Here is a 115,343-nt window from a genome sequence, read left to right as displayed (position 1 = left end):
AGAAGCTTTCTGGCCCGCCAACGGATTGATTGAGCACCGGAGCAAGATTGTAATTGAGGCGATCTTTGCGAATGAAGAAGCCCTGTTCGGTTGCGCCCGGATCGACCGGATTTTCACGCGTTTGCTGCAAAGGTTGTTCATGGCCCAACGGGTAACCGCTCAACTCATTGTGCAGGCTGGCCACATCCGTCCGGGTGGTGACCTGCGGCATATTGAAGCGCGACTCGGTGACATCAATGGTATCAATACCGGCAGGCAGATTGTTCATGATGATACGGTTCGCGCGATCGACGCCTTCACGCGTATCACGATATTTCGTCTGCTCACCGGAGACGTACAGCGTGCTGCCTTTGGTCTGAATGCGTGGGCCGTTCAGCCCGGCGTTGTACTTCAGATCGGTCAGCTGGTTGGCCACCACCGTGGGCTGCAGCAGGTCACCCTGAGGTTGTGGGTGATACTCAGGCTTGGCGCTATCAATGTGCGACTGATGCAGATCGTTGAAGTTGGTGCGTACCGTCACCCCGAACATAAAGGTGTTGCCACGCTCATAGCTGGCGTTGATATCTGCCCAGTCAGTCAGGCGATAGATCGCGCCGACGTTGACCTTGCTGCGCTGTTCAAGCCGTCCGGCAAAGTCATCCTGATAATCGTTGCCTTCATATTCCAGCTTCAGGCGTAGCGGCTGCCATGGGGTTTGATACTCGACGCCGCCGAACAACGCTGCCGGGCCGTGGAACATTTGAGAGCCATTGATCGCCCCCGCCGTGCCTCCGCCGGTGCGGGTACAGAAGCTGTCACTGTAAGAACAGAACGGGTTTTTGATGCTGCCACTGTTGCCCAGGTAGCCCCAGCCGATGCCCATGGTGAAATCAAACGGTCCCCAGGCTTTGGTCGCCACCAGATATTCGCTATCGAACAGCCCGGTGCCACCTAAATCGCGCGAGCCCACCGCGACTTCTGGCAACCAATAACTCTCCTGCCACAGGCGCAGCTTCACATCGAACGCTTTGTCTTTATAACTCTGGTTACCACTGAACCCCTCGACCGCGCTGTAGCGGCGGGTACGCACATCGGTGTAACGCACGGTGGTTTCCAGCCAAGGGAAGAGCTGGAGTGAAGCAGAATAGTAACGATATTGATCGTTATCGCGGAAGTTGAGGCTGAATTCGCCCTCTTTCGCCATACGTGCCGTCGGCGTTTGCATCAAACCGACGCCGCCGAAATCAGATTGTGATGGTCCAATAGGCTCGGGCCAGGTTTCCGCATGCACCTGGCAGGCCGCGGAGACAGAAACAGCCAACAGGCTGAGAAGTATTTGTTTTTTCATCAGTCTGGAATCCGCTGTGTCAGAAGAGAAAGCATGCGCGCATTCAAATCAGCCTGGCCCCACGGCAGGCTCCATGAGGTAAAGCCCAGCCAGATGATGCTGCCAGGCTGTACTTCAATGTGGCGTTGATTCCAGTAGGCAATGGGCACCTGCTGGATCTGACCTGAAGGAGTAATCACCGAGGCGACACTGCGTTCGCCACCCGACAGGCGATCGTGCCCCTCAAGGTAGTCGCGCACGGTGCGGCCCGGCTGCCAGCTCTCTTTACCCGGATTCTCAAGTGCGCCGAGCACCAGCACCTGCGTTGGCTGTGGCACTGTGTAAAGGTCATAGCTGCCCAGTAGCGTACGGTTAGCCTCAGGACGCAGACGCACCCAGTCAGGATCCAGCGAAGTGAACTGACGCCCGGCAACCTGTAGCGCACTCAGCTGGTGGATCACTGCGCCGATGGTGCCCGCTAAGGCTTCGCTGCTGTTGGCTTGCCAACGGCGTAAGTCTTCCAGCAGTTGCTTCTGTTGTTGCTGCACCACTGCGGTTGCGCCGCGCTCAGCGATCACCGTACCAGGCCACCAACTTTGCAGGGCCGGGTTGGTTAACAGCTGCGCCAGATTCTGCGCATGGTCAATCTGTAGGTTGTTCTGGCCATGCACCGTAACCTGGCTATCCGCCAGCGCATTGCCTGCCGTAAGGAGTGCCACAGCGGCCAGCAAGGAAGGAGTTATTTTCATGATTTCGCCGGCTTCAGAATGGTGGTTTCAACAGGGAAGGCGTCTGCCGCCAGCGTTTGATGTGCCTGCAATACTGCGCCATCACGGTTATCGATCCAGAAGGTGTTCTGCCATTCCGCGCCCAGGCTCTCCATGCGGACGGTCTCGATCCATACGCGGCACGGCACGCGTTCACCGGCAACATTCAGTACCGTATCGTCACCACGCTGGAAGCGGGAGACTGCCGTGGCAGCGCGCACGTTTTCTTTCTCACGCCATTGCACCACGCGTGTCCAGCTGGCGTTATTTTGCAGATGCAGCGGGTCGGCCAGCGGGTCCTGCGCCAGATTACTCACCGCATCGAGGTTATCCACCAGTCCTAAGGTCTTCACTAGCCGGCCATGCTGCATCACCAGCATCGCTTTATCTTGGGTGATCCATTTCTGCTGGCCCTGTTCGTCATAGCCAAGCACCACGAAAATTCGCGGTCCTTCATTAATTCGGGCATACAAGCTGGCGTAGGGGAGGCTGGCGACCTGTTCATCGGTCACGGTGACGTCATCCGGGCCGTTAACGGCCAGCATGACGGTCTGTTCCAGGCCTTTTTGCGTTTGTGTACAGGCCTGCAGCAGCAGGCAAAGCAGCAGCAGAGGAGGTCGGCGCACTGTGTATATCCCTGTTAAAAATAAAACCAGGCAAAAAATAACCACACAGCTGTGTGGTTATGTTTAAAGGTGCTAGATCAACGAGTGGTGCTCGTTGTCGTGGTCGTTGTTGTACCGGTATTTGCCCCGTCACCGCCGCCAGCAGCAGCGATGCCGAGCCCTACCAACGCACCCAGTGCGCCGATACCCACAGCGGTGCTTGCACCGGTCGAGATTGCTCCCGCCTGCGCGCCCGCAGCGGCACCGGCTTCCTCTGGTGCAGCGATCGCAGCAGAAGAAACGGCAACGTAAAGTAAGGCTGCACCGGCAACCATCAGTTTTTTCATAACAACATTTCCTGCATCTAAAAATGAATGAAGGATGTACCCCAATTTCGGGCGCGTTCAGTATAGGGCAACAAATTACCAGAGTTCAGCGACAGAAAAAGAGGGCGGAAAACATGGGCATTTCTGGTGATAAATAAGGCGAATTGGCGATAGCTGCTTTTTTTAAATGAGGTTTTTTCTGCTGACGGAATAATCTCGGGGTTGCCAGAGTCGTGGCAGGATTTTTCACTTTTTCATTAAAAATTGGTACGGAATAAGAATAATCAGATTTTCCTGAGAGGGGTTAAATATAAATCACCTATCAATCAGTAAGATAGTTATTTATCTTGCTGAATTAGATCCATTTTAAATCGAGTATCGTTTAGGGGCGTTTGGCAAACTTCCGATTTTCCTTAGGTCATTTTAAGAATTATCTAACCATAACGCGTGCGGAAATTAACAGAAATGGGCGTGCGATGGCATATTTGACAGAAATAAGGCGGCTATAGCGCCGCCTTATTCAGATTGGCAGGAAAATTAACGCCAGGATTTATAGCGATTAATTAAGCCATTGGTGGAGCTGTCATGACTGCTAATGGTCGCGTCATTTTCGAGCTCTGGCAGAATGCGATTTGCCAGCTGTTTGCCCAACTCAACGCCCCACTGGTCAAACGTGAAGATATTGAGAATAGCGCCTTGGGTGAAGATTTTGTGCTCATACAGCGCAATCAGTGAACCCAGGCTGAACGGCGTGATTTCACGCAACAGGATGGAGTTTGTTGGGCGGTTGCCCTCGAAGACTTTGAACGGCACGATGTGTGCCACTGATTCGGCAGATTTACCGGCATCGGTAAACTCTTTCTCCACCACATCGCGGGATTTACCGAACGCCAGTGCCTCGGTCTGCGCGAAGAAGTTCGACAGCAGCTTAGGATGGTGATCGGTTAACACATTGTGGCTCTGCGCCGGTGCGATAAAGTCGCAAGGGATCAGTTTGGTGCCCTGATGAATCAGCTGGTAGAACGCATGCTGACCATTGGTGCCCGGCTCACCCCAGATGATTGGGCCGGTCTGATAGTCCACCGCATTGCCTTCACGATCGACATACTTACCGTTGGACTCCATATTGCCCTGCTGGAAGTACGCCGCGAAGCGGTGCATGTACTGATCGTAAGGCAGGATGGCTTCGGTTTCCGCACCAAAGAAGTTGTTGTACCAGATACCAATCAGCGCCAGCAGCACCGGCAGGTTCTGTTCGGCTGGGGTGTTGGCGAAGTGGTTATCCATCGCATGCGCACCGCTCAGCAGCTGCTCGAAGTTTTCAAAGCCGATTGACAGGATGATCGACAAACCAATCGCTGACCACAGTGAATAGCGGCCGCCAACCCAGTCCCAGAACTCGAACATGTTGTTGGTATCAATGCCGAATTCGCCGACGGCTTTACCGTTGGTGGACAGCGCTGCAAAGTGCTTTGCCACGTGCTGTTGGTCGCCTGCCGTTTTCAGGAACCAGTCACGCGCGCTGTGGGCGTTGGTCATGGTTTCCTGGGTGGTGAAGGTTTTTGAAGCCACCAGGAACAGCGTGGTTTCCGGGCTGAGATCTTTCAGTGTTTCCGCGATGTGGGTGCCATCAACGTTGGAAACAAAGTGCATGTTAAGGTGGTTTTTGTAAGGACGCAGCGCTTCCGTCACCATAAATGGACCGAGATCGGAACCACCGATACCGATGTTCACCACGTCGGTAATGGCTTTGCCGGTATAGCCTTTCCACTCGCCGCTGATGATGCGCTCAGAGAAGCCTTTCATCTTCGCCAGCACGGCATTCACTTCTGGCATCACATCTTTGCCATCAACCAGGATTGGTGTGTTGCTGCGGTTACGCAGGGCAACGTGCAGAACGGCACGATCTTCGGTGCGGTTAATTTTCTCACCAGAGAACATGGATTTGATCGCGCCCGCCAGATCGGTCTCTTTGGCCAGCGCTTGTAAAGTGTCGAGGGTTTCCTGGGTGATGCGGTTTTTTGAGAAATCCACCAGCATCTGATCATCGAAGGTGGCAGAGAATTTCGCAAAACGATCGGCATCCTGTGCAAACAGGTCGGCGATCTGCACCGATTTCATCTGATCAAAATGCTGCTGCAGCGCTTTCCAGGCTGCGGTTTGTTTCGGATTGATATTTTTCATGGCAACACTCTTGTTGAAATAAGAACCGTCATTCCATCCGGGCGCGTCCTGCTGGCCCGGCATGCTGAGCATTTCTTGTGGCTTATCCCCCTCATACTTCAAGCTACAGGTGCGTTGGCTACGTGCATTCACCTCAGTCACTTACTTCAGTAAGCTCCTAAGGATTCATGCACTTGCCGCCTTCCTGAAACTCGAATTATTTTGGGTATATACGCTACCGCGAACGGGTTTCAGTATGACCACAGTTGCAATCGAAGGGAAAAAATTTGTGACTGTGGCCGCACTGTTTCAGTTTAATCCGGCGCAGATTGTCGCTTTTGCGACATAAACATTCCCTGTGCCGCATCAGGATCTGGCCGCATTTTTCGCACCATTAACTACTTTAGGCGGGCAGCGCGATCGGTGTTTGTTCAGTGATGCGCTGGCGAAAATCTAAAAAAGAATCATCCCGTTGCTACAAGGCTGGACAGCGGAAGAATTAATCAGTATTTTGTGCGCGCGACTTGCACCTCCGGGTGCAAGCCAGAAGAGGCGCGTCGCCCAGGCAGTGTGTTCAAGGAACCGTATCCGTTTGAGAACACATCAGGGGGTGTGACGCCGAGATGGCACAACACGCGGTGTGTTGAGCTGTCGGCTGCAGGGGCTGAATCCTCTGGGTTGTCACCAGAAGCGTCCGCAGTCGGACGTTTCGCAAGGTGAAGTGCTTTTGGTGACTCATCTCCTGATCTTGTCTGTCCAATTCTGCTCTTCTCTTGTGCCAAGGCTGAAATCACCTCTTCCGTTGCTGATAACGGGAGAAAGCTAATCTGACACGAGGTTCGTTACATGTCTCAAACTCTGATCGTGGCGAAATTTGGCGGCACCAGCGTTGCCGATTTTGATGCTATGAACCGCAGTGCCGATGTGGTGCTGTCTGATGCCAATACCCGTTTAGTGGTGCTCTCTGCATCTGCTGGCGTGACCAACCTGCTGGTTGCTTTGGCCGAAGGCCGGGAACTGGAGCAGCGTGCTCACCTGCTGGATGAAATTCGTAACATCCAATACGCCATCATTGATCGTCTGCAGTCGCCTGATGTGATCCGTCAGGAGATTGATCGCATGCTGGAAAACATCCTGATGCTGGCGGAAGCCACCGCTCTGGCGACCTCACACGCACTGACCGACGAACTGGTGAGCCACGGTGAGCTAATGTCGACGCTGCTGTTTGTCGAAGTGCTGCGTGAGCGTCAGGTAAATGCTGAGTGGTTTGACGTGCGTAAAGTGATGCGCACCAGCGATCGTTTCGGTCGTGCCGAACCTGAAATCGCCACCCTAAAAGAGTTGACCACCGCACAACTGGCTCCACGCGTTGCCGAAGCGCTGGTGATCACCCAAGGCTTTATTGGCAGCGAAAGCAAAGGCCGCACCACCACGCTGGGACGTGGCGGCAGCGACTATACAGCGGCACTGCTGGGTGAAGCGTTGCAAGCGGCGCGTGTGGATATCTGGACCGATGTGGCCGGTATCTACACCACCGACCCACGCGTGGTGCCTACCGCGAAGCGTATTGAAGAGATCACCTTTGAAGAAGCGGCTGAAATGGCCATCTTCGGCGCGAAGGTGCTGCACCCAGCGACGTTGCTGCCTGCGGTGCGCAGTGATATCCCGGTATTTGTTGGCTCGAGTAAAGATCCGGCGGCTGGCGGCACACGCGTGTGCAACGAAACCAAAAACCCACCGCTGTTCCGTGCACTGGCATTGCGCCGTAAGCAAACGCTGATGACGCTGCACAGCCTGAACATGCTGCATGCGCACGGCTTCCTGGCTGAAGTGTTTGCGATTCTGGCGCGCCACAATATCTCAGTTGATTTGGTTACCACCTCCGAAGTGAGTGTGGCCCTGACGCTGGACACCACCGGCTCTTCCACCACCGGTGAGAGCCTGCTGACACAGGCGCTGTTGACCGAGCTCTCTTCACTGTGCCGTGTAGAAGTGGAAGAGAATCTGGCGCTGGTGGCGATCATTGGTAACAACCTGTCGAAAGCCTGCGGTGTAGGTAAAGAGGTGTTTGGCGCACTTGAGCCCTTCAACCTGCGCATGATTTGCTACGGCGCAAGCAGCTATAACCTGTGCTTCCTGGTGCCAACGCCAGATGCGGAAGAAGTGGTGCGCGCACTGCATAAGAATCTTTTTGGTTCTTAAGGCAAATTTTTAGCGCAATAAATCAAGCCGGACATGGTCCGGCTTTTTTATTTATTAATATCGTTAAACAATTATTTAAGCCAAACGGCAGTCTGTTTTCCGCACCAACTATTGCTTAATAACCTTTTAATTATCAGCGTTATCCCTCTGTTTATGCACTGGAATTGTCTGTATATCGCACTACGATTCTATTCAGCGGTTGCGCCTTAATCGCTCTGAATGATAGTCCCATCGAGAAAACATTAAATTTTTGAGGGAGTGGCTATGCAAAGATTAGTGGCTGAAGGGGTAGGCACATTTGTTCTGGTTTTAGGTGGCTGTGGTAGTGCGGTACTGGCGGCTACCTTTCCGCAAACAGGAATTGGTTTTGCTGGCGTAGCGCTAGCATTTGGTTTGACGGTGTTGGTGATGGCGTTTGCCGTCGGCCATATCTCGGGCGGCCACTTTAATCCCGCCGTGACCATTGGTTTAACTTTTGGCGGCCGTTTCCCGGCAGCGCAGGTTATCCCCTACATCATTGCTCAGCTGATTGGTGCCGTGGCCGCCGCTGGCGTGCTCTATGTAATTGCCAGTGGAAAGCCCGGTTTCGACGCTGCAGCCAGCGGTTTTGCCTCCAACGGCTATGGCGAGCACTCACCGGGTGGCTTTAGCCTGCATGCCGGGATGATTTGTGAGACGGTGATGACAGCCATTTTCTTGGTGGTCATCATGGGGGCAACCGATAAGCGCGCGCCAGCAGGTTTCGCGCCGATAGCGATTGGTCTGGCGCTGACCTTGATTCATCTGGTGAGTATTCCGGTGACCAATACCTCGGTGAATCCGGCGCGTAGTACCGGTGTCGCAATTTTCCAGGGCGGTTGGGCACTACAACAACTGTGGATGTTCTGGCTGATGCCCATCATCGGTGCCGCAATCGGTGGTGTGATCTACCGTGTTTTACTGGAAAAAGCAGAGTAATTTCTCCACAAATCGCGGATCGACCGCAGACGATCCGCATTTTATCCTGCCAGCGACTTCCCGCCTTACGTCACGATAATGAAATGTTATGATCCTGCGTCCGTCGCTGTGGTCGTTCCCCGCACGGCATTCATCTGTGGCATATGAAATAAATTAAAAAATATCTAAGGAAGTCTCCTCATGCTCGGCATGTTAACTCGTCTGTTCCCGCTCTGGGCCGTGCTGCTTTCGGTCGCTGCGTATTACTCTCCTGGCACCTTCACCGGTATTGGTCCATGGGTCACTTATCTGCTGATGCTGATCATGTTCGGCATGGGCGTCACCCTCAATATTGACGATTTCAAACGCGTGCTGGTACGTCCGGCACCGGTTATCGCCGGGACATTTTTGCACTATCTGGTGATGCCGCTGGCGGCCTGGGGTCTGGCAAAACTGTTCCAGATGCCACCGGATCTGGCTGCCGGTATGATTCTGGTCGGTAGCGTCGCCAGTGGCACCGCATCCAACGTGATGATCTATCTGGCGAAAGGGGATGTGGCACTGTCGGTGACCATCTCGTCTGTTTCAGCGCTGGTGGGCGTGTTCGCCACGCCGCTGCTGACGCGTTTCTACGTTGATACGCACATTCAGGTGGATGTGGTGGGCATGTTGCTTAGTATCGTGAAAATCGTGGTCATCCCAATTGGTCTGGGCCTGATTATCCACCACTCCATGAACAGCGTGGTGCGCCGCGTTGAGCCGTATCTGCCGGCGTTTTCAATGATCTGTATTTTGCTGATTATCAGCGCTGTGGTGGCAGGCTCTCAAGGCTTTATCGGTTCCGTGGGTCTGGTAGTGATTGCCGCGGTGATCCTGCATAACGCCATTGGTCTGCTGGGCGGCTATTGGGGCGGCAAGCTGTTCGGCTTTGACGAATCTACCTGCCGTACGCTGGCGCTGGAAGTCGGCATGCAGAACTCCGGTCTGGCGGCCACGCTGGGCAAACTCTACTTCTCACCGCTGGCGGCCTTGCCAGGCGCACTGTTCTCGGTGTGGCACAACCTGTCAGGTTCACTGCTGGCCGGTTACTGGTCGGGTAAACCGATTGAGAAGAAGAAAAAGTAAACGGTAGCGTAATGCTTGTCGGTTAGGCACTTTTCGGTCGCCATCAATGGCGACTCTACAATGAAAAGTGTACGGTTTTCGTAGGGTGCGCATTGATGCGCACCGGGTTAACCATGCAATTTCTGCTTAAGTTATGGGCATTAAACTACCAGGTCGCCCGCTGTCTATTTACGTGTTGCCGAGGCTGGAAATGCCAGAAAAGGGAACAGTAAATAGGGGGCGATCAGCAATAAAATAAAAACACCTCGCGAATACCCCGCATCGTTGATGCGTCTGCTGCCGCACGCCAACATCGGCAAGATAAACAGCAGTAGCGGCACAAAACCAATCTCACTAGTTTGCATAGCAAACCATTTCAGATAGAGGCAAAACCATCCCACCTGAAACACGACGAACACGATGTAGCCTGCACGCTTTTCCAGCCCACTGAAATTAAACGTCTTGAGAAAGCCAGCCAAAATAAAGTGAAAAAGTCGGGTTAACGCCATTTTTCCTCCTTGCCCTTACAGCTTGAGATACGCGCGTATCCCATCCAGAAACATCTGCGTCGCCAGCATAATCAGAATCAGCCCCATCAGGCGTTCCAGCGCATTGACACCTTTGTCACCGAGCAGGCGTAAAAACACGCCGGACAGCAGCAAAATTACCACTGTCACACCCCAGGCGATCATCAGCGCCCCCACCAGATGCGTCATCTGATTAGGATATTGATGCGACAACAGCATCAGGGTGGCCAGTAGCGACGGCCCAGCCACTAACGGAATCGCCAGCGGCACCAGAAACGGTTCTTCACCGGCGGGTAATCCGCTGGTGCTGGTTTCACCGGAGGGGAAAATCATGCGGATGGCGATCAGGAACAGAATGATGCCGCCGGAGATCGACACCGTCTCGGTGCGCAAATTGAGGAACGCCAGAATGCGTTCACCGGCGAATAAAAACAGCAGCATCAGAATCAGCGCGATCAGCATTTCGCGCATCAGTACCACGCGGCGGCGCTTGGGCTCCAGATGCTTAAGCACCGACATAAAGATCGGCAGGTTACCTAACGGGTCCATAATCAACAGCAACAAGATGGTTGCGGATATCATCTCAGTCATTTTTAAAAACCACTCTTATTCGGAATTATTAGTTGTACTGCTGAAAAAGTTGATGCAATCGAATTAATTCACTTGCCAGAAAGCCTGCATTTTGTAGAGTTGGAGGTCGCAGGTAAACCTGATTATTACGCAGATCAACTGGATAATCCGGCTGGTCTTTCCTCGCACCACGAAGGGCACAGTGAAAACGCCCCGGACGGACAGAAAATGAAGAATGTAGGCTTTATTGGTTGGCGTGGCATGGTCGGCTCTGTGCTGATGTCACGCATGAGTGAAGAACGTGATTTTGATGTGATCAATCCGGTCTTCTTCTCCACCTCACAGCTGGGTCAGGCGGCGCCAACCTTTGGCGGTAAGTCGACCGGTGCGCTGCAGGATGCTTTTGATATCGAGGCGCTGAAGGCGCTGGATATTATTATCACCTGCCAGGGCGGTGACTACACCAGTGAAGTCTATCCTAAGCTGCGCGAAAGCGGCTGGAAGGGCTACTGGATTGATGCAGCATCGACGCTGCGCATGAAAGATGATGCCATCATCATTCTCGATCCGGTTAACCACAATGTCATTCGTCAGGGTCTCGACAACGGCATCAAAACTTTCGTTGGCGGCAACTGCACTGTCAGCCTGATGCTGATGTCACTGGGCGGCCTGTTCGCTAACGATTTGGTGGAGTGGGCGTCTGTGGCCACTTACCAGGCGGCATCCGGCGGCGGAGCGCGTCACATGCGTGAACTGCTGACGCAAATGGGCATGCTGCACGACCACGTAGCGAAATCCCTGCAGGATCCGGCATCCGCGATTTTGGATATCGAACGTAGCGTCACCGATTTCACCCGTTCTGGAACCTTGCCGACTGACAACTTCGGCGTACCGCTGGCGGGCAGCCTGATTCCATGGATCGACAAACAGCTGGATAACGGTCAGAGCCGTGAAGAGTGGAAAGGCCAGGCAGAAACCAACAAGATCCTGCGTACCAGCAGTGTGATTCCGGTCGATGGTCTGTGTGTCCGCGTGGGCGCACTGCGCTGCCACAGCCAGGCGTTCACCCTGAAGCTGAAAAAAGATGTGCCGCTGAACGAAATCGAACAGTTGCTGGCTTCCCACAATGAGTGGGTGAAAGTGGTGCCAAATGACCGTGAGATCACCATGCGTGAGCTGACGCCAGCGGCCGTCACCGGCACGCTGACCACGCCAGTAGGGCGTCTGCGCAAACTGAACATGGGGCCGGAATACCTTTCCGCGTTCACCGTGGGTGACCAGTTGCTGTGGGGCGCGGCTGAACCGCTGCGTCGCATGCTGCGTTTGCTGATCGATTAAGCGCAGCGACAAACCAGACAGGCCGGGGGTTCCCGGCCTTTTTTTGTAATCCAGGTTGCAAAACTTAACGCAAATTGCGCCTGACAAGTGATCCGCTTCCCCTTTTTGCTCGTCCGAGAAGATTTTTTTGCTTTCCCCCCTGGCAACTGCCAGCCCCAAGCTATGATTTAACAGTGATGTGCCGGTTGTTAACTGTTTTTGCTTTCGAACTGAATGGTTGTTGTACACGGCAAAGATCTTCCCCCATGGACGGTGTCCTCTCTCTTGCTGGTGTATGTATGGCTCAATGAAAAGCAGCGCACCAGAGGCGGCATTGTTGTCCACTCCGGTCGCCTGCGCAAAATCATAGGAAGAAAGTCATGTCAGAGCTTCCCGATCGCCAGGCGATCAATGCCCTTTTTGCCGGGAATTATGCCGATCCCTTCTCTTTTCTGGGGATGCACCAAACTGTCGAAGGCCTCGAAGTGCGCGCATTGCTGCCTGATGCCTCGGAAGTGTGGGTAATTGAAACCAACACCGGTCGCAAATGCGCACAGCTTAAATGTCTGGATTCACGCGGTTTCTTCTGTGGTGTGATCCCACGCCGTAAAAACCTGTTTCGCTATCAGCTGGCGGTCACGTGGCACGGCCAGCAAAACCTGATCGACGATGCGTACCGCTTTGGCCCGCTCCTGGCGGAGATGGATGCCTGGCTGCTCGGCGAGGGCACGCATTTGCGCCCGTATGAAACCCTGGGCGCGCACGGTGCCACCATTGATGGCGTCAGCGGTACGCGTTTTTCCGTCTGGGCTCCCAACGCACGCCGTGTTTCCGTGGTGGGTGAATTCAATTTCTGGGATGGCCGCCGTCATCCGATGCGCTTCCGCCGTGAACTCGGTATCTGGGAATTGTTTGTGCCGGGCGCGGTGAATGGCCAGCTGTATAAATATGAAATCATTGATACTCATGGGCAGCTGCGCATTAAAGCGGACCCGTTTGCTTTTGAAGCGCAAATGCGTCCGCAAACGGCGTCAATGATCTGTGGTCTGCCGCCGAAAGTAGAGATGCTGCCACAGCGTAAAGCCGCGAATGCTTTTGATCAGCCGATCTCGATTTATGAAGTGCACCTCGGTTCCTGGCGTCGTCATACCGACAATAACTTTTGGCTGAGCTACAAAGAGCTGGCTGAACAGCTGGTGCCGTACGTCAAAGAGATGGGCTTTACGCACATTGAGTTGCTGCCAATCAACGAGCACCCGTTTGACGGCAGCTGGGGCTATCAGCCGCTGGGGATGTACGCGCCGACGCGCCGTTTTGGTACACGTGACGAATTTCGCCACTTTATTGCCGCGGCACACGATGCGGGGATTAACGTGCTGCTCGACTGGGTGCCAGGCCATTTCCCCAGTGATGACTTCGGGCTGGCGAAATTCGACGGTACCGAACTGTACGAACACAGCGATCCGCGCGAAGGCTACCATCAAGACTGGAACACTCTGATTTATAATTTCGGTCGGCGTGAAGTCAGTAACTATCTTTCCGGTAACGCGCTCTACTGGATGGAGCGTTTTGGCATTGACGGCTTACGTGTTGATGCCGTGGCTTCGATGATCTATCGCGATTACAGCCGCAAAGAGGGCGAATGGGTCCCCAACCACTTCGGCGGTCGTGAGAATCTTGAAGCGATTTCCTTCCTGCGTCACACCAACCGTACGCTGGGCCGTGCCGCGCCAGGCAGTATCAGCGTGGCGGAAGAGTCTACCGATTATCCCGGCGTGACGCGCCCCTCCGAAGATGGCGGCCTCGGCTTCTGGTTCAAATGGAATCTCGGCTGGATGCACGACACGCTCGACTACATGAAACTCGATCCGGTGCATCGTCGCTATCATCACAACCTGATGACCTTCGGCATGCTCTATAACTACACCGAAAACTTCGTGTTACCGCTGTCTCACGATGAAGTGGTACATGGCAAACGTTCGATACTCGACCGGATGCCGGGTGACGCATGGCAAAAGTTTGCCAACCTGCGCGCCTATTACGGTTGGATGTGGGGCTTCCCCGGTAAGAAACTGCAGTTTATGGGCAACGAGTTTGCTCAGGGGCGTGAGTGGAATCACGATACCAGCCTTGACTGGCACTTACTGGAAGGTGAGGACAACTGGCACAACGGCGTGCAGCGTTTGGTGCGCGATCTCAACCACAGCTACAAACACTTTGCGCCGCTCCATCAGCTGGATTTTGATGCACAGGGCTTTGAGTGGCTGGTGGTCGATGATCATGAGAATTCGGTGTTTGTGTTTGTACGCCGCGATCGTGAGGGCAATGAAATCATTGTCGTCAGTAACTTCACGCCGGTGGCGCGCCACGATTATCGTTTCGGCGTCAATCAGCAAGGTGGCTGGCGTGAGGTGTTGAATACCGACCAGCATGATTATCACGGCAGCGACGTGCGTAATCACGGCATCGTTCACACGGATGCGATTGAGAGTCATGGTCGGCCACAATCCCTCAGCCTGACTTTGCCGCCGCTGGCCACGATTTGGCTGGTGCGGGAGGGCGACTGATGCTGGAGACCGGGCAGCCGACGCCGTTGGGCGCCCACTATGACGGGCGCGGCGTGAACTTCACGCTGTTTTCCCGCCATGCCGAGCAGGTTGAACTGTGCTTATTTGACGCGCACGGCGTAGAGCGGCGCTTTCCCCTTCCGGCGCGTAGCGGCGATATCTGGCACGGCTATTTTCCCGCGCTTAAGCCAGGTCAACGTTATGGTTATCGCGTGCATGGCCCGTGGGCACCCCAGCAAGGTCATCGTTTTAATCCGGCCAAATTGTTGGTCGATCCCTGCGCCAAAGCGGTGGTCGGCGACATTCCCGATGATCCACGCTTTAGCGGCGGCGAGCAGCAGCCTGATGGCCAGGATAATGCCGCCATCGCACCGAAATCGCTGGTGATTGCCGAAGATTTCGACTGGGAAACGGATAAGCCCTTGAGGACGCCGTGGGGTAAAACGGTGATTTATGAGGCGCATGTGCGCGGCCTGACCCAGCAACATCCGGAAATTCCGGAAAGGCTGCGCGGGACTTATGCGGCGCTGGGCCATCCTGCTATGGTGAAGTACTTTCATCACCTTGGTATTACCGCGCTGGAGTTGCTGCCGATCGCCCATTTCGCCAGCGAGCCACGTTTGCTACGGCTTGGGCTCAGCAACTACTGGGGCTATAACCCGTTTGCGCTGTGGGCGGTGGACCCCCGCTACGCATCTGGCGAGCACGGTTTGACACCGTTGCAGGAGTTCCAGCAGGCCGTTAAAGCGCTGCATGCGGCGGGTATTGAGGTGATTCTTGATGTGGTGTTCAACCACACCGCCGAACTGGAAGAGATCGGCCCTAACATTTCGCTGCGCGGCGTAGATAACGCCAGCTATTACTGGCTCGACGCGCAGGGTGAATATCAAAACTGGACTGGCTGCGGTAACACGCTCAATCTCAGCGATCCGCAGGTGATGGATTGGGCCTTAGAAGCGCTGCGCTACTGGGTGCGGGACTGCCATATCGATGGTTTCCGCTTTGACCTGGCGAGCGTGTTAGGACGCACGCCGGAATACCGTCAGGATGCACCGCTGTTTGCTGCCATTAAGGCCTGCCCGCTGCTGTCGAAGGTCAAGCTGATTGCTGAACCCTGGGATATCGGCCCCGGCGGTTATCAGGTGGGGAATTTTCCCGCTGATTTCGCCGAGTGGAACGATCATTTCCGCGATGCCGCGCGCCGTTACTGGCTGCATGGTCAACTCAACAACGGTGACTTTGCCCGGCGCTTTGCGGCCTCCAGTGACGTATTCCAGCGTGACGGACGTCTGCCGCACGCCAGTATCAATCTGATTACTGCCCACGACGGCTTTACGCTGCGTGATGTGGTGAGCTTCAACAATAAACATAATCAGGCCAACGGTGAAGACAATCGTGACGGCAGTAGCAGCAACTTCAGCCATAACCATGGCAAAGAGGGGCTGCAGGTCAATTTCGATATTGTCGAACGGCGGCGGCGCAGTGTGCATGCGTTACTGACCACGCTCCTGCTGGCGCAGGGCACCCCGATGCTGCTGGCGGGGGATGAACGCGGTCACAGCCAGCACGGCAACAATAATGCGTACTGTCAGGACAACCCGCTGACCTGGCTGGCCTGGCAACAGGATGATTTTGGACTGGTCGACTTCACTGCCGCGTTAATCCGGCTGCGTCAGCGCATCCCTGCGCTGACCGCTGATCGCTGGTGGCAGGAGGGCGATGGCAACGTGCGGTGGTTCAATGCCAGCGGCAAACCACTGGAGAATGAGGAGTGGGAACAGGGGGCGCACAGAATGCAGATCCTGCTCTCCGGCCGCTGGTTAATAACAATCAACGCCACGGAATCGGTGAGTGACCTTGCCTTACCAGACGGAGAGTGGCGTGCCATTCCTCCTTTCGCCGGGGAAGATAACCCCATCCTGACAACTGTCTGGCACGGGCCCGCACACGGCGTGTGTGTGTTCCTAAAGCAATCATAAGGAGTCAGACATGGTTAAATTAGATAGAACAGATCATCTGATGCTGGCGCGCCAGCTCCCTACACAAACGGTTGCCCTGATCCTTGCTGGCGGGCGCGGTACGCGCCTGAAAGATCTCACCGCAAAACGCGCCAAACCTGCCGTGCACTTCGGTGGCAAGTTCCGCATCATCGACTTTGCGCTGTCGAACTGCATTAACTCGGGCATTCGGCGCATTGGCGTGATCACGCAATATCAGTCGCATACGTTGACGCAGCATATCCAGCGTGGCTGGTCACTGTTCAACGAAGAGATGAATGAGTTTGTTGATCTGCTGCCCGCACAGCAGCGTGCGTCAACCGAGCACTGGTATCGCGGTACCGCAGATGCGGTGTCGCAAAACCTCGACATCATTCGTCGCTACAACGCCCAATACATCGTCATTCTGGCGGGCGATCACATCTACAAAATGGATTACTCGCGCATGCTGCTTGACCATGCTGACCGTGGCGCGAAGTGCACCATCGCCTGTTTGCCGGTGCCGCTGGCGGAAGCCACGGCGTTTGGCGTGATGGCCGTAGACGCGGAAAACAACGTGGTGGATTTTGTCGAGAAACCGCCTAAACCGCCGTCAATGCCCGGTGATGACAGCAAAGCCTTAGCCAGTATGGGCATCTATGTGTTCAATGCTGACTACCTCTATCAGTTGCTGGAGGAGGATTTGCTGATCCCTGAATCCAGCCACGATTTCGGTAAAGACCTATTGCCGAAAATCGTCGCCAGCGGTGAGGCTTACGCGCACTCCTTCACCTTATCCTGCGTGCAGAACGACGAAAATGCTGAGCCGTACTGGCGAGACGTCGGGACGTTAGAGGCCTACTGGCGAGCCAATCTCGATCTGGCCTCGGTCACGCCGGAACTGGATATGTACGACCATGAATGGCCGATACGTACCCACATGGAGCCTCTGCCGCCGGCGAAGTTTGTGCAGGATCGCTCGGGCAGCCATGGCATGACGATGAACTCACTGGTGTCGGGCGGTTGCATCATCTCCGGTTCGGTGGTGGTGAATTCAGTGCTGTTCCCGCGTGTGCGCATCAACTCATTTTGCAATATCGACTCCTCGGTGCTGCTGCCTGATGTGGTCATTAACCGTTCCTGCCGTCTACGCCGCTGCGTGATCGATCGCGCCTGCGTGATCCCTGAAGGCATGGTGATTGGTGAAAACCCCGATGAAGACAGCCGCCGTTTTTACCGATCAGAAGAGGGCATCGTGCTGGTCACGCGCGCCATGCTGGCCAAACTGGCTGGCTGACCGCGAAAGCAACGAGCAAGACACACAGGCAATCGTCGCGGGGAACGCGAGCGATAACATAATAGGGGTCCAGGATGCAGGTTTTACATGTCTGTTCAGAACTTTTCCCGCTGCTGAAAACCGGCGGGTTGGCTGATGTTGTCGGCGCTTTGCCTCAGGCCCAAATTGCAGGTGGAACGGACGCGCGGGTGCTGATTCCCGCGTATCCGGATCTGCGTAAAGGGATCCCTGACACGGAGATTGTGGCGGAATTAAACACTTTTGCCGGGCCGGTCCGTTTATTATTTGGACAATTCAACGGAGTTGGCATTTATTTAATTGATGCACCGGGATTGTATGAGCGCCCTGGCAGCCCGTATCACGATACATCGCAGTTTGCTTATGTGGATAACTATCTGCGTTTTGCGCTACTTGGCTGGATGGGTGCCGAACTGGCAAGTGGGCTGGATACCTTCTGGCAACCCGATGTGGTGCATGCGCATGACTGGCACGCTGGCTTAACCTGCGCCTATATCGCCGCGCGTGGGCGTCCGGCGAAAACGGTGTTTACCGTGCATAACCTGGCGTATCAAGGATTGTTCAATGCGCGCCATCTGGATGAGATTCAGATCCCGCGCGCATTCTTTAACATGCATGGGCTGGAGTTCTACGGACAGATTTCCTATCTCAAAGCGGGTTTATTTTATGCCGATCATATTACGGCAGTCAGCCCGACTTATGCTCTGGAAATCACCCGACCCGAATTCGGTTACGGCATGGAATCGCTGCTTGAACAACGTCTGAAAGAGGGACGGCTGAGTGGCATCCTCAATGGCGTTGACCCCGGAATCTGGGACCCGGCACATGACTTGCTGCTGACGGCGCGTTACGACCGCGACACGCTGGAGAGCAAAGCCGAGAACAAGCGCCAACTGCAGATTGCCATGGGGCTAAAAATTGATGAGAAAGCGCCGGTGTTCTGTGTCATCAGCCGTCTGACGAAACAAAAGGGGCTGGATCTGGTGCTGGAAGCGTTGCCAGGATTACTGGCGCAGGGCGGCCAACTGGTGCTGCTGGGCCAGGGCGACGCGGAGTTACAACAAGGTTTTCTGGCCGCCGCGGCTGAGCATCCTGGCAGCGTAGGCGTGCAGATTGGCTATCATGAGGCGTTTTCGCACCGCATTGTTGGTGGTGCCGATGTGATCATGGTGCCGAGCCGTTTTGAGCCGTGTGGCCTCACACAGCTCTACGGTCTGAAATATGGCACGTTGCCGTTAGTACGCCGCACCGGTGGGCTGGCGGATACCGTGCAGGACAGTTCGCTGGAGAACCTCGCTGACGGGGTCGCAAGCGGTTTCAGTTTTGAAGACAGTAACGCCTGGTCGCTGCTGCGGGCGATTCGACGTGCTTTTGTTCTGTGGTCCCGTCCTTCGCTCTGGCGTTATGTTCAGCGCCAGGCCATGGGGATGGATTTTAGTTGGCAGGTGGCCGCACAAGCCTACCGCGATCTTTATCAACGTTTGCTGTAATCAGAGATTGGGATACTGGATATGAATGCACCTTTCACCTATGCCTCACCCACGCTAACGGTTGACGCACTGAAGCACTCAATCGCCTATAAACTGATGTTTACTATTGGTAAAGACCCCTCGATCGCCAATCAGCATGAGTGGCTCAACGCCGCACTGTTGGCGGTTCGCGACCGCATGGTGGAACGCTGGTTGCGCTCCAGCCGTGCACAGCTGTCACAGGATGTGCGCCAGGTCTATTACCTGTCGATGGAATTTCTCATGGGGCGCACGTTGGGCAATGCGTTGCTGGCGATGGGCATCTATGACGATCTCAATCAGGCGCTGGATGAGATGGGGCTCGACCTCAGTGAACTGATGGATGAGGAGAACGATCCCGGGCTGGGTAACGGCGGTCTGGGCCGTTTGGCCGCTTGCTTCCTGGATTCACTGGCGACGCTTGGCCTGCCAGGGCGCGGCTACGGCATCCGATATGACTACGGCATGTTTAAACAAAACATCGTTGACGGTCAGCAGCGTGAATCACCGGATTACTGGCTGGAATACGGTAACCCTTGGGAGTTCCAGCGCTTTAACACGCGCTATAAAGTGCGTTTTGGTGGCCGTTTGCAGCATGAAGGCGCGCGCGTGCGCTGGCTGGAAACCGAAGAGATTATTGCGGCTGCTTACGATCAGATCATCCCCGGATACGACACCGACGCCACCAATACTTTGCGCTTGTGGAGCGCCCAGGCCAGCAACGAGATCAACCTGGGTAAATTCAACCAAGGTGATTACTTTGCGGCGGTGGAGGACAAAAACCACTCAGAGAACGTGTCGCGCGTGCTCTATCCCGATGACTCTACCGATTCAGGCCGCGAACTCCGCCTGCGTCAGGAGTATTTCCTTGTGTCAGCCACGGTGCAGGACATCCTGAACCGCCACTGGCAGATGCATGAAACCTGGGACAATCTGGCAGATAAAATCGCCATCCACCTGAATGATACGCATCCGGTGCTGGCGATCCCCGAGTTGATGCGCTTGTTGATCGATGATCACAAGTTCACGTGGGACGATGCCTTTGAAGTGACCTGCCAGGTGTTCTCCTACACCAACCACACGCTGATGAGTGAAGCGCTGGAAACCTGGCCGGTGGATATGTTTGGCAAGATTCTGCCGCGTCACCTTAGCATCGTGTTTGAAATCAACGATTACTTCCTTAAAACCATCCAGGAGTATTACCCGGATGACTGGGATCTGATGGCGCGTATCTCGATTATTGATGAGAACAACGGCCGTAAGATCCGCATGGCCTGGCTGGCGGTGGTGGTGAGCCACAAAGTGAATGGGGTATCAGAGCTGCACTCCAACCTGATGGTGCAGTCACTGTTCGCCGATTTTGCGCGCCTGTTCCCCGGCCGTTTCTGCAATAAAACCAACGGCGTGACGCCGCGTCGTTGGCTGGCCTTGGCTAACCCGGCGCTGTCGGAGGTGCTGGATGACACCATCGGCCGCAACTGGCGTACCGATCTTAGCCAACTCAGCGAACTGACCCCGCACGTTGATTACCCGGCATTTATTGAGCAGATTAGTGATGCCAAGTTCGCCAACAAAAAGCGGTTAGCGGATTGGGTAGCGAAGAACATGGATATCGTGCTGGATCCGCACGCTTTGTTTGACGTGCAGATCAAACGTATTCACGAATACAAACGTCAACTGCTTAACGTGTTGCACGTTATCACTCGTTACAACCGTATCAAGGCCGATCCCACCGCAGACTGGGTGCCACGCGTGAATATCTTTGCCGGCAAAGCGGCTTCAGCCTATTACGTGGCGAAGCACATCATTCATCTGATCAACGATGTCGCCAATGTGATCAACAACGATCCGCAGGTGAAGAACAAGCTGAAAGTGGTGTTTATTCCCAATTACAGCGTGAGCCTGGCGCAGATCATTATTCCGGCGGCGGATCTCTCTGAACAAATCTCCACTGCAGGTACAGAAGCTTCCGGCACCAGTAATATGAAGTTCGCGCTCAATGGCGCATTAACCATTGGTACGCTGGATGGTGCTAACGTCGAGATGCGCGAGCACGTGGGTGCGGAGAATATCTTTATCTTTGGCAACACCACGCCGCAGGTTGAGAAACTGCGTCAGGATGGCTATAACCCGCGTAAGTACTACGAGGAAGATGCCGAACTGCATCAGGCACTGACACAAATCGCCAGCGGCGTGTTCAGTCCTGGGGATGTAGGGCGCTATCGCAATCTGTTTGATGCGCTGGTGAACTTCGGTGACCACTATCAATTGTTGGCCGATTACCGCAGCTATGTGGATACTCAGGATAAGGTGGACAAGCTTTATCGTCAGCCAGATGAGTGGCAGCGGTGTGCGGCGTTGAACATCGCTAATATGGGTTACTTCTCAGCGGACAGAACGATTCAGGAATACGCGGATGAGATTTGGCATATTTCGCCGGTGAGGTTGTAAACCCTAAATTAGCTACCTAAAGCGTCACATTTAGAATCCCCAAAATCATTTGAACGGCGGGAAGGCGGCAAGCGAACGAATCCCCGGGAGCTTACTTAAGTAAGTGACCGGGGTGAGAGAACGCAGCCAATGCACCCGCCGTTCAAAGGATGAAGGGGATTACTTCAACGTAATACTTTTAACGATCGCATCAGCATCGCTCTGCGCCTGCTGCTGATTGTCTGCTGGCAGAGTGATCTGCAGGGTCAGCAGTTTGCCATCTACCTTCGCCAGAATCACGGAAGACCAAGAGGTCTGATTGTTGGCAGAAATCACCGTATCCAGCTGCTGAGCTGGCTGGTCTTTCAGCGTAATGGCTTTGTTAGACACCACTTGCAGCTGCGGGTCGCGATTGCGTTGCTGCTGCTCCAGGCGCTGAGAGAGTGCATCCAGCGCTTCGTTGGTGGGATCGCCGGCAATCACGATAATCGCGCGCTGGCCGGTTTCATCGGCGTAGACGTGCATATTCGTAGATTCAGAGCCGAGTTTGCCGCTCTTATCAGACATGCCCGCAGGCAGATTGAAGCTCAACTTGCCGTCCATCAGATTGACGGTCTGAGCGGACTGACTGGCGCTGGCACCGTTGCTGCCTGCTGCCGCATCATCTTTCTTCTGGTCACAGGCCGCAAGACCCAACACCAACAGACCAATACCCGCATATTTCACTAAATTACGCATTCTTTTCCCTTTATTGATTCCAGTCTGGTGCTTTCCACCCGCTATAAAAACGGAATCGGCGGTTAAAAGCAACCGCCGTACTGTCAGGAAATCTTAGCGCGCTGCGGCGTTTCGTCTATGTGCAATTAGCCGAAATTCATCTGGCGCGGTGCAGAACGTTCAGCCAGGCGTTTCAACATGCTGTTAAGCAGTACACCGTATGCGGGCAGGAAGAAAATCATGCAGATCAGCACTTTGAAGCTGTAATCCACCATGGCAATCTCCACCCAGTGGGCTGCCATAAACGGGTCTGGGCTCTTATAAAAAGCGATGAAGAAGAAAGCCAGCGTATCGCTGATATTACCGAGGAACATGGCGGCTGCCGGGGCTATCCACCACTGCGGTAAACGACGCAAACGGTTAAAAACGTGGACATCCAGAATCTGACCCAGCGCATAAGCCATAAAGCTGGCGCTGGCAATACGGGCGACAAACAGGTTCACCTGCTCCAGTGAGGCCCAGCCCTGCCATTCACCTTGGTAAAACACGCAGGAGACCACATAGGAGATAAACAGTGCCGGGATCATCACCGCCAAAATAATGCGACGGGCTAAAGGCGCGCCAAAAATGCGCACGGTGAGATCGGTAGCGAGGAAAATAAACGGAAAGCTAAACGCGCCCCACGTGGTGTGGAAGCCGAAAATTGAGACCGGCAGCTGTACCAGGTAGTTACTGGAGGTGATCACCAGCAGATGGAATAGCGATAGCCAAAACAGCGCATGCATGCGCTGACGTGCAGAAAAATCAATCATGTAAGACCTTTTTAGTAATGGGGTGAGGGAACCCAACTATCCTCTTCATACTTCGCGTTGTAGCTGCGTTAGCTGCATTCGCGTACCCCAGTCACTTACTTGAGTAAGCTCCTGGGGATACACGCCCTTGCCGCCTTGCTAAAACGCGAATTATTTAGGGGATAGCGTAGTATCTGTTGAAAAAACGGCGGCGATTTTAGCGCGTTGCGCAATTTAAGCAATGGTTAATTTTAACGCAATCGTTATCGCCTTGCGCTGGAGATTAAGCGCGCTAGAATGAGCGCCCACCACGAACAAAGACAGAGAATCATGAGCGATCCTTTTTCTGCGCCGGACCACACGCTTGATGCTTTGGGGTTACGTTGCCCTGAGCCGGTGATGATGGTGCGCAAAACCGTACGCACCATGCAGACAGGTGAAACCCTGCTGATCATTGCTGACGATCCCGCCACCACGCGCGACATACCGGGATTTTGCCGCTTTATGGAACATCAGTTGCTGGCACAGCAAACGGAAACGCTGCCGTACCAGTATCTGATTCAGAAAGGCCAGGCTTAACGCTGACGCAGGAGCCGCAGTGCGTTAGCCGTGACTAACGCCGTGGCGCCGGAGTCTGCCAGCACCGCTAACCACAAACCGGTAAAGCCGAGCAGCGTGGTGATCAGGAAAATCCCCTTCAAGCCGAGCGCAATCGCAATGTTCTGACGAATAATGGCGCGCGTGCGGCGCGCCAGTAATACCGTGCGCGGTAGCAGCGTCAGGCGGTTTTGCGTTAAGGCTGCATCGGCGGCTTCCAGTGCCACATCGGTGCCGCTGCCCATCGCGATACCCAGCGTTGCCGCTTTCATTGCGGGCGCATCGTTAATGCCATCGCCGACCATCGCCAAAGACTGCGCTTCACCCAACTTGCGTACCGCCTCGACTTTATCGGCGGGCAGCAGCCCAGCGCGATAATCAATACTGAGTTCAGCCGCAATCGCCGCCGCGGCTCGCGGGTTATCGCCGGTCAGCATCAGGCTGTTGATACCTAACGCTTTCAACTGCGACACTGCCGTCTTCGCCTCTTCTCGCAGTTGATCCTGCAGGGCCAACGCGCCGAGGACTGTCTGCGCTTGCAACAGCAGCACCACCGTCTGGCCTTGCGCTTCTCGTTGCGCAATTAGCTGTTGCTGATCGTCAGTGAGAACATTGACATCGCGCGGGGCCAGTAGCTGATAACTCACTCCCTCAACCTGGGCGCGGATACCGCTTCCGGCCAATGCTTGTTGATGTTGTGCTTGCGGTAACGCCAGTTGGCGACGTTCGGCTTCACGCACAATCGCCAGCGCCAAAGGATGGCTGGAGCCTTGTTCAACGGCAGCCGCCAGTCCAAGCAGCGCGTTCTCTTGCTGTGTGCCGAAGACATCTATCTGTGTGACCTGTGGTTTGCCTGCGGTTAAAGTGCCGGTTTTATCGAAGGCCATGGTCTGGATGCGGCTCAGTCGCTCCAGTGCCGCACCGCCTTTGATCAGCGCACCCTGGCGTGCCGCGGCGGCTAAACCAGAGGTGATCGCCGCCGGTGTTGAAATCACCAGGGCACAGGGGCAACCGATCAGCAGCAACGTCAAACCTTTATAAATCCACGGCAGCCATGCAGCACCCGCCACCAATGGCGGTAAAAGCATCACCATTAGTGCCAGCAGCATAATGGCGGGGGTATAAATGCGGCTGAAGCGATCGATAAAGCGTTCAACCGGGGCGCGATGGGTTTCGGCCTCTTCAATCAGTTGCAGAATGCGGTCAATGGCACTTTGGCCCGGCTGGGAGATGACTTTCAGGGTCACCAGACGATCCACGCTGGTGGCACCTGCCATCACCGTTTCACCTGGCTGGCGCACAACCGGCACAGATTCACCGGTCAACGCGCTTTCATCAAAGCTGGCGCTGAGGTTCAGCAGTTCAGCATCGGCCGGTAAACGCCCACCGGCAGCGACTTCAATCCTGTCGCCGGGATGTAACTCTTCCAGCGCTACCTGCTCACGCTGCGCGCCATTCACACGGGTGGCGGTAGCAGGGCGCAGGGCCATCAAGGCGGTTACGCCCCGACGCGCACGGGTGGCGGCATAAGATTCCAGACGTTCACCCAGTTGGAACAGCATCAGCACCATGGCCGCTTCAGCGTGGGCGCCGATCAATAGCGCACCGGCGGCAGCGAGGGTCATCAGGGTTTCGATGCTAAAGGGCGAGCCGCCGCGCAGCAGTTTCCAGGCGCTGCGGGCAATCGGTGCCAGGCCAATCAGCGTGGTCACCACGAACAGGCGATCGCCCCACAGCGGTGAAACCTGGCTGAGCAGCCAACTGGCCAGCATCAGCAGTGCCAATAGCATCAGGCCAGCATTCTCGCGCCAGCGGTTGGGTGCGGCGGTCTGCGCTTGCGGATCGTTTGAGGTGAGCATGAAGCCGACATTTTTCACGGCTTGTTCTATGGCTGCGCGAATATCCTGGTCCGCATCCACCACCAGTTTTTCACTGGCAAAGATAACGCGTGCTGTGCTGACCTGCGGGATCTGCTTTACCGCGCTTTCAATTTTGCGCGCACAGCTAGGGCAATCCATCCCGGCGATTTGCCAGCGGAACTGATGGGAAGAGGAGCCGGGCCTGTCGCTTTCGGCGTCGCTTTCACCGCCTGGGCTGGCGCTGTCGTTGTCGCAGCAGCCGCAACCACTTTCCGGTGTGGCGGGCAGGGCGGCAGAGATTTTCAGCGTGGTGGGCGATGCGCTGCGAATGGCGCACAGCGGTTGAGGCTTGCTATGGGATTTCCCACAGCGGCAAGAATGAGTATGTGCGTGCATGTGACCTCCGGTATCAGGTGCGGGCCACTGCCCGCAACCTGAATGCTACACTCTGGAGTCCACTCCAGAGTCAAGCGTTAAAGGTCAGTATTTATTCAGTAGAGCCACAGCGAGCGCACAATCATAAAGTGACCGGCAAAGTAGCAGGCCGCAACAATGGCGCTATCAGCACTGAAACGGCGGCGATAATGACTGATAAACCAGACAATATTGGCTAACAGCAGCAGTCCTGCACCGACCAGCAGCGAGAAGCTGAAGTCAGTCGGGCGGAAGAAGTAGTTTTCCGCTGCCATCCAGTTCATCACCAGCGTCATGCCAATCAGCGTGCAGATCGGCCAACGCAAATCTTCGAGTTTTGACCAGATGATGCCAATCACCACGGCACCTATCACCAGCAGAGTCACCGGGATCGGCCAGAAGAAGCTCATAGTCATGTGCGCGGCAAAGCTGATGGTATACAGCAGGTGTGACAGGAAGAATGCGCCCAGCGCATAGAGCATCTGCTGGCGTGGCAATAATGTCAGCGCATCGCCAACCAATGTGGCGACCAGCCCAGCGAGGATCAAATAGTCGGTGGTGTTGAGCGTCGGCGCCTGCCAGGCCCAGGCCACCAGCAGCAGTAAGGTCACGGGTTTGAACAGCCAGCGCTGCCATTGCGGGCCACGGTATGAAGCATCAACGTAGAGCCAACCGGAAAAAAGTACGGCAAGAAAAGACCAAAGCATGTTTTCTCCCTTTTCTGAACACGCAGTCCAGAGTATTGAATTTTCCCAAAATCGCGATCCCAGTGTAAGTTACCGGCGGCGAATGTGACAATCGGTCAACTCTGGTTGTATGCTTTGTCGTCTTTAATTGTTCTATTATCAACGCAAAGCACGAGAGAAAACATGAGCAAACCACCGCTACTCTTTTTTATTGTTCTGGCGATTATTGCCGTTTTGGCGACCCGTCAGTTTATCAAGCAACGCCGTGAAACTGCGGTCAATGACGCTTCCCCGGTTCGTTCTCTGAGCGTGGAAGTCAAAACCAAACGTGAGTATCCGTCGCCCAATCGCCGTTCACGCCAGCGTGAAGAGATTGTGGCTGAAGACATGAAGTATGAAGCCCTGTTTCATCCGCTGAATGGTGCAAGTGACATCAAAGTGGTGGTCAGCGCCAATGATTATCATCAAATCGATAAGGGTGCGAAGGGGGAGTTGAAGATGAAGGGCAGTCGCTTTGTCAGCTTTACCCCAGCGCAATAAAATCGGCCGCGATGGCGGCCGATTTCTCTACATCTTAGGATAATGCTTCTTCTGCCACGCCAGCAGTTCAAACACGCCGAAAAAGAAAATCTTCGCCTGAGTTGCGCCACTGAGCTTCGGTGCTTCTTTGGGCTGCGTGGCGCGCAGTAAGACCAGCTGCAAGCCATGCATAATCACCATGAAGAACAAGGCAACGTGGACGAAGTAACGCAGCGGCGTCGGGAAAGGATGAACCAGATTCAGCAGTAGAAAAGCCCAGACGCAAATCATCAGTAAACGTCCCAGATTAAGCCACATCGTGCGTCTCCTGTTGGCGTTGATAAAGGCGATAGGCGACCTGTCCGGCAATCTTCTCGCGGTATAAATCCCAGTTGGCGGGTGCAACCGGCGTGCCATGCTCGACTTCACTCTCCACGTAAATTAGCGCGTTCTCTGCCAGCCAGCCGTTTTTTTCAAGCAGCGTCAATGTTTCCAGCAATAGTCCTTTACGGAACGGCGGGTCCACAAACACCACATCAAACGGCTCGCCCGGCTGATTCAGCCACTGCAAAGTGTTGGTCTGCACCACGGTCCCTTGGGTTGCACGCAGTGTTTGCAGGTTCTGCGACAGCTGTTGCGCCACCGCTCGTTCCATTTCAAGCAGCGTGGCTGAAGCGGCATAGCGTGACAGCGCTTCCAACCCGAGCGCGCCGCTACCGGCGAAGCAGTCGAGGCAGCGTGCTTCCTGAATATCGGGGGCCAGCCAGTTGAACAGGGTTTCGCGTACGCGATCGGTGGTCGGGCGTAAGCCAGCGCTGTCAGGCACCGGTAATTTGCGACCGCGCCACTGCCCGCCGATGATGCGGATTTGGCCAGCAGCGCCACTGCTGCGGGGTGATTTACTCATTTCGCTCACAACTCGTCATAATTTGTTGCGTAGTTTAACGGGCGCAGCAAGGAGAAGAAACGTAAAAAAGGGTGCTGTGGTGCGCTGGCTGGAAAGTGTTAGACTACTGAGTTGATATGGCGCGCGTAATTGCCTGATTTTTACGCGGCTCGTGCGTCAATAATTGAATTTTTTATCCCCTGGGAACAGCGTGCAACCGGGAATAAGCCATCGAGGAGTGTGGTTACACAATGGCAAAAGAGAAAAAACGCGGCTTTTTTTCCTGGCTAGGCTTTGGCAAAGAAGAAGAGACGCAACAGCCTGCGGAAGAGCAGCAAGCGCATGAGCCCATCGCTGAAGAGAGCGCATTAGCAAGCGCCGAAGCGCAGGCCGAAGAGACGGTTGCCGTCACTGAGCAGGTTGCCGAAGCGCAACAGGCACCAGTGGAAGAGCCTGTTGCCGAGCCGATTGTCGCTGCTGAAGAAGCGGTGCTGCCGGAAGTGGAAGTGCAACCCGACGTTGTGCCTGTCGAAGAAGAGCCGCAGGCCGAAACGCTAATTGTTGAAGCACCCATCGAGCCGGTGATCGAGCCGCAACAGCCTGTTATCGAAGCGCCGGTTGAGCCAGTGATTGAGCCGCAACAGCCTGTTATTGAAGCACCGGTTGAGCCAGAAGACGACGCGTTAAGCGACGAGGAGCTGGAAGCGCTGGCATTAGCGGAAACCTATGCCGAAGATGCAGAAGCGGAAGCGCAGGACACCGTCAGCGATCTGCCGCTGGCCGCGGCACCGATCGTCACGCAGGAGCAAGAGCGTCCAACCAAAGAAGGCTTCTTTGCCCGCCTGAAACGCAGCCTGGTGAAAACCCGTGAAAACCTGGGTTCTGGGTTTATCGGTCTGTTCCGTGGCAAAAAAATCGATGACGACCTGTTTGAAGAGCTGGAAGAACAGCTGCTGATCGCCGATGTCGGTGTGGAAACCACGCGCCGCATCATCGCCAATTTGACGCAGCAGGCGAATCGTAAGCAGCTGCGCGATGCAGAGGCCTTGTACGGCCTGCTGAAAGCTGAAATGGCCGGCATTCTGGAAAAAGTGGACGAGCCGCTGGATGTTAGCGGCAAAACGCCGTTTGTGATCCTGATGGTTGGCGTTAACGGCGTAGGCAAAACCACCACCATTGGTAAGCTGGCGCGTCAGTACCAGGCGCAAGGCAAATCAGTGATGCTGGCGGCAGGCGACACCTTCCGTGCAGCTGCTGTTGAGCAGTTGCAGGTGTGGGGCCAACGCAACAACATTCCGGTAGTGGCACAGCACACGGGCGCGGACTCCGCATCGGTGATTTTTGATGCCATTCAGGCCGCTAAATCACGTCAGGTGGATGTGCTGATCGCCGATACCGCAGGTCGCTTGCAGAACAAAGCGCACCTGATGGAAGAACTGAAGAAAATCACCCGTGTGATGAAGAAGTTGGATGAGGATGCGCCACACGAAGTGATGCTGACCCTCGACGCCAGCACCGGGCAAAATGCGGTAAGCCAGGCCAAACTGTTCCATGAAGCGGTGGGCTTAACCGGCATTACCTTGACCAAGCTTGACGGCACCGCGAAAGGTGGCGTGATCTTCTCGGTTGCCGATCAGTTCGGCATTCCGATTCGCTATATCGGTGTCGGGGAAGGCATCGAGGATTTACGGCCGTTCAAGGCCGAGGACTTTATTGAGGCACTGTTTGCCCGAGAGGAATGATTGGGATGATTCGCTTTGAAGAGGTCAGTAAGGCTTACCTGGGAGGACGTCAGGCGCTACAGGGGGTGGATTTTCATCTGCGTCCCGGTGAAATGGCGTTCCTGACCGGCCATTCCGGCGCGGGGAAAAGTACCTTACTGAAACTGATTTGTGGCATTGAGCGCCCGAGCGCCGGGCAGATCTGGTTTAGCGGCCACGATATTTCGCGTCTGCGTCACAGTGAAGTCCCTTTCCTGCGACGTCAGATCGGCATGATTTTCCAGGATCACCACTTGCTGATGGATCGTTCGGTCTACGACAACGTGGCTATCCCGCTGATTATCTCCGGTGCCAGCGGTGAGGACATTCGTCGTCGTGTGTCGGCGGCGCTGGATAAAGTTGGTCTGCTCGACAAAGCGAAAAGTTATCCTATCCAGCTCTCAGGCGGTGAACAGCAGCGTGTCGGCATTGCGCGTGCGGTGGTGAATAAGCCGGCGGTTTTGCTGGCAGATGAACCGACCGGTAACCTCGACAATGCGCTGTCAGAAGACATTCTGCGACTGTTTGAAGAGTTTAACCGCGTGGGTGTCACGGTGCTGATGGCAACGCATGACACCGGGCTGATTGCACGGCGGAATTACCGCCTGATGACGCTGAATCAGGGACGTCTGCACGGAGGCCACGATGGTCAATAAACGCAATAAACGCCCAGCAGCGCCGAAAGCGACGAAGCAACCTTCGAAAAGCAAGGCGTTAAAAGGTGGCTGGCAGGAGCAGTGGCGTTATGCGTGGCGCGGTACGTTATCGGATATGTATCGCCAGCCGCTGGCCACGCTGCTGACGGTGATGGTGATCGCCATCTCGCTGACGCTGCCGAGCGTTTGCTACATGGTGTGGAAAAACGTCAGCCAGGCGGCCACACAATGGTATCCCGCGCCGCAGCTTACCGTGTATCTCGACAAAGCGCTGGACGATAGCGCCGCCGAGAACGTCACCGCTGAACTGAAAAAGTTAGATGGCGTGGATAATGTCAACTATCTGACGCGTGAAGAAGCGCTGAATGAGTTCCGTAACTGGTCCGGCTTTGGCGGCTCAATGGACATGCTGGAGCAGAATCCGCTGCCTGCTGTGGCCATTATCACGCCGAAGCTCAATTTCCAGAATTCAGACACCATGGCCAATCTGCGCGATCGGGTCGCGAAAGTGCAGGGCGTTGATGAAGTGCGTATGGATGACAGCTGGTTTGCTCGCTTAGCCGCCTTAACCGGGCTGGTGGGGCAAATCGCCTCGATGATTGGCTTGCTGATGGTGGTCGCCGTGTTCCTGGTGATCGGCAACAGTGTGCGACTCAGCATTTTCGCCCGCCGCGATACCATTAACGTGCAAAAACTGATCGGTGCCACCGACGGCTTCATTCTGCGTCCATTCCTGTATGGCGGTGCGCTGCTCGGTTTCAGCGGCGCGGTGTTGTCTCTGATCCTCTCCGAGGTATTGGTATTGCGCTTGCAGTCCGTGGTGGCGCAGGTCGCCTCGGTGTTTGGCACCACCTTTGTTTTGGAAGGTTTTTCCTGGGACGAAGGACTGCTGCTGCTGCTGATCGCCGCCATTATCGGCTGGATTGCCGCGTGGTTAGCGACTGTACAACATTTACGCCGATTTACGCCGCAGTAACCAACAGCAACGTTTTTTGATATACTCTTCCTCTGCTGCCGACGATCTGGGAGCAGAGGACTCTTCCTGTTTATCCCGCCGTCATCTGTGTGTAAAATATTCACTGCTAATATTGAACTTGTGGATAACTTTGTCGTCCAAGTAGCACAGATTGCTTTTGGTTTTTTCGCGACGTTGACATAATGTAACGTCTGCGCAAGGAACTGTGCAGCAAGTCCATTGAATTTGTGAGGGTTTGAATGACCAAAGAAATGCAAACTTTAGCGATTGCGCCTCTGGGTAACCTGGAATCATACGTCCGGGCTGCCAATAACTGGCCGGTATTAACGGCAGAAGAGGAGAAAGCATTAGCGGAGAAACTGCATTACCAGGGCGATCTGGATGCAGCTAAGACGCTGATCCTGTCTCACCTGCGCTTTGTTGTTCATATTGCTCGTAACTACTCCGGTTACGGCCTGCCACAGGCTGACCTGATTCAGGAAGGTAACATTGGCCTGATGAAGGCGGTGCGTCGCTTCAACCCTGAAGTGGGCGTGCGCCTGGTGTCGTTTGCCGTGCACTGGATCAAAGCAGAAATTCACGAATACGTACTGCGTAACTGGCGTATCGTGAAAGTTGCGACCACGAAAGCACAGCGTAAGCTGTTCTTTAACTTGCGTAAAAGCAAGCAGCGTCTGGGCTGGTTTAACCAGGACGAAGTGGAAATGGTCGCGCGCGAGCTTGGCGTGAGCAGCAAAGATGTGCTCGAGATGGAATCTCGTATGGCCGCGCAGGATATGACCTTCGATATGTCTTCAGATGATGAAGCAGGCGAAGGCAAGCCGATGGCTCCGGTGCTGTATCTGCAGGATAAAACCTCTGACTTTGCTGATGGCATTGAAGAGGACAACTGGGATGCACACGCCGCAGATAAACTGAGCGATGCAATGCTGAGCCTCGATGAGCGTAGCCAGCACATCATCCGTGCCCGTTGGCTGGATGAAGAGAACAAAACCACGCTGCAGGAACTGGCCGATCAATACGGCGTCTCTGCTGAGCGCGTGCGTCAGTTAGAAAAGAACGCCATGAAGAAACTGCGTATGGCGATTGAAGCCTGATAAGTGTCAGGTGCAAAACGGGGCGACCAGCGGGTCGCCCTTTTTTTTGCTCGACACATCCGTAGCGGCGCTTGATTTGACAGTCGCCATAAATGGCGACCCTTCGGGAGATGGGTGTAGGGTGCGCATTAATGCACACCGGGTAAAAAACCGCTCATCACACGTTATTAACGCACCCAACCGTCCGCTTGCGCACGAAAACCACAGGCCCGCATAAACGCAGCGCGAATCTCCTGATCGCTCTCGCCGTCATCGGCCACCCACCAATTCGCGACCTCGCGGTTCTGCGCGATAGTGTCTTCCAGCAGATATTGCCCTACGCCACGACGGCGCGTGACCTCACGCACATTCAGTTGCGAAATCTTCCCCTGTGTCCCACTCATCTCCAGCTGTAACGCCGCTAGCAGGCGATCGTTAAAGCGGGCGGCGTACACACGCTGCGCCTCGCTTAATGCGGCTTCCAGTTGCGCAATATCGATCTGCGGCCAGACTTTAGCTAAATCCAACCGATCCTGTGGCGTCAGTGCGGTGATCCGCTGAATAGTGAGCTTCATTACCCTTACCTGTACTGGCAGAAAGGCCATAGTGTAGCGAATTTAGACAGTCAGCGTGCTGTCACTTTTTTGCGATGAAAATAGGTCAAATGCCAGCCTGTTTGCCAGGATTGTGGAGTAAGTCATCAATGATCGTTGAAAAAGCCAGCATAACACGCTGGGTAGCTGGCTAAATTACGGCCATAACAACCAGATGATTCTGCTGTTCAACGCGACTAATTCTAAATATGTCAGTTGATTTACAGAAGAAAGTTCCTGTTTAATAACCTGAAAAATAAAGCCTTATTACCAATAAATGCCAAAAAAGAGCGCTAACTCATTATTCTAAAATCAGTTTTCCTCTTTGACTGGCAGAAAATAAACCAATCACAACAGACACACGACACAACAGATGGGGAAGTACGCATGAAAATGAGTAAAGGACGCGCATTACTGGCGGGTTGCGTTGCGTTGGCACTGAGCCACGCGGCACTGGCTAAAGACATCAAAATTGCCATCGTTGGCGCAGCAACTGGCCCGGTTGCCCAGTACGGTGACATGCAGTTCACCGGTGCAGCGCAGGCGATCAAGGACATTAACGCCAAAGGCGGTGTTAATGGTGACAAACTGGTTGGCGTGGAATATGACGATGCCTGTGACCCGAAACAAGCGGTTGCAGTGGCCAACAAAGTGGTTAACGACGGCATCAAATACGTTATCGGCCACCTTTGCTCTTCTTCGACTCAGCCTGCTTCCGACATCTACAATGATGAAGGCATTCTGATGATCACCCCGGCTGCCACCGCTCCCGAGCTGACAGCGCGTGGCTATGCTGACGTACTGCGCACCACCGGTCTGGATTCGGATCAGGGTCCAACCGCAGCGACTTACATCCTGAATGAGATCAAACCAAAACGTATCGCTGTGGTGCACGACAAGCAGCAGTACGGTCAGGGTCTGGCAGAATCCGTGCAGAAAACCCTGAAAGCCAAAGGCGGCAACGTGGTGCTGTTTGAAGGTATCACCGCCGGTGACAAAGATTTCTCTACGCTGATTGCGCGTCTGAAGAAAGAGAACGTCGATTTCGTTTACTACGGCGGCTACTACCCAGAGCTGGGCCAGATTCTGCGCCAGGCGAAATCAGCAGGTCTGAACGCGGGCTTCATGGGCCCAGAAGGTGTAGGCAACGCATCACTGTCTAACATCGCGGGTGATGCCTCTGAAGGCCTGTATGTCACCTTGCCGAAGCGTTATGACCAGCTGCCAGAGAACAAGGCGATTGTTGAGGCGATCAAAGCCAACACTGCATCTAACCGCAAAGATCCAACCGGTCCGTTCGTCTGGACCACCTATGCCGCCATTCAGTCACTGGTGGCCGGTATCGAGCGCAGCAAGAGCGACGAGCCAGATGCGATTGCTAAGAACCTGAAAGAGGGCGCTGCGGTTCCAACCGTGATGGGTAACCTGAACTGGGATCAGAAAGGTGACCTGAAGGGCTTTGAATTTGGTGTCTTCAAATGGCACAAAGACGGTTCATCTACCGCCGTTAAGTAATTCCCAACCTTAAACAGATTGGCCCTCTCTTTTACCGGAGAGGGCTGGGAGAGGGACAGCGCGCACGGTTTTGATGACTCCCGCGTTTTTCCCTCACCCTAACCCTCTCCCAAAAGGAGCGGGGATTTTTAGTCCACATGCAGGTCCTCACTATGTCCGAGCAGTTTCTCTATTTCATTCAGCAGATGTTCAACGGGGTGACCCTCGGGAGCACCTACGCGCTGATCGCCATTGGTTACACCATGGTTTACGGCATCATCGGCATGATCAACTTCGCCCACGGCGAGGTGTATATGATCGGCAGCTATGTCTCCTTTATTGTGATTGCCGCCCTGATGATGATGGGCATCGATACCACGTGGCTGATGATTGCCGCGGGATTCGTGATGGCGGTCATTATCTCCAGCGCCTACGGCTGGAGCATCGAGCGCGTGGCCTACAAACCGGTGCGATCCTCGAAGCGCTTGATCGCACTGATCTCGGCTATCGGGATGTCGATCTTCCTGCAGAACTACGTCAGCCTGACGCAGGGCTCACGCGATCTGGCGCTGCCAAGCCTGATCACTGGCCAGTGGACGCTGGGCGAAAGCAACGGCTTTGCTGCGACACTTTCCACCATGCAACTGGTGATTTGGGTGGTGACGTTCCTGTCGATGCTGGCACTGACGTTGTTCATCCGCTATTCGCGCATGGGCCGCGCCTGTCGTGCCTGCGCAGAAGATTTGAAAATGGCCAGCCTGCTGGGTATCAACACCGACCGTGTTATCTCCCTGACCTTTATCATTGGTGCCGCGATGGCAGCGGTAGCCGGTGTGCTGCTGGGCCAGTTCTATGGATCCATCAACCCATTTATCGGCTTTATGGCCGGGATGAAAGCCTTCACCGCGGCGGTACTGGGCGGTATCGGCAGTATCCCTGGCGCGATGATTGGCGGTCTGGTACTGGGTATTGCTGAAGCACTGACGTCGGCTTATCTGTCAACGGAATACAAAGACGTGGTGTCGTTCGCCCTGTTGATTGTGGTGCTGTTGGTGATGCCAACCGGAATTCTGGGCCGTCCGGAGGTGGAGAAAGTATGAAGCGCCTCGGTCTGGTTAACGCCGTTATCTCCACGGTGATGTTGTTAGTGCTCGCCACCTTCTTTATGGGGGTTCGCCTCGATCTGGATGGCACCAAACTGGTGGTGGCCAACGCTGGCGCCGCGCGCTGGAACTGGATTTTCATCGGCTGTGCGGTGGTGTTTATCTTTCAGTTATTGCGTCCTCTGTTGCAGGGTAAGTTTAAACGCAGCGGCAAAGGTTTTGTTTTACCCAGTTTTGATGGCTCCAACGCCAAACAAAAAGGGCTGATGGCGCTGATTATCGCCGCAGCGGTGATTTGGCCGTTCCTCGTCTCGCGCGGCAGTGTGGATATCGCCACGCTGACGCTGATCTACGTGATGCTCGGTTTGGGCCTCAACGTGGTGGTCGGGCTTTCCGGTTTGCTGGTGCTGGGTTACGGCGGCTTTTACGCCATCGGTGCCTACACCTTTGCCTTGCTGAATCACTATTACGGTTTCGGTTTTTGGGAAAGCCTGCCGCTGGCAGGAATAGTAGCGGGTGCCTTTGGCCTGATGCTGGGCTTCCCGGTGCTGCGCCTGCGCGGGGACTATCTGGCGATTGTGACGCTCGGTTTCGGCGAGATCGTCCGTATTCTGCTGCTGAACAGCACCTCGCTCACTGGCGGGCCAAACGGTATCGCGCAGATTCCCAAGCCGAGCCTGTTTGGCATTGAATTTGGTCGTCGCGTCAGTGAAGGCGGTTGGACCACCTTCCATGAGCTGACGGGGCTGCAATACGATCCCAACCATCGTGTGATTTTCCTCTATCTGGTGGCGCTGCTGCTGGTGGTGGTGACGCTGTTTGTGATTAACCGCTTGCTGCGTATGCCGCTGGGTCGTGCCTGGGAAGCACTGCGTGAAGATGAAATTGCCTGTCGCTCGCTGGGCCTCAGCCCAACACGTATCAAGCTGACGGCATTCACCATCAGTGCCGTGTTCGCTGGTTTTGCCGGTACGCTGTTTGCCGCGCGTCAGGGTTTTGTCAGTCCGGAATCTTTCACCTTTGTTGAATCGGCCTTTGTACTGGCGATTGTGGTATTGGGCGGCATGGGCTCTCAGTTTGCGGTAATCCTTGCGGCGGTGCTGCTGGTGGTATCACGCGAGCTGATGCGTGATTTGAACGAGTACAGCATGCTGGTGCTCGGTGGTTTGATGGTGCTGATGATGATCTGGCGTCCGCAAGGCTTGTTGCCGATGAAGCGTCCACACCTGAAGTTAAAAAGCAGTAAACAAGGAGAGCAGGCATGAGTCAGCCTTTGTTAGCCGTTGAAGGCTTGATGATGCGCTTTGGCGGCCTGTTGGCCGTTAACAATGTGGCGCTGGAACTGCACCCTCAGGAAATCGTGTCACTGATTGGCCCAAACGGTGCCGGTAAAACCACGGTGTTTAACTGCCTGACTGGTTTTTACAAGCCGACCGGCGGCACCATCAAACTGCGCGACCAGCCATTACAGGGCTTACCGGGCCAGAAGATTGCGCGCATGGGCATCGTGCGTACTTTTCAGCACGTGCGTCTGTTCCGTGAAATGACGGTGATCGAAAACCTGTTGGTGGCGCAGCATCAGCATCTGAAAAGCGGCGTATTCTCCGGGCTGTTCAAGACGCCAGCGTTTCGCCGTGGCGAAAGTGAAGCCTTGGATCGTGCTGCCACTTGGCTGGAGCGCATTGGCTTACTGGATCTGGCTAACCGTCAGGCGGGTAACCTCGCTTACGGTCAACAGCGCCGCCTGGAGATTGCGCGCTGCATGGTGACACGTCCAGAAATCCTGATGCTGGATGAACCGGCCGCAGGACTTAACCCGCGTGAAACCCATGAGCTGGATGAACTGATTGCCGAACTGCGTGGCGAGCACAAGGTCTCGGTGTTGTTGATCGAACATGATATGAAGCTGGTGATGGGAATTTCTGACCGCATTTATGTGGTCAATCAGGGCACACCGCTGGCTAACGGCACGCCGGAAGAAGTGCGTAACAATCCGGATGTGATCCGTGCTTATTTAGGTGAGGCGTAATATGGCAAACCCAATTTTAACCTTGCAGGGTGTCAGTGCCCATTACGGCCCGATTCAGGCGCTGCATAACATCAATCTGCACATTAATCAGGGGGAAATCGTCACCCTGATTGGTGCCAACGGTGCGGGTAAAACCACGCTGCTCGGCACACTGTGTGGTGAGCCGCGCGCCACCAGCGGTACCGTGGTGTTTGATGGTAAAGAGATCACCGATTGGCAAACGGCCAAAATCATGCGTGAAGCGATTGCGATTGTGCCAGAAGGCCGCCGCGTGTTTTCGCGTATGACGGTGGAAGAGAACCTGGCGATGGGCGGTTTCTTTGCCACGCGTCAGCAGTATCAGGAGCGCATTGAACGTGTTTACCAGCTGTTCCCTCGGTTGGCCGAGCGTAAAGTGCAGCGTGCGGGCACCATGTCCGGTGGTGAGCAACAGATGCTGGCCATTGGCCGTGCGTTGATGAGCCAGCCGCGTTTACTGCTGCTCGACGAACCTTCTTTGGGCTTAGCGCCAATTATCATTCAGCAGATTTTCGACACTATCGAGCAACTGCGCAAAGAGGGCATGACCATCTTCCTGGTGGAGCAAAACGCCAACCAGGCACTGAAGTTGGCCGATCGCGGCTACGTGCTGGAGAACGGTCATGTGGTGCTGGAAGATAGCGGAGACGCGCTGCTGTCTAACGAAGCGGTACGTAGCGCTTATCTGGGTGCCTGACCTGGCTTACTTGCCAGCTTGCGGTTGGGCAGTGCTCGCCATCCTCACGTACTAAGAGTACGCTCCGGTGGCTGCGCGCTGTCTCGGTGCCTGACCTGGCTTACTTGCCAGCTTGCGGTTGGGCAGTGCTCGCCATCCTCACGTACTACGTGTACGCTCCGGTGGCTGCGCGCTGTCCGCCCGCAATCTGACTGCGCCGCCGACGGTCTGATAAAGGGTGCGTTTTTTATAAATCCGCACCACTTTAAACTTTCTAATACACGCAATACCTCGTCACATTCCCGTCATAATCCTGTTATTTTTCCGTCATTTCCCCGTGTCATGTTACTTCGCGAACAAAAAAATGCGTGATATCGCGCGTACCTAACAAGCACAGGAAAAAACTTATGTCCGCTTTTACGCTTCGTCCCCGCCTGATGAGTGTGTTGCTCGGTCTGGCGCTCAGCGGTAATGCGCTGGCTGCTACAGACATTCCTTTCTGGCACTCAATGGAAGGCGAGTTAGGCAAAGAAGTCGATTCTCTGGCACAACGTTTTAACCAGGCTCACCCAGAATACAAAATCGTACCGACTTACAAAGGTAACTATGAGCAGAGCCTGGCAGCGGGTATCGCTGCTGTGCGTACCGGTAAAGCCCCGGCTATTCTGCAGGTTTACGAAGTGGGTACGGCAACCATGATGGCGTCGAAAGCCATCGTTCCGGTGCATGACGTCTTCAAAGACGCGGGCGTGCAGATGGATCCAAAACAGTTCGTGCCAGCGGTTGCGGGTTACTACAGCGACAGCAAAGGCCAACTGATCTCTCAGCCGTTTAACAGCTCTACTCCGGTGCTGTACTACAACAAAGACGCCTTCAAGAAGGCGGGCCTGAACCCAGACCAGCCACCGAAAACCTGGCAGGAGCTGGCGAAAGATGCCGATGCCCTGCGTAAAGCCGGCATGACCTGTGGCTACGCCAGTGGCTGGCAGGGCTGGATTCAGATCGAAAACTTCAGCGCCTGGCATGCACTGCCGGTTGCCACCAAGAACAACGGCTTCGACGGGACCGATGCGGTGCTGGAGTTCAACAAGTCGGTGCAGGTGCGTCACATCCAAATGCTCGAAGACATGAACAAGAAGGGTGATTTCACCTACTTCGGCCGTAAAGATGAGTCCACTGCCAAGTTCTATAACGGCGATTGCGGCATCACCACCGCGTCTTCAGGTTCACTGGCGGATATCAAACACTACGCGAAGTTCAACTTCGGCGTAGGCATGATGCCATACGACTCATCCGTGCCAGACGCACCGCAGAACGCCATTATCGGCGGCGCGAGCCTGTGGGTGATGAAAGGCAAAGATGCCAACACTTACAAAGGCGTAGCGGAGTTTATGAAGTTCCTGGCACAGCCAGAGATCGCCGCAGAGTGGCACCAGAAGACCGGTTATCTGCCGATCACCACTGCAGCGTATGAGCTGACCAAACAGCAGGGTTTCTACGATAAGAACCCAGGTGCGGACATTGCCACGCGTCAGATGCTGAACAAAGATCCACTGCCGTTCACCAAAGGCATGCGTCTGGGCAACATGCCACAGATTCGTACCATCGTGGACGAGGAGCTGGAAGGCGTGTGGACTGGTAAACAGGCACCACAAGCTGCACTGGATAACGCAGTGAAGCGCGGAAATGAACTGCTGCGTCGTTTTGAACAGCAAGTGAAGTAATTCCGTTGTCTCGGGGCTGGCGCGTGGCGTCAGCCCCGATTTCTCTTTGGCGAGTCTGTTATGTCCTCATCACGCCCCGTTTTTCGCTCCCGTTTTCTGCCTTATTTACTGGTCGCACCGCAGCTGGTGATCACCGCTATTTTCTTCCTGTGGCCGGCCGGTGAAGCGCTGTGGTATTCGTTGCAAAGCATCGATCCCTTTGGCATTTCCAGCACCTTTGTCGGTCTGGATAATTTCAAGCGCTTGTTCAGCGACAGCTATTATCTCGACTCTTTCTGGACCACCATTGAGTTCAGCGCACTGGTCACGGTGTGCGGTATGACTTTCTCGCTGCTGCTGGCGGCGCTGGTTGATTACGTGGTGCGTCTGAAAAAGCTGTATCAAACCTTATTGCTGCTGCCCTACGCCGTTGCGCCCGTGGTGGCCGCCGTGCTGTGGATGTTCCTGTTCAACCCCGGCCTCGGCCTGTTCAGCCACCTGCTGAACCAGATTGGCTACAACTGGAACTACGCGCAAAACAGCGGTCAGGCGATGTTCCTGATCGTACTGGCCTCTATCTGGCAGCAGATGAGCTACAACTTCCTGTTCTTCTTCGCCGCGCTGCAGTCGATTCCAAAATCGCTGGTGGAAGCGGCGGCGATTGACGGTGCCGGACCGGTGCGCCGTTTCTTCAACCTGTCACTGCCGCTGATTACGCCAGTGAGTTTCTTCCTGCTGGTGGTCAACCTGGTGTATGCCTTCTTCGATACTTTCCCGGTGATCGATGCCGCCACGGGCGGTGGTCCGGTGCAGGCCACCACCACGCTGATTTACAAAATCTACCGTGAAGGCTTTACCGGGTTGGATCTCTCATCCTCTGCCGCCCAGTCGGTGGTGCTGATGCTGCTGGTGATTGGCCTAACCATCCTGCAATTCCGCTTTGTCGAGCGTAAGGTGCAATACCAATGATTGAAAATCGACGCGGGCTGGATATCTTCAGCCATACCTTGCTGGTGCTCGGCGTGCTGACCATTCTCTTCCCGCTTTACGTGGCGATTGTGGCGGCAACGCTGGATAACGAAGCGGTGTATCAGGTGCCGATGACGCTGGTGCCGGGTACGCACCTGTGGGACAACATCTCACGCATCTGGACCCAAGGGGTTAACGGCAGCGGTCCGGCATTTGGCATGATGATGATGAACAGCCTGATCATGGCGCTTGGCATCACCGTGGGCAAAATTGCGGTGTCGATGCTCTCCGCGTTCGCGCTGGTGTGGTTCCGCTTTCCGCTGCGCACGCTGTTCTTCTGGTTGATTTTCATCACGCTGATGCTGCCGGTTGAAGTGCGTATCTTCCCCACGGTAGAAGTGATTTCAAACCTGCACATGCTCGACAGCTACAGTGGCTTAACGCTGCCGTTGATGGCCTCCGCTACCGCCACCTTCCTGTTCCGCCAGTTCTTTATGTCACTGCCGGACGAACTGATTGAGGCGGCACGTATTGATGGCGCCAGCCCGATGCGTTTCTTCTGGGACATCGTGTTACCGCTATCCAAAACCAATCTCGCCGCCCTGTTCGTGATCACCTTTATCTACGGCTGGAACCAGTATCTGTGGCCGCTGTTGATCATCAACGATCCTTCACTCAGCACCGCAGTAGCCGGGGTGAAAAGTATGATCAACACCAGCGGCGGCCCTACGCAGTGGAATGAAGTGATGGCGGCAATGTTATTAACCCTGATCCCACCGGTGGTGGTGGTACTCGTGATGCAACGTGCCTTTGTACGTGGCCTGGTGGAGAGTGATAAATAAATGGCAGGCGTAACCCTTCAGACCGTCACCAAATCGTATGACGGCAAAAATCAGATCATCCAGCCACTCAACATCACCATCAATGATGGCGAATTTATGGTGATGGTCGGCCCTTCCGGCTGCGGTAAATCAACGCTGCTGCGCATGGTGGCAGGCCTGGAACGTGTGACCTCTGGCGATATCTATATCGACGACAAACGCGTGACCAACATGGAACCGAAAGATCGTGGCATCGCCATGGTGTTCCAGAACTACGCGCTCTATCCGCACATGACGGTGGGCGAAAACATGGCGTATGGCCTGAAAATTCGCGGCATGGGCAAAGAGCAGATTGATCAACGTGTGATGGAAGCGGCACGCAGTCTGGAGCTGGATCACCTGCTGGCGCGTCGTCCACGTGAGCTTTCCGGTGGTCAGCGTCAGCGTGTGGCGATGGGCCGCGCCATCGTGCGTGAACCGGCGGTATTCCTGTTTGATGAACCGCTGTCGAACCTTGACGCACGCCTGCGTGTGCAGATGCGTCTTGAGCTGCAACAGCTGCATCGTCGTCTGAAAACCACCAGCCTGTACGTGACACACGATCAGGTAGAAGCGATGACGCTGGCGCAGCGCGTCATGGTGATGAACAAAGGCGTCGTGGAGCAAGTCGGCACGCCAGTAGAAGTGTATGAACGCCCCGCCAGCCAGTTTGTCGCTTCCTTCATTGGTGCGCCAGCGATGAACCTGCTGCCAGGCCAGATCAACAGCGATGGCACCCGCTTTACCCTGGATGCGCTCAACAGCCTGCCGCTGGGCGAAAGCAAAGCCAAATGGGCAAACCGCCCACTGACGCTGGGCATCCGTCCTGAGCATCTGGTGCTTAGCACGCAAGCCGCTGGGGGAATCCCGCTGGTGGTGGATACACTGGAGATGCTGGGGGCGGATAACCTCGCACACGGTCGCATTGGCAATACGCGACTGGTGGTGCGTTTGCCGCACAGCGAGCGTCCGACATCGGGCAGCACCCTGTGGCTACATCTGCCGCCAGATGCGTTACACTTCTTCGATTCTACCCATGGAAAGCGTCTGGAATGAGTGCAGAAAATTGGCCCTACCCACAGATCGTCGCGCATCGCGGCGGCGGTAAACTGGCCCCGGAAAATACCCTCGCGGCGATTGATGTCGGCGCGCAGTACGGTCATACCATGATCGAGTTTGATGCCAAGCTGTCCGAGGATAAGCAGGTGTTCCTGCTGCATGACGACACGCTGGACCGCACCAGCAACGGCTGGGGAGTAGCAGGCGATCTGTCATGGAGTAAGTTGTCGCAGCTCGATGCGGGGAGCTGGTACAGCCGCGAGTATGAGGGCGAACCCCTGGCACTGCTGCGTGATGTGGCGGAACGCTGTCGTCAGCATCAGATGATGGCGAACATCGAGATCAAACCCACCACGGGCAAAGAGCAGGAAACCGGACGTGATGTGGCATTAGCGGCGCGCGAACTATGGCAGGGGCAAACGGCTCCGCTGTTGTCTTCCTTCTCTTATGACGCACTGGAAGCGGCGATGCAGGCGGTGCCTGAACTGCCTCGCGGATTGCTGCTGGATGAATGGCACGATGACTGGTTGACGCTGACGTCGGCGCTGGACTGTGTTTCCATCCATCTGAATCACAAACTGTTGGATGCCGAGCGCACCGCGCAGTTGAAAGCCGGCGGATTGCACATCCTGGTGTACACCGTGAATCAGCCCGCGCGAGCGCGCGAGCTGTTAAGCTGGGGTGTCGACGCCATCTGCACCGATCGCATCGACATTATCGGTCCGGACTTCCGTTAATTCCCGCTCTGCTGGCCCGGCTGCTGCTGAATCACGCGCTGCTGGGCACTGTCCCGCCGTTCCTGCATTTTGCGCTGCAATTCCTGATTTTGCTGCTGCTGATCCTGACGCAGTTTTTGCTGCTGTTGTTGCTGCTGGACCTGCATTTGCGTCTGCATCCGTTGCTGGCTCGGGTTGTAGCCGGGTTTGTAAGGCTCGCTGTTGTTATTCAGCATATTCGCCATGCCGCTCAGTGGCAGCAACGCGGCAATCACAATTAGCCATTTTTTCATGGTATTCCTCCATTAATGCAGCCTGCTGTGTGAGGGATTGGCTGCATCCATAAGTTTATGCGATGTCACAAAGTCCATCACCAGGAGTGCACCGAATTTGGCTTACTGCTACAGTTTTCTATCGTGTTTGCAAACACTTGCATCAGTTCATAACAAATGTAAACAACTGAAAAGGATGATAGCAGGATGAGAAAACAGGGCAGCATGCGCCAGATTGGCTGGGCGTTACTCATGAGTTTTATCGTGGTGCAGGGCGCACAGGCCGCGCCTGCCAGCGCTCCGCCGGTCTCCTATGGCGTAGATAGCGATACGTTCCACCCGGTGAAGGCGAAGCACGGCATGGTGGCGTCCGTGGATGCGATAGCAACGGAAGTGGGCGTCGATATTCTTAAGCAGGGCGGTAACGCCGTGGATGCGGCGGTAGCGGTTGGATTTGCGCTGGCCGTGACGCATCCGCAGGCCGGCAACCTGGGCGGCGGCGGATTTATGATGCTGCGTACCGCATCTGGCCGCACGACCGCTATCGACTTCCGTGAAATGGCTCCGGCCCGTGCCTCGCGCGATATGTTCCTCGATAAACAGGGCAACGCCGATCCGAAGTTATCGCTGACTTCGCACTTAGCCTCTGGCACGCCGGGCACCGTGGCGGGATTTGCGCTCGCCGCACAGAAATATGGCACCTTGCCATTGAGCAAACTGTTGGCTCCGGCAATTAAACTGGCGCGTGACGGCATTATCGTCAACGATGCGCTGGCTGATGACCTGGCGACCTACGGCAAAGAGACCCTCATCAACCACGACAACAGCCGTGCGATCTTCTACAAAGCGGATGGTCAGCCTTATCAGAAAGGCGATCGTCTGGTGCAGAAGAACCTCGCGCACAGCCTGCAACTGATCGCTCAGCAGGGGCCAGATGCCTTCTATAAAGGCAAAATCGCCGATGAGATCGCGGGCGAAATGGCGCAGCACGGTGGTTTAATCGGTAAGCCGGATCTGGCCGCCTATCGCGCTGTGGAGCGCAAACCCGTGAGTGGTACCTATCGTGGCTATGAGGTGTTCTCCATGCCACCGCCATCTTCAGGCGGCATTCACATCGTGCAGATCCTCAATATCCTGGAAAACTTCGATCTGGCGAAGTGGGGCTTTGGCAGCGCCGATGCGATGCAGGTAATGGCGGAAGCGGAGAAATATGCCTATGCCGATCGCTCGGAGTATCTGGGTGACCCTGATTTTGTCAAAGTGCCGCAGCAGGCGTTGACCAGCAAAGCCTACGCCAAAACCCTGGCGCAGCAGATCGACGTCAACAAAGCGCGCCCTTCCAGTGAAATCAAACCGGGTAAGCTGGAACCTTACGAAAGCAACCAAACCACGCACTTCTCGGTGGTGGATAAAGACGGCAATGCGGTGGCGGTGACTTATACGCTGAATACCTACTTCGGTAGCGGCATTGTTGCCGGGCAGAGCGGCATCCTGATGAACAACGAAATGGATGATTTCTCCGCCAAACCGGGTACGCCAAACGTGTATGGCTTAGTGGGCGGTGAGGCCAATGCGGTGCAACCGGCCAAGCGTCCGCTGTCATCGATGTCACCGACGATTGTGGCGAAAGACGGGAAAACCTGGCTGGTGACCGGCAGCCCAGGTGGCAGCCGTATTATTACCACCGTGCTGCAAATGGTGGTGAACAGCATCGATTTCGGTATGAACGTGGCGGAAGCCACTAACGCGCCGCGCTTCCATCATCAGTGGTTGCCGGATCAGTTGCGCGTGGAGAAAGGCTTCAGCCCGGATACGCTGCGCTTGCTGGAGGCCAAAGGTCAGCATGTGAAAGTATTACCTGCGATGGGTAGTACACAAAGCATTATGATCGGGCCGGATGGCATGCGTTATGGCGCGTCCGATCCGCGTTCGGTGGATGATTTGAGTGCGGGGTATTAGAAAAGTGGGGTCGCCACTAATGGCGACCCTTTTATAGGGTGCGCATTGATGCGCACCTGGATTTATTTCAATCGCGCCATGTAATGCGTATCAATCATTTCGCCATCGCGTATGGCAAAATGCTTCGCGGTGCCTTCAATCTCGAAGCCAAACTTCTGATACAAGCCAATCGCTTTGTGGTTATCAGCAAACACCGTCAGCTCAATGCGCGTCACCTGCAGCCAGTTGTCGCACAGGTCAATCATCGCCGCCATCAGCGCGGAACCCACGCCACGACGGTGAAAAGCCGGATCGACACCCATGCCAATCGATGCCACGTGGCGACGGCGCGCCACGGTGATTCCATCTAGCGTGAGTTGCCCTACCACTTGTTCATCAATGCAGGCCACCAGGCGGTGCTGACCAGGGCGCAGATCATTTAGGCGCTCCTGCCACAGCACAGGTGACTGATAAGGAAGATGCAGTGTGCCAGCCTGGGTCTCTGGCTGGCTATAAAGGCGGGTTAAGGCTGCAGCATCTTCGGGGATTGCATGACGAACAGTGACTTGACTCATAAGGCGACTCCTTGTGCAAAGTGAATAAAATCCCCTTTAACATCAAGGAATTCTCGCAACGCGTCAATCAAAAATAAATCACAAAAAGAGTTTACAGACGCGAATGATAATGATTATTATTGTCATGCGAACTCGGGAACGTCTCCTGACAACCGGGTAAGCACGACATTGCTCACATTGCTTCCAGTGTTTCTTAGCCAGCTCGGGTGCTGGCTTTTTTTTTGCCTCTTAAATGGTGTACCAGGTTGCCGCCCCAGGCCCGACCGGGAGATTGAACACAAATACCCACACCACGAACAGCAACGTCCAGCCAATCATAAACACCACGGAATAGGGCAGCATAATGGCCACTAAGGTGCCGATGCCCATATCACGACGATAGCGCGCCGCCACGGCCATAATTAAGCCGAAATAGCTCATCATTGGTGTGATCAAATTGGTGACGGAATCACCAATACGATAAGCCGCCTGGATCACCTCCGGTGCGAAACCGACCAGCATCAACATCGGAACGAAGATCGGCGCGGTGACTGCCCACTGCGCAGAGGCGGAGCCAATCATCAGGTTGATGAAACCGCATATCATGATGAAGCACACAAACAGCAATGGAGCGCTCATATCCAGCGAAGAGAGCAGGTTAGCGCCTTTCACCGCCACCACGGTGCCGAAGTTGCTCCAGTTAAAGAAGGCGACAAACTGGGCGGCAAAGAATACCAGCACGATATACATGCCCATGCTGCTCATGCTGGTGGACATGGCATTGATCACGTCGCGGTCGCTGCGCATATTGCCCATCATGCGGCCGTAGACGTAGCCGGGAATGGCGAAGAATACGAAGATAAATACCACGATGCCTTTGAGGAAAGGCGAGCCCGCCAGTGTGCCCGTTTTAGGGTTCAGTAACACGCCATAGCCCGGTATAACCGTCAGCGCCAGTAGCAGCGTTACCCCTAATACCGTCCAGCCTGCGCCTTTCAGTGCGCGGCGTTCAGCGGGAGAGAGTTCACCCATGTCACCGCGTACGGCGTCACCTTCACTATCCTGATATTGCCCCAACTTGGGCTCGACAATGCTGTTGGTGATCCAGGTACCTAATATTGAGATAAAGAAGGTGCTGGCAAACATAAAGTACCAGTTCACCTCTGGCCCAACGCTGTAAGTGGGGTCGATAATTTGCGCGGCGCTTTGGGTAATTCCTGACAGCAGTGGATCAATGGTTCCCAGCAATAAGTTGGCGCTGTACCCCCCGGAAACCCCGGCGAAAGCGGCGGCCAGCCCGGCCAGCGGATGTCGTCCCAGTGAGTGGAAAATCATTGCTGCTAAAGGGATCAGCACCACGTAGCCGAGTTCAGATGCGGTGTTAGAGACGATACCCGCGAACACCACCGTGAACGTGATCAGCTTTTTCGGCGCGTTGAACACCAAAGCACACATTGCGGCTGACAGCAGGCCTGATTGCTCGGCAATGCCGACACCCAGCAGCGCGACCAGTACCGTGCCCAAAGGCGCAAAGCCAGTGAAATTGGTCACCAGATTGCTCACGATACGTTGCAGACCCTCCGCGTTCATCAGGCTCACCACATGAATCATGCCATCTGCAGTGCGCCCCGCCGCACCTGCTGGCCGGGGATCCAGTACGCTCACGCCAAAGGAGGCCGCAATCGCTGATGTGACAACAATAATCAGTGAAAACAGAGCAAATAAAGTGATGGGGTGAGGGAGTAAATTGCCGAGCCATTCAACGGTATTTAAGAATCGCTCAATGGGACGCCGTGGCGTTGTATTGACGTGATCCGTCATGATCCTATCCTTTTTAAATCATTAAGGCGTGCATGTTAATGAAAGGATAAAAAACGCAAAGACGATAAAACCGAGCAATCATGACGTTAAAAGCGAGTATTGAATTTATGTTATTGTTAAATATCAATATTTATTTAATATAAATCTGATATTCAAAGATTTTACAGATGGTTTTATCGTTAATAATGTGACTTAAAGCATGACTTGCCTGATTTTTGTTCTGGAGTGTATATAAGTTGTTTTTTTGCGAGCGTATCCCTCATCTTCGCACCGGATTGTTAGCCTGCTGGGTACGCAAATCATTTTCATATTATTTGAACAGAGAGATGAAGTTTTTCAGCTATCAATAGATTCACCTCAGGTACAAACTGTAAAAAACATTGAGGAGAATTGAACATGATCTACGTACGCAAAGCTGAAGAACGCGGCCACGCCAATCACGGTTGGCTCGATAGCTGGCACACTTTTTCCTTCGCGGATTATTACGACGCCAACTTTATGGGCTTCTCTGCCCTGCGCGTTATCAATGAAGATGTGATCGATGGCGGCCAGGGTTTTGGTACCCATCCGCACAAAGACATGGAAATTCTGACCTATGTGCTCTCGGGCACGGTTGAGCATCAGGACAGCATGGGCAATAAAGAGCAGATCCCGGCGGGTGAGTTTCAGATCATGAGTGCGGGCACCGGCGTGCGTCATTCGGAATACAACGCCAGCGCCAGCGATCCGCTGCATCTTTATCAGATCTGGATCATTCCAGAGCGCAAAGGGATCGAGCCACGCTATGCGCAGCGCCGCTTTGCTGATGTCAAAGGCCGCCAGTTTGTGCTGTCACCGGATGAGCGCGAAGGTTCGCTGAAAGTGTTCCAGGATATGACCTTGTCGCGTTGGGTGTTTGCCGAAGGTGAAACGGATGACGTGGCTATCGAAGCCGGTCGCCGCGTATGGATTCAGGTAGTGAAGGGCTTGGTGAGCGTGAACGGCGAGCAGGTCGGCACCAGTGATGCACTGGCGATCTGGGATGAAAGCGTGCTGACGCTGACAGCCGACAGCGATGCCGAGATTCTGCTCTTTGATTTGCCGCCGGTATAAACCCCGCGCAATAAATTGCGCCGCTATGGATTTCATGTGATCGGTAGCGGCGCGATTCATCGCGCGGTTTTGCCATTGCCGCTCCACAGCCTGAAAATGACAAAAAAATGATAGACTCATCGTATCTCTGACCTCAGGCGCATATGATGAAGAAGAAAAGACCGGTATTACAGGACGTTGCCGATCGCGTCGGCATCACAAAAATGACCGTCAGCCGCTATCTGCGTAACCCCGATCAGGTCTCTGTGGCACTGCGTGATAAGATCGCCGTGGCGCTTGATGAACTGGGTTACATCCCCAACCGTGCCCCCGATATGCTCTCTAACGCCACCAGCCGGGCAATTGGTGTGTTACTGCCTTCGCTTACCAACCAAGTTTTCGCCGACGTACTGCGCGGCATCGAAACCGTCACCGATGAAGCCGGTTATCAAACGCTGGTGGCGCACTTTGGCTATAACCCACAGAAAGAAGAGCTACAGCTACGATCGCTGCTGGGTTGGAACATTGATGGCGTGATCCTCACCGAGCGCACCCACACTCCGGGCACGTTGCGTATGCTGGAAGTGGCGGGCATCCCGGTGATTGAAATGATGGATTGCGTCACGCCATGCCTCGATATGGCAGTGGGTTTTGATAACGTCGAAGCCGCGCGTCAGATGACGCATGCTATTCTGAAAAAAGGCCACTCTCACACCGTCTACCTTGGTGCACGCCTTGATGAACGTACCCTGCAAAAACAGCAGGGCTACGAGCAAGCGATGCGTGAAGCGGGATTAACCCCGCACAGTGTGATGATGGAAGATGCCTCGTCATTCAGCGCCGGAGCGCAGTTGCTGCGTGAAGCGCAGAAGCGCCATCCCAAAACCGACAGTCTGTTCTGTACCAACGATGACCTGGCCGTGGGGGCGATGTTTGAGTGCCAGCGTCAGGGATTACGCGTGCCTGAGCAGATGGCGATTGCCGGTTTCCATGGCCACGATATTACGCAAGTGGTCACGCCGCGCCTTGCCACGGTGCTGACGCCGCGTGAACGTATGGGACGTGAATCAGCGGCGATGCTGCTGGCGCGGATTGGCGGCGATACCAGCGTGACTGAGCCACTGGATGTCGGATTCGAAATTGCTGAAGGTGGCAGCATCTGATTTTGGCGATTATTTGAGTCAGTTCACACTTTCGTGCTTTTCCGCCTAACAAGGGTTGCCAGTCCTGCAGTGGGCTCCGACAATGATAATCAAATTTGTTATCGGTAACATTGGCAGGGTAACTGCCGGAGCGCAAAACAATGACTACGCCATCTCCATCGCACCACGTCTTTATCCTGATGGGCGTTTCCGGCAGCGGAAAGTCTGCTGTCGCTAACCAGGTTTCTCATCAGCTGAGCACCGCCTTCCTTGATGGAGATTTCCTCCATCCGCGCAGCAACATCATGAAAATGGCCGACGGTCATCCGCTGGACGATAACGATCGTCAGCCGTGGTTGCAGGCACTGAATGATGCCGCGTTCGCCATGCAGCGCACCCAGGCCATTTCCATCATTGTTTGCTCGGCGCTGAAAAAGTCCTATCGCGACATCCTGCGCCAGGGTAATCAGAATCTGAAATTCATCTATCTGAAAGGTGATTTTGAGACCATCGAATCCCGTCTGAAAGCGCGTAAAGGTCACTTCTTTAAGCCGCAGATGCTGGTCACGCAGTTTGAAACCTTGCAAGAACCTGGGGCCGACGAGCCCGATGTACTGGTGGTTGATATTAATCATGCACTGGATGAAGTCGTTGCGGCCACGGTTGCGACCATTGAGGAAGCAATCAACAAGGGTTAGTGATGAGTACCGCAACGCTGGTGTTAACCGCAGCAGGCTCCGTCCTGCTGCTGCTGTTTTTGGTGATGAAAGCGCGTATGCACGCCTTTGTCGCCCTGATGTTAGTCTCGATTGGTGCCGGTCTGTTCTCTGGCATGCCGCTGGATAAAATTGCCGACACCATGCAAAAAGGCATGGGGGGAACGCTCGGGTTTCTCGCCATCGTGGTGGCGCTGGGCGCGATGTTTGGCAAAATCCTGCATGAAACCGGCGCGGTCGATCAGATTGCTATCCGGATGCTGAAAGCCTTTGGTGAAAACCGTGCGCACTACGCGATGGGGATTGCCGGATTGATCTGTGCGCTGCCGCTGTTCTTTGAAGTGGCGGTGGTATTGCTGATCAGCATCGCTTTTGCGGTGGCACGGCGTACCCAAGGCAATCTGGTTAAGCTGGTGATTCCGCTGTTTGCCGGTGTGGCGGCCTCGGCGGCCTTTCTCCTGCCGGGACCCGCACCGATGCTGCTGGCTTCACAGATGCACGCGGATTTTGGCTGGATGATCCTACTCGGTCTGTGTGCGGCAATTCCGGGCATGCTGATTGCAGGCCCGCTGTTTGGTAACTTCATTGCCCGCCATGTCAGCTTCAGTGCGCCGCCAGAAGACCATCAACCAGAAGTGGAAGAGGGCAAGTTGCCGTCGTTTGGCTTCAGCCTGGCACTGATTCTGTTCCCATTGTTGCTGGTAGGCCTGAAAACCATTGGTGCGCGCTTTACCACGCCGGATTCACGCTTGTATGAGTGGCTGGAGTTTATCGGCCATCCGTTCACCGCCATCCTGCTGGCGTGCCTGGTGGCGATTTATGGTCTGGCCTATCGTCAGGGCATGGATAAAGAGAAGGTGATGCAAGTGTGCGGCAGCGCGCTGCAACCGGCGGGGATTATTCTGCTGGTGATTGGTGCGGGCGGCGTGTTTAAGCAGGTGCTGGTGGATTCTGGCGTGGGCCCGGTATTGGGCCACGCGCTGACCGGTGCCGGGATGCCGATTGCGCTGGCGTGCTTTATTCTTTCTGGCGCGATCCGTGTGATTCAGGGTTCTGCAACCGTTGCCTGTTTAACCACGGTCGGTTTAGTGATGCCGGTGATTGAGCCGCTGCACTACAGCGGCGCGCAGCTGGCGGCACTGTCGATCTGTATCGGCGGCGGTTCAATCATTATCAGCCACGTGAACGATGCCGGTTTCTGGCTGTTTGGCCGTTTTACCGGGGCAACCGAAGGTGAAACGCTGAAGACCTGGACGCTGATGGAAACCATCCTTGGCACCACCGGTGCGATTGTTGGGATGATCGCGTTTAGTTTGTTGTCGTAATTTATCCAGGTGCGCATCAATGCGCACCTTACAAAACCGTGTGGTCGCCATTTATGGCGACCAGCCAATCGGCGGCGCGCCCTTTCAATCCTCTTCCCGCTCATCATCTGGCTGGTCCAGCACCGTATACGCCACCGCGCAGAACAGCGAATTCAGGCGCTTCATATCCCCTAATAACCCCAGATGCAGCGAACTGGTCTCAATACTCTGCACGTTCTGCTGATGCAAGCGTTCCACGTGCGCATGTGAGAAGCGGCGGATCAAAATGCGGAAACGGTGCTTGGAACGACGCAGGCGTTTCGCGCTGGTGATGTCCTTGGATAAAAACACCGACAAGCTGAGGCGAAGGTTATTCACCACCTGCTCTTGTAAGGTATTCAACTCTTCCAAACCTTCCATCGAGAAGGCGCGGCGGGCGTGCAGAGATTTATCCGCCACGTCCGCGCACATGCGTTCAATGATATCGCCTGCCTGTTCGAGATTTAGCGCCATCTCAATGATCTCCGCCCAGCGGCGGGAGTCTTCCTCTGCGAGGTCTTCTTTTGGCATGCGCGCCAGATAAAGTTTGATCGCGGTATACAGCACATCGACATCATCATCCAGTCGCCGCACGGCGCGCTCTTCACGCAATTCGCCGTGTACCACCTTATTGAACGACTCCATCATTTGTTCCACCACATCACCAATACGCAGGGTTTCACGTGAGGCGTTAGCCAGCGCCAGCGCGGGGGTATCCAGTGCGCTACTGTCGAGGTGCTTCGGTTTCAACTGCGTACCATTTTCGGGGTCGTCTGCGATCATCCGTCGGCACAGTCGCGCCATTGGTTCGGCAAACGGCACCATAATCAGACAGCGAATCAGGTTGTAGAAGACGTGGAAGAAGATCACCAACTCTTCGTCATTGACCGGCAGTTTATCCAGCACATCGGCGACATAATTCACCAACGGCAAAATCGCCAGGCTGCCAATCAACTTAAACAGCAGGCTGCCAAGCGCGACACGCTTGCCTGCGGCATTTGAGCCACTGGCGTTAATCATCGCCAGTAAGCCGCTGCCGAGATTGGCCCCAATCACCAGACAGAGCGCGACTTTGAAAGAGATCACGCCTGCCGCCGTGAGTGTCGCGGTAATCAGCACTGCAGCGAGGCTGGAATAACTGATGATGGCAAACACCGCACCGATCAGTGCATCCAGCATGATGTCGCCGGTCAGCGTAGAGAACAGCACCTGTACGCCAGCCGCTTGGGTGATGGGCTTGGCAGCGGCGACAATCAGTTGCAGCGCCAGCAATATCAGCCCCAGGCCAATCGCCGCGCGGCCCATTTGCCCGGCACGCGTCTGTTTACGACTGAGGAAAAACACCACGCCAAAGAAGATAAACAGCGGCGAGAGCCAGGAGAGATCGAAGGTCAGTATGCGCGCCATAATGGCGGTACCGACATCCGCGCCGAGCACCACCACCAGCGCGGGGGTGAGACTCACCAGATTCTGCGCCACAAACGAGGTGACAAGTAAGGTGGTGGCGTTGCTGCTTTGCACCAGCGCGGTAACGCCAATGCCCGCGAGGAACGCCATCGGCTTCCTTTCCACGCTGCGGCTGAGTACGCGCCGTAAATCGGCACCGTAAACGCGCATAATGCCGGTACGCACAATGTGCGTGCCCCACACCAGCAGGGCCACGGCAGATAAGAGATTGAGTAGGGTTAACACGTTGACTGGCTCCTCTTCCGTCAGGCTGTAATCAAACGGTTAGCCGCCTGACGGTGAGCGCAACCGGGACAAACTTCTGCCGCGTTGCGTTGCCAATTTTTCGTTAAATTTAAGCGACCTGGCGCAACGTCGACATCTCTAACTGTAGACCAATTTGCATGCCAGCAGGGTGCAAATCTGCCACGCTGCGGTTCAGCACATCGACCGATAACTCGACATTGTTCGCTAATACACGGTAGCGGATCACGTTACCCAGCAGACTGTGGCTGATAATGGTGGCCGGAATACCCTCCTGCGGTGCACTCAAGCGGATCGACTCTGGACGAATCGCCACCTGGCTGCTAAAGGTCTGCCCGGTGAGTTGTGTCGCCTGTTCGGCACTCAGCAGGTTGTAGTTACCGATAAAACCGGCCGCAAACAGGTCGGCAGGCTGAGTGTAGAGCGCTTCAGCATTGCCGTTTTGCACGATTTTGCCACGGTTCATCAACACGATACGGTCCGACAGCGTCAGCGCTTCTTCCTGATCGTGGGTGACGAAAATAGTGGTGAGCTTTAGCTCTTGCTGAATATGGCGAATCTGTTCGCGCAGATGGCGGCGAATACGGGCATCGAGCGCGGAAAGCGGTTCGTCCAGCAACAACAGGCGCGGGCGCGTCACCAGCGAACGCGCGAGGGCCACGCGCTGGCATTGACCGCCGGAAAGTTGATGGGGATAGCGGCGGGCGAAATCGGTGAGTTCCACCAGCGCCAGCGCTTCCATCACGCGTTTTTGAATATCGCCGCTGGCCAGCTTTTGCATTTTCAGGCCGAACGCCACGTTTTTCTCGACCGTCATATTGGGGAACAGCGCGTAGCTCTGGAACACCATACCGATGGTGCGCTTCTGCGGCGGCAACGGCACGATATCCTGGCCCTGCAACAGAATTTTCCCACTATCCACATCGGTTAACCCGGCGATGCAGCGCAGCAGCGTGGATTTGCCGCAGCCGCTGGGGCCGAGCAAGGTCACAAACTCGCCTTCCTCGGCGCTGAAATCGATATTTTCAAAGATGCTGGTAGGGCCGTAGCTTTTGTTCAGCTGGGTGACGTTCAGATAACTCATGGTCAGCCTCGTTCAGGATTGAGGGCATTCGCCAGCCAGGTGACCAGCAGGACGACAGCAAAATAGGAGATCACCAACGCACTGGTGAAGTGGCCGCTGCCATTGCGCATGTTATAGAGATAAACCTGCAAGGTTTCATAGCGGGTGCCGACTAACAGGTTAGCGAATACAAACTCACCTATCAGGAAAGAGAACGACAGCAGCACCGCAATGAACACCCCTTTGCGCAGGTTGGGTAGCACCACAAACAGAGCCGCCTGCCAGGTGCTGGCACCCAGCAGGTGTGACGCATCAATCAGCTCTTTCAGGTTGATGGCCTGCATGTTGTTGGCAATGGCGCGATAGATAAACGGCAGGGCAATGGTGAAGTAGCAGCCAATCAAAATCCACGGCGTGCCGGTGAGCATTAACGGCGACGATGAGTAAAGCTGCAGTAAACCCACTGACGACACCACCGGCGGCACGGCAAAGGGCATCAGTATCAGCACGTTCATTACCGCATCCAGCTTTGGATAGTAGTAAGCGATTACAAACATCGCAGGCAGCACCAGCACTAATGAGAACAGCAAAGCGCCGAAGCAAATCAACAGCGAATGGCCGAGTGCCGTCAGGAAGCGAGGATCGCTCCACAGCGCCGTCAGCCACTTCAGGGTAAAGCCCTGCGGCAGAATGGTGTCGCTCCAGTCAGTGGAGATGCCATACAGCAGCGTCGCCAGCAGCGGCGCGGCAAGGATGATCAGCAGTAGCCAGATTATCAGGCGATGGTAAATTTTTTCCGCGCGAGACACGTTCTACTCCTGTGATTTCGCGTTGAGATAGCTGCGGCGCACCAGATACTGCTGCACCACGGTAATCAGCGCCATGATCAGCACCAGTAGCATCGCCAGCGCCCCGCCGGTATTCGGGTCGAGTGAGATATCCCCTGACACCAGGGCGGCGATACGGACCGGTACGACGTTAAAGTTGCCGGTGGTCAGCGCATAAATGGTGGCGTAGGCACCCAGCGCGTTGGCCAGCAGAATGACGAACGTACCCAGCAGCGCAGGGAAAAGAATCGGTAAACCGATATGCCACCAGTAGCGCCAGCGGCTGGCACCGAGCAACGCAGCCGACTCTTCCCAGTCTTTGCGCAATCCATCAAAAGCGGGATAGAGCAGCAGAATGCCGAGCGGGATCTGGAACCAGGTGTACACCAGCACCATGCCGTCACGGGAAAACAGTTTAAACCCTTCCAGCATGCCGTAATGGCGCAGCAGCAGCGTCAGGCAGCCGTTCATACCCAGCAAAATGACAAAGGCAAACGCCAGCGGTACGCCGGCGAAGTTGCTGGTCATGTTGGTGAAAGACATCAGGAAGCGTTGAAAACGGCCTTCGCCCAGTTGATGCAGCGAATACCCGGCAATCAGCGAAATCAGCAGGCCGTAAATACTCGACCAGATGGAGATATCCAGCGACAGGCGAAACGCCTGCAGATAAAACGGTGAGGTGAGGATATCGCTATAGTTATCAATGCCCCAGCGCTCATTCATGTCGCTCCAGAAGCTGTTGATGGCAATCCACAGCAACGGGGCGAGCTGGAATGCGACCCAAAAAATCGCGAACGGGATGAGCAACAGCGAGGCGAGGGTTTTGCCCTTCATTATTGCGGCTCCGCCAGCAGGCCACGGCATACCGGTTTATCGTGTGGGGCGCCAAGCAAGGTACAAACGATTCCGCACAACTCGGTCTGCTGCGGTTTGAGGTCGGGTTGGCGTGAGAAACCTGCGCCAAACACAAACAGCGGCACCTGCGTCTCTTCCGGCAGAATCCCGCCGTGCGAGCGGTCATCGTTCATGCCGTGATCGGCGGTAACAATCACCTGATAGCCTGCAGCCAGCCAGCCCGGCATCCATTGCGATAAGTAGCCATCGGCCATGCGTGCGCGGTTGCGATATTGCGGCGATGACAGGCTGTGCTTGTGGCCGGCATCGTCAATGTTCATCGGGTGAATCAGTAAGAAGTCGGGATCGTGATTAAGACGCAAACTCTCGGCATCTTCAAACAGGTGCGAGTCGGGATAACCGTCGTCCCAGTAGAAATGGCCGTACTGAATCGGCAGTTCAGGCGCGAGGGTGTGGCGATCGCGCGCGGCATTAAACGGAGATTGATTGTAAAGCTCACTCACCCAGTGATACGCCGCTGCGGCCGTGGTTAAACCGGCGGCACGTGCGTAGTGGAAGATGCTGCGCTGGTTGCTTAAACGGTTAACGCCGTTATGAATAATCCCGCTCTGCACCGGTGGAATCCCGGTAAGTATGCATTCATACAGCGGACGTGACAGCGAAGGCAGCTCGCAGGTTAAAGTGTAATATTGGCCGTTACCCTGTTTGCACTCCGCAAACAGATAGCCCATCGCATGCTGCGCCACCTGATTGCTTAGCCCATCCAGTACTACCAGGATTGTTTTCATTCCCGTTCCTTACCCGGTGCGCATTAATGCGCACCCTACGAAAACCACGCTGGATCGTCGTAGGGTTGCCATTTATGGCGACCGAAATACGCTTAACTGACATGGATTACGCCATTGATGGCGCCCATGCAACCTGGTGCGCACGAATGCGCACCCTAATGTCTTACTGCTTCATATTAATGATGACGTTCTCTTGCCACAGACGCGGCAGCATTTTGGAGGTCTTATCCCAGGCGGCCTGGTCTTTGATCGGACGGGCATTTTTATACTCAGATTGCGGCAGCAGCTTGGCCTGCACGTCTGGCGGCAAGGTCAAATGCTCGGCACGAATCGGGCGCGCATACCCTTTTGCCAGGTTAATCTGGCCTTCATCGGACAGGATATATTCACGCGTCAGCTTGGCGGCGTTCGGGTGTTTGGCGTATTTGTTGATGATGGTGGTATAACCGGAAATCACGGAACCATCGGACGGGATCACCACTTCGTAGCGATTTTTGTCGATCTGATCGCGGTAGTTCAGACCGTTAAAGTCCCATACCACGGCAACCTGAATCTCGCCTTTCTCAATGTTGGCAATCACCGGATCGGTCACGCCTAAGCGGCCTTCTTTCGCCAGCTCACCGAAGAAATTCAGCGCCGGTTTCAGGTTCTTCTCATCACCGCCCATCGCATAGTTAGCGGCCAGTACGCCGTTAGCCGCCTGAGCAGCCACGCCGACGTCACCGATAGTAACCACATACTTACCTTTCTTCAGATCGGCCCAGCTGTGCGGGGCATCTTTCACCTGCTGCTTGTCGATCAGGAAAGCGATGGTGCCGGTGTAAGCCAGCATCCAGTTACCTTCGCTGTCTTTTGCCCAGCTCGGGATCTGATCCCAGTGGGTAGGCTTATAGGGTTGTGCCAAACCTTTAGTGACCGCGATAGGGCCAAAGGCCGCGCCCACATCACCGATATCGGCGCTGGCGTTCTCTTTCTCTGCATCAAATTTCGCCAACTCCTGCGCAGACGACATATCAGTGTCGCTGTGCTTCAGGCCATATTTGCTGCTGATGTCATTCCATGTGTCTTTCCAGTTTGCCCAGCTGTCTGGCATACCCACGCTGTTGACTTGGCCTTCGGCACGCGCGGCTTTTTCCAGCGCGGCAAGGTCGTTATCGGCAGCGTGCGCGGCGGGCAGCGCAAGCAGTACGGCACTGGCTACTACTGAAGAGATAAACGCTTTCATCTCGGTTGCTCCGGGTGTAAGTTGTGGGACGTCTTGGTCTAGTCCAGCAAGAACCGAGCCAATTTAGCCCGATCAGATGAAGGTTTTATGACCATGGTGGTGAAATGTGGTGTAACGCGCAGCTCCACATGCGGATACAGCGCGCTAAAGCGTGGGATATGCTTGTCATATTGTAGTCATCGAACTGTCATAGTGCAGATGTTGCACTAATAAGAGGCTGAAAAAATGTCGTCGAAAACGGCGGACGTGATTGCCGCAGCACTGAGCGAACGTATTGAAAACGGTGAATTTGCCAGCGGACGCCTGCCGGCAGAGCGGAGCTTAAGTGAACAATACTCAACGACGCGCATCACTCTGCGTGAAGCGCTGGGCTTGCTGGAAGCGCAGGGCGTTATCTATCGCGAACTGCGTCGCGGCTGGTTTCTGGCGCCCCCACGCCTGGTGTATAACCCGGCTCATCACAGCCATTTTCACGCGATGGCGGTAGAGCAGGGACGCGTGGCGACCACCGAAGTGATTGAAGCGCGGGAAGTGCCTGCACAGCTGGCTATCGCGCGGCATTTAAATCTGCTGGAGGGCGACAAGGTTTACCGTATCCGCCGTTTAAGACGCATTGATGGCCGCGCGGTGTTGTACGTTGAGCATTACCTCAATCCGGCATTTTTCCCCGGTCTACTGGATGAAGACCTCACGCGTTCGCTTACTGACCTTTACGATCAGCGTTACGGCATTCGTTACGGCGGCGCGCGTTTTACCATTCTTCCAGGACCGCTACCTGCACGAGCGGCACCCGCGCTGAATGTGGCCAGCGGGACGCCGGGCTTGCTGATCACCCGCATCAACCGCGATCGGCAGCGCAGGGTGATCGATTGCGATTGTGAGTACTGGCGCTATGACGCGCTCTGTGTGGATGTTGATGTGTAGCATATTGTGATTTCGATCACACTACAGCATGATAGCGCCAGAGAGTTCTCGTACGATAAGGCGCAAAAAATGACAACAAAATCAGCACCGGGGCAGCTTATTGCTTCGGTATTGCAGTGGGTTCTGAATATTGGCCTGGTGATTCTGGCCATCATCCTCGTGGTGTTTTTGGGGAAAGAGACGATTCATTTAGCCACGGTACTGTTCAGCACCGGTGAGCAGGCCTCTTCTTACCTGCTGATTGAAGGTATCGTCATCTATTTTCTCTATTTCGAATTTATCGCGCTGATCGTGAAGTATTTCCAGTCGGGTTATCACTTCCCGCTGCGTTATTTCATCTATATCGGTATCACCGCGATTATCCGCCTGATCATCGTTGACCATAAAAATCCGTTCGATACGCTCTACTATTCGGCGGCGATCCTGATTCTGGTGATCACATTGTGGCTGGCGAACAGTAATCGCTTAAAGCGCGAATAACATCTTCTTCCTGACGTGGCACAACCAACAGTGCCACGTCGGTTTCTCTGCGTTAAACTAGGGCAACTTTTTTTCCGGAGATGTCCTGATGTCGCATCAAGCGCTGCGCCAGTTACGCGCACTGCACTGGCTGCCAGCCTCTTCCCCCTTACTCTCGCCCCCATTACTTGACTGGTTGCTGGAAGAAGACTCGATGACGCGTCGTTTCGAGCAACATTGCCAGAAAGTCACGGTTGAACTGATCCGCGAAAGCTTTATCCATGCCGACGAGATGGCGCAAGAAGCGGAGTTCCTGCCTGCCGACGAACGATTTTGGCTGCGTGAGATCGTGCTCTGCGGTGATGGTGAGCCTTGGTTAATTGGCCGTACGGTGGTGCCTGAAAGCACGCTGAATGGCCCCGAACTGATGCTGCAAAACCTCGGTACGCGTCCGCTGGGGCGCTATTTGTTTGCTTCCTCAACTCTTAGCCGTGATTTTATCGATCCCGGTCAGGTAGAGGATTTATGGGGACGCCGTTCTCGCCTGCGTTTGTCGGGCAAACCGCTGATGTTAACTGAACTGTTTTTACCGGCGTCGCCGCTGTATCGCGCGCTGGAGCAAGGATAAAGGACTGTGGAAAAAACCTTAACCATGACCAAATGGCAGGCCTATCGCCGCCTGATGCGCATAGATAAGCCGATTGGCACCCTGTTGCTGATGTGGCCAACGATGTGGGCACTGTGGCTGTCAGGCATGGCTGTGCCGCCGTTGTCTGTGCTGGTGGTGTTTGTGCTGGGCGTATTTGTCATGCGTGCTGCGGGATGTGTCATTAATGACTACGCTGACCGCAAAGTTGACGGCCACGTTAAGCGCACGGCTTCGAGGCCGCTGGCGAGTGGCGCGGTGACGGAGAAAGAGGCCAAGATACTGTTCGTGTTGCTCGGTCTGTTGGCGTTTGCGCTGGTACTGACCATGAATCGCATGACGATTCTGCTGTCATTTGGCGGCCTGGCGTTAGCGTGGGTTTATCCGTTTATGAAGCGCTTTACCCATTTACCGCAGGTGGTGCTGGGCGCGGCCTTTGGCTGGGCAATCCCTATGGGATGGGCGGCAGTTAGTGAGTCCTTACCACTTGTTTGTTGGCTGGTGTTCTTTGCGAACATATGCTGGACAGTGGCCTATGACACCCAATACGCGATGGTCGATCGTGATGATGACCTGAAGATTGGCGTGAAATCTACGGCGATTCTGTTTGGGCGTTACGACAAGCTGATCATTGGCTTGTTGCAGTTGGCGACGCTGGGCCTGATGGCGCTGGTGGGTTGGATGCTGAGTCTGAATGGCGCGTTTTATTGGTCATTGTTGCTGGCGGGTGGTTTGTTTGTGCATCAACAAAAGCTGATTGCCCAGCGCGAGCGCGATCCCTGCTTCCAGGCGTTCCTGAATAACAACTATGTGGGGTTGGTGATGTTTATCGGGGTGTTGCTGAATACCCAGCCGTTTATTGATCTGTTTTGATGTAGAGGCGCACCCAGGTGCGCCTCTAACAGGCATTACTCGTGAGTGACCGCGCTTTCAATGGTCAGACGCACATCGCTGGTAACCAGCTCTGCCAGCATCTGCCACATGACATGAGTACGCTCTGCGTCGGCATCACCCGAATCACTGATATACCCTTCGTCACGCAGTGACAGCACTAAGGTCGTAAAGACCGCTTTATCGAAGAACTCCGGTGCGTTAATGCCGTGCAATACTGAAAGACGTTGAGCCAAAGTACGGCTCTCTTTCTCCAGCGTACCGCGGTTAATCGTCGGCTTGGCACTCAGAATGGCAAAGGTAATCGCAAAACGTTGTAAGGTTTCGCGGATACCGGCTGCCAGCAACTGCAGTGAACGGTGACGCGCAGGGTTCATGCGTAGCTGACCTTCCTGCAAGGTAATCAGACCCTGTCGCGCCATTTCAGCACTGAGTGCGTTCAACAGTGCTGGTAGCTCGGCGTTATCCCAGCGCAGGAACAGTTCACTCTTCAGCATCGGATAGACCAGGCTGACCTGACGCAGCAGTTCCGCTTCATCGACTTCGCGATGCTGCTGCACGATGGCGGCAATCAGCGATGGCATCACCAGCATGTGATGGATGTTGTTGCGATAGTAGGTCATCAACACCGCTTGTTCGCGCGGCAGGATAATGATGTCGCCAATGCTGTCCTTTTCGGTTTCAAACTTGTTCATGCCCATGGCATGGTCAAGCAGCGCTTCGGCGCTCATGTCCGGGACCGTTGCTTCCGGCGAATACGGCACATTACGCAGCAGCTGGGTATAGCACTCGAGCTGTTCGATCAACTGTTCGCGGGTGAGCGAGCGCTGACGCGATGCCAGCAGTGCCGTGACACACAGGTTCATGGCATTGGCGGCACCGGCTTCGTTGATGCGCACCATTAAACGCGCCGCGATATCATTCACGGTAGGTGTCATCCAGGCTGGACGCAGTGGCTCAATCGGATCGATCGCATCACGCCATTCCGGCACGTTTTTGTTCAGGTAGTTCATCAGCGGCAGAGGTTCGCCGAAGTTGACATAACCTTGACCAAGATTGCGCAATTTACGCAAACCGCGCACCATCTGCAGGAAGCTCTCTTTTTCCTTAGCCGCACCGCGCAGCTCTTTCGCGTAAGTGCCTACCTCCATCACATGTTCATAGCCGATATAGATCGGCACGAAGGTGATAGGGCGGCTTCCACCGCGCAGCATGGCCTGCAAGGTCATCGACAGGGTGCCGGTTTTGGGATCGAGCAAGCGACCGGTGCGTGAACGTCCACCTTCTACGAAATATTCAACCGAATATCCGCGGCTGAACAGTTCGCCCAGATATTCGCGGAATACCGTGGAGTAAAGCTTGTTGCCCTTGAAGGTACGGCGAATGAAGAAAGCGCCAAGGCGACGGAAAATCGGGCCCGCAGGCCAGAAGTTCAGGTTAATACCGGCTGCAATGTGCGGGGGCACCAGGCCCTGGTGATACAGCACATAAGAGAGCAGCAGGTAGTCCATGTGGCTGCGGTGGCAGGGCACATAGACAATCTCATGGCCGTCTTGTGCCAGCTGACGCACACGTTCGCCACCATTGACGTTGATGCCCTGATAGAGACGACTCCACAGCCAGCCCATCACACGATCGGTGACGCGAATAGCTTCATAGGAGAAGTCTGCAGCCACTTCTTCCATCATCTCGATAGCGTTCTGTTGAGCTTTCTCATGGGAAATCTTTTTGCTGCGCGCTTCGTCTTCCACTGCTTTTTCAATCGCTTTGGATTGCAGCAGTTTGTTGAACAGATCCTGACGTGCGGGCAAGCGTGGGCCCACCGCCGCAAGGCGTTGGCGTGCAAAGTGAATGCGGGCCACGCGCGCCAGTTTCTGTGCAATAGACTTATCGGTACCGTGTTCCGTTGCCATCTGGCGCAGGGAAACGGTCGGCGAGAAGCGCACAAAACTGTCACGGCCGTGCCACAGAATGGCGAAGAACTTCTCTATACCATTCATCATGCGCAGATGCGGCGTGGCTTCACCCTGGATTTCGCGTCCTGGTGCGCGACCAAACATCACCGAAACCGGCAACATTTGAACGTCGAGATCAGGGTTACTGCGGTGCAAATCGAGGTAATCGTGAAACAGCTTCACGGACTCTGGATTGGCCACGAAATAGGGGATAACGCGCGGACCATCGTGAATAAACACGTGGCGCGGCAGCAGAGTACCATCGATCTCTAAGGGAGCCAGGGGATCCGGCAGATCATGTTTCAGACATTGCGCCCGCAGTGTGAGTAAGTCTGCCTTTGAATCATAAGGCAAAACGTACATCACCGGACGTGTCGGATCGATCCCATGTTCGGAGACAGGATCGGTCGGAATGACCTTACCTTTAACCAAAATTGAGAGTGGTAAATTCAATAATTTGTAATAAAGTTTACGCCAACCTGACATAGACAACTTAAAGCCTCTTGTTAGCAAAGCGCGGCAAGCATACCAGAAAGTGCAGCGAAGATCTGTGGTGACACCACCTCAGGCTGCCGAGAAATTGACGTCAAAACCAATCAAGGGTTCCACCAGCATGGCAAATAATGTCACCGGTTTTCAAAGAATAGTGAATGCAGCCGGTTATTCCTGGCAGGGGCTACGCGCCGCCTGGCAGAATGAAGCGGCATTCCGACAGGAAACGATCGCCGCAGTGATCGCCGTTATCGTGGCCTGCTGGCTGGATATCGATGCCATTTCTCGTGTGCTGATGATTGGCTCAGTGGTGCTGGTGATCATTATTGAAATTGTTAACAGCGCCATCGAAGCGGTGGTTGATCGCATCGGCGAAGAGCGGCATCCGCTGGCAGGACGCGCAAAAGATATGGGTTCAGCGGCGGTTTTACTGGCTATCTTGCTGGCCCTGTTCGTCTGGATCACACTGCTCTGGTCCCATTTGCGATAGCCATTCCAGATTCACCGCGCTGCGCTAATTCGCCGCTGTTTTGGTTTTCATTTCGCCAATACCTGTATATACTCACAGCGACTGTATAAACAACCAGGGGGCGGGATGAAAGCGTTAACAGCAAGGCAGCAACAGGTCTATGATCTGATTCGCGACCATATTAACCAGACGGGCATGCCGCCAACGCGTGCGGAAATTGCTTCGCAACTGGGATTTCGCTCGCCCAATGCTGCTGAAGAGCATCTGAAAGCGCTGGCGCGTAAAGGTGTTATCGAAATTGTTTCGGGTGCTTCACGCGGTATTCGTCTGCTGATGGAAGAAGAAGTCAGCGAAGGTTTACCGCTGATTGGCCGCGTAGCCGCCGGTGAGCCGCTGCTCGCGCAGGAACACATCGAAGCGCACTATCAGGTTGATGCAAACCTGTTCAAACCCAACGCAGATTTCCTGTTACGCGTAAGCGGAATGTCGATGAAAGATATCGGGATTATGGATGGCGATCTGCTCGCGGTGCATAAGACTCAGGAAGTGCGTAATGGCCAGGTCGTGGTGGCGCGTATTGATGATGAAGTCACCGTAAAACGCTGGAAAAAGCAGGGCGCTATTGTACATCTGCTGCCCGAAAATACCGATTTCCAGCCGATCGTGGTCGATACGCGTGAACAGTCTCTGACCGTTGAAGGTCTGGCTGTGGGCATCGTGCGTAACGGTGAATGGCTCTAATCTCTTTTTGAATTCCCCCGCTGCGGTAGTGCTTATCGCAGTATGAAGTGCTGATTCCTTGCGTCGGACATTTTTGGGTTCAACGTGAGGAATCAGGCTGATCATCGCAACAACGGAACGGGCGGATGCGGCTGTTTTCCTCTTCAGACAAAGCACTCTGGCGGCTGGCGCTGCCGATGATCCTCTCCAATATTACGGTCCCGCTGCTCGGTGTGGTTGATACGGCGGTGATTGGTCATCTCGATAGTCCCATTTATCTGGGCGGCGTGGCTGTCGGTACTACAGCGACCAGCTTCATCTTTATGCTGCTGCTTTTTCTGCGTATGAGCACCACTGGGCTGACGGCCCAGGCCTTTGGCGCCAATGACAAAACCGCACTGGCGCGCGCGTTGATACAACCCTTATTGATTGCCTTGGTTGCAGGTTTGTCGTTTGCACTGCTTCGTACCCCTGCGAGCAATCTCGCGGCAACATTGATGGGCGGCAGCCCAGAAGTGCAGCAGCAGGCGCAAATATTTATCGAAATACGCTGGCTGAGCGCGCCGGCCACGCTGGCCAATTTGGTGATTCTTGGCTGGCTGCTAGGCGTGCAGTATGCCAGGGCGCCCATGGTGCTGCTGATCGTTGGGAACCTGGTCAATATCCTGCTCGATTTACTCTTCGTCCTGAAACTGCACTGGGGCGTGGCGGGAGCTGCGGCAGCAACCGCATTGGCAGAGTATGTGACGCTGGGAGTCGGTTTATGGATGGTCGCGCGCGTGCTCAGGTTGCGCGGTATCCATTTTACGCTGCTTAAGCAAAGTTGGCGTGGCGATGCTGCGAGGCTGTTCCGGCTCAATCGCGACATTATGCTGCGTTCGCTGATGGTACAAATTTGCTTTGCCTCTCTCACTCTGTTGGGCGCGCGCATCGGGCCAGACGTGGTGGCAGTCAACGCGGTGTTGCTGATGTTCCTCACCTTTACTGCCTACGCGCTGGATGGCTTTGCTTATGCCGTCGAAGCATGTTCAGGAGAGGCTGTCGGGGCAAAAGATCGCAGCCGATTATTACTTATCTGGCATGCAGCCTGCCGTCAGGCGGGGATTGTCGCGTTAATGTTTGCCCTGATTTACGCCTTTACTGGTCCATATATTGTCGCGCTGCTCACTTCTCTGGAGCCACTGCGTGAAATGGCCGATCGCTATTTAGTCTGGCAAGTGATTCTGCCGTTGGTCGGCGTCTGGTGCTATCTGCTGGATGGCATGTTTATTGGTGCCACGCGCGGACGCGAAATGCGCAACAGCATGGTGATGGCAGCGGTGGGTTATGGCGTTGCTCTGCTATCACTCCCCTGGTTGGGGAACCATGGCTTATGGCTGGCGGTAACGGTGTTTCTTACGTTGCGAGGCGTAACGCTGTGGTGGGTGTGGCGTCGTCACTGGCAGCGTGACACCTGGTTCAGTGCGGGATAAGCGAAGCGTAACCTACAGATTATTCTGTATTTTTTTGCGCAATCCACGCTGGATACTATAATTATCTCAAACGGCGCAAATGAGTAGCGCGTTGTGTAGATGTTTCCTTGCTTTCATAGGGGATCATCTTATCTCACTCAGGATGAAGTGGAGGATTATGATGAACAAAGACGAAGCGAGCGGTAACTGGAAGCAGTTCAAAGGGAAGATGAAAGAGAAATGGGGCAAGCTGACGGATGACGATATGACCGTCATTGAAGGTAAACGCGATCAGCTTGTCGGCAAAATTCAGGAACGTTATGGCTATGCGAAAGAGCAAGCCGAAACGGAAGTCAAAGACTGGGAAAGTCACAATAAAGACTACCGTTGGTAAGCAGCCGCTTTAAGGATGATGCTCCTACCCCGCCGATCACCCGTCGGCACGGCACAAGGAAGTGCCAATTACCCTTTTCTTACCTTCTTTTTACTCTCAATTTCATGGTCATGATCGCAACTATCATGGTGCTTACACGCGGCGACTTCTGCACAATTTTCACACAGTCCATGCGCTTCGATGACAGTGTGACGCAGTGAAAAACCTGCCTGATCGGCCAAGCCCGCGATGATTTTTTCCACCCCATGAGCATGTTTCTCACTGACAGCTGCACAGCCGTCACACACCAGCATAACTGAGGTATGGGCGGGTTCGTCAAAATGATGGCACACCACATAGCTGTTATTAGATTCAACGCGGTGAATAAACCCTTGTTCTAACAGGAAATCCAGTGCACGGTAAATCGTTGGCGGTTTAGCCTGCGGTTCACTAATGCGCAGTTGATCCAACAGGTCATAGGCACTGATCGAACCATTTTGCTCGGCCATCAGACGCAGCACTTCAGCGCGTTGAGTGGTCAGGCGCACGCCGCGATCAAGGCAAAGTGATTCTGCTTGAGTCAGCAGTTGTGCGGGCGTGAGGTTTGACATAAACATTCTCCAGGTTGCAGGCGATGTTATTTTATCACACAAACTTTTACCCTGCTGTGATTGCTTTTTGTTCTTATGTCTTCTAAGAAAACCCTGATAATCAATGAATTAACTTCACCATTTTGTAACTCTTATCCATTCCAGCAATTTCACACTCCCTATTAGATCAGCCAGATAGCATAAAAACCGTCCTGATTTTGCTTTGCAACTCACCGGGTTAGCGTCTAAGGTTCAAAAGGTCTTAAGTAATTTCTGGTATCAATTTACGTATTGTTCATTTTTCTGCATAACAAAACAGCAGAATGGTGCCTACGCAGCCAATTCTGTGAATAGCAGTGCTATTTCCTTTTAATTCACAGCAATGATGCGTTAGCCAGGGTTCAGAATAGCGGCTAACTAAACTGTTTCGTTTCTGAGTGATTCAGCGACATTTCAAAGGTGATGGCAGGCTCATGGTGAAGACAATATTCAGGCACAAAAAAGTTGCTTATCTTGTTGGTTTGAATGCGGTATTTCTTTCTTCTTCAGCTCTGGCAGCAGGTACATGGTATGACGCACGCAACGATGCGATGGGGGGAACGGGCGTCGCCTCATCCACCTGGAGTTCGGCGGTGCTGGCCAACCCGGCATTGATGACCAAAGCCAAACCTGAAGATAACGTCAGCATTATTTTCCCTTCGGCGGGCGTTCAGGTTACCGATAAAGACAAATTAATTAACAAAGTCGATGACATCAGCGACAGCGTCGATCGCTACAAAGACGTGATTGATAATCTGACGTTTGCCGATTATCTGCGAGGCTATCCGGAATTGAAGGCTGCCGCCGGGGATATGGCCAATCAGCTGGATGATTTAAAGGGTGATAAAGCCCATGGCACCGCGGGTGTGGCCTTTGCGGTTACCGTGCCGAATGAGACGCTGCCTTTTGCGTTTATCACCAAAGCCTACGGTACGGCACATGTGCAAGCCAATGTTGCCCAGAGTGATATCACTTATCTGCGCGGTGTCGCAGACGGCACGGTGATTCCTTTGCCAGGCGACCAGGATAAATTAACGTCCAGCGGTAACGGTTTAGCGGCATTAGTCACCGACTACGGCGTTGCGCTGGCCCATGAGTTCAACGTTGCCGGTCATCCGGTTTCAGTAGGCGTCACGCCGAAACTGCAGAAAACCTGGTTGTACAACTACACCGCCAGTATTTATAACTTCGATAAAAGTAACATCAATAACAGTCAGTACCGCAGCTCTGACACTGGCTTCAACATTGATGCCGGTGTCGCAACCGATTTTGGCGACCACTGGACAGTGGGTGTCACCGGTCAGAACCTGATTTCTCGTGATATTGATACGAAAACGGTGGAAGGCTATCGCGATACCTACCAAATCCGTCCGTTGGTCACGTCGGGCGTGGCCTGGAATTACGGTGCGTTCACGCTGGCTGGCGATGTCGATTTGACGGAAACCAAACGCTTTAAGTCTGAAGAGAGCAGCCAGTATGCGGGCGTGGGTGCTGAATATCGCGTGCTGGAGTGGCTGGCCTTACGTGCGGGTTATCGTGCGGATATGAAATCTAACGACACTAACGTCTTTACTGCCGGTCTGGGTGTGTCACCGTTTAACAACACGGTTCATCTGGATCTCGCCGGTTCGGTGGGTGATGACAATACCTGGGGCGGCATGTTGCAGCTCGGATTTAACTTCTAAAACCCGTAATAACGGGCGGCTGTGTCGCCCGTTATTACTGTGGTATCATTGCGCAGATTGTCATCACTTAACTCACTCCGGATTTGCTGCGCTTCATGACCGATACTTTCTCTTCGCAACGTTTTTCCATCGCCCCGATGCTGGACTGGACCGACCGCCACTGTCGTTATTTTCACCGCAAGTTAAGCGGCGATACACTGCTGTACACCGAAATGGTGACCACGGGCGCTATCATTCACGGCAAAGGTGATTATCTCGCTTACAGTGAAGAGGAACATCCGCTCGCATTGCAGTTAGGTGGCAGCGATCCTGCAGCATTGGCGCAGTGCGCAAAACTCGCAGAGGAACGGGGTTACGATGAGATCAATCTCAACGTTGGTTGCCCTTCCGATCGCGTCCAGAACGGCCGTTTTGGTGCCTGCCTGATGGCTGATGCGGCATTGGTCGCTGATTGTATTAAGGCCATGCGCGATGTGGTGAGCATTCCGGTGACGGTCAAAACGCGCATCGGTATTGATGAGCAAGACAGTTATGCATTCCTGTGTGATTTCGTCGGCACCGTGGCGGATAAGGGAAATTGTGACACCTTTATTATTCATGCCCGCAAAGCCTGGCTTTCGGGGCTGAGCCCGAAAGAGAATCGTGAAATCCCACCGCTCGACTATCCGCGCGTTTACCAACTGAAGCGTGATTTCCCCGGGCTGACCATGGCCATCAATGGCGGCATTAAAACCCTGGAAGAAGCAAAAGCGCATTTGCAGCATATGGATGGTGTGATGATGGGCCGCGAAGCCTATCAAAACCCCGGCATTCTGGCGCAGGTGGATCGTGAGCTGTTTGGTCGTGACAGTGCGCTGGTGGATTCGGTTGCCGTGGTGCGTTCGATGTATCCTTACATCGAAGCAGAACTCAGCAAGGGAACCTATCTTGGTCACGTCACTCGTCATATGCTGGGCCTGTTCCAGGGCATTCCGGGCGCACGTCAGTGGCGTCGTCATTTAAGTGAAAATGCGCATAAACCGGGTGCGGATGTTCGTGTGCTGGAAGCGGCACTAGCCTTAGTGGCAGATAAGATCCCTCAGGAAGCGTGATCTCAGGCTACCTGACATCGTAGGGGCGGCCTTCAGGCCGCGTCCTGCGGGCTCTCCTGGCATACTCGTTCCGTTCAGCGCTGCGGAATGCTTGCCCCGGAGTAGCCACAGCCTGCACATCAGCTATTGGCGGTTTTTATCACGCCACTAATTAGTGAATTTCATCACTATCTTTTTACTTTACTCCCAAGCATTCCTCACTTTTCAACACTTTACTTAAATTTCTAATTTGGCACGCATCTTGTAATGCACACTGTGTTAATTACACAGGAGAGCCTTCGTGGAAATTTTATTTGTTATCGGCTTTTTTCTGATGCTGCTGTTGACCGGCGTCTCATTGCTGGGTGTCATCGCGGCATTGATCGTCGCCACCGTCGTTATGTTCCTGGGCGGATTGTTTGCACTTGTTATCAAGTTGTTGCCATGGTTGGTGCTGGCAGTGGTCGCCGTCTGGCTTTACCGCGCATTTACTACACCAAGTGGTGAAGCTAAATTGAACAGACTGAAAAGAAAAATCAGTCACTTAGACAGGAATGGCTGGCGCTAAATGCGGGGGCGATCACAGAGTGAATAATTGCTTAGTACGAATCTGCATTTAAACATATTTTTTACTTATGTTTTCTGTCAGGATGCGTAAAGTAATTCAAACGAATTCATCGCCGCTGACCCTACACCAGCGCGAACTATAAAAAGAAAGAAAAAAAGGGCTTCCTTCGGGAAGCCCTTAACTTTTAGGGGATCAGTAAACTTGAGCCCTGTGTGGCGCGGCTTTCCAGCACCTGATGCGCGCGTACGGCATCGCTCAAGGCAAACTTCTGCTCATCGGGTACTTTTAACTGAATGGCGCGGCTGGCAATCAGTGAGAAGAGTTCATTGCTGGCGCTGTCGAGCTCCTGACGGTTAGTGATGTATCCAAACAGCGAAGGGCGCGTAACAAACAGCGATCCCTTCTTGTTCAGAATGCCGAGATCGACACCGGTTACTGGCCCTGACGCATTGCCAAAACTCACCATCAAGCCATGACGGCGCAGGCTATCGAGCGACGGTTCCCAGGTATCTTTCCCGACGGAGTCATACACCACGCCCACTTTCTCGCCGTTGGTCAACTCACCAACGCGTTGGGCAATATTTTCATCACGGTAGTTAATCGTCGCCCATGCGCCGGCATCTTTGGCAATTTTCGCTTTTTCAGCTGACCCGACGGTGCCAATCAAATGCGCACCCAGCGCTTTCGCCCACTGGCAGGCAATCAAACCCACCCCACCGGCCGCCGCGTGGAACAGAAAGATCTCATCCGCTTTCACTTTATAGGTCTGGCGCAGCAGATACTGCACGGTTAGCCCCTTGAGGAATGAGGCGGCGCCCTGCTCGAAGCTGATGCTGTCTGGCAAGATCACCAGGCGATCTTCCGCCACATTATGCAGCTCGCTATAGGCACCCAGCGTGGCCTGGCAATACACCACCCGGTCGCCGGGCTTAAAACGTGTCACGGCAGAGCCCACGCGTTTGACTACGCCCGCCGCTTCGGTGCCAAGGCCGGAGGGAAACGCGCCCACCGGATAGAGTCCGCTGCGTACATAGGTGTCTATGTAGTTGATGCCAATCGCCTTATTCTCGACCTGAACTTCATGCTCGCTGGGATCGGCCAGCTCAAAATCGACCCATTGCAATACCTCCGGGCCACCGTGTTGGTTGAACTGAATACGCTTTGCCATTCTGACTCCTGTGATTGTTCATCCTGGGACGGTATACTTGCGCGTCCCTTTCACGATCGGTAATGCATTCACTATGGCAGGAAATAAACCCACCAACAAATCCAACGAAACCCGCGATCGGCAGCTGGAAGGCGTGAAAATGCCGCCGCATTCCATAGAAGCGGAGCAGTCGGTGCTCGGTGGGTTGATGCTGGATAACGAGCGCTGGGATAACGTTTCTGAGCGCGTCGTGGCGGAGGATTTCTTCAACCGCTCGCACCGCATGATCTTCTCTGAAATGCAGCGCCTGCTGGAAATGGGCCAGCCGATTGATCTGATCACCTTATCCGAATCCTTGGAAACATTGGGTGAGCTGGAGATGGCGGGCGGCTTTGCCTATCTGGCTGAATTAGCGAAAAACACCCCAAGTGCCGCGAACATCGGTGCCTATGCGGATATCGTACGTGAACGTGCGGTGGTGCGCGAAATGATCTCGGTGGCGAATCAAATTGCCGATGCGGGTTATGATCCTCAAGGCCGCAGCAGCGAAGATCTACTCGATTTCGCTGAATCCAACGTCTTCAAAATCGCCGAACAGCGCGCGAATAAAGATGAAGGCCCGCAGAACATTGAGCAGATTCTGGAAGCTACGGTATCGCGTATTGAGGCGCTGGTGTCGACGCCGCACGATGGCGTCACCGGAGTCGATACTGGCTATCAGGACCTGAATAAAAAAACCGCCGGTCTACAGGGCTCGGATCTGATTATCGTTGCCGCGCGTCCGTCGATGGGTAAAACCACCTTCGCCATGAATCTGTGCGAAAACGCAGCAATGCTGCAAGACAAGCCGGTATTAATCTTCAGTCTTGAGATGCCCAGCGAACAATTGATGATGCGTATGCTGGCTTCACTGTCACGCGTGGACCAGACCCGTATTCGAACCGGTCAGTTGGAAGATGAAGACTGGGCGCGTATCTCCGCTACCATGGGGATCCTGCTTGAGAAGAAGAACATGTATATCGATGATTCTTCTGGTCTGACACCAACGGAGGTCCGTTCACGTGCACGCCGTGTGTTCCGTGAAAATGGCGGTCTGAGCTTGATCATGATCGACTACCTGCAATTGATGCGCGTGCCGTCGCTGTCGGATAACCGTACGCTGGAGATTGCGGAGATTTCACGTTCGTTGAAAGCCCTGGCGAAAGAGTTGAATGTGCCGGTGGTGGCACTGTCGCAGCTTAACCGCTCTCTGGAGCAGCGCGCGGACAAACGTCCGGTAAACTCCGATCTGCGTGAATCCGGATCGATCGAGCAGGATGCCGACTTGATCATGTTCATCTACCGCGACGAGGTTTATCACGAAAACAGCGATCTAAAAGGCATCGCGGAGATCATTCTCGGTAAACAGCGAAACGGGCCGATCGGCACCGTACGATTGACCTTTAACGGTCAGTGGTCCCGCTTTGATAACTATGCTGGACCGTCTTACGACGACGAATAATCCTTTCATACCCGTTGCATGCACGATTTGTGCATGCAATTCACGTCATCAGAAAATAGTGTTGGACAACCCCGGCTTTAATCAGGTTATCTGTACCAAAGCGCCCCTTAATACGCTGTGGAAGCAGAATGACTCAGGTAGACGATTACGACCTTAAGATATTGACACTATTACAATCTAACGGCCGCCTCACCAATCAGGAACTCAGTGATTTAGTCGGTCTTTCGGCGTCCCAATGTTCACGCCGCCGCATCAACCTTGAACAGGCAAACCTTATCCTCGGTTATCACGCGCGGCTCTCGCCGGACGCAGTAGGGCTGGGCATGGTGGGTTTGATTGAAGTGCGTTTGAAAAATCACACACCTGATTATGAAGCGAGTTTTCATCGCATGGTGGAGGAGGAAGCCGCCATTGTTGATGCCTTCAAAACCACCGGTGATGCCGATTATCTGCTGAAAGTTGCCGTCGCTGATTTGGCGTCACTCAGCGCATTGATCAGCCAATTAGTGGCGGGCCATCAGAGCGTGGCGCATGTGAAGACTTCCGTAGTTTTAAACCGATTAAAAGAGAACGGTTTGATGATGATCCCTGAGCACAAAACGCGCCAAAAAAGTGCATGATGTGCTAATCTGGTGCAATATTTGGCTGAAACATGCGAAAAACGCGCACCAGAAACAGATTTGTGCATGAATTGATTACCGACTCGTTAGTTGATGTACAAAAACCTGCAATAAAAGCGCCTTAGTTATCAATTGGATAATCGCTGGCACCACATAGGTGGCGACTAGACGTCGCCTATGTGGTGCGTTTTTTGCATTTGAACCGCATCATTTGCACTGAGATTAATCCATGGATAACGTCGTTCAACCTACCAAAGTTCCCCATTCGCTGATTGAAGATGCGCTGGCCATTGTGCTCGGCACATTAATGGTCTCATTTGGCGTGATTATGCTGAAGCAGGCGGGGGCGCTGACGGGCAGCTCCGCAGGCATTGCCTTTTTAATCAGCTATCTGACACCGCTCTCCTTCGGCAGCGCGTTTTTCCTGATCAATCTGCCGTTTTACTGGCTGGCGGTGCGCCGTATGGGATGGGAATTCACCCTCAAAACCTTCTGCGCCGTTGGACTGGTTTCGCTGTTTACGCATTTACATCCGCTATTCATTCATTTTTCTGCGCTAAATCCCTTTTATGCGGCATTGTTCGGTAACGTGGTGATGGGTATTGGGTTTATAGTGTTGTTTCGTCACAAAGCCAGCCTGGGTGGTATCAACATTTTGGCGCTCTGGCTGCAAGACCGCGTCGGTCTGCGCGCGGGCAAATTGCAAATGGCGGTGGATACCTGCGTGGTACTCGCTTCACTGTTTGTGGTGTCGCTGCCGATGCTGGTGGCCTCTATCGCGGGCGCGGTGATCCTCAATCTCATCATCGCAATGAATCACCGTCCTGGCCGTTACATGGTTTGATGACGCCTCTTTACCGACTTTTTATGACCAATCATGGAGATCTGCACCGTGTTTCAAAACGTTGATGCTTATGCTGGCGATCCGATTCTGTCGCTGATGGAAACCTTCAAACAGGATCCGCGCGATAATAAAGTGAATCTGAGCATCGGCCTCTATTACAACGAGGCGGGCATCATTCCTCAGTTGCAGGCCGTTGCTGCAGCTGAAGAGCGCCTGCAGGCGCAGCCGCATCAGGCTTCGCTCTATCTGCCGATGGAAGGCTTGGGACCCTACCGTAACGCCATTGCCCCGCTACTGTTTGGTAAAGAACATCCAATGCTGAAAGCGGGGCGTATTGCTTCGATTCAGACGCTCGGTGGTTCAGGTGCCTTGAAAGTGGGTGCGGATTTCCTTAAGCGTTATTTCCCGCATTCCAAAGTGTGGGTGAGTGATCCAACGTGGGAAAACCACGTAGCGATCTTCAACGGTGCCGGTTTCGAGGTGAACACCTATCCGTGGTATGACGCAGAAACCAACGGTGTGAAGTTCGATGCCTTCATTGCCAAACTGAAGACACTGCCAAAGCAGTCTATCGTGTTGCTGCACCCATGCTGCCACAACCCGACGGGCGCAGATTTGACTGACGCACAGTGGGATGAAACCACCGAAGTGCTGAAGGCGCAGGAGCTGATTCCATTCCTCGATATCGCCTATCAGGGCTTTGGTGCGGGTATGGAGCAAGATGCTTATGCCATCCGCGCAATTGCCGCTGCGGGCCTGCCTGCACTGGTCAGCAACTCGTTCTCGAAAATCTTCTCGCTGTACGGCGAACGTGTTGGCGGCTTGTCGATTGTGTGCGAAAGCGCAGAAGAGTCTGCACGCGTGCTGGGTCAGTTGAAAGCCACCGTGCGTCGTAACTACTCCAGCCCACCAAACTTCGGTGCTCAGGTAGTTTCCTGCGTGCTGAACGACGAAGCTCTGCTGAACAACTGGCTGGCAGAAGTGGAAGCGATGCGTCTGCGTATCATCGAAATGCGTCAGGCACTGGTTAACGTGCTGAGCACTAAGCTGCCGGGGAAAAACTTCGATTACCTGCTGAAGCAGCGCGGTATGTTCAGCTACACCGGTCTGAGCGCGCAGCAGGTTGATCGCCTGCGTGATGAGTTCGGCGTCTACCTGATCGCCAGCGGCCGTATGTGCGTTGCCGGCCTTAACAGCCGTAACGTTAATCAGGTCGCTGAAGCCTTTGCTGCCGTGATGTAAACACACCTCGCAGCAAGATAAGAACCGCCATGCCTTCGGGCTGGCGGTTTTTTTATCGCCCTAATCTGCCGAGCTGACCTTTACCTTTTGGCGACATGCTGCACACTTAAACGGTGTGATGACGTTAAGATTCTGGCAGGCGGAATGCGCGCAGTTATCTGCCCATCGATGAAAGGGAGTACAGCATGAACACTTCGGATTTACTGACTTTTTGTATGAGCAAACCGGGCGCGGAGCAAACCTATAAAAATGAATGGGATGCCACGCAAATCAAAAGCGAGGGTGTACTATTTGCCATGGTGCATGATGCAAAAGGGCGTCCGGCGCTGTCGTTAAAAACCTCGCCTGCACTGGCCGATTTGTTGCGAGAGGAGCACAGTGATGTGTTTCCGAGCGAGCACCTGAATAAGACGCACTGGAGTACATTGTGGCTGGATGGTTCACTGAAGGATTCGCAGATCTATTATCTGGTCGATGCTTCCTGGCAACAGGCTGACGCCACACGCGCGGCGGGCGTCAGCCATGATGAAGATTCGCGCTAATTAAGCCGCAGATTCTTCACGCAGGGTGTTGATATCAATCACGAAGCGGTATTTCACGTCGCTTTTCAGCATACGTTCGTAGGCTTCGTTAATCTGGTTCATGGCGATCAGCTCGATGTCTGAAGTGATACCGTGCTTACCGCAGAAATCCAGCATCTCCTGAGTTTCAGCGATGCCACCAATCAGTGAACCGGCAATGCTGCGACGTTTGAAGATCAGGTTAAACACCTGTGGTGCCGGGTGATCGTGCTCTGGTGCGCCAACCAGTGTCATGTTGCCATCGCGTTTCAGCAGAGCAATAAACGGGTTGAGATCGTGCTGAGCGGCAACGGTGTTAAGGATGAAATCAAAGCTGTTGTTGTGCTGCGCCATTTGTTCGGCATCTTTTGAAATCACCACTTCATCGGCGCCGAGACGTTTGCCATTCTCAATTTTTGACGGAGAGGTGGTGAATAGCACGACATGCGCGCCCATGGCATGGGCAAGTTTCACGCCCATATGACCCAGGCCGCCGAGACCGACAATACCGACTTTCTTACCTGGGCCAACATTCCAGTGGCGTAGCGGAGAATAGGTGGTGATACCGGCGCACAGCAGGGGTGCAACACCGGCGAGGTCGAGGTTTTCCGGCACACGCAGCACGAAACTCTCATCAACGACCATGCTGGTGGAGTAGCCGCCGTAAGTGATGGCGCCGGTTTCACGGTCTTCGCCATTGTAGGTGCCAACAAAGCCGTTTTCGCAATACTGCTCCAGTCCTTCCTGGCAGCTTGGACAGCTGCGGCAGGAGTCAACTAAACAGCCAACACCGACCAAATCGCCCACTTTATATTTGTGGGTGTGCGCGCCAACTGCGGTCACGCGTCCAACAATTTCATGGCCTGGCACTACTGGGAAAATGGTGTTTTTCCATTCATTGCGCGCAGTATGCAGGTCGGAGTGGCAAACGCCACAGTACAACACTTCAATCTGCACATCATGAGCGCGCAGCTCGCGCGGCTTATAGTCGAACGGGGCGAGTTTAGATTTCGCGTCCTGTGCGGCATAGGCATGCGTAATATTCATGGTGTCTCCAATCGGGTGTGTCGTGAGTTTATTGCGGGATCCCGTTCAGTGAGCTGAAGGGATAAAGGCGCGTTGGGTTGCGCTAAAAAGGAACGGTATAAGGATAGTCAGCGGGGGAGAAAGCGTATATGCCTGAAGTTGTCTGATTCTTGCCTGTTTCTGCATTTAAACGTGCAATCTGGCAAAAGAAAACCGTAGCGGCGCAATTTATTGCGCATGTCTAAGCAACGTTGTTGCTCAAAGACGCGCGATAAATCGCGCCGCTACAGGTGGTGTGACGTGCTAAAAATTACTTCTTTAACATCGGCTTAAGGAAGCGCGCGGTGTGGGATTTCTCACATTCGGCAACCGTTTCAGGTGTGCCCGAAACCAGAATTTCCCCGCCGCCACTGCCGCCTTCAGGACCGAGATCAACAATCCAGTCAGCGGTTTTGATCACATCAAGGTTGTGCTCAATCACCACAATGGTATTGCCCTGATCGCGCAACTGATGCAGTACTTCCAGTAGCTGCTGGATATCGGCGAAGTGCAGGCCGGTGGTCGGTTCATCCAGGATGTAAAGCGTCTGCCCGGTGCCGCGCTTCGACAGCTCACGCGCCAGCTTAACGCGCTGGGCTTCACCACCGGAGAGCGTGGTAGCCGACTGACCGAGGCGAATATATGACAGACCCACATCCATCAGCGTTTGCAGCTTACGCGCCAGCGCGGGTACTGCATCAAAGAACTCACGTGCTTCTTCGATGGTCATATCCAGCACTTCGTGAATGCCTTTGCCTTTGTATTTAATCTCCAGCGTTTCACGGTTATAGCGTTTGCCCTTGCACTGATCGCAAGGCACGTAAACATCTGGCAGGAAGTGCATCTCGACTTTGATTACGCCATCGCCCTGACAGGCTTCACAGCGCCCGCCACGCACGTTAAAGCTGAAACGCCCCGGATTGTAACCACGCGAACGCGCTTCCGGCACGCCGGCAAACAGTTCACGTACCGGCGTGAAAATGCCGGTGTAGGTGGCCGGGTTAGAGCGCGGTGTGCGACCGATTGGGCTCTGATCGATATCGATGACTTTATCGAAGTGCTCCAGACCGGCGATCTCACGATACGGGGCAACTTCAGTGGTGGTGGCACCATTGAGCTGACGCTGAGCAATCGGGAACAAGGTATCGTTGATCAGCGTTGATTTACCCGAGCCCGACACGCCAGTGATACAGGTAAACAGGCCTACCGGAATCGTCAGCGTCACATCTTTCAGGTTATTGCCACGTGCGCCGGTCAGCTTAAGGACTTTGGCGGGATCACCCTTCACGCGTTGTTGGGGAATCGCGATTTCGCGTTTGCCACTCAAATATTGGCCGGTCAATGAGGCTTCGTTTGCCATAATCGCATTCACATCACCCTCGGCCACCACCTGACCACCGTGGACGCCCGCGCCAGGGCCGATATCAATCACATGGTCTGCCGCGCGGATTGCATCCTCATCATGCTCCACCACAATCACAGTGTTACCCAGATCGCGCAGATGAATCAGCGTCCCGAGCAGACGCTCATTATCACGCTGATGCAGACCAATCGATGGCTCATCCAGCACGTACATCACGCCCACCAGACCCGCACCGATTTGGCTAGCCAGACGAATACGCTGTGCCTCACCACCGGATAAGGTCTCCGCGGAACGTGACATGGAGAGGTAATTCAGACCGACGTTGACCAGGAAACTCAGGCGATCGCCGATCTCTTTCAAAATTTTCTCAGCGATTTGCGCGCGCTGGCCGCTGAGCTTGAGGTTACGGAAGAAGTCGGTTGCGTGACCGATGCTCATCTCTGAGATGGTCGGCAAGTTGGTGTTCTCTACAAACACATGACGCGCTTCACGACGCAGACGTGTGCCTTCACAGCTGGTGCAGGAGCGGTTGCTGATGAATTTCGCCAGCTCTTCGCGCACAGCATTGGATTCTGTCTCTTTGTAACGGCGCTCCATATTGTGCAACACACCTTCAAACGGATGACGACGTACTGAGGTGTCGCCGCGATCGTTGATGTATTTGAATTCGATATTCTCTTTGCCGGAGCCGTATAAAATCACCTCGCGCGCTTTGTCGCTCAGGCTGTTAAACGGCGCTTCGACATCGAAATCGAGGTGCTCTGCTAATGAGCGCAGCATCTGGAAGTAATAGAAGTTGCGGCGGTCCCAGCCACGAATCGCGCCCCCCGCCAGTGACAGTTCGGCGTTTTGCACCACACGATCGGGATCGAAGTATTGCTGCACACCCAAACCATCGCAGGTTGGGCACGCACCGGCTGGGTTGTTGAACGAGAACAGGCGCGGTTCCAGTTCACTCATGCTATAGCCACAAATCGGGCAGGCAAAGTTAGCAGAGAACAGCATCTCTTCAGCGCTACTGTCATCCATATCCGCCACAATCGCGGTGCCGCCGCTCAGTGCCAGCGTGGTCTCAAAGGATTCCGCCAGACGCGTCGCCAGATCGTCACGCACGCGGAAGCGGTCAATCACCACTTCAATGGTGTGTTTCTTCTGCAGTTCCAGCTTCGGCGGATCAGACAGATCGCACACTTCACCGTCGATACGGGCGCGGATATAACCCTGAGCCGCGAGGTTTTCCAGCGTTTTGGTGTGCTCGCCTTTGCGATCTTTCACCACGGGCGCCAGCAGCATCAGGCGGCGGCCCTCTTCCTGCGCCAACACTTGATCAACCATCTGGCTCACGGTTTGTGCTGCCAGTGTCACATCGTGATCGGGGCAACGTGGTTCACCGACACGGGCAAACAGCAGACGCAGATAGTCATGGATTTCGGTAATGGTACCGACCGTTGAACGCGGGTTGTGCGAAGTTGATTTCTGTTCAATAGAAATGGCGGGCGAAAGACCTTCAATATGGTCAACGTCCGGTTTCTCCATCAATGAAAGAAACTGACGTGCATAAGCCGAGAGTGATTCAACATAGCGGCGCTGACCTTCGGCATACAGCGTATCAAACGCCAGCGAAGACTTCCCGGAACCCGACAGACCGGTGACCACAATCAGCTTATCGCGAGGGATGATCAGGTTGATATTCTTCAAATTATGGGTGCGCGCACCGCGGACTTCGATCTTATCCATTCACCTTTCCCGGATTGAACAACACTCGCCATGCCTTGCCAGCACGACCAGCAGAAACGCATCATTATGGCACAAAAAATAAACTGAATAAATATCCAGTGTTTTTGCTATTCTGTGTGCCGAAGAAAAATTGGGAGCCTGCTCTGAAGTGGGCACCGTCATTGTGACGTGATACAATTTTTGGCTTAGACTTTTAGCATCAACTCATCGGGAGACAGCAACATGGCCAGTCGTGGCGTAAACAAAGTGATTCTAGTCGGGAATCTGGGTCAGGATCCGGAAGTGCGCTACATGCCAAATGGTGGCGCGGTAGCCAACATTACGCTGGCCACGTCGGAAAGCTGGCGCGACAAGACCACCGGTGAAAACAAAGAGATCACCGAGTGGCATCGTGTGGTGCTGTTCGGCAAGCTTGCCGAAGTCGCGGGCGAGTACCTTCGTAAAGGTTCTCAGGTTTACATCGAAGGCCAACTGCGTACCCGTAAATGGCAGGATCAGAGCGGCCAGGAAAAATACACCACTGAAGTGGTGGTGAACGTTGGCGGCACCATGCAGATGCTGGGTGGACGTCAGCAGGGCGCGAACGCCGGTGGCGCACCAATGGGAGGCCAGGGCGGCGGCAATAACAACGGTTGGGGCCAGCCACAACAACCTCAGCAGCAGCCTCAGGGCGGCAACCAGTTCAGCGGCGGCGCACAGCAGCGTCCGCAGCAGCAGAGTGCACCGGCGAACAATGAACCGCCAATGGACTTTGACGACGACATTCCTTTCTAGGATTTACCTAAGAACATTTAGTCATGAATCTTCTATCAAGCCCCTGTTAATACAGGGGCTTTTTTGTGTCTGATATCTTTATTTAAGCGGAGATTAGAGCGCATCTCACCCGTTAATGGTGATAACTAAAATAGTGACAAAAACGCCGGTTATTTTGTTAATCGACGATCAAAATGGAACGGTAACGTCACAACACTCTTGAGATAGTGCTGAAAATTCACATCAGAAGGGTTCAGAATTGCATTATTTTCCATTGGGATAATCGTTGATGGCAGTACCAACGCTGCCCCTTCGCCAGACCGCAACCATCCGGTACCCAACTCCATCGTTGATAATGGAGCCGGATCGCTTCGCCAGTTAGTAGGTAAGTGCTCTGATGCCACACAGGCAACCTGATCATCAGGGATTTCGATACTGAACAAAGTGTACTCTTCCAGAATCGCTTCATTGGAAATATGCACCAGTACTTCTAACGCGGCCAAAGAAATGGAAGAAGCAACATAGATGGCGGGATATCCTTTATGATTCCAGCGCCCCCCATAAAGCTTGGCCCCATAGCCTGTCCAGGCTTCGGCAGCATATTGTGTTTTTGTCAGGCGATAAAAAATCACGAAAACACACCATGCTCCAACCGGCCAATCAGATCGAGCACATCCAGCGCGCCACTTTCGGTAGCCAGCAGCGTAATGGGCGCGATATTCCCTAAGCCTTTAACAGGGCGGCTTAGCCATTGCGTAGCTTCTTCTTTGTGGCCGCCAAACAGTTGCACTGCAGCATCCATTACACGTACGAAGCGTGCAATGCGCTCACTTTCATCTGGAGACAGGCTTTTTCCTGCACTTTTACGGCGAGCGATATTTCTTTCATTAATACCAGCGTATTTCATCACGTCGGCACGGGTCATGGCTGACCAGTGACGAATATCCTCAATGACCGCAACAGGCAAACCTGCTTCCAGCATGCGGGTTAATTCCAATCCGCGCGGTGGAAGCCCCGCATAGCGCCAGAGCGCATTATCTAAAGACTCACGTCCTGGAATGTAAGCTCGCATTGAAATCTCCTTAGCTGACAAGTGTCATATTCTATTATTGACAATTGTCGGAAGTTTTCAATAGCTGAACCTCTAATGCGGTCGCCACTCTCGCAGCAGTTCTGCGGTATCACGCACCAGCACCGGGTTGCCGGGCAGGATGAGATCGGCCCAGACTTCATTGTGCTGATTGATTTGCTGCTGCGCGGTCACGTAAGTGCGGTCTGCGGTGGTGTGTGCATCGGCAGCGACGGTGATGCGATAACCCAGACTTGCGCCTACTTTAATGGTGGTATCGACACAATAATCGGTGGCGCAGCCGCAAATCACGAAGCTCTTAATGTCATGCTGATCAAGCACAGCGGCAAAGTCGGTTTGCCAGAAACTGTCACAGGCAGTTTTGTTCACATAGCGCGCATTGTCGGGCTGCTGTAACTCCGGAATAATCTGCCAGCCCTCGGTGTCTACTTCCATTCCTGGCCCAACGTGTTGGATAAAAATGACCTGGTCGGCTGCAGCCGTTAACTGATTGATGCGGGCACAGCGCCCTTCACGATCGAAACGCGGCGTTTCCAGCACGCCGTTTTGCATATCCACCACCACAACCACTCGATTTGCCATCACGTCCTCCTTTATATGCAGGGCTCCAGTATCGCGACCAATCCGTGTACAGGTAAAGCAAAACTGCTTTGCATTTCCCTTCCCAGCCGCGCATGCTTATTGAGCTGTTTTTACTGGAGGTGTGGCCGTGAAGGTGGTTCCCGAAATTTTTCCTGATAAGTGCGACCAGGCACAATTTCAGCAATTTGCTGAATTGCCTGGCATTGAACTGTATCAGGCTCACATCTCCCGTTATGCCTTTGAGCCGCACACCCATGAAGCCTTTGGCATTGGCACCATTGAGTCCGGCGCACAACGTTTCCGCTATCGCGGAACGCATTACACGGCGCCGCAACACTCGCTGGTGATGATGAACCCAGATGAGTTACACACGGGGGAGTCGGCCTGCGAAGAGGGCTGGCGTTATCGCATGATTTACATTGATCCGCAGGAGATGGATCGGCTCACCGGCGATCGTGACTGGTGGTTTAGCGAAGCATTGCGCACGGATGTGCGTCTGGCGCAGCCCTTTTCCCAGCGGCTATCGCAGATGTGGCAGGCAACCAGTGCGCTGGAGCGTGAAAGCCTGTTACTGGAACTGCTTGAGTTGCTGCGTCCACTGGCACATCAAGGCAAAGCCAGGCCCGCAGAAGGTGCGCATCGTTTCGATGTGGTGAAAGCGTATCTGCGAGAAAATCTGGCGGAGCCGGTGCGTCTGGAAGAGCTGGCCACGCTGGCTGCCTTGTCGCCCTGGCACTTCCTGCGCAGTTTTAAACAACACTTCCATGTCACGCCCCATCAAATGCTGATGGCATTTCGTTTGTTCGAGGCTAAACAGCGACTGGCTCAAGGCGAGAGTGCGGCCTCCGTGGCAGCGGCGGTAGGATTGACCGACCAGGCGCATCTCACGCGAGCCTTCGCCCATCGCTACGGCATCACGCCAGGACGTTTTCAAAAGCAAGTCTTCCCCTCACGCTAACCGCAATCTGCTACAAGCCTTTATTATCGGTTTGCGTCACACTGCTGTCGCATTGTGATAAAGGAAGAACGTATGTTGGCTGGGATTGTATTTGCTTTAGCGGCTGGACTGATGTGGGGGCTGATTTTCGTTGGCCCTTTGCTGATACCGGACTATCCAGGAACCTTACAATCGGCCGGGCGCTATGTGGCGTTTGGTCTGGTGGTGCTGCCGCTGGCGTGGCTGGACCGTCGTCGTTTGCGCCTGCTGGCACGCAAAGACTGGCTGGAAGCGCTGAAACTGTCGTTAATCGGCAATTTGCTCTATTACGCGTTTCTCGCCAGTGCGATTCAGCGCACCGGTGCACCTATATCGACCATGATCATCGGCACGCTGCCGGTAGTGATCACCGTGACGGCCAATCTCTGTTACGGCCATCTGGAGGGACGGCTTTCCTGGCGTAAGCTCTTACCGGCCTTATTGATTATCGCTGCGGGTTTGGCGTGCGTGAATGCTGCAGAACTGCAGATGCAGGGGCCGGATGTTGACTGGTCGCGTTATCTCACCGGTCTGCTGTTGGCCGTATTAGCGGTGGCGTGCTGGACCTGGTATCCGTTGCGGAATGGTATCTGGCTGCGTGCTCATCCGCAGCATAAGCCCGGAAGTTGGGCGACTGCGCAGGGCCTGGTCACCTTACCGTTAGCGTTGGTGTTCTATTTATTGGTTTGTGGTCAGCTTTACTGGCAGCAACCGGACTTCACGTTACCCTTTGGACCACAGCCAGCGCGCTATCTGTTGCTGATGCTAGCGATTGGCCTGATTTGCTCCTGGCTCGGAACGCTGTGCTGGAATGCGGCGAGCCAGCGCGTGCCCACCGTGATCATGGGGCCGCTTATCGTATTCGAAACCTTAGCCGGATTACTGTGGACCTTCCTGTGGCGACAAAGTTGGCCGCCGCTGTTGACCGGTATTGGCATTGGTTGCCTGATTGTCGGCGTGATTTACGCGATGCGCATTAAACCGCAGCCGGTGGTCAAACCGATCTGAAACGAATGATTTTCGCTGCTGAAGTGATTGCTCAGCAGCGCTTTCTTCAGTGTTTTTAAGAATTTGACCAGTCGGTTTTGTGCGCTGAAATGGCGTTTATCCCCTCTCATATCGTCGTCTTATAACAATTCCCCTCAATTTCACCGCTGTTTGCCCCCTGGTTTGACATAACGAAGCGGTACGACAAGCACTCGCGCGGCTTCTCTGTCGCAGGTTTTAGCGATGATTTACCCCTTAGAGGTGGGCTAAAAGGCCCTGATGAGGGGCATAAAAGTGTGTATAGGATGCATTTTACTTGCGTTTTGGCACTGAAAATCCCGCTGGAAAGCCACTGTTTGTTCAAGGGATAACACCAGAGTTCAGAAACACCCGCCAGAAGCCTGATAAAAATTGATTAAACACAGCGATGAATTATGGGGTGATATTTTACGCGAGTTGCCATTTTTTACTGTAATTGTTTAGGCATGATAACGTTTTCGATCTGGATGAATCCTGGTACTGATACATGGGATAACCTATGGCGATAATCGAGAAGATGATCATTGCGTGAGGCAATAGATCCAATTTAAAGAAGAGGTGATGTGCGAGCAGTGACACTCTGTTGTTCATGAATGCTTAACAGAATTATCTGCATTCAGGGCTGAGTATTAATATTGATAAAGTAATATTCGAAGGGCCAATCTCACCGAAATGAGATTGGCCCTCGTCTAAATGGCTTGAATAGCGAGACTTTTGCTGATGTGAATCAATTTTACCGCAAAAAAGGAAGCAATTCCGCGATGATAATCATCAGGAAAAAATGGTGCGAATTGTTATGTTGCGAACGCCGAATTAAATGATCTTCATCTCTTCTGGTAAGAACAAATCTCAGCATTAAGTCAAATAACAACGGTCTTAATGTCGTTAGTGATTATCGGACCCTGAAGGATAGTGGTAAACGCTACGGCTAATATCCAGCAAGCGACAGCTGCGACGGGTACCGATGTCGAAGGTGGTTTGCAGGAAGTTAACGGCCTGACGTTTTTCATTGGTGGTGAAGAAGTTTTTCAGTACGCTTTGCAGCATCTCCTTGTCGGAACTCAACGACTGCAACTCGCGGGAAAGGTTCTGCAGCTTATCCTCCAATTCTTTGATTTTTCTACCTTCTTCGGAAGAAAGTCCGGAGAACTTTTTCTTCCAACTATAGAAGGTAGCCTCTGAGATGCCTAGCTCCTCACAAATCTCCCTGACTTTCACTCCTGTTTCAGAAGCTTTAATGGCATTTGTGATTTGCTCTTCGCTATATCGTGACTTTCTCATAAATGCTCTTACCTTTCTTATCAATTAGTGGATGAGAATAACTGTATTAATATCTGGTACTGCAAAAAGAGTATTAATGCAGTATTAAAGTGCGCGATTAGAATTGCGAGGGTTAAATTAAGTTATTTAGAATAAATATCATCATGGGATAAATCTTATTTTATTCTGAATGCCATTGAACGCCTTCCTGGCTTTGGGTTTTTGATATAGATTCATTCCATCCCAAATGCAGAAAAATACTACAATCATTGGAAATTCGGCATAACCTGTTCGTGAAAATCACAGGGTGTGCCAGTAAACTTTTTCTCTGAATTCAGGTTGAAATCGTTTACATCCACAGAGATTCGCACCAGGTTTAATCGGAATTATCCTGAATTCATTCAACGAATGCTGACGTGAATCTCATTTTTCGGACCAGTTTGGTTTGAAGTTATTAATTTAAGTCAGGCCCACTGAGCGCTTGTTAATTCATTTCAAGGACGTTGTACCGAAAGGCAGTTGCTGTAAGTAATACTAAGGATCAGTCAATGAAATTGAGCGTAATGTCTAATGCCGCCTGGATGATGTCTGAGAAGCTCGTCTCGGTGTTCGGCGTCATCTTTGTGACCTCCTACGTGGCGAAATCCTTTGGCCCGACCATCTTTGGCCAAATGGCGTTTTCTACTTCGTTGTTTTCGATGGTGCAAACCGTGGCGATTTTTGGCACGGAAACCATCCTCTTTAAACGCATCAGCAAAAGTGCACCGAAAGGCCTGCGCCTGATGAGCGTGGCGCGCAATATGCGGTTAGTGTTGCTGCTGCTCACCTCGATCCCCGTGTTGATTTGGGTGTGGTACAACATGCAGGAAAACTTCCTCGCGTTTGCCCTGGCCTCGTTTATTTCATCGGTGTTTGTCACTCAGGATACCTTCAGCGTGTATAACAACGCGCGGCTGGCCTCACGGTTGAATACTGTTGCAAACTCTGTCGGCCTGCTGCTGGGCTTTGCCTTGAGTTTCACCATCGCCTGGCTGCATCTCAATCCGCTATGGCTGACTCTCTCTATTGTGGCCGTTACGCTGGTGCCCTACGTCATTAAGCGTTTCAACTTCTATCGGGAAAACCAGGACCTGGCACCGCCACAGGAGAAACGCAATACCTATCTGCGCTATCTGCTGTATGCCGGATTGCCGCTGGCTATCTCCAGCATCTTTATTTCTGTGCAGGTTAAAGCGGCGCAGATGTTCCTTGCGGGGATTGCCTCAGCACGCGATCTCGGCTTGTTTGCTGCGGCAAATACTATCTCGGCCTCCTGGATTTTTATTCCAGTCGCCATCATCACTTCCTGTTTCTCGGAGATATTCCGGGAGCGCGGAGCAGCCGCCATTAAGCTCACTGCGCGGCTGAACGGATATGTCATGGGTGTTTCATTGTTGTTGTTAGCGGTGATCGCGCTGTATGGCGAAAAAATCATCATCGCTTTGTATGGTCACGAGTACACACAGTCAGGAAGTCTCATTACGTTACTGTCGTTAGCAACCTGCTTTTCGGCAATGGGAACCGTGGCGTATCGCTACATGGTGAAAGAGGGCGGGTTCAACTATCTGCTGAAGAAGATTGTCTGCCTGATGGTGATCAGCTTGCCGCTGTCGTGGTGGCTGATTCAGGGCTACGGCATTATGGGCGCCGCCTGGAGCGTCTTCATCTCTGAACTCCTGTCCCTCACCGTAATGAATTACTTCTTCAATAACGGCGTCATTCAGAAGATTCAAGTTTCCTCACTCAACTACAAAACCTACAAATGAGGTCCGATATGCTCAAGTTGAAAGATGAACTCAGAAGAAGTGTGCAGTATTTCATCAAGAAGATGCCCTGGGCTTACCAGGATCGCATCTACTATTTTCACAAGTTCCGCAAACTGCCGAACCTGCGCCAGCCTAAAGTCTTCAATGAAAAAGTGCTGTACCGTAAATTCGTGTTTGGTGACTACCAGATTTACGGGCGTTTATCGGATAAATACTCCGTACGCGAGTACATCGCCGAGAAGGTGGGTAGCGAATACTTGATCCCGCTGGTGTATGAGACCAGCGATCCTCACTCGCTGCATACGCTGCCTAGCTGGAAGAACACGGTTATCAAACCGAATCATGCTTCCAACATGGTAGAGATTCTGCTGGAAGAGCCGGATGCGTTGAAGAAGCAGCAGATTATCAGCGACTGCCATCGCTGGTTGAAAACCGACTTTGCCAATGAGGCGCGTGAGATCCACTATCGCTACATCAAGCCACGTATTTTGGTGGAGAAGTACATTGGTGATGGTAAAACGGCGCCGATTGATTATAAGTTCCACATGTTCAACAAGCGTGACGGCAACTTTGAGTATGTGTTGCAGGTGATCTACAACCGATGTAACCCCTTACTGTCGATGAACTTTTACGTTAACAACCTCAATGAGGCGTATCACAAAATCCGTGATACCGGCCTGGATGTGTCTCCACAGCTGGCACAGCTTCAGCATGCTTTAGCGTTAAGCAAAACGCTGGCAAGTGACTTCGATTACGTGCGCGTAGACTGGTACATCGATGGTGAACAGATTTACTTTGGTGAGCTGACGTTCACGCCGGGGGCGGGATTAGTGACCGGCCTGGATCGTGGGTTAAACCAGATGATGGGTGATATGTGGATTCAAGATCGCCGCGGTACGCAGAGACCGGGTGTCACGGTTCCGGAAGTGTCGCTTCCCGCCGTTTTGAAGAAAATTTGAGAATCACACAGCAAAATAAAAAACCCCGCTTAGCGGGGTTTTTTATTGGCAGCGATTACGGCATCGGCCAATCAGCAGGCGTCTGGCTCATCACCTGAATAAAGGCGTTCTTTGAAATTTCCATGAAGTTGTGCAGATTTTCCATGCTCAAGGTAATGCCCAGTAAGCCAGTAACGAACCAGCAGGACATGCCAACACCAATGCCGCCGCACATCAATGCCATCACGTGATGACTGTTTTGGCGCAATCTAATTTTCATGGTGCTCGCGAAGAACATCATAACGGCGCTAAGCAGTTCCCAACGCATGACGATTAAGCTGGTAGTTAAAGTAGCCATCTGCAACAAACCTCTTCAAATCAGTAATATCCCTGACATTCTTGGACATCACTGGCGGCAAAGAAGGAGGGTCAGGGAGGCCCTTCTGGCCGTCTTACTACGCATGTAAACTGTGACTTGGCTCACATTATATCACTCGATTTGAAAGTTTGAACAAAATTTATACCTGGTATGGTAGAAAGATTTTTATCGAAGCGGGGGAATGAGTGAAAACAAGGAGATGGGTAAAGGTGCGCCCGCTAAGGGCGCGTAGAGGGGTTAGCGGACCGGGCAGCACTCGCCGGTAGTACGCTGGGCAAAACTGTTCATGCTTTCACTGCAATCAAAACTCAGCAGGCGAGGGCGCTGGATCATCGCCTGGCGGCGCATATTGTGGCGATAAGCGGTTGGTGTCTGCGAAAACTGACGGCGAAACACGCGCGAGAAAGTCTGCTGTGAGTCGTAACCATACTGCATCGCAATATCGAACACCGGACGTTGCGTCTGGCGCAGAGCTTCAGCTGCCAGCGTCAAACGGCGCTCGCGAATATAGCCACCCAGCGTTTGTTTCGTCACGGTACGGAACATACGCTGCAGGTGCCATTTTGAGTAGCCTGATTTTGCTGCGACTTCATCGATCGACAGCGCCTTATCCAGATTCTCATCGATCCAGTGAGTCAGTGAATGAATGATTTCCTGTTGCATCATAGTCTCATCCTTCTGAAGGTTGTTTTACCTGGTTTGAAATTCGAACTTTTGTTGGGGTGCGAGTATAATTCCTCAAGTTAACTTGAGGTAAAGGCCCTAAATGAAAAAAGAACGCAATTACCCAAAGCCCGTTTTGACACCCGGAGAAGTGGCGAAACGCAGTGGCGTGGCAGTGTCAGCGCTGCATTTCTATGAAACCAAAGGGTTAATTTTTAGCTCACGCAATGGCGGTAATCAGCGACGCTACAGTCGCGATGTGCTGAGACGCGTGGCGATTATCAAGATCGCGCAGCGCATTGGCATTCCACTGGCGACAGTGAGTGACAGTTTGATGCACGTACCGGCGAATAAACGCATGTCAACGCAGGAGTGGGATGCGTTGACGCAGCACTGGCGCGAAGAGCTGGACAAACGCATTGAGACGCTGACGCGCCTGCGCAACGATCTTGACGGCTGCATTGGCTGTGGCTGTTTGTCGATGCGGGATTGTCCGCTGCGCAACCCCGGAGACCGTCTGGCGCAGCAAGGGTCTGGTGCGGTGTTACTCGATCCCGAACAGGATGAGCCAAAAAGTTGATCCGCTATACTTGCCGAAACACTTTCGTCGGCAAGGAAAAGCGCATGATCACCGTTCACCATCTGGAAAATTCCCGTTCGCACCGTGTGTTATGGCTGCTGGAAGAGCTGTCTGTGGCCTATCAAATCAAGCGTTATCAGCGTGAAAAGAGCTTGCTGGCACCGGAAGCGTTGAAGAAAGTGCACCCGCTGGGTAAGTCGCCGGTGATCACAGACGGTAATCGCGTGATTGCGGAATCAGGTGCGATTCTGGAGTACCTGCAGCAAAAATATGACAGTGAGCATTTGTTGGTACTGACCGACGAGGATGAGCAGATTCAGGCGCGCTACTGGCTGCATTATGCCGAAGGTTCACTGATGCCGCTGTTGCTGATGAAACTGGTTTTTGGGCAGTTAGGGAAAAGGCCCGTGCCGTGGCTGTTACGTCCCGCAGGTGCCGCGCTGAGCAAGGGCATCCAGAAAGCCTGGCTGAATAAACAGCTGCAACTGCATGGTAGCGTCATTGAGCAACATCTCAGTCAACATCGCTATTTCGCGGGCTCCCGCTTTAGTATTGCGGATGTACAAATGAGCTTCCCGCTGCTGGCCCTGCAGACGCGGGGATCACAACAAGAGATGCCCGCTATCACACGCTGGTTAGAGGAGATGCAGCAGCGCGCCGCCTGGCAACGTGCGGTTGAGCAGGGCGGCCCGATTGCATTGGCATAGCTGCCGCTCTTGTAGCGGGCGGCCTTTAGGGAGCCCCTCGCCGCCCAATATCGCCATCAGGCGTGCCCCTACCGAATAATCCGGAGCCGCGCAATTTATTGCGCGATAACGTTTTTTCGTCGAATTCTCTCAGGTTACCCAATCAAAACCGGACGCTTTGTCCTGCCTTGTTATCGATTAGTAGTTGAAAACCCCATAGCAAACGCCAGATAATCGTTTGCCTTTTTCCGTGTCCCCCTTAACGACCTGGAATACGCGGCCACGTAAACGTTTGCCTCTTTTCTCACTGAGAAGCCTTCACCAGGGTGATGTGCAAACGCGGGCCGTGGGGCTTATTACATCTTAAAAAACGCAGAGGATTGACTATGTCTGGCGAATCACGCCCGGCCAGTGGAAAACTGGACGCTTGGTTTAACATTTCAGCACGTGGCAGCAGCGTGCGCCAGGAAGTACTGGCAGGATTGACCACCTTTTTAGCCATGGTCTACTCCGTCATCGTGGTGCCTGGCATGCTCGGCAAAGCGGGTTTCTCGCCGACAGCCGTGTTCGTTGCCACCTGCCTGGTCGCCAGTTTTGGATCGATCATTATGGGCTTGTGGGCCAATCTGCCGATGGCGATTGGTTGCGCTATCTCGCTCACCGCTTTTACTGCGTTCAGCCTGGTGCTGGGGCAGCATATCAGCGTGCCGGTTGCGTTGGGCGCTGTGTTCCTGATGGGCTTTTTGTTCACCTTAATTTCGGTGACGGGCATTCGTGCATGGATTTTACGTAACCTGCCGATGGGCGTTGCGCACGGTACGGGCGTCGGTATCGGCTTGTTCCTGCTGTTGATCGCCGCCGACGGGATTGGTTTAGTGGTGAAAAACCCGGCACCGGGCTTACCGGTTGCGCTTGGCCACTTCACCTCGTTTCCGGTGATCATGGCGTTGATTGGTCTGGCCGCGATCTTTGGTCTGGAAAAACGTCGTGTTCCCGGTGGCATTTTACTGACCATCGTGGCGATTTCCGTGGTGGGTTTGATTTTCGATCCCGCAGTGACCTATCAAGGGTTGTTTGCCATGCCAAGCCTGAAAGATGCCAATGGCCAGTCCGCCATGTTTAGCCTTGATATCATGGGAGCGCTGCAACCAGTGGTGCTGCCGAGCGTGCTGGCACTGGTAATGACGGCAGTATTCGACGCCACCGGCACCATTCGCGCGGTCGCGGGCCAGGCCAATCTGTTGGACAAAGATGGGCAGATCATTAACGGCGGTCGCGCATTAACGACTGACTCCGTCAGCAGCCTGTTTGCAGGGTTAGTCGGTGCTTCGCCAGCGGCGGTGTACATCGAATCGGCCGCAGGTACCGCAGCCGGGGGCAAAACCGGCCTGACGGCCATTGTGGTTGGCCTGCTGTTCCTGCTGATTCTGTTTATGTCTCCACTGGCCTATCTGGTGCCGGCCTATGCAACGGCACCGGCACTGATGTACGTGGGCCTGTTGATGCTGAGCAACGTGGCAAAAATCGACTTCAATGATTTTGTCGATGCGATGTCGGGTTTGGTGACGGCCGTCTTTATCGTATTGACCTGCAACATCGTCACCGGCATTATGCTGGGCTTCGGTTCCCTGGTGATTGGTCGCGTGTTTGCCGGTGAGTGGCGCAAACTGAATGTGGGCACGGTAGTGATTGCCATTGCGCTGGTGGCATTCTACGCCGGTGGCTGGGCCATCTGACTTTTAAATACGCTTAATTCCAGATAAGTCTCTTTCTGGTCCACGCCGCACGCAGGGTTGCCCCTTCGGGCGGCGTTTTGTTTTACACTTTCCCTCGCAACAACATCGCTTGAATAAATACGATTCGCCTAAGGAAAGCATGGAAATCTTCTTTACCATTCTCATTATGACGCTGGTGGTGTCACTCTCCGGCGTTGCGGCACGCATACTGCCGTTCCAAATCCCGCTGCCACTGGTACAAATTGCCGCAGGTGCACTGCTGGCTGTACCTAGCTTTGGTCTGCACGTGGATTTTGACCCTGAACTGTTCCTCGTGCTGTTCATTCCGCCGCTGCTGTTTGCCGATGGCTGGAAAACGCCGATTAACGAATTTCTTCATCACGGACGCGAAATCATCGGCCTGGCGCTGGTGTTAGTGCTGATTACCGTAGTAGGGATCGGTTACCTGATTTACTGGCTGGTGCCGGGTATCCCGCTGATCCCGGCGTTCGCGCTGGCGGCGGTCCTGTCACCCACCGATGCCGTGGCGCTCTCCGGCATTGTGGGGGAAGGGCGCATCCCGAAAAAAATCATGTCGATTGTGCAGGGCGAAGCCTTGATGAACGACGCGTCTGGCCTGGTCTCGCTGAAATTTGCTGTCGCTGTTGCGATGGGCACCATGGTGTTTACCTGGGGTGGTGCCAGCGTTGAGTTTCTGAAAGTGGCCGTCGGCGGCCTGATTGCGGGTGTGGCCGTCTGTTGGTTGTATGGCCGTTCCCTGCGCTTACTGAGCCGCTGGAGCGGTGACGATCCGGCTACGCAAACGGTACTGCTGCTGTTACTGCCGTTCGCCTCTTATCTGATCGCTGAACACCTTGGCGTGTCCGGTATCCTGGCTGCAGTGGCGGCGGGTATGACTATCACCCGTTCTGGCATTATCCGTCAGGCACCGTTAGCCATGCGTCTGCGCGCCAACAGCGTATGGCAGATGCTGGAGTTCGTGTTCAACGGCATGGTGTTCCTGATGCTGGGTCTGCAATTGCCTGACATCCTTGAAACCTCGGTGGCGCAGGCGAATGCCGATCCCAATGTAGAACTCTGGATGTTGTTCACCGATGTCGCGCTGGTGTATGTCGCATTGATGTTAGTGCGCTTTGGCTGGTTGTGGATCATGCAGCGCACCAGCTTGCGTTTCCTGAAGAAGAAGCCGCTGGAGTTCTCTAACTACTCGCTGCGTGAGCTGTTGATTGCCTCCTTCGCGGGCGTGCGCGGAGCAATTACGCTGGCCGGTGTGTTGTCGATTCCGCTGTTCCTCAGCAATGGTGAACCTTTCCCTGCACGCTATGAGCTGGTATTTATCGCCACAGGCGTAATCCTGTTCTCGCTGTTTGTTGGCGTCATTCTGTTGCCGATTCTGCTGCGCGGGATGGAAAGCACCGACAAATCCGGGCACCGTCGTGAAGTCCAGTTTGCACGGGCAGCGATGGCGAATGTGGCCATTGAAAGCCTGCACAAAATGGAGCAGCGACTGGAAAACGATACCGAAGAGAATATCGATCCTGAACTGCTGAAAGAGGTCAGTCTGCGGGTGATCGGCAACTTACGCCGCCGGGTGGTGGGTAAGGATGAGGTCGAGCAGGCCCTGTTTGCTGAGAACCTGGAGCGCCGCTTCCGCCTGAACGCGCTGCGCGCTGAGCGCGCCGAGGTCTACCACTTGCGTGCCACGCAGGAGATCTCTAATGAGACGATGCAGAAACTGCTGCGCGATCTCGACCTACTGGAAGCACTGCTGATAGAGAAAGAAGAGTAGCCTCGCGAGTGGCCGCCATTGATGGCGTCATCTCGCGTGTGCGGTGATGGATTCGGTCGCCATAAATGGCGCCCCTACGAAGGACTGTAGGGTGCGCATTTTTGCGCACTTGGCCAAATACCGCGCAATCGTGATGACGCATTTATGCGCATCTGGTCGAGAATTTCTTGGTTATACCGATAACCTCGGCGGATTATCCGGCCAATGCTCGCGGCAGCACTCAATCCACGCTTGCGCACTGCGCGACAGATAACTGCCTTCACGCCAAATCAATCCCAGACTCCACTGCAACTCCGATTCCAGCGGCAGCCACAGCAGCGACTGCTTATCCAGCCGCTGGCAAATCGGTTCCGGCAGAATCGCCAGCCCCATCTCTGCCTGTACCATCGCGGCAAGGAAATCCCACTGCGCGCTGCGCACCGCAATCTGCGGCGTCAGTCTCTGGCGCTGAAACGCCTTCATTAACTGGCGATTGAGCGAGAACTCTTCGTTGAGGATCAACAGCGGATGAGCCGCCAGTTCCGCCAGACCCAGACTGCTGCGATTCAGCCATTGCGCGTTACGCGGCAGCAGCACGCAAAGCGGGTGGCGCATTAATTCCAGTGTCTTCAGCGGTAAATCGGTATCCACTGGCAGCGCCGTGAGTGCAATATCCAGTCCACCATTCAGTACCGCTTGCTGTACGGTTAATCCACCAGACTCCACAATTTTAAGTTGTACGCCGGGATAGCGGCGGCGAAAGGCGGAAATTGAACCGGCGATTTGCATGCCGACCATCGGTGGGATGCCTAAGCGCAGTTCACCGGTTTTCAGCTCATTGATGTCACCGATTTGTGCTTCAAGCTGATGAAACTCCTGCAGAATGGCGAGCCCACGCTGATAGACCGCCTGACCACTATCGGTCAGATGCAGCTTCCGCCCGTCACGCAGCAGCAGTGTGCAACCGAGTTCCTCTTCCAACTGGCGCAGCATTTTGCTGATAGTGGGCTGCGTGACATACAGCTTTTCCGCCGCACGGGTGAAGCTTTGCTGGCGTACCACTTCGGTGAAATAGCGCAGGGCACGGACGTCCATAAAGCATTCCTTTTTGGCATAGTTTGAATAATTTTAATTCATTTTATTCACAGTTTGGTGCGGATTTATACTACGTCCAACATTTAAACCCGTGGAGAAAGAGAAATGGCGCTTGCATTGAGTCCGCGCAGAACGGACATCCTGCAACGTGTGTTCGTGCCATTGCAGTTGGTGCTGTATATCGGCCTGTTTATCGCCAGCGACAAACTGGTGAGTTGGCTGCATCTGCCACTGCCCGCCAATGTGGTGGGCATGGTGTTACTGCTGCTGCTGATCATGACACGCATCGTGCCGCTGCGCTGGGTGAAAGCCGGGGCGAACTGGCTATTGGCGGAAATGCTGCTGTTCTTTATTCCTGCGGTGGTGGCGGTGGTGAATTACAGTGATTTGTTGCGTACTGAAGGCTGGCGTATCTGCGTGGTGATTGCAGTCAGTACTCTGCTGGTGCTGGCGGCCACGTCACTGGTGGTGGATCGCTTATATCGATTTGAACTGGCGCGTGCAGCGCGTAAGCAGGCGCATCATGGCTGATTTCATCATTAGCGTGCTGTGTCTGGTGTTGACGCTGCTGGTTTATTTCCTCAACAAACGACTCTATCGCCGCAAACAGACCTTATTGCTGATGCCGCTGGTGATGACGCCGGTAGTGCTGGTAGCGCTGCTGCTGCTCACGCATGTCAGCTGGAAGGATTACATCGCCGAGAGCCACTGGCTGATCTGGCTGTTGGGCCCCGCAACCCTGGCATTTGCCGTGCCGGTGTATGAGAACCTGGAGATCATTAAGCGCCACTGGCTGTCGTTAAGTGTTGGCGTGCTTACCGCGACGCTGGTGGCGGTGTGCAGTTCGGTGTGGCTGGCGCGTCTGCTGATGCTACCGGAAACCATCCAGCGTAGTCTGGCGGTACGCTCAATAACCACGCCGTTTGCGCTGGCAGCAGCCTTGCCGATTGGCGGTCAACCGGACTTGGTGGCGCTGTTTGTGGTGATCACCGGGGTGTTTGGTATGGCGGTGGGTGATGTGCTGTTTCTGCGCATCGCGATCAAGCAAGGTGTGGCGAAAGGCGCTGGTTTTGGTGCCGCCTCACACGGCGCGGGCACCGCACGTGCTTATCAATTAGGTCAGCAAGAGGGCGTGGTTTCAAGCCTGGTGATGATGCTGTCCGGTGTTGTGACGGTCATTCTGGCTCCACTGTTGAGCCATTTGCTGTGGGCGGCATAATGGCGATTTTTTGCGCATTGTCATTGATTTTTACGTAAAGCTTTCCAAATAAAGTTGTCTCCTGCTCTCAGGCTGCTACCCTTTGCGCCGACTTATTTGTCCTTCATGGAGTGGAATCATATGTTTAAGCAACTTGTTACTGGAAGCGTATTGGGTCTGGCACTGCTGAGCAGCGGCGCGCAGGCCATCGAGGGCAGTGTTGACGTGGGTGAGCACAGCACCAACCTGAACCTTGGCCTCGGTACAACCTCACCTGGCCTGTTCCTGAAAGGCAACTGGCTGCGCAGCGATCATGACGGCAGCACTTACGGTGCGGGCTTGGGTTACAACATCGATGTGGGCGATTTCCGCATTGCGCCAACCGCCAAAGCTCTGTTTACCCATCCTGAAGATGGTCGTGACGGTTTCACCGTCGCTCTGGGTGCCGGTGCACAGTACAACTTCAACAGCATGTGGGGCCTGTACGGCGAATACTACTATGCGCCAGAAGCGTTCTCTGATCGTCTGGATAGCTATAAAGAAGCATCCGGCGGCCTGAGCTTCACCCCGATTTCACTGCTGAACCTGCGTGTGGGTTACCAGTACATCGAGCTGAACAACAAAGGCGACCGTAAAGACAACGTGCTGGTCGATGGCCCGTACGTGGGCGCGTCACTGCGTTTCTAAGTTGTCGTTGAGATGCGTAGCGGCGCAATTTATTGCGCGTCTGTTACCTGGTGCGCATTGATGCGCACCAGGTTAATCACTGCACTTTCTTAATGCGCTTTCCCCTGCGAAATCCCCACTCCCGTCTGTGAACGAATAAACTGTCCGCGGAAGCGTGCACGCTCCTGCGCACCCTGTTCAGAATGATCGGTAATCGAGAACAGCCAGGTGCCCACAAACGCTGCAATCATGGAGAACAGCGCCGGATACTCATACGGATAAACCGGCTTGGCGTGCCCCAGTACCTGTACCCAAATGGTCGGTCCGAGGATCATCAGTACCACCGCCGTGATCAGCCCCAGCCAGCCACCCACCATTGCGCCGCGCGTAGTCAGCTTTGACCAGTACATCGACAGCAAAATGATCGGGAAGTTACAGCTGGCCGCAATCGAGAACGCCAGACCGACCATAAAGGCGATATTCTGTTTCTCAAAGGCAATGCCCAGCACAATTGCCACCACACCAAGCACCAGCACGGTAATCTTCGATACCCGCAGTTCGTCTCGTTCGGTCGCCTGACCTTTACGGATCACGCTGGCGTAAAGATCGTGCGAAACCGCCGAAGCCCCCGCCAACGTCAGACCCGCCACCACCGCCAGAATCGTGGCGAAGGCCACTGCCGAGATAAAGCCGAGGAACAGACTGCCGCCGACCGCGTTCGCCAGATGGACCGCCGCCATATTGGTGCCGCCAATCAGTACACCGCTGGCATCTTTAAAGGCGGGATTCGCTCCCACCAGCAGAATGGCGCCAAAGCCGATAATAAAGGTCAGGAAGTAGAAGTAACCCATAAAGCCGGTGGCCCAGAACACGCTTTTACGCGCTTCACGCGCATCCGCCACGGTGAAGAAACGCATCAAAATATGCGGTAAACCGGCGGTGCCGAACATCAGCCCCAGGCCAAGCGACAGTGCTGAGATCGGATCTTTCACCAAACCACCGGGTTGCATAATCGCCGCGCCTTTCGGGTGGACGGCCATGGCTTCGGTGAACAGCGTATTGAAGCTAAATCCGGTGGCTTTCATCACCATAATGGCCATAAAACTGGCGCCAAACAGCAGCAATACCGCTTTGATGATCTGCACCCATGTGGTGGCCAGCATGCCGCCAAACAGCACATACATCACCATCAAAATACCGACCAGCACCACCGCGATGTGGTAATCCAGACCAAACAACAACTGGATGAGTTTGCCCGCGCCAACCATCTGCGCAATCAGGTACAGCGCCACCACAACTAATGAGCCACAGGCGGAGAGGGTACGAATCGGTTTTTGCTGTAAGCGATACGAAGCCACATCGGCGAAGGTGTAGCGCCCAAGGTTACGCAAGCGTTCTGCGATTAAGAACAGAATCATCGGCCAGCCAACAAGGAAGCCAAGTGAGTAGATCAGCCCGTCGTAGCCAGAGGTATACACCAAGGCGGAAATGCCAAGGAAGGATGCCGCAGACATAAAGTCACCGGCCATCGCCAGGCCGTTCTGGAAGCCGGTGATGTTGCCCCCCGCGGTGTAGTAATCGCTGCGTGAGCGAGTGCGTTTTGAGGCCCAGTAGGTGATGCCGAGTGTTGCTGCGACAAACACCACGAACATGATGATGGCTTCATAGTTGGTCGCCTGTTTTTGCACCGCACCGGTAATGGCATCGGCGGCAAATACGCTGGCGGGCACAATCGCTAATAACGCGGAAAACAGGCGCTTCATGATTTCACCTCGCTCAGGATCTGCTTCGTCAGGCGGTCGAACTCGCCATTGGCACGCAAGACATAAATGCCCGTCAGCACGAATGACACCACGATTAAGCCGACACCAATCGGGATGCCGCGCGTGACATTGGTTCCTTCGTGTAGCGGCGTACCCAGCCAGCCGGGGGCGAAGGCAATCAGCAAAATAAAGCCGACGTATAACACCAACATGATGATACTGAGCAGCAGCGCAAAGGACTGGCGTTTGTGCACCAGTTCCTGAAAACGCGGATTGCTCTCGATTTGTTGCCAGACTGCTTCCTGTTGATTTAGTGCTTCGTTCATCACAGTTTCTCCAGAGGAAAGGCAGGCAGATAACTCACGGTTAAGTGATTTATCTTTCTGAATTTTATAATTATGTAAGGTTGTGCGATGGTGAAAAGCGTACGACGTAAGGAGGGGGTGACGGAGAGTAGCCTGCCGTGGACAGGCTGACACTCTCCGTCGCGTCGATGCCGGTTAAGGCATGGTGATGGATTGTTTCTCCTCCAGCAATTTCTCAACCACGCCCGGATCGGCCAGCGTTGAGGTATCGCCGAGATTACTGGTATCGCCTGCGGCGATTTTGCGCAGAATACGACGCATAATCTTGCCGGAGCGGGTTTTCGGCAGCGAGTCAGTCCAGTGCAAGACATCCGGCGTGGCAATCGGGCCAATCTCTTTACGTACCCAGTTGCGCACTTCGGTATACAGCTCTGGCGACGGCTCTTCGCCGTGGTTCAGCGTAATATAAGCATAGATTGCCTGGCCTTTAATGCTGTGGGGAATACCCACCACGGCAGCTTCTGCAATCTTCGGATGTGACACCAGCGCCGATTCAATCTCAGCGGTACCGAGACGGTGGCCAGAGACGTTCAACACGTCATCGACGCGGCCCGTAATCCAGTAATAGCCATCTTCATCACGGCGTGCGCCGTCACCGCTGAAGTAGCGATTTTTGAAGGTGGAGAAGTAGGTTTGTTCAAAGCGCTCGTGATCGCCAAACAGCGTACGCGCCTGACCTGGCCAGGAGTCGTTGATCACCAGGTTGCCTTCTGTGGCGCCTTCCAGCGGATTGCCTTCGTTATCCACCAGCGCGGGCTGTACGCCAAAGAACGGCTTGGTCGCGGAGCCGGCTTTCAGCTCAATCGCACCTGGCAGTGGGGTAATCATGAAGCCACCGGTTTCGGTCTGCCACCAGGTATCCACGATCGGGCAACGGCTGTCGCCAATCTTTTTGTAATACCACTCCCAGGCTTCCGGGTTAATCGGCTCACCCACCGATCCCATGATGCGCAGGCTGCTGCGGCTGGTACCTTCAATCGCTTTATCGCCTTCGGCCATCAGGGCGCGAATGGCGGTTGGCGCGGTATACAGCAGCGTCACTTTATGTTTGTCGACCACTTCCGCCATGCGGCTCGGTTTCGGCCAGTTTGGCACGCCTTCAAACATCAGGGTGGTGGCACCGCACGCTAACGGGCCGTAAATCAAATAGCTGTGACCGGTGATCCAGCCCACATCGGCGGTGCACCAGTACACATCATCTGGATGGTAATCAAACACATATTTGAAGGTGCTGGCCGCGTACACCAGATAGCCGCCAGTGGTGTGTAGTACCCCTTTGGGCTTACCGGTGGAACCAGAGGTATAAAGGATAAACAGCGGATGCTCGGCTTCGACCGCCACTGGTTCGTGCTGATCGCTGGCCTTGGCCACCAGATCATGCCACCACAGATCGCGTCCTTCGCGCCAGCCGGTGTCTTTACCGGTGCGCTTAAACACCACCACGTTTTTCACGCTGGTGACGCTTGGGTTATTTAGCGCATCGTCGACGTTTTTCTTCAGTGGAATGCTGCGTCCTGCGCGCACCCCTTCATCGGCAGTGATCACCAGTTTGGCGTTGGAATCGACCACGCGACCGGCGACCGCTTCGGGTGAGAAGCCACCGAAGATAACCGAATGCACGGCACCGATGCGCGCACACGCCAGCATCGCCACTGCCGCTTCTGGCACCATCGGCATATAGATGGCGACCACGTCGCCTTTCTTCACGCCAAGGCTCAGCAGCACATTGGCAAAGCGGCATACATCGCCATGCAGTTCGCGGAACGTAATGGTTTTGCTTTCGCTGGCGTCATCGCCTTCCCAGATGATGGCGGGATGATCGCCACGCGTCTGTAAATGGCGATCAAGGCAGTTGGCGGCGAGATTCAGCGCACCGTCTTCATACCAGCGAATCGAAATATTGCCTGGGGCAAATGAGGTGTTTTTCACCTTGCTGTAGGGCTTAATCCAGTCGAGGATTTTGCCTTGTTCACCCCAAAAGGCGTCGGGATCGTCAACCGATTGTTGATACAGCGCCGCATACTGATCGGCGTTAATCAGGGCATTCGCTGCGACGGCAGCGGGTACAGGATGCTTATGTATTTGGCTCATGGCTGACCTCCTTGAAGATGTTAATCATATGTCAATCAAAGGTTAATTAAAGAGCGCGACCTGGCTTTGTTTCTGTTTTGTAGTCTGGATCACGACCTTTTGTATGCCTGAAATGTGCCTGAATTCATACTGTTCATCACCGAAACAAATGAGACCCAATCTGTTGCTTTTCGCAGAATCAGAGATTGTCGCTGGTTAAATAATCAGCAAACGCGCCGGAGGGTTTTTTGCCCAATATTGAATAGCTATGCGGAAAATTATCGAATTAACACTTTTCATAACAGCGAGTTATGACTAAAAGTAAATGTCAGCATTTTATGCTACTCACCTGCATACGAATTACGCTAAGTCCCCAGGGGTTGCAATTACCGCAGTGAAAATGGTACTTATCTCGCCCCTGTTCAGCAGGTATCCACTCAGGCTGCATCATCGCGCAGGCGCAAAATGCCGCGCACAGTGGTATAGGATGCAGTCCAATATAACCCTCTATTTTATCGGGCTTTTGCTCACTTCCCTGTGTGTCAATTCTTCTGCACCATCGCAGCAGAGCAAAGGGGTTTTTACTGAGGAAAATAACGCGTTATGAAAGGTTTTAAGCTCACCCTTGCCTGGCAAATTTTGATTGCCTTGATTCTCGGCATCGTAGTCGGAACCGTGCTGCATAATCAGCCAGACGATCGTGAATGGTTAATCACTAACATTCTCACCCCTGCAGGCGACATTTTCATTCATCTGATCAAGATGATTGTGGTGCCGATTGTGATTTCCTCTCTGATTGTCGGCATTGCTGGCGTCGGTGATGCGAAAAAACTCGGACGTATTGGTGTCAAAACCATCATCTATTTTGAAGTGATCACCACCATTGCCATTGTGGTCGGCATCACGCTGGCCAACGTATTCCAACCCGGCAGCGGCATTGATATGTCAACGCTGGCAACGGTGGACATCTCTAAATACGAAGCCACAACCGAAGCGGTACAAGGCGCCCCTCACGGCCTGGTGACGACCATACTGTCGCTGATCCCGCAGAACATCTTTGCCTCATTGGTGAAGGGTGACATGCTGCCGATCATCTTCTTCTCGGTACTGTTTGGTATGGGCTTATCAGCGCTGCCATCTGAGCATCGCGATCCGCTGGTCACCGTGTTCCGTTCGATTTCTGAAACCATGTTTAAAGTGACGCACATGATCATGCGTTATGCGCCGGTGGGTGTATTTGCGCTGATTGCGGTGACCATTGCCAACTTTGGTTTTGCCTCGCTTTATCCGTTGGCCAAGTTGGTATTACTGGTTTACGTGGCGATTCTGTTCTTTGCCTTTGTGGTGCTGGGCGGCGTGGCGCGCTTCTGTAAGCTGCGGATTACTACGTTGATGCGCATTCTGAAAGATGAGCTGATTCTGGCTTACTCCACCTCCAGTTCTGAGACCGTGCTGCCACGCATCATGCAGAAAATGGAAGCCTACGGTGCGCCAAAAGCCATCACCAGTTTCGTGGTGCCAACCGGATATTCGTTCAACCTTGACGGTTCAACGCTGTATCAGAGCATTGCAGCGATCTTTATCGCACAGCTGTATGGTATCGACCTGTCGCTGACCGATGAGATCATCTTGGTGCTGACGCTGATGGTGACATCAAAAGGGATCGCTGGCGTGCCAGGCGTGTCATTTGTTGTACTGTTGGCAACCCTGGGAAGCGTCGGTATTCCGCTGGAAGGTTTGGCGTTTATCGCCGGTGTTGACCGTATCATGGACATGGCGCGTACCGCACTGAACGTGATAGGTAACGCACTGGCGGTGCTGGTGATCGCGCGCTGGGAAAACCAGTTCGACACCCAGCAAGCCGAGGCTTACGAGCTGCAACTGCGCACGCAAAAAGCCAGTTAATGCCTTAGGTCGCCATTACGGTGTCATTATCTAAACCCGCCTTTTGGCGGGTTTTTTAATGCAATTCAAGCTCAATCTTGTAGTTTCCGGTGCATCATTCTTGCTTAAATTAATACCCACCATAACCACTTAATTTTTGTTTTTGTGGGTATGGTGGGTATATTATGAACGCAGGAGATTTCAGGAGGTTTCATTGAGCAGCAGGGAGCTGATCAGGATGTTGCTGGATCGTGGTTGGATACTGGACCGCGTGAAAGGAAGTCATCATGTGTTTGTGAGGGCGGATAAGCCTTATCACATTTCACTTCCTCATCCTGAAAAAGACCTGGCAACTGGAACATTACATAAGCTATTGAAGTTAATGGACTGAAACTATACGGGGGCTTGGCCCCCAATTTGGAAATATTAGCAATGGCAGTTGTAGCAGGCATTGCAATGATTTCTTGCCTTCAATGGGTATTTAAATATTCATTCTTTGTGAGGATTCACCATGAGATTCCCCGTTTACCTGCATAAGACAGAAGACAACAGTTGGTCAGGTTTTGTGCCGGATGTAGAGGGATGTTTTTTTGCCGGCAGAAGCATAGACGATGCATTAAATGATGCCTTTAGCGCTATCGACGTGCATGTAGAATCTTTAGCTGATGCGGGTAAGCCCATCCCTAAAACTGTAGACATTGAAACCCACATCCAGGATGAGACCTGTCAAGGTGGATTCTGGGCATTTGTCGACATTGATTTAAGTCGCTACGAGGGAAAAGCGGTAAAGTTGAATATCACCCTGCCTCAGAATTTACTCAGTAAAATAGACAGTTATGTCGAATCGCATCGTGAATACGCATCACGTAGCGGATTTCTCGCTGAGTTAGCGCGCAGAGAACTCGCAGGTCACCATTAACGGCGCACTAAGCTAAACCCGCCTTTTGGCGTAATGCTTGTCAGTTAAGAACTCAGGCTGCTTATTAATAAGTGGCCTTTCTTTTCTGTGCGGGCTCTGCCGCCACTACAAACGGGCCGTTCGCGGATGACGCTCCATGGTCGGCCGCGAACTGCCCCACGCCTCCCCGCGTGGGGCTCCTGACCCAACGTAAAAGTCTCCGCGCTGCGGATAACCCTGAGGGTGCAGCAGAGGCGTCATGGCCCCAGACGGCGTTATCGTCAGTCGCTTAACTTGAGCATTAGCCTTTTGGCGGTTTTTTTATACCCGCTTGCGCAGAATCACAAAAATCGGTGTTACCCGGAAGGAATTAACAATTCTAAATGGTGTATAGTTTTCAGAATAAATTATTCTTTCACAGGAGTGCATGATGCAAATCGACCTCAGCCAGATGATCACCGAAGGCCGTAACCCCGCAAGCCAGAATATTGATGAACTCTCCACCGAAGCGATGCTACGCGTCATCAATGACGAAGATAAGAAAGTGGCGTTGGCGGTAGAAGCAATCGTCCCGCAGATTGCACAAGTGGTGGATGCCATCACCCTGGCCTTCAGTAAAGGTGGCCGCTTAGTCTACTGCGGTGCCGGTACGTCTGGCCGTTTGGGCATTCTTGATGCCAGCGAATGCCCGCCCACGTTCGGCACGCCGCGCTCGCAGGTGGTGGGGCTGATTGCGGGTGGCCGCACCGCAATATTGCAGGCGGTGGAAAATGCGGAAGATAACCACGAACAGGGTGCGCAGGATCTCAAGGATATCGATTTCCATGCCCATGATGTGTTGGTCGGTATTGCTGCCAGCGGGCGCACGCCGTACGTGCTGGGCGCATTGGCCTATGCGAAACAGCAGGGCGCATTCAGCGCTGCTCTGACTTGCAACCCAAATAGCCCGATGTCACAAGCCGCCGATGTCGCACTGACGCCGGTGGTCGGGCCGGAAGTGGTGACGGGTTCTTCGCGGATGAAAGCGGGCACGGCACAGAAGCTGGTGCTCAATATGCTGACCACCGGTGCGATGATCCGCAGCGGCAAGGTGTATGGCAACTTGATGGTGGATGTCGAAGCCACCAACCAAAAGCTGGTACAGCGCCAGATCAATATCGTCAAGCAAGCCACTGACTGCGATGATGCCACCGCACAGCAGGCGCTGACCGCGTGTCAGGGGCACTGTAAAACAGCGATCGTGATGGTGCTGGCGGGGCTGGATGCCAGCGAGGCTAAAGCGCTGCTCAACCAGAACAGCGGCTTCATTCGTCGTGCGTTGCGTGAAGCAGGAGCCGAATAATGGCCGCCATCACCGAAGGTTTATTGCAGGATATCTTGCTGGCGGTGGGTGGCGCACCGAATGTGGTGCAGTGTGGTCATTGCATGACGCGTCTGCGTCTGACGCTGGCGGATGCATCACGGGTGGATCACGCGCGGTTGAAAACGCTGCCCGGTGTGCTGGGTGTGATTGACAGTGATGCGCAACTGCAGATTGTGCTCGGCCCCGGCAAAGCACAAACGGCGGCAGAGAAAATGCAGCTGCTACTGAACAGCAGTGAGCCCGCTGCAGCAGGCGACCTAAGTCAGATTGCGGCGGCGCAGAAACAGCAAATGAAAGCGAAACAGACCAGCGCGCTGCACCGTTTTCTCTCTTGTTTTGCCACCATTTTTACCCCACTCATTCCCGGCTTTATTGGCGCCGGTTTGCTGCTGGGGTTTGCAACGCTGATTGAGCAGATATTTCATCTCAATCAGCCGGGCGATCATGCGCAGTGGCTGCTGGATACCGTGGCCTACATGAAAGTGTTTGGCAAGGGGCTGTTCACCTTCCTGAGCATTCTGATTGGCTACAACGCGCAGAAAGCGTTTGGCGGGTCCGGCGTGAATGGCGCGATTATCGCCTCGCTGTTTGTGCTGGGCTATGTGCCGAAAGCCACGGTGGGATATTACAGTGGCATGTCGGATTTCTTTGGCATGGCGATTGACCCGCGCGGTAATATTATTGGCGTATTACTGGCTGCCATATTTGGTGCATGGGTCGAGAAACAGCTGCGTAAGATTATCCCGGATAATCTCGATATGATCCTGACATCATTACTCACGTTATTAATTACCGGCGCGGTGACCTTTATGGTGATTATGCCCATCGGCGGTGAGTTATTTAAGGGCATGTCGTGGCTGTTTATCCATCTGAATAACAATCCGTTCGGTTGCGCCATTTTGGCCGGATTGTTTTTAATTGCGGTAATGTTCGGTATTCATCAAGGCTTTATTCCGGTCTATTTCGCACTGATGGAAACACAAGGCTTCAACTCATTATTCCCTATTCTGGCGATGGCAGGAGCCGGGCAAGTGGGTGCATCCATCGCGTTGTGGTGTAAAGCTGATAAACACTCATTGCTGCGAAAACAGATCAAAGGGGCGATTGTCCCCGGCTTGTTAGGTGTCGGTGAGCCGCTGATTTATGGCGTCACGTTGCCGCGCTTGAAGCCGTTTATTACCGCCTGCTGTGGCGGTGCACTGGGCGGATTCTTCATTGGGCTGGTGGCATGGCTGGGCTTGCCAGTGGGGATGAATACCGTGTTTGGCCCATCAGGATTAGTGACGCTGCCTTTGATGACCTCATCGCAAGGTATCTTTGCCGGGATGGCGGTGTATCTGGTGGGGTTAATCGTCGCGTGGGTCGGCGGCTTTGCCTTTACCTGGTGGGCGGGCAGCAAGGATGTGGATCTGAGTTAATCCCTTAGCGGCGCGAGTTATGGCATTAGGTTTGTCAGTTAAGCGCTTTATGGCCGCCTGAATGGCAACCCTGCGACGATCGTGCGCGGTTTTCGTAGGGTGCGCACTTTTGGCCTCGAAGAAAGGATGTGCGATAAATCATGCCGCTTCAGGAGTGCCTGATTTGCGCCAATGAAACGTGACGCATATCACACTTTTGCATTTCGCCGTATCGTTTACCTTGGCACGTAAGGCCTGCGTCTTGCCGTGCCAATCGTAAATAAAACGCTAAAGAAAAATAAAGATATTATTAATAACTTAGCGCGCTAACAATTGATTATCTCCGGAATTAAATATTGCCAATAATTTATCCCGCCTCACATTTATTTCCTCTTTGTGACAATAGGTTAGCTGCAATTGCCTTTTGCTTCTCATGGCAGAAAAGTCTATACCTAAAGCCAATTAATCTATAACAACAGTTCTTTCTCTTTTTTCGCTGCGCCGTACTTTCTTCACACAGTGGTTCTCAGAAATTAATTGCTTATCGGGGTTGGTGTTATTCCTGCCGCTTTATCCCCTCGCGATGAATTTAACGCTGTTGCAATAACAGCGTGGACGCTGCACGCCCACCGGAGGAAGTATGAAGTTCAAATTAAATCCGATCGCCATCGGAATATTAGCGGCACAGGCACTGTTTTATCCCTATATCAGTGCACAAGCGATAACATTGGGGAGCTATTCACCGCAGGTCAATGACAACCTCTTTGGCGAGCAGAATATTGATGTGAGTGGCACGAGCGAAACCTTGACCGGTAACCCGGATTTTGCACCGGGTACCGACGGTTCAGTGAGTTCAAGCCTGGCTCAGGTGAATATCACCTCGGGTGCGCAGTTCCTCAACCAGACGCGCCTCAATCCTGGGCCGCAGAACTTTGCTATTACGGTGCCTGATCCCACTACAGGCGGTAATACGACCTTCCAGGTTTACAACTCCGCCAGCCTGGTGGCACAAGCGCCCGTGACCTCAGACACTGCCGTGCCCGATGTGGTGAATGTGAACGGTGATCAATACATCAACGCACGGGTCGCGGATGTCTCTAATGGCGGTTCACTTGATGTGAACATCGGCCAGCCTAACGCGGCTAGCAGCGCCAGCACCAACAGTTGGAGCATGGCCGCCAAACAGACCACGCTGTTTCAGGTAGGCAGCGACAGCACGTTGAACTGGAATTCCAACAATCGCATCAGCTTCTTTGGCACTGCCGCCACACCTGACGGCGCAGGAGCCACGCAAACGTTTCAGGTGCAAAATCTCGCGACTTATAAAGGCAGTTTCAGCGTGCAAACGCTGGATGGCGCCACCCAGACCTTCTCCGTCACCAGCGCCAGTGAGCTGCAAACCTATAACAACTGGCTGATCAGCCAACTGCAATCGGGCAATCTCGATAAAGCCAACTATCTGGCCGACTTCAACAAGGCCGTCACCGTGACCAACGGCAATATCGTTTACGACGTCAGCGCCACGCCCCCGGATGAAGTGACTCAGCCGATAGGCAATCGCATCGTGGTGAATGCCGATGGCGCAAACGCGCGTGTCAATCTGGCGGCGGGTAAAACGCTGGAGGTGGTCGGCTCGACGGGCGGCGCAATTAAAGCTTCAAATGGTGCGCAGGCGGTGATTGATGGCAAGCTCGCCAGCCGAGGCACGATAGCTAACAACGGTACGGCGCTGGTGCTGGCGGGCGGCAGCAACGGCAGCACCAGCGCCACCGGCGTGATTAACGGTGGTTTCCTGAATCGTCAGGATGGTACCGGCATTGGCTCTACCGGCTATGGTGCCAACGGCGTGCTAGTGCAGAGCGGCAGTGAGTTCAACAATAATGGCATCGTCAACCTGGCCACCACCGGCAGCAATTCGCAGTACGGTGTGGCGGGGATTCGGTTGGAGGATAACGCCACCTCCAACAACAGCGGCAACATCAACGTTGGCGTTAATGGTTCCAGTGCCAGCGGTACCGCCTCTGGGGTGTTGTTGACCACCCCGACGTCCACGTTTACCAATACGGCCGATGGGCAGATTTATATCGGCCGGGGCCCACAGAACAGCCTGACGGATAACGTCGCGGATACGGCGATGAATCAGAGCGGCCTGACCAGTGGCATCGCGTTGGTGGCCAACGGCAGCGCCACTAACAACGGCACCATCGTTATCGGTTCAAAAGTACAGAACGCAGCGGGCATGTCGGCCTCGGGGGCCAACAATGTCACGATGCTGAACACCGGTACCATTGATGTGAACGGTGCTGCAGCAACGGTACCGCGTGAAAACGTCGGCATGTCGGTGACCAACAGCAGCGGGAATATCGACAATAGCGGCACCATCAATCTCAACGGCGTCAACGGTACCGGTGTGAAAGTGGTGGCGACCAACGGCAACAGCGCATCGGCCAACTCCACGGGCACCATTAACGTTGCGGGTGGGGCCGATCCGGCGAGCGGAACGCGCAACTTTGGCGTCTGGGTTGAAGGTCAGGGAACCGGCCAAGCCAGCGCAGACATTGATGGTCCGGTGAACCTCAGTGGTAACGGCGCGATTGGCGTGCATGCGCGCGGCAATGCCACGGTGAACGTGGCGGCAAATGCCATTCCCTCCTTTAGCAATGGCAGCAATCAGATCGCCTTCTTCGCCTATGGCCCCAATGCGCTGATCAACGTCGCGGGCAATAATCCCTTCAATGTCACCACCGCCAATTCAACCCTGTTCCGCGTCGAGCAGGGTGCCGATTTTGATGGTACCGACCTGTCTCTCACCGCTTCGGGCGCGGGTTCGGTGGCGGTGAATGGCAGCGGCACGGGGGGCACGGAGGTGAACACGCGCAACGCCACGCTTAATGTCAGCGGCGCTGGTGCTACGGGCGTCAATATTGAAGGCGGTGCCACTGGCACGATCGACAATGACACCACCATCAATCTGACCGGCAACAATGCCATCGGCGCGATTGTGGATGGACAAAAACATACCCTGGCGGGCAGTAACAGTGGTGCTCCCGTTACCAGCACCCGCCTGAGTTCAGCCGCCGCACTCAGCTCATCACAAACCGGCTTGATCGGTTATCTGGCGCGCAATCGTGCGCAACTCAACAACACCGGTGACATCAATTTCAGCGGGGCAAACGCCACCGGTATTCGGGTAGAGAGCGGTGCCACTGGCAGCAACAGCGGTAACATCAGCATCAATGATGGTGGTACCGGTATTGCGGTCAACAGCAGCGGCAGCACGGCGAATACCACCGCCAATAACAGCGGCAACATCAATGTCAACGGTGGCAGCACCACGAATCGTAGCCGGGGTGTCAGCGCCAGCGGCAGCCGGGCCATTGCCAATCTCAACAGCGGCACCTTGAACCTTAACGGCACGGGCGCGATAGGCGCAGAGGCGGTCAATGGCGCGCAGGTGAATATTGCGGCAGGATCCGCGCCGATTTTCAATAATACCGATCAGATTGCGTACCACGCCGCAGGCAGTGGTTCACGCATCAACTCGGCAGCGAACGCACTGGATGTGAACACGCAAAACTCCACCGGATATCGCATTGATGATGGTGCAGCCCTGAGCTTTAGCAGCCCAACGGCACTGACCACCAGCGGCGTGAACAGCACGGGTGTGATCGTTTCGGGAAGTGGCAGCAGCCTGAACAGCGCCAATGCCCGCTTCACCGCCAGCGGACAGGGCAGCACCGCGGTGCGTGTTGAAGGGGGCGCAGCTGCCACCCTGGACAGCGGTAGCACGCTCAATCTCAGCGGCAGTAATACGGTGGGGGTGCTGGTAAACAATCTGCGCACTGACCTGAGCAATACGCTGAATGGCAGCTCGGCACCTACTACTGTGACCAGTAATGGCAATCTCAGCGGAGCAGGCAGCAATGCCATCGGCTTTGATGTCACCAACGGTGCCGCGCTGGTGAACAATGGTGCGGTGAATCTCACCGGCAGCAGTAACATCGGCATTCGTTCGCGTGCCGGCAGCACCTTAACCAACAACGGCACGGTGAATGTGGCGAATGGCACCGGGCTGGATGTCTCCGGCAGCGGCAGCACCCTGGCAAAGGGCGGCGTGATCAACGTGGATAACGGCACAGCGGGCGTGCGCATCAGTGATGGCGCACAGTTAGCCCTCACCGGCAGTGACACGGTGATCACCACGCGCGGCAATGCGCACGGCATTTTGCTGGATACCGGTGCGACCGCACTGAGCGCCAGCGATGCCACGGTTAACGTGCTGGGCAGCGGCAACGGTATTGAAAACCGCGCAGAACTCAGCAATGTCAGCCTGAGCAATCTCACCCTTAACGTCGGCAACGGCAACGGGATCCGCACTGCCGTGGCCTTTGATCCCGCCTCCACCGTGACCACTAATGTGTCGGGCAGCGGCACCGGGCTGAACATCGCCAATGCGGATGGATCGACCACCCGCGGCGATTTAACGCTGGGATCGGGCTATCAGTTCAATGTGACCGGCGCAGGCGGCACAGGGATCCGCGCCAACACCAGCGGCAATGTGACCACTGCCGCAGACGTGAATATTGATAACCCGGCGGGCGGCTCGGCACTGGTTTCCAGCACGGCGGGCACCATCACTAATACCGGTACTTTTACCTCCAATAGCCTGACGTCCCCGGTGGTGGATTTGCGCGGCGGTAAAACCATATTTGAGAACTATGGATCGATCATTACGGCCAATCCTCAGACGGTGGCGGTGGCCGGAAGCAATGCCGATGATGAAGTGTTGTTGACCGAAGGTGAGGTGCGCGGCGATATCAATCCCGGCGGCGGATCGGATCTATTTCGTTGGACGGGCGGCGCGCTTAACGGCAGCCTGACGATGGGGAATGACAACAACAACAGCGCGCAAGTCAGCAACGTTGATCTGGGTACGACCTATCACCTCACCAGCGGCAGTGGCACCGGAAACACCCTGACTTTCAACCAGATTGATTCACGCGGTGGCAGCTTTAGTGCAGACGATCTCAACAAAGGGGTGAATCTCGGCAGCGGCTGGAGCACCATCAACTTCGCCAGCACCCAGTGGACGTTGACCGATAACCTCAAGCTGGCACACAGCACCATCAATGTGGACGCGGATTCGACACTGTACGCCGGTAATAATGTGCACCCGACGCTGGCAGGCGGCACAGCGGACTCACTCACGGTGAATAATGCGGGGACGTTGGATCTGACCAACGGCGCAGGTTCGCCAGGCAACACGCTCAATATCAACGGTTCACTGGCATCCAGCGGTGGTCAGCTTAACCTGATCACCGACCTCAACGAGGGGGGCGCACTGAGCAACCAGTTCACTGACCATCTCAACGTGACGGGTAACGCCAGCAGCACCACGCTGGTGAATGTGAAACTGACGGACAGCAGTACTGGGGCGCTCACCGATCTCAACCGCAACGGCGGCATTGAAGGCAACGAAGGGATATCGCTGGCCCAGGTGGCAGGTAACGCCAGCCCGGAGAGCTTTGCACTGAAAGACGGCTATCTCGGTGCCGGGCCGTGGCAGTATCGGCTTTACACCTTTGCGCCGGGCAGCACTGACCCCAGCCAGCGTCTGGTCAGCGGTAGCGGCAACAATTACTGGGATTATCGACTGGCAAATTATTACGTCTGTGAAGATGGCGCCAGCTGCCCATCGACCTTTATCACCGATGCGTTCGGCAGTGGCAAAAGCTACGATGCGCGCGCCGCCGTGGTGCCGCAGGTACCTTCGTATATCTCTGCACCGGTCGGGCTGGCGTATTACACCTCAGCGATCATCGACGATCTGCATAAACGTCTCGGCGAATTACGCCATGAGCAGACGCGGCCAGAGGGCGAGGGCGGCGAGATGTTCCTGCGCTATATCGGTTCAAATCTGAAATACAAAAGTGACCAGCGTTTCACTGATTACGGTTACGACTTTGATTTGGATTACAGTGCAGTGCAGGTGGGCGGTAACCTCTTACGCCTCGACGGGGAGAAAGACAGCCTGCGCGGTGGCTTGGCCTACACGCGCGGTAACACTCGTATTCGCCCAGATGCGGCGGATGGTTACAGCAGCACCACTTTTGACAGCGATAGCCTGGCGTTTTACGGCACCTGGCAGCGTCAAAGCGGTTTCTATCTGGACGGCGTGCTCTCGTTTGACTGGCATCGCGGCGAAACCGCCATTGCGCGACAGCAGCAAGAGGCAAAGTTGAAGGCGCATGGTTGGACCGCCTCACTGGAGAGTGGCTATCCGTTCGACTTGGGCGATGGCTATAAGCTGGAACCGCAGGCGCAGCTGATGTACATGAAGCTCAACATGAATGACTTTACCGATCAGGATGGCAATAAAGTGCGTTACGGCGATTACAACCAGACCATCGGACGGCTGGGCGCACGGCTCGATCGCACCTGGACGGATGACAGTCAACGCCAGTACACCCCCTATCTGCGCGCGAATTTCTACAAAGGCTGGGGCGGTACGGCAGAGACCAACGTTTCTTCAGTGGATAACCCTGCGCTAGGGGCGACTTTCACCAGCGGTCACTTTGGTCAGATGTGGGAAGTGGGCGCAGGCGGCACCGCCACGCTGCATAAGGATGTGTCGCTGTATGCCGAAGCTGATTACCGTAAAGAGATCAACGGCAACGGGGCCAAAGGTTGGCGCTACAACTTGGGTGTAAGGTGGCAGTTTTAACTGAGTCTGACTATGTGGTCGTCATCAATGGCGTAATGTTTTTCAGTTAAACGACTGACGATAACGCCGTCTGGAGCCGCACCGGGGCTGGCGGTCCTCGCGCCGCTACGCGGTGCCTTCACTTCACTCGTCTGCCTTAACGGACCGGTGCCGATGGAACATCCAT

General features: G+C 54.2%; 102 protein-coding genes and 1 riboswitch (1 of these 103 running past the window's edge). Of the genes, 64 read left to right on the top strand and 38 right to left on the bottom strand.

What is annotated here, in order from left to right:
• The 5 genes from QMZ30_RS20870 to pgi all read right to left on the bottom strand — a co-directional run.
• On the bottom strand, positions 1 to 1,327 hold the 5' portion of the coding sequence (locus QMZ30_RS20870) for a YjbH domain-containing protein (RefSeq protein WP_283228816.1). It extends 764 nt beyond the left edge of the window; only the first 1,327 of its 2,091 coding nucleotides appear in the window; the start codon lies at positions 1,325 to 1,327; the stop codon falls past the left edge of the window.
• Positions 1,327 to 2,055 carry a capsule biosynthesis GfcC family protein gene (locus QMZ30_RS20865; RefSeq protein WP_283228815.1) on the bottom strand — a complete coding sequence of 243 codons (729 nt, stop codon included), beginning with the start codon at positions 2,053 to 2,055 and terminating at the stop codon, positions 1,327 to 1,329. Before QMZ30_RS20865 ends, QMZ30_RS20870 begins: the two co-directional genes overlap by 1 nt.
• Positions 2,052 to 2,699 carry a YjbF family lipoprotein gene (locus QMZ30_RS20860; RefSeq protein WP_283228814.1) on the bottom strand — a complete coding sequence of 216 codons (648 nt, stop codon included), beginning with the start codon at positions 2,697 to 2,699 and terminating at the stop codon, positions 2,052 to 2,054. Before QMZ30_RS20860 ends, QMZ30_RS20865 begins: the two co-directional genes overlap by 4 nt.
• Positions 2,700 to 2,776: 77 nt before the next feature.
• Positions 2,777 to 3,025, bottom strand: coding sequence for an exopolysaccharide production protein YjbE (gene yjbE, locus QMZ30_RS20855; protein WP_283228813.1), 249 nt, complete (start codon positions 3,023 to 3,025; stop codon positions 2,777 to 2,779).
• A 516-nt stretch (positions 3,026 to 3,541) separates the two neighbouring features.
• The gene (gene pgi / locus QMZ30_RS20850; RefSeq protein WP_283228812.1) at positions 3,542 to 5,188 is read right to left on the bottom strand and encodes a glucose-6-phosphate isomerase; all 1,647 of its coding nucleotides are present in this window, start codon (positions 5,186 to 5,188) and stop codon (positions 3,542 to 3,544) included.
• Between the two features lie 518 nt (positions 5,189 to 5,706).
• A riboswitch (Lysine riboswitch) is annotated at positions 5,707 to 5,902 on the top strand.
• A gap of 111 nt (positions 5,903 to 6,013) precedes the next feature.
• Between pgi and lysC the strand changes: the two genes are divergently transcribed.
• The 3 genes from lysC (at position 6,014) to panS (ending at position 9,430) form a co-directional block, all read left to right on the top strand.
• On the top strand, positions 6,014 to 7,369 hold the full coding sequence (lysC, locus tag QMZ30_RS20845) for a lysine-sensitive aspartokinase 3 (RefSeq protein ID WP_039333987.1): 1,356 nt from the start codon (positions 6,014 to 6,016) through the stop codon (positions 7,367 to 7,369).
• A 264-nt stretch (positions 7,370 to 7,633) separates the two neighbouring features.
• On the top strand, positions 7,634 to 8,326 hold the full coding sequence (aqpZ, locus tag QMZ30_RS20840; protein WP_058972279.1) for an aquaporin Z: 693 nt from the start codon (positions 7,634 to 7,636) through the stop codon (positions 8,324 to 8,326).
• Between the two features lie 180 nt (positions 8,327 to 8,506).
• A complete protein-coding gene (gene panS, locus QMZ30_RS20835; RefSeq protein WP_039333984.1) occupies positions 8,507 to 9,430 on the top strand; it encodes a ketopantoate/pantoate/pantothenate transporter PanS in 924 nt (307 codons plus the stop codon).
• Between the two features lie 164 nt (positions 9,431 to 9,594).
• Here the strand turns inward: panS and QMZ30_RS20830 are convergent, their stop codons facing one another.
• Together QMZ30_RS20830 and QMZ30_RS20825 are read right to left on the bottom strand one after the other, a co-directional pair.
• Positions 9,595 to 9,918, bottom strand: coding sequence for a DUF805 domain-containing protein (locus QMZ30_RS20830; RefSeq protein ID WP_283228811.1), 324 nt, complete (start codon positions 9,916 to 9,918; stop codon positions 9,595 to 9,597).
• Positions 9,919 to 9,933: 15 nt separating this feature from the next.
• Complete coding sequence (locus QMZ30_RS20825) at positions 9,934 to 10,527, bottom strand: YhgN family NAAT transporter (protein WP_039333975.1); 594 nt, start codon at positions 10,525 to 10,527, stop codon at positions 9,934 to 9,936.
• Positions 10,528 to 10,734: 207 nt separating this feature from the next.
• Between QMZ30_RS20825 and asd the strand changes: the two genes are divergently transcribed.
• The 6 genes from asd to glgP all read left to right on the top strand — a co-directional run bounded on the left by asd (position 10,735) and on the right by glgP (position 21,640).
• Positions 10,735 to 11,844, top strand: a complete 1,110-nt coding sequence (gene asd / locus QMZ30_RS20820) for an aspartate-semialdehyde dehydrogenase (RefSeq protein WP_283228810.1) — start codon at positions 10,735 to 10,737, stop codon at positions 11,842 to 11,844.
• 359 nt (positions 11,845 to 12,203) lie between these two features.
• Positions 12,204 to 14,390 carry a 1,4-alpha-glucan branching enzyme gene (gene glgB, locus QMZ30_RS20815; protein WP_283228809.1) on the top strand — a complete coding sequence of 729 codons (2,187 nt, stop codon included), beginning with the start codon at positions 12,204 to 12,206 and terminating at the stop codon, positions 14,388 to 14,390.
• Positions 14,390 to 16,369: a glycogen debranching protein GlgX gene (gene glgX, locus QMZ30_RS20810; protein WP_283228808.1), complete on the top strand. Its 1,980-nt coding sequence runs from the start codon at positions 14,390 to 14,392 to the stop codon at positions 16,367 to 16,369. Before glgB ends, glgX begins: the two co-directional genes overlap by 1 nt.
• A 10-nt stretch (positions 16,370 to 16,379) precedes the next feature.
• Positions 16,380 to 17,663 (top strand): glucose-1-phosphate adenylyltransferase, encoded by a 1,284-nt coding sequence (glgC, locus tag QMZ30_RS20805; RefSeq protein WP_039333966.1) that lies wholly within the window; start codon positions 16,380 to 16,382, stop codon positions 17,661 to 17,663.
• 74 nt (positions 17,664 to 17,737) lie between these two features.
• Entirely contained in the window at positions 17,738 to 19,171 is a 1,434-nt protein-coding gene (gene glgA, locus QMZ30_RS20800; RefSeq protein WP_039333965.1) for a glycogen synthase GlgA, read from the top strand.
• A 21-nt stretch (positions 19,172 to 19,192) separates the two neighbouring features.
• Positions 19,193 to 21,640 (top strand): glycogen phosphorylase, encoded by a 2,448-nt coding sequence (glgP, locus tag QMZ30_RS20795; protein WP_283228807.1) that lies wholly within the window; start codon positions 19,193 to 19,195, stop codon positions 21,638 to 21,640.
• A gap of 159 nt (positions 21,641 to 21,799) precedes the next feature.
• On the opposite strand, the gene QMZ30_RS20790 is transcribed toward glgP, so the two are convergent.
• Both QMZ30_RS20790 and QMZ30_RS20785 read right to left on the bottom strand, forming a co-directional pair.
• A complete protein-coding gene (locus tag QMZ30_RS20790; RefSeq protein ID WP_039337516.1) occupies positions 21,800 to 22,357 on the bottom strand; it encodes a DcrB family lipoprotein in 558 nt (185 codons plus the stop codon).
• 125 nt (positions 22,358 to 22,482) lie between these two features.
• A complete protein-coding gene (locus QMZ30_RS20785) occupies positions 22,483 to 23,148 on the bottom strand; it encodes a 7-cyano-7-deazaguanine/7-aminomethyl-7-deazaguanine transporter (RefSeq protein WP_283228806.1) in 666 nt (221 codons plus the stop codon).
• Between the two features lie 309 nt (positions 23,149 to 23,457).
• Between QMZ30_RS20785 and tusA the strand changes: the two genes are divergently transcribed.
• Positions 23,458 to 23,706 (top strand): sulfurtransferase TusA, encoded by a 249-nt coding sequence (tusA, locus tag QMZ30_RS20780; protein WP_283228805.1) that lies wholly within the window; start codon positions 23,458 to 23,460, stop codon positions 23,704 to 23,706.
• Here the strand turns inward: tusA and QMZ30_RS20775 are convergent.
• Positions 23,703 to 25,979 (bottom strand): zinc/cadmium/mercury/lead-transporting ATPase, encoded by a 2,277-nt coding sequence (locus tag QMZ30_RS20775; RefSeq protein WP_283228804.1) that lies wholly within the window; start codon positions 25,977 to 25,979, stop codon positions 23,703 to 23,705. The two genes, tusA and QMZ30_RS20775, sit on opposite strands and share 4 nt — an antisense overlap.
• 95 nt (positions 25,980 to 26,074) lie before the next feature.
• The gene (locus QMZ30_RS20770) at positions 26,075 to 26,704 is read right to left on the bottom strand and encodes a lysoplasmalogenase (RefSeq protein WP_058972271.1); all 630 of its coding nucleotides are present in this window, start codon (positions 26,702 to 26,704) and stop codon (positions 26,075 to 26,077) included.
• A 162-nt stretch (positions 26,705 to 26,866) separates the two neighbouring features.
• Between QMZ30_RS20770 and QMZ30_RS20765 the strand changes: the two genes are divergently transcribed.
• Positions 26,867 to 27,223, top strand: a complete 357-nt coding sequence (locus QMZ30_RS20765; RefSeq protein WP_039331734.1) for a DUF2500 domain-containing protein — start codon at positions 26,867 to 26,869, stop codon at positions 27,221 to 27,223.
• Positions 27,224 to 27,250: 27 nt separating this feature from the next.
• On the opposite strand, the gene QMZ30_RS20760 is transcribed toward QMZ30_RS20765, so the two are convergent.
• Both QMZ30_RS20760 and rsmD read right to left on the bottom strand, forming a co-directional pair.
• The gene (locus QMZ30_RS20760) at positions 27,251 to 27,520 is read right to left on the bottom strand and encodes a DUF1145 family protein (protein ID WP_039331733.1); all 270 of its coding nucleotides are present in this window, start codon (positions 27,518 to 27,520) and stop codon (positions 27,251 to 27,253) included.
• A complete protein-coding gene (gene rsmD, locus QMZ30_RS20755; RefSeq protein ID WP_039331731.1) occupies positions 27,510 to 28,109 on the bottom strand; it encodes a 16S rRNA (guanine(966)-N(2))-methyltransferase in 600 nt (199 codons plus the stop codon). Before rsmD ends, QMZ30_RS20760 begins: the two co-directional genes overlap by 11 nt.
• A gap of 230 nt (positions 28,110 to 28,339) precedes the next feature.
• Between rsmD and ftsY the strand changes: the two genes are divergently transcribed.
• From ftsY to rpoH, 4 genes are all read left to right on the top strand, one after another.
• Positions 28,340 to 29,830, top strand: a complete 1,491-nt coding sequence (gene ftsY / locus QMZ30_RS20750) for a signal recognition particle-docking protein FtsY (RefSeq protein WP_283228803.1) — start codon at positions 28,340 to 28,342, stop codon at positions 29,828 to 29,830.
• 5 nt (positions 29,831 to 29,835) lie between these two features.
• Positions 29,836 to 30,504: a cell division ATP-binding protein FtsE gene (gene ftsE, locus QMZ30_RS20745; protein WP_039331726.1), complete on the top strand. Its 669-nt coding sequence runs from the start codon at positions 29,836 to 29,838 to the stop codon at positions 30,502 to 30,504.
• Complete coding sequence (gene ftsX / locus QMZ30_RS20740) at positions 30,494 to 31,480, top strand: permease-like cell division protein FtsX (RefSeq protein ID WP_039331725.1); 987 nt, start codon at positions 30,494 to 30,496, stop codon at positions 31,478 to 31,480. The genes ftsE and ftsX overlap by 11 nt, the downstream gene beginning before the upstream one ends.
• A 239-nt stretch (positions 31,481 to 31,719) precedes the next feature.
• Positions 31,720 to 32,577: an RNA polymerase sigma factor RpoH gene (gene rpoH / locus QMZ30_RS20735; RefSeq protein ID WP_039331724.1), complete on the top strand. Its 858-nt coding sequence runs from the start codon at positions 31,720 to 31,722 to the stop codon at positions 32,575 to 32,577.
• 167 nt (positions 32,578 to 32,744) lie between these two features.
• Here the strand turns inward: rpoH and panM are convergent, their stop codons facing one another.
• Positions 32,745 to 33,131, bottom strand: a complete 387-nt coding sequence (gene panM, locus QMZ30_RS20730) for an aspartate 1-decarboxylase autocleavage activator PanM (RefSeq protein WP_283228802.1) — start codon at positions 33,129 to 33,131, stop codon at positions 32,745 to 32,747.
• A 405-nt stretch (positions 33,132 to 33,536) separates the two neighbouring features.
• On the opposite strand from panM, the gene QMZ30_RS20725 reads away from it, so the two are divergent.
• The 10 genes from QMZ30_RS20725 (at position 33,537) to ugpQ (ending at position 43,797) form a co-directional block, all read left to right on the top strand.
• Entirely contained in the window at positions 33,537 to 34,664 is a 1,128-nt protein-coding gene (locus tag QMZ30_RS20725) for a branched-chain amino acid ABC transporter substrate-binding protein (RefSeq protein ID WP_039331722.1), read from the top strand.
• Between the two features lie 152 nt (positions 34,665 to 34,816).
• Entirely contained in the window at positions 34,817 to 35,743 is a 927-nt protein-coding gene (gene livH, locus QMZ30_RS20720) for a high-affinity branched-chain amino acid ABC transporter permease LivH (protein WP_034827036.1), read from the top strand.
• Positions 35,740 to 37,011, top strand: a complete 1,272-nt coding sequence (locus QMZ30_RS20715) for a high-affinity branched-chain amino acid ABC transporter permease LivM (RefSeq protein ID WP_058972267.1) — start codon at positions 35,740 to 35,742, stop codon at positions 37,009 to 37,011. Before livH ends, QMZ30_RS20715 begins: the two co-directional genes overlap by 4 nt.
• Complete coding sequence (gene livG, locus QMZ30_RS20710; RefSeq protein WP_039331713.1) at positions 37,008 to 37,775, top strand: high-affinity branched-chain amino acid ABC transporter ATP-binding protein LivG; 768 nt, start codon at positions 37,008 to 37,010, stop codon at positions 37,773 to 37,775. Before QMZ30_RS20715 ends, livG begins: the two co-directional genes overlap by 4 nt.
• A 1-nt stretch (position 37,776) precedes the next feature.
• Positions 37,777 to 38,490, top strand: coding sequence for a high-affinity branched-chain amino acid ABC transporter ATP-binding protein LivF (gene livF / locus QMZ30_RS20705; protein ID WP_283228801.1), 714 nt, complete (start codon positions 37,777 to 37,779; stop codon positions 38,488 to 38,490).
• Between the two features lie 386 nt (positions 38,491 to 38,876).
• Positions 38,877 to 40,193 carry a sn-glycerol-3-phosphate ABC transporter substrate-binding protein UgpB gene (gene ugpB, locus QMZ30_RS20700; RefSeq protein WP_283228800.1) on the top strand — a complete coding sequence of 439 codons (1,317 nt, stop codon included), beginning with the start codon at positions 38,877 to 38,879 and terminating at the stop codon, positions 40,191 to 40,193.
• Positions 40,194 to 40,253: 60 nt separating this feature from the next.
• Entirely contained in the window at positions 40,254 to 41,141 is an 888-nt protein-coding gene (gene ugpA, locus QMZ30_RS20695) for a sn-glycerol-3-phosphate ABC transporter permease UgpA (protein ID WP_034827026.1), read from the top strand.
• A complete protein-coding gene (gene ugpE, locus QMZ30_RS20690) occupies positions 41,138 to 41,983 on the top strand; it encodes a sn-glycerol-3-phosphate ABC transporter permease UgpE (protein ID WP_039331703.1) in 846 nt (281 codons plus the stop codon). Before ugpA ends, ugpE begins: the two co-directional genes overlap by 4 nt.
• A complete protein-coding gene (locus tag QMZ30_RS20685) occupies positions 41,984 to 43,057 on the top strand; it encodes a sn-glycerol-3-phosphate import ATP-binding protein UgpC (RefSeq protein WP_283228799.1) in 1,074 nt (357 codons plus the stop codon).
• Positions 43,054 to 43,797, top strand: a complete 744-nt coding sequence (gene ugpQ, locus QMZ30_RS20680; protein ID WP_283228798.1) for a glycerophosphodiester phosphodiesterase — start codon at positions 43,054 to 43,056, stop codon at positions 43,795 to 43,797. The genes QMZ30_RS20685 and ugpQ overlap by 4 nt, the downstream gene beginning before the upstream one ends.
• On the opposite strand, the gene QMZ30_RS20675 is transcribed toward ugpQ, so the two are convergent.
• The gene (locus tag QMZ30_RS20675; RefSeq protein ID WP_283228797.1) at positions 43,794 to 44,069 is read right to left on the bottom strand and encodes a DUF2756 domain-containing protein; all 276 of its coding nucleotides are present in this window, start codon (positions 44,067 to 44,069) and stop codon (positions 43,794 to 43,796) included. The two genes, ugpQ and QMZ30_RS20675, sit on opposite strands and share 4 nt — an antisense overlap.
• Positions 44,070 to 44,255: 186 nt before the next feature.
• Between QMZ30_RS20675 and ggt the strand changes: the two genes are divergently transcribed.
• Complete coding sequence (gene ggt, locus QMZ30_RS20670) at positions 44,256 to 46,007, top strand: gamma-glutamyltransferase (protein ID WP_283228796.1); 1,752 nt, start codon at positions 44,256 to 44,258, stop codon at positions 46,005 to 46,007.
• A gap of 62 nt (positions 46,008 to 46,069) precedes the next feature.
• On the opposite strand, the gene QMZ30_RS20665 is transcribed toward ggt, so the two are convergent.
• Both QMZ30_RS20665 and QMZ30_RS20660 read right to left on the bottom strand, forming a co-directional pair.
• A complete protein-coding gene (locus tag QMZ30_RS20665; protein WP_283228795.1) occupies positions 46,070 to 46,561 on the bottom strand; it encodes a GNAT family N-acetyltransferase in 492 nt (163 codons plus the stop codon).
• 228 nt (positions 46,562 to 46,789) lie between these two features.
• The gene (locus QMZ30_RS20660; protein ID WP_283228794.1) at positions 46,790 to 48,361 is read right to left on the bottom strand and encodes an AbgT family transporter; all 1,572 of its coding nucleotides are present in this window, start codon (positions 48,359 to 48,361) and stop codon (positions 46,790 to 46,792) included.
• A gap of 396 nt (positions 48,362 to 48,757) precedes the next feature.
• Between QMZ30_RS20660 and QMZ30_RS20655 the strand changes: the two genes are divergently transcribed.
• The 4 genes from QMZ30_RS20655 to gntU all read left to right on the top strand — a co-directional run bounded on the left by QMZ30_RS20655 (position 48,758) and on the right by gntU (position 52,615).
• Complete coding sequence (locus tag QMZ30_RS20655; RefSeq protein ID WP_283228793.1) at positions 48,758 to 49,453, top strand: pirin family protein; 696 nt, start codon at positions 48,758 to 48,760, stop codon at positions 49,451 to 49,453.
• Between the two features lie 146 nt (positions 49,454 to 49,599).
• On the top strand, positions 49,600 to 50,595 hold the full coding sequence (gene gntR / locus QMZ30_RS20650) for a gluconate operon transcriptional repressor GntR (protein WP_283228792.1): 996 nt from the start codon (positions 49,600 to 49,602) through the stop codon (positions 50,593 to 50,595).
• A gap of 140 nt (positions 50,596 to 50,735) precedes the next feature.
• Positions 50,736 to 51,272 (top strand): gluconokinase, encoded by a 537-nt coding sequence (gene gntK, locus QMZ30_RS20645; protein ID WP_283228791.1) that lies wholly within the window; start codon positions 50,736 to 50,738, stop codon positions 51,270 to 51,272.
• Between the two features lie 2 nt (positions 51,273 to 51,274).
• Positions 51,275 to 52,615 (top strand): gluconate transporter, encoded by a 1,341-nt coding sequence (gene gntU / locus QMZ30_RS20640; protein ID WP_039331688.1) that lies wholly within the window; start codon positions 51,275 to 51,277, stop codon positions 52,613 to 52,615.
• 84 nt (positions 52,616 to 52,699) lie between these two features.
• On the opposite strand, the gene QMZ30_RS20635 is transcribed toward gntU, so the two are convergent.
• From QMZ30_RS20635 to QMZ30_RS20610, 6 genes are all read right to left on the bottom strand, one after another.
• On the bottom strand, positions 52,700 to 54,325 hold the full coding sequence (locus QMZ30_RS20635; RefSeq protein ID WP_283228790.1) for a Na/Pi cotransporter family protein: 1,626 nt from the start codon (positions 54,323 to 54,325) through the stop codon (positions 52,700 to 52,702).
• A 109-nt stretch (positions 54,326 to 54,434) separates the two neighbouring features.
• Positions 54,435 to 55,427, bottom strand: coding sequence for an ABC transporter ATP-binding protein (locus QMZ30_RS20630; RefSeq protein WP_283228789.1), 993 nt, complete (start codon positions 55,425 to 55,427; stop codon positions 54,435 to 54,437).
• 2 nt (positions 55,428 to 55,429) lie between these two features.
• Positions 55,430 to 56,215, bottom strand: coding sequence for an ABC transporter permease (locus QMZ30_RS20625; RefSeq protein ID WP_283228788.1), 786 nt, complete (start codon positions 56,213 to 56,215; stop codon positions 55,430 to 55,432).
• Between the two features lie 3 nt (positions 56,216 to 56,218).
• Positions 56,219 to 57,067 (bottom strand): ABC transporter permease, encoded by an 849-nt coding sequence (locus tag QMZ30_RS20620; RefSeq protein ID WP_058972258.1) that lies wholly within the window; start codon positions 57,065 to 57,067, stop codon positions 56,219 to 56,221.
• Positions 57,067 to 57,876, bottom strand: coding sequence for an alkaline phosphatase family protein (locus QMZ30_RS20615; RefSeq protein ID WP_283228787.1), 810 nt, complete (start codon positions 57,874 to 57,876; stop codon positions 57,067 to 57,069). Before QMZ30_RS20615 ends, QMZ30_RS20620 begins: the two co-directional genes overlap by 1 nt.
• Positions 57,877 to 58,039: 163 nt before the next feature.
• Positions 58,040 to 59,101, bottom strand: coding sequence for an ABC transporter substrate-binding protein (locus QMZ30_RS20610; RefSeq protein ID WP_283228786.1), 1,062 nt, complete (start codon positions 59,099 to 59,101; stop codon positions 58,040 to 58,042).
• Positions 59,102 to 59,326: 225 nt separating this feature from the next.
• Between QMZ30_RS20610 and QMZ30_RS20605 the strand changes: the two genes are divergently transcribed.
• The 4 genes from QMZ30_RS20605 to ubiA all read left to right on the top strand — a co-directional run bounded on the left by QMZ30_RS20605 (position 59,327) and on the right by ubiA (position 62,003).
• Positions 59,327 to 60,025, top strand: coding sequence for a UTRA domain-containing protein (locus QMZ30_RS20605; RefSeq protein ID WP_283228785.1), 699 nt, complete (start codon positions 59,327 to 59,329; stop codon positions 60,023 to 60,025).
• A gap of 69 nt (positions 60,026 to 60,094) precedes the next feature.
• Positions 60,095 to 60,505: a phosphate-starvation-inducible protein PsiE gene (psiE, locus tag QMZ30_RS20600; RefSeq protein ID WP_039331675.1), complete on the top strand. Its 411-nt coding sequence runs from the start codon at positions 60,095 to 60,097 to the stop codon at positions 60,503 to 60,505.
• 88 nt (positions 60,506 to 60,593) lie between these two features.
• Positions 60,594 to 61,112 (top strand): chorismate lyase, encoded by a 519-nt coding sequence (ubiC, locus tag QMZ30_RS20595; RefSeq protein ID WP_283228784.1) that lies wholly within the window; start codon positions 60,594 to 60,596, stop codon positions 61,110 to 61,112.
• A gap of 24 nt (positions 61,113 to 61,136) precedes the next feature.
• Positions 61,137 to 62,003: a 4-hydroxybenzoate octaprenyltransferase gene (gene ubiA, locus QMZ30_RS20590; protein ID WP_283228824.1), complete on the top strand. Its 867-nt coding sequence runs from the start codon at positions 61,137 to 61,139 to the stop codon at positions 62,001 to 62,003.
• Positions 62,004 to 62,038: 35 nt separating this feature from the next.
• Here ubiA and plsB read toward each other — a convergent pair whose 3' ends face one another.
• A complete protein-coding gene (gene plsB / locus QMZ30_RS20585) occupies positions 62,039 to 64,462 on the bottom strand; it encodes a glycerol-3-phosphate 1-O-acyltransferase PlsB (protein WP_283228823.1) in 2,424 nt (807 codons plus the stop codon).
• Positions 64,463 to 64,589: 127 nt separating this feature from the next.
• On the opposite strand from plsB, the gene QMZ30_RS20580 reads away from it, so the two are divergent.
• From QMZ30_RS20580 to QMZ30_RS20565, 4 genes are all read left to right on the top strand, one after another.
• Positions 64,590 to 64,958: a diacylglycerol kinase gene (locus tag QMZ30_RS20580; protein ID WP_283228783.1), complete on the top strand. Its 369-nt coding sequence runs from the start codon at positions 64,590 to 64,592 to the stop codon at positions 64,956 to 64,958.
• A 105-nt stretch (positions 64,959 to 65,063) separates the two neighbouring features.
• Positions 65,064 to 65,678 carry a transcriptional repressor LexA gene (lexA, locus tag QMZ30_RS20575; RefSeq protein WP_039331664.1) on the top strand — a complete coding sequence of 205 codons (615 nt, stop codon included), beginning with the start codon at positions 65,064 to 65,066 and terminating at the stop codon, positions 65,676 to 65,678.
• 125 nt (positions 65,679 to 65,803) lie between these two features.
• Positions 65,804 to 67,129, top strand: coding sequence for an MATE family efflux transporter DinF (gene dinF, locus QMZ30_RS20570; RefSeq protein WP_283228782.1), 1,326 nt, complete (start codon positions 65,804 to 65,806; stop codon positions 67,127 to 67,129).
• Positions 67,130 to 67,289: 160 nt separating this feature from the next.
• Positions 67,290 to 67,502, top strand: coding sequence for a CsbD family protein (locus QMZ30_RS20565; protein ID WP_039331660.1), 213 nt, complete (start codon positions 67,290 to 67,292; stop codon positions 67,500 to 67,502).
• Positions 67,503 to 67,570: 68 nt separating this feature from the next.
• On the opposite strand, the gene zur is transcribed toward QMZ30_RS20565, so the two are convergent.
• Positions 67,571 to 68,092 (bottom strand): zinc uptake transcriptional repressor Zur, encoded by a 522-nt coding sequence (gene zur, locus QMZ30_RS20560; protein WP_039331658.1) that lies wholly within the window; start codon positions 68,090 to 68,092, stop codon positions 67,571 to 67,573.
• Positions 68,093 to 68,544: 452 nt separating this feature from the next.
• On the opposite strand from zur, the gene QMZ30_RS20555 reads away from it, so the two are divergent.
• The 3 genes from QMZ30_RS20555 (at position 68,545) to pspG (ending at position 71,433) form a co-directional block, all read left to right on the top strand.
• Positions 68,545 to 69,795 (top strand): conjugal transfer protein TraF, encoded by a 1,251-nt coding sequence (locus QMZ30_RS20555; RefSeq protein ID WP_283228781.1) that lies wholly within the window; start codon positions 68,545 to 68,547, stop codon positions 69,793 to 69,795.
• Positions 69,796 to 69,890: 95 nt separating this feature from the next.
• Complete coding sequence (dusA, locus tag QMZ30_RS20550; protein ID WP_283228780.1) at positions 69,891 to 70,886, top strand: tRNA dihydrouridine(20/20a) synthase DusA; 996 nt, start codon at positions 69,891 to 69,893, stop codon at positions 70,884 to 70,886.
• A gap of 280 nt (positions 70,887 to 71,166) precedes the next feature.
• The gene (pspG, locus tag QMZ30_RS20545) at positions 71,167 to 71,433 is read left to right on the top strand and encodes an envelope stress response protein PspG (protein ID WP_283228779.1); all 267 of its coding nucleotides are present in this window, start codon (positions 71,167 to 71,169) and stop codon (positions 71,431 to 71,433) included.
• A 184-nt stretch (positions 71,434 to 71,617) separates the two neighbouring features.
• On the opposite strand, the gene QMZ30_RS20540 is transcribed toward pspG, so the two are convergent.
• Positions 71,618 to 72,601 carry a quinone oxidoreductase gene (locus QMZ30_RS20540; protein ID WP_283228778.1) on the bottom strand — a complete coding sequence of 328 codons (984 nt, stop codon included), beginning with the start codon at positions 72,599 to 72,601 and terminating at the stop codon, positions 71,618 to 71,620.
• A gap of 73 nt (positions 72,602 to 72,674) precedes the next feature.
• Between QMZ30_RS20540 and dnaB the strand changes: the two genes are divergently transcribed.
• The 5 genes from dnaB to QMZ30_RS20515 all read left to right on the top strand — a co-directional run bounded on the left by dnaB (position 72,675) and on the right by QMZ30_RS20515 (position 77,329).
• Complete coding sequence (gene dnaB / locus QMZ30_RS20535; protein WP_039331652.1) at positions 72,675 to 74,081, top strand: replicative DNA helicase; 1,407 nt, start codon at positions 72,675 to 72,677, stop codon at positions 74,079 to 74,081.
• A 128-nt stretch (positions 74,082 to 74,209) separates the two neighbouring features.
• Positions 74,210 to 74,701, top strand: coding sequence for an Lrp/AsnC family transcriptional regulator (locus tag QMZ30_RS20530; protein ID WP_039331651.1), 492 nt, complete (start codon positions 74,210 to 74,212; stop codon positions 74,699 to 74,701).
• 229 nt (positions 74,702 to 74,930) lie between these two features.
• The gene (locus QMZ30_RS20525) at positions 74,931 to 75,545 is read left to right on the top strand and encodes a YitT family protein (RefSeq protein ID WP_283228777.1); all 615 of its coding nucleotides are present in this window, start codon (positions 74,931 to 74,933) and stop codon (positions 75,543 to 75,545) included.
• Positions 75,546 to 75,593: 48 nt separating this feature from the next.
• Positions 75,594 to 76,787, top strand: coding sequence for an amino acid aminotransferase (locus tag QMZ30_RS20520; RefSeq protein WP_283228776.1), 1,194 nt, complete (start codon positions 75,594 to 75,596; stop codon positions 76,785 to 76,787).
• 185 nt (positions 76,788 to 76,972) lie between these two features.
• Positions 76,973 to 77,329 carry an MmcQ/YjbR family DNA-binding protein gene (locus QMZ30_RS20515; RefSeq protein WP_058969701.1) on the top strand — a complete coding sequence of 119 codons (357 nt, stop codon included), beginning with the start codon at positions 76,973 to 76,975 and terminating at the stop codon, positions 77,327 to 77,329.
• Here the strand turns inward: QMZ30_RS20515 and QMZ30_RS20510 are convergent, their stop codons facing one another.
• Both QMZ30_RS20510 and uvrA read right to left on the bottom strand, forming a co-directional pair.
• Positions 77,330 to 78,394, bottom strand: coding sequence for an NAD(P)-dependent alcohol dehydrogenase (locus QMZ30_RS20510; RefSeq protein ID WP_283228775.1), 1,065 nt, complete (start codon positions 78,392 to 78,394; stop codon positions 77,330 to 77,332). It lies immediately after the preceding gene.
• A 289-nt stretch (positions 78,395 to 78,683) separates the two neighbouring features.
• Complete coding sequence (uvrA, locus tag QMZ30_RS20505; RefSeq protein ID WP_283228774.1) at positions 78,684 to 81,512, bottom strand: excinuclease ABC subunit UvrA; 2,829 nt, start codon at positions 81,510 to 81,512, stop codon at positions 78,684 to 78,686.
• A gap of 222 nt (positions 81,513 to 81,734) precedes the next feature.
• Here uvrA and ssb1 point away from each other — a divergent pair, with 222 nt between their 5' ends.
• Positions 81,735 to 82,286, top strand: coding sequence for a single-stranded DNA-binding protein SSB1 (ssb1, locus tag QMZ30_RS20500; protein WP_039331643.1), 552 nt, complete (start codon positions 81,735 to 81,737; stop codon positions 82,284 to 82,286).
• Positions 82,287 to 82,435: 149 nt separating this feature from the next.
• Here ssb1 and QMZ30_RS20495 read toward each other — a convergent pair whose 3' ends face one another.
• From QMZ30_RS20495 to QMZ30_RS20485, 3 genes are all read right to left on the bottom strand, one after another.
• Positions 82,436 to 82,897 carry an RES family NAD+ phosphorylase gene (locus QMZ30_RS20495; protein ID WP_283228773.1) on the bottom strand — a complete coding sequence of 154 codons (462 nt, stop codon included), beginning with the start codon at positions 82,895 to 82,897 and terminating at the stop codon, positions 82,436 to 82,438.
• Positions 82,894 to 83,337: an Xre family toxin-antitoxin system antitoxin gene (locus tag QMZ30_RS20490; protein ID WP_283228772.1), complete on the bottom strand. Its 444-nt coding sequence runs from the start codon at positions 83,335 to 83,337 to the stop codon at positions 82,894 to 82,896. Before QMZ30_RS20490 ends, QMZ30_RS20495 begins: the two co-directional genes overlap by 4 nt.
• Before the next feature lie 72 nt (positions 83,338 to 83,409).
• Positions 83,410 to 83,937, bottom strand: coding sequence for an isochorismatase family protein (locus tag QMZ30_RS20485; RefSeq protein ID WP_283228771.1), 528 nt, complete (start codon positions 83,935 to 83,937; stop codon positions 83,410 to 83,412).
• 127 nt (positions 83,938 to 84,064) lie between these two features.
• Between QMZ30_RS20485 and QMZ30_RS20480 the strand changes: the two genes are divergently transcribed.
• Positions 84,065 to 84,895 carry an AraC family transcriptional regulator gene (locus tag QMZ30_RS20480; protein WP_283228770.1) on the top strand — a complete coding sequence of 277 codons (831 nt, stop codon included), beginning with the start codon at positions 84,065 to 84,067 and terminating at the stop codon, positions 84,893 to 84,895.
• Between the two features lie 72 nt (positions 84,896 to 84,967).
• Complete coding sequence (locus QMZ30_RS20475) at positions 84,968 to 85,921, top strand: DMT family transporter (RefSeq protein WP_283228769.1); 954 nt, start codon at positions 84,968 to 84,970, stop codon at positions 85,919 to 85,921.
• 903 nt (positions 85,922 to 86,824) lie between these two features.
• On the opposite strand, the gene QMZ30_RS20470 is transcribed toward QMZ30_RS20475, so the two are convergent.
• On the bottom strand, positions 86,825 to 87,220 hold the full coding sequence (locus tag QMZ30_RS20470) for a transposase (protein WP_039331635.1): 396 nt from the start codon (positions 87,218 to 87,220) through the stop codon (positions 86,825 to 86,827).
• Between the two features lie 527 nt (positions 87,221 to 87,747).
• Here QMZ30_RS20470 and QMZ30_RS20465 point away from each other — a divergent pair.
• Both QMZ30_RS20465 and QMZ30_RS20460 read left to right on the top strand, forming a co-directional pair.
• Positions 87,748 to 89,004 (top strand): oligosaccharide flippase family protein, encoded by a 1,257-nt coding sequence (locus QMZ30_RS20465; RefSeq protein WP_283228768.1) that lies wholly within the window; start codon positions 87,748 to 87,750, stop codon positions 89,002 to 89,004.
• An 8-nt stretch (positions 89,005 to 89,012) separates the two neighbouring features.
• Complete coding sequence (locus QMZ30_RS20460; protein WP_283228767.1) at positions 89,013 to 89,963, top strand: ATP-grasp fold amidoligase family protein; 951 nt, start codon at positions 89,013 to 89,015, stop codon at positions 89,961 to 89,963.
• Positions 89,964 to 90,018: 55 nt separating this feature from the next.
• Here QMZ30_RS20460 and QMZ30_RS20455 read toward each other — a convergent pair whose 3' ends face one another.
• Entirely contained in the window at positions 90,019 to 90,300 is a 282-nt protein-coding gene (locus QMZ30_RS20455) for a YjcB family protein (RefSeq protein WP_039331620.1), read from the bottom strand.
• Between the two features lie 258 nt (positions 90,301 to 90,558).
• A complete protein-coding gene (gene soxS / locus QMZ30_RS20450) occupies positions 90,559 to 90,987 on the bottom strand; it encodes a superoxide response transcriptional regulator SoxS (protein WP_039331615.1) in 429 nt (142 codons plus the stop codon).
• A 100-nt stretch (positions 90,988 to 91,087) separates the two neighbouring features.
• Between soxS and soxR the strand changes: the two genes are divergently transcribed.
• The 4 genes from soxR (at position 91,088) to QMZ30_RS20430 (ending at position 95,775) form a co-directional block, all read left to right on the top strand.
• On the top strand, positions 91,088 to 91,564 hold the full coding sequence (gene soxR, locus QMZ30_RS20445) for a redox-sensitive transcriptional activator SoxR (protein ID WP_039331614.1): 477 nt from the start codon (positions 91,088 to 91,090) through the stop codon (positions 91,562 to 91,564).
• Between the two features lie 44 nt (positions 91,565 to 91,608).
• A complete protein-coding gene (locus QMZ30_RS20440) occupies positions 91,609 to 92,271 on the top strand; it encodes a glutathione S-transferase family protein (protein WP_283228766.1) in 663 nt (220 codons plus the stop codon).
• A 365-nt stretch (positions 92,272 to 92,636) separates the two neighbouring features.
• Positions 92,637 to 93,986 (top strand): NCS2 family permease, encoded by a 1,350-nt coding sequence (locus QMZ30_RS20435; RefSeq protein WP_283228765.1) that lies wholly within the window; start codon positions 92,637 to 92,639, stop codon positions 93,984 to 93,986.
• Positions 93,987 to 94,125: 139 nt separating this feature from the next.
• Positions 94,126 to 95,775, top strand: coding sequence for a Na+/H+ antiporter (locus QMZ30_RS20430; protein ID WP_283228764.1), 1,650 nt, complete (start codon positions 94,126 to 94,128; stop codon positions 95,773 to 95,775).
• Positions 95,776 to 95,946: 171 nt separating this feature from the next.
• Here the strand turns inward: QMZ30_RS20430 and QMZ30_RS20425 are convergent, their stop codons facing one another.
• Positions 95,947 to 96,849, bottom strand: a complete 903-nt coding sequence (locus QMZ30_RS20425; RefSeq protein ID WP_283228763.1) for a LysR family transcriptional regulator — start codon at positions 96,847 to 96,849, stop codon at positions 95,947 to 95,949.
• A gap of 105 nt (positions 96,850 to 96,954) precedes the next feature.
• Here QMZ30_RS20425 and QMZ30_RS20420 point away from each other — a divergent pair, with 105 nt between their 5' ends.
• The 3 genes from QMZ30_RS20420 (at position 96,955) to QMZ30_RS20410 (ending at position 98,734) form a co-directional block, all read left to right on the top strand.
• A complete protein-coding gene (locus QMZ30_RS20420; RefSeq protein WP_058969654.1) occupies positions 96,955 to 97,380 on the top strand; it encodes a CidA/LrgA family protein in 426 nt (141 codons plus the stop codon).
• Positions 97,373 to 98,068, top strand: coding sequence for an LrgB family protein (locus tag QMZ30_RS20415; RefSeq protein WP_283228762.1), 696 nt, complete (start codon positions 97,373 to 97,375; stop codon positions 98,066 to 98,068). Before QMZ30_RS20420 ends, QMZ30_RS20415 begins: the two co-directional genes overlap by 8 nt.
• 120 nt (positions 98,069 to 98,188) lie before the next feature.
• Positions 98,189 to 98,734: a YfaZ family outer membrane protein gene (locus QMZ30_RS20410; protein WP_039331602.1), complete on the top strand. Its 546-nt coding sequence runs from the start codon at positions 98,189 to 98,191 to the stop codon at positions 98,732 to 98,734.
• Between the two features lie 89 nt (positions 98,735 to 98,823).
• Here QMZ30_RS20410 and actP read toward each other — a convergent pair whose 3' ends face one another.
• The 3 genes from actP to acs all read right to left on the bottom strand — a co-directional run bounded on the left by actP (position 98,824) and on the right by acs (position 102,932).
• A complete protein-coding gene (actP, locus tag QMZ30_RS20405) occupies positions 98,824 to 100,476 on the bottom strand; it encodes a cation/acetate symporter ActP (protein ID WP_039336192.1) in 1,653 nt (550 codons plus the stop codon).
• A complete protein-coding gene (locus QMZ30_RS20400) occupies positions 100,473 to 100,802 on the bottom strand; it encodes a DUF485 domain-containing protein (protein WP_283228761.1) in 330 nt (109 codons plus the stop codon). Before QMZ30_RS20400 ends, actP begins: the two co-directional genes overlap by 4 nt.
• A 174-nt stretch (positions 100,803 to 100,976) precedes the next feature.
• Complete coding sequence (gene acs / locus QMZ30_RS20395; protein ID WP_058969647.1) at positions 100,977 to 102,932, bottom strand: acetate--CoA ligase; 1,956 nt, start codon at positions 102,930 to 102,932, stop codon at positions 100,977 to 100,979.
• A gap of 582 nt (positions 102,933 to 103,514) precedes the next feature.
• Here acs and gltP point away from each other — a divergent pair.
• The 6 genes from gltP (at position 103,515) to QMZ30_RS20365 (ending at position 115,177) form a co-directional block, all read left to right on the top strand.
• Positions 103,515 to 104,816, top strand: coding sequence for a glutamate/aspartate:proton symporter GltP (gltP, locus tag QMZ30_RS20390; protein WP_039336186.1), 1,302 nt, complete (start codon positions 103,515 to 103,517; stop codon positions 104,814 to 104,816).
• Positions 104,817 to 104,952: 136 nt separating this feature from the next.
• Entirely contained in the window at positions 104,953 to 105,186 is a 234-nt protein-coding gene (locus QMZ30_RS20385) for a type II toxin-antitoxin system HicA family toxin (RefSeq protein ID WP_349306838.1), read from the top strand.
• Between the two features lie 120 nt (positions 105,187 to 105,306).
• Complete coding sequence (locus tag QMZ30_RS20380) at positions 105,307 to 105,714, top strand: type II toxin-antitoxin system HicB family antitoxin (protein WP_283228759.1); 408 nt, start codon at positions 105,307 to 105,309, stop codon at positions 105,712 to 105,714.
• Positions 105,715 to 106,123: 409 nt separating this feature from the next.
• Positions 106,124 to 107,035: an N-acetylmuramic acid 6-phosphate etherase gene (gene murQ, locus QMZ30_RS20375; RefSeq protein WP_283228822.1), complete on the top strand. Its 912-nt coding sequence runs from the start codon at positions 106,124 to 106,126 to the stop codon at positions 107,033 to 107,035.
• Positions 107,035 to 108,474: a PTS N-acetylmuramic acid transporter subunit IIBC gene (gene murP, locus QMZ30_RS20370; RefSeq protein ID WP_283228758.1), complete on the top strand. Its 1,440-nt coding sequence runs from the start codon at positions 107,035 to 107,037 to the stop codon at positions 108,472 to 108,474. The genes murQ and murP overlap by 1 nt, the downstream gene beginning before the upstream one ends.
• A 619-nt stretch (positions 108,475 to 109,093) precedes the next feature.
• Entirely contained in the window at positions 109,094 to 115,177 is a 6,084-nt protein-coding gene (locus tag QMZ30_RS20365) for an autotransporter outer membrane beta-barrel domain-containing protein (RefSeq protein WP_283228757.1), read from the top strand.
• Positions 115,178 to 115,343: the final 166 nt, after the last annotated feature.

The organism is Pantoea sp. EA-12, from assembly GCF_030053355.1.
Classification (GTDB): domain Bacteria; phylum Pseudomonadota; class Gammaproteobacteria; order Enterobacterales; family Enterobacteriaceae; genus Pantoea; species Pantoea vagans_C.
Note: the sequence above shows the minus strand (reverse complement) of the source record. Positions and strands in the feature narration are given on the sequence as shown.

Excerpts from the sequence above, each read along its gene's own strand:
- QMZ30_RS20765 (WP_039331734.1), top strand. The coding sequence starts at position 26,867 with ATGAGCAAACCACCGCTACTCTTTTTTATTGTTCTGGCGATTATTGCC.
- panS (WP_039333984.1), top strand. The coding sequence starts at position 8,507 with ATGCTCGGCATGTTAACTCGTCTGTTCCCGCTCTGGGCCGTGCTGCTT.
- QMZ30_RS20770 (WP_058972271.1), bottom strand. The coding sequence starts at position 26,704 with ATGCTTTGGTCTTTTCTTGCCGTACTTTTTTCCGGTTGGCTCTACGTT.
- ftsX (WP_039331725.1), top strand. The coding sequence starts at position 30,494 with ATGGTCAATAAACGCAATAAACGCCCAGCAGCGCCGAAAGCGACGAAG.
- QMZ30_RS20685 (WP_283228799.1), top strand. The coding sequence starts at position 41,984 with ATGGCAGGCGTAACCCTTCAGACCGTCACCAAATCGTATGACGGCAAA.
- QMZ30_RS20775 (WP_283228804.1), bottom strand. The coding sequence starts at position 25,979 with ATGCACGCACATACTCATTCTTGCCGCTGTGGGAAATCCCATAGCAAG.
- QMZ30_RS20785 (WP_283228806.1), bottom strand. The coding sequence starts at position 23,148 with ATGATTGATTTTTCTGCACGTCAGCGCATGCATGCGCTGTTTTGGCTA.
- rpoH (WP_039331724.1), top strand. The coding sequence starts at position 31,720 with ATGACCAAAGAAATGCAAACTTTAGCGATTGCGCCTCTGGGTAACCTG.
- yjbE (WP_283228813.1), bottom strand. The coding sequence starts at position 3,025 with ATGAAAAAACTGATGGTTGCCGGTGCAGCCTTACTTTACGTTGCCGTT.
- pgi (WP_283228812.1), bottom strand. The coding sequence starts at position 5,188 with ATGAAAAATATCAATCCGAAACAAACCGCAGCCTGGAAAGCGCTGCAG.
- acs (WP_058969647.1), bottom strand. The coding sequence starts at position 102,932 with ATGAGCCAAATACATAAGCATCCTGTACCCGCTGCCGTCGCAGCGAAT.
- QMZ30_RS20525 (WP_283228777.1), top strand. The coding sequence starts at position 74,931 with ATGGATAACGTCGTTCAACCTACCAAAGTTCCCCATTCGCTGATTGAA.
- QMZ30_RS20715 (WP_058972267.1), top strand. The coding sequence starts at position 35,740 with ATGAAGCGCCTCGGTCTGGTTAACGCCGTTATCTCCACGGTGATGTTG.
- QMZ30_RS20475 (WP_283228769.1), top strand. The coding sequence starts at position 84,968 with ATGTTGGCTGGGATTGTATTTGCTTTAGCGGCTGGACTGATGTGGGGG.
- QMZ30_RS20425 (WP_283228763.1), bottom strand. The coding sequence starts at position 96,849 with ATGGACGTCCGTGCCCTGCGCTATTTCACCGAAGTGGTACGCCAGCAA.
- QMZ30_RS20675 (WP_283228797.1), bottom strand. The coding sequence starts at position 44,069 with ATGAAAAAATGGCTAATTGTGATTGCCGCGTTGCTGCCACTGAGCGGC.
- panM (WP_283228802.1), bottom strand. The coding sequence starts at position 33,131 with ATGAAGCTCACTATTCAGCGGATCACCGCACTGACGCCACAGGATCGG.
- QMZ30_RS20665 (WP_283228795.1), bottom strand. The coding sequence starts at position 46,561 with ATGAGTCAAGTCACTGTTCGTCATGCAATCCCCGAAGATGCTGCAGCC.
- QMZ30_RS20565 (WP_039331660.1), top strand. The coding sequence starts at position 67,290 with ATGAACAAAGACGAAGCGAGCGGTAACTGGAAGCAGTTCAAAGGGAAG.
- QMZ30_RS20655 (WP_283228793.1), top strand. The coding sequence starts at position 48,758 with ATGATCTACGTACGCAAAGCTGAAGAACGCGGCCACGCCAATCACGGT.
- psiE (WP_039331675.1), top strand. The coding sequence starts at position 60,095 with ATGACAACAAAATCAGCACCGGGGCAGCTTATTGCTTCGGTATTGCAG.
- ubiC (WP_283228784.1), top strand. The coding sequence starts at position 60,594 with ATGTCGCATCAAGCGCTGCGCCAGTTACGCGCACTGCACTGGCTGCCA.
- lysC (WP_039333987.1), top strand. The coding sequence starts at position 6,014 with ATGTCTCAAACTCTGATCGTGGCGAAATTTGGCGGCACCAGCGTTGCC.
- QMZ30_RS20440 (WP_283228766.1), top strand. The coding sequence starts at position 91,609 with ATGATCACCGTTCACCATCTGGAAAATTCCCGTTCGCACCGTGTGTTA.
- QMZ30_RS20435 (WP_283228765.1), top strand. The coding sequence starts at position 92,637 with ATGTCTGGCGAATCACGCCCGGCCAGTGGAAAACTGGACGCTTGGTTT.
- QMZ30_RS20630 (WP_283228789.1), bottom strand. The coding sequence starts at position 55,427 with ATGAGTTATCTGAACGTCACCCAGCTGAACAAAAGCTACGGCCCTACC.
- livF (WP_283228801.1), top strand. The coding sequence starts at position 37,777 with ATGGCAAACCCAATTTTAACCTTGCAGGGTGTCAGTGCCCATTACGGC.
- QMZ30_RS20420 (WP_058969654.1), top strand. The coding sequence starts at position 96,955 with ATGGCGCTTGCATTGAGTCCGCGCAGAACGGACATCCTGCAACGTGTG.
- ftsY (WP_283228803.1), top strand. The coding sequence starts at position 28,340 with ATGGCAAAAGAGAAAAAACGCGGCTTTTTTTCCTGGCTAGGCTTTGGC.
- QMZ30_RS20365 (WP_283228757.1), top strand. The coding sequence starts at position 109,094 with ATGAAGTTCAAATTAAATCCGATCGCCATCGGAATATTAGCGGCACAG.
- QMZ30_RS20605 (WP_283228785.1), top strand. The coding sequence starts at position 59,327 with ATGTCGTCGAAAACGGCGGACGTGATTGCCGCAGCACTGAGCGAACGT.
- tusA (WP_283228805.1), top strand. The coding sequence starts at position 23,458 with ATGAGCGATCCTTTTTCTGCGCCGGACCACACGCTTGATGCTTTGGGG.
- QMZ30_RS20830 (WP_283228811.1), bottom strand. The coding sequence starts at position 9,918 with ATGGCGTTAACCCGACTTTTTCACTTTATTTTGGCTGGCTTTCTCAAG.
- QMZ30_RS20725 (WP_039331722.1), top strand. The coding sequence starts at position 33,537 with ATGAAAATGAGTAAAGGACGCGCATTACTGGCGGGTTGCGTTGCGTTG.
- QMZ30_RS20790 (WP_039337516.1), bottom strand. The coding sequence starts at position 22,357 with ATGCGTAATTTAGTGAAATATGCGGGTATTGGTCTGTTGGTGTTGGGT.
- lexA (WP_039331664.1), top strand. The coding sequence starts at position 65,064 with ATGAAAGCGTTAACAGCAAGGCAGCAACAGGTCTATGATCTGATTCGC.
- QMZ30_RS20515 (WP_058969701.1), top strand. The coding sequence starts at position 76,973 with ATGAACACTTCGGATTTACTGACTTTTTGTATGAGCAAACCGGGCGCG.
- gltP (WP_039336186.1), top strand. The coding sequence starts at position 103,515 with ATGAAAGGTTTTAAGCTCACCCTTGCCTGGCAAATTTTGATTGCCTTG.
- rsmD (WP_039331731.1), bottom strand. The coding sequence starts at position 28,109 with ATGAGTAAATCACCCCGCAGCAGTGGCGCTGCTGGCCAAATCCGCATC.
- aqpZ (WP_058972279.1), top strand. The coding sequence starts at position 7,634 with ATGCAAAGATTAGTGGCTGAAGGGGTAGGCACATTTGTTCTGGTTTTA.
- ugpA (WP_034827026.1), top strand. The coding sequence starts at position 40,254 with ATGTCCTCATCACGCCCCGTTTTTCGCTCCCGTTTTCTGCCTTATTTA.
- dinF (WP_283228782.1), top strand. The coding sequence starts at position 65,804 with ATGCGGCTGTTTTCCTCTTCAGACAAAGCACTCTGGCGGCTGGCGCTG.
- dusA (WP_283228780.1), top strand. The coding sequence starts at position 69,891 with ATGACCGATACTTTCTCTTCGCAACGTTTTTCCATCGCCCCGATGCTG.
- QMZ30_RS20460 (WP_283228767.1), top strand. The coding sequence starts at position 89,013 with ATGCTCAAGTTGAAAGATGAACTCAGAAGAAGTGTGCAGTATTTCATC.
- QMZ30_RS20825 (WP_039333975.1), bottom strand. The coding sequence starts at position 10,527 with ATGACTGAGATGATATCCGCAACCATCTTGTTGCTGTTGATTATGGAC.
- soxR (WP_039331614.1), top strand. The coding sequence starts at position 91,088 with ATGAAAAAAGAACGCAATTACCCAAAGCCCGTTTTGACACCCGGAGAA.
- QMZ30_RS20555 (WP_283228781.1), top strand. The coding sequence starts at position 68,545 with ATGGTGAAGACAATATTCAGGCACAAAAAAGTTGCTTATCTTGTTGGT.
- dnaB (WP_039331652.1), top strand. The coding sequence starts at position 72,675 with ATGGCAGGAAATAAACCCACCAACAAATCCAACGAAACCCGCGATCGG.
- QMZ30_RS20400 (WP_283228761.1), bottom strand. The coding sequence starts at position 100,802 with ATGAACGAAGCACTAAATCAACAGGAAGCAGTCTGGCAACAAATCGAG.
- QMZ30_RS20615 (WP_283228787.1), bottom strand. The coding sequence starts at position 57,876 with ATGAAAACAATCCTGGTAGTACTGGATGGGCTAAGCAATCAGGTGGCG.
- glgA (WP_039333965.1), top strand. The coding sequence starts at position 17,738 with ATGCAGGTTTTACATGTCTGTTCAGAACTTTTCCCGCTGCTGAAAACC.
- gntR (WP_283228792.1), top strand. The coding sequence starts at position 49,600 with ATGAAGAAGAAAAGACCGGTATTACAGGACGTTGCCGATCGCGTCGGC.
- plsB (WP_283228823.1), bottom strand. The coding sequence starts at position 64,462 with ATGTCAGGTTGGCGTAAACTTTATTACAAATTATTGAATTTACCACTC.
- gntK (WP_283228791.1), top strand. The coding sequence starts at position 50,736 with ATGACTACGCCATCTCCATCGCACCACGTCTTTATCCTGATGGGCGTT.
- QMZ30_RS20485 (WP_283228771.1), bottom strand. The coding sequence starts at position 83,937 with ATGGCAAATCGAGTGGTTGTGGTGGTGGATATGCAAAACGGCGTGCTG.
- QMZ30_RS20410 (WP_039331602.1), top strand. The coding sequence starts at position 98,189 with ATGTTTAAGCAACTTGTTACTGGAAGCGTATTGGGTCTGGCACTGCTG.
- ubiA (WP_283228824.1), top strand. The coding sequence starts at position 61,137 with ATGACCAAATGGCAGGCCTATCGCCGCCTGATGCGCATAGATAAGCCG.
- gntU (WP_039331688.1), top strand. The coding sequence starts at position 51,275 with ATGAGTACCGCAACGCTGGTGTTAACCGCAGCAGGCTCCGTCCTGCTG.
- zur (WP_039331658.1), bottom strand. The coding sequence starts at position 68,092 with ATGTCAAACCTCACGCCCGCACAACTGCTGACTCAAGCAGAATCACTT.
- QMZ30_RS20380 (WP_283228759.1), top strand. The coding sequence starts at position 105,307 with ATGAGATTCCCCGTTTACCTGCATAAGACAGAAGACAACAGTTGGTCA.
- murP (WP_283228758.1), top strand. The coding sequence starts at position 107,035 with ATGGCCGCCATCACCGAAGGTTTATTGCAGGATATCTTGCTGGCGGTG.
- QMZ30_RS20580 (WP_283228783.1), top strand. The coding sequence starts at position 64,590 with ATGGCAAATAATGTCACCGGTTTTCAAAGAATAGTGAATGCAGCCGGT.
- livH (WP_034827036.1), top strand. The coding sequence starts at position 34,817 with ATGTCCGAGCAGTTTCTCTATTTCATTCAGCAGATGTTCAACGGGGTG.
- QMZ30_RS20430 (WP_283228764.1), top strand. The coding sequence starts at position 94,126 with ATGGAAATCTTCTTTACCATTCTCATTATGACGCTGGTGGTGTCACTC.
- glgX (WP_283228808.1), top strand. The coding sequence starts at position 14,390 with ATGCTGGAGACCGGGCAGCCGACGCCGTTGGGCGCCCACTATGACGGG.
- glgB (WP_283228809.1), top strand. The coding sequence starts at position 12,204 with ATGTCAGAGCTTCCCGATCGCCAGGCGATCAATGCCCTTTTTGCCGGG.
- glgP (WP_283228807.1), top strand. The coding sequence starts at position 19,193 with ATGAATGCACCTTTCACCTATGCCTCACCCACGCTAACGGTTGACGCA.
- asd (WP_283228810.1), top strand. The coding sequence starts at position 10,735 with ATGAAGAATGTAGGCTTTATTGGTTGGCGTGGCATGGTCGGCTCTGTG.
- QMZ30_RS20760 (WP_039331733.1), bottom strand. The coding sequence starts at position 27,520 with ATGTGGCTTAATCTGGGACGTTTACTGATGATTTGCGTCTGGGCTTTT.
- QMZ30_RS20415 (WP_283228762.1), top strand. The coding sequence starts at position 97,373 with ATGGCTGATTTCATCATTAGCGTGCTGTGTCTGGTGTTGACGCTGCTG.
- QMZ30_RS20865 (WP_283228815.1), bottom strand. The coding sequence starts at position 2,055 with ATGAAAATAACTCCTTCCTTGCTGGCCGCTGTGGCACTCCTTACGGCA.
- soxS (WP_039331615.1), bottom strand. The coding sequence starts at position 90,987 with ATGATGCAACAGGAAATCATTCATTCACTGACTCACTGGATCGATGAG.
- actP (WP_039336192.1), bottom strand. The coding sequence starts at position 100,476 with ATGAAGCGCCTGTTTTCCGCGTTATTAGCGATTGTGCCCGCCAGCGTA.
- QMZ30_RS20540 (WP_283228778.1), bottom strand. The coding sequence starts at position 72,601 with ATGGCAAAGCGTATTCAGTTCAACCAACACGGTGGCCCGGAGGTATTG.
- livG (WP_039331713.1), top strand. The coding sequence starts at position 37,008 with ATGAGTCAGCCTTTGTTAGCCGTTGAAGGCTTGATGATGCGCTTTGGC.
- QMZ30_RS20510 (WP_283228775.1), bottom strand. The coding sequence starts at position 78,394 with ATGAATATTACGCATGCCTATGCCGCACAGGACGCGAAATCTAAACTC.
- ugpQ (WP_283228798.1), top strand. The coding sequence starts at position 43,054 with ATGAGTGCAGAAAATTGGCCCTACCCACAGATCGTCGCGCATCGCGGC.
- ugpB (WP_283228800.1), top strand. The coding sequence starts at position 38,877 with ATGTCCGCTTTTACGCTTCGTCCCCGCCTGATGAGTGTGTTGCTCGGT.
- glgC (WP_039333966.1), top strand. The coding sequence starts at position 16,380 with ATGGTTAAATTAGATAGAACAGATCATCTGATGCTGGCGCGCCAGCTC.
- QMZ30_RS20660 (WP_283228794.1), bottom strand. The coding sequence starts at position 48,361 with ATGACGGATCACGTCAATACAACGCCACGGCGTCCCATTGAGCGATTC.
- QMZ30_RS20530 (WP_039331651.1), top strand. The coding sequence starts at position 74,210 with ATGACTCAGGTAGACGATTACGACCTTAAGATATTGACACTATTACAA.
- QMZ30_RS20490 (WP_283228772.1), bottom strand. The coding sequence starts at position 83,337 with ATGCGAGCTTACATTCCAGGACGTGAGTCTTTAGATAATGCGCTCTGG.
- murQ (WP_283228822.1), top strand. The coding sequence starts at position 106,124 with ATGCAAATCGACCTCAGCCAGATGATCACCGAAGGCCGTAACCCCGCA.
- ftsE (WP_039331726.1), top strand. The coding sequence starts at position 29,836 with ATGATTCGCTTTGAAGAGGTCAGTAAGGCTTACCTGGGAGGACGTCAG.
- QMZ30_RS20620 (WP_058972258.1), bottom strand. The coding sequence starts at position 57,067 with ATGAAGGGCAAAACCCTCGCCTCGCTGTTGCTCATCCCGTTCGCGATT.
- QMZ30_RS20455 (WP_039331620.1), bottom strand. The coding sequence starts at position 90,300 with ATGGCTACTTTAACTACCAGCTTAATCGTCATGCGTTGGGAACTGCTT.
- QMZ30_RS20470 (WP_039331635.1), bottom strand. The coding sequence starts at position 87,220 with ATGAGAAAGTCACGATATAGCGAAGAGCAAATCACAAATGCCATTAAA.
- ssb1 (WP_039331643.1), top strand. The coding sequence starts at position 81,735 with ATGGCCAGTCGTGGCGTAAACAAAGTGATTCTAGTCGGGAATCTGGGT.
- QMZ30_RS20610 (WP_283228786.1), bottom strand. The coding sequence starts at position 59,101 with ATGAAAGCGTTTATCTCTTCAGTAGTAGCCAGTGCCGTACTGCTTGCG.
- QMZ30_RS20465 (WP_283228768.1), top strand. The coding sequence starts at position 87,748 with ATGAAATTGAGCGTAATGTCTAATGCCGCCTGGATGATGTCTGAGAAG.
- uvrA (WP_283228774.1), bottom strand. The coding sequence starts at position 81,512 with ATGGATAAGATCGAAGTCCGCGGTGCGCGCACCCATAATTTGAAGAAT.
- ggt (WP_283228796.1), top strand. The coding sequence starts at position 44,256 with ATGAGAAAACAGGGCAGCATGCGCCAGATTGGCTGGGCGTTACTCATG.
- ugpE (WP_039331703.1), top strand. The coding sequence starts at position 41,138 with ATGATTGAAAATCGACGCGGGCTGGATATCTTCAGCCATACCTTGCTG.